Consider the following 100,394-nt stretch of genomic DNA (forward strand, 5'->3'; position numbering starts at 1 on the left):
TATTAGTCAATGTGGCAGGACTATTACGGTATAACCTCAAGCAAATGGACCGGAAAGTACCACTCGGGGATGAGGTAGAGGTGTTAAAGCAATACTTAGAGATCCAACAGGCGCGAATGACCGATCGGCTTCACGTTCAGATGGAGATTGAAGCGTCCTGTCTGACGATACCAATACCAACCCTTACACTACAACCACTTATTGAAAATGCAGTAGTACATGGGATAGAGCCTAAGGAAGATGGCGGAAATATATGGGTGCGTATTCGAGATGATGTGGAGTGGGTAACCATCGAAATAGAAGATGATGGGGTGGGAGTGCCACAGGAAATAATCGAGAAAATTGTAACTGGTAATTATACATCGCAAGAAGAGCAGTCCACTGGAATTGGATGCCGTAATGTGATGACTCGTTTACGGCTTTATTATGGCAGGGATGATGTTTTCCAAATGGAAAGTGTCGTCGATTGTTATACAAAAGTTGTCTTAAAGCTATGGAAGGAAAAGGGGGAAGGCCATGATGCAGCTCCTAATCGTGGATGATGAACAAATTGAACGAGATGGCATGAAGGCTATTTTACAAAAATCCTTTCCAAGTCTTCTGATAAACGAAGCTAGAAATGGAAAAATGGCTATCGAAAAAGCGAAAGTCCTAAAACCTAATTTAATTTTAATGGATATTAAAATGCCTGGTATCAATGGATTAGAAGCTATGGAGACTATTATGCAAGATAGCCCTGACACTAAATTCATCATGGTTACCGCATATGATACGTTTGATTATATGCGAAAAGCCATTACATTAGGTGCCTCTGATTATCTACTGAAGCCAAGTAAAGCGGTGGATATTATCGAGATCGTTGGCAAGGTGTTAAAGGAAATTGTACAGGAGCAAAAGGCAAAAGCCGAAAGTGAGTTACAGAAGATCGTATTCCAAAAAACGAGGTCCATCATCGAAACGGATCTCGTGACACAATTGTTATTTGAGCATGTGCATGAAGTAAATCGCACGATATTAATGGATATACTCGATATTGACATGGAGCAAGAAGTGTTTGTCATGAATGTTCTCATGCCAGAAAGCTCGGAACAGCTTTACACGTTAGTAAAGGAAAAAACACAAGAATCAGGGTACTGCTTAGTCGGAGCATGGTCGGGAAATCAGCTACCCATTATCGTTTGCCGTAACCATCGTGTATCGTTTCGTTCTCAAGCAATTGCACTTGCACGTAAAATTCTTTCCGTAACGAATCAGAAGGAGGAGATGGGCTGGTTCATCGGGATTGGTAATGTATATCCCGCACTAGACCAAGCTCGTCAATCGTATCAAGAATCCTTGGTTGCCGTCACAGACTATTTATCTCCGGGGAAATACCGCTTTTATGCAGAAATAGAGACAATAGAGGAAGCGTTGTTTGACCAACGACTAAACCAATTAAAAAAGCAGCTGCCGGATTACGTTAAACTCGGACAGTGGGAGGAAATTCGAAACGAAATCATCCATTTAATCCACTTTTTTGAACAGAAGGGGGCAAGCTTAGTCTATAGTCAGCAACGAATGCTAGAAGTGCTATGGCTCATCTCACGGGTATTACAGGATTTACGTATCGAAACCAAATCGCCACTTTATGCGTTTCAGACAATGGATTATCGCCAGCTTCGTACAGAGACGAATCTATTATTGGAGCAGTTACATACAAGTCATGTCCAGCATTATCATCAGCTTGAAGCAGATACGGTGCAACAAATTAAGCAATACATTACAGAGCATTCCCATGAAGAAATTTCGCTTGAAGCGATCGGGAGAGAGATCGGCTTAAGTCCGATTTATATTAGTAAATTATTTAAGGAAAAGATGGGAATCAATTATATCGACTTTTTAACAGAATGCCGTATCGAAAAAGCGAAAAAGCTCATGCAGGATCCGAAGCGAAGTATTAAAGAGATCGCGATTGAAGTTGGCTACCATGAACCAAATTATTTCAGTAAGGTGTTTAAGAAAATCGTCCATGTATCACCGAAGGAATATCAGAATGCCATTCTTGGGAAGTAATTAGCATGATAAGGGGGCTAAAGCTTTGAGAAATCATATCGTTCATCTAATCATTCGCAGTTTAGCGGCTGTACTCCTTCTGTTTCTTTTCGCTTGTGAGAAGGAGCCAGTAGCGCTAATGGAAAAGAATAGTCCCGTCTTAGAACAGAATGAAGACCCAACAGCGAAGGAGCGCATAAAAATTGGTTTTTCCATGGATACCTTAGAAGAGGAGCGGTGGCTGAAGGATCGGGAGCTGTTTAAAGAAGAGCTAGAGGCATTGGGTGTAGAAGTAGAGATTATGATAGCCAATGAAAATGCAGCGGTTCAACTTTCGCAAATTGAAACGATGATTAGTAATGGTACCGATTTACTGGTGGTTGTTCCTTATTATACCGAAACAGCGGCCGCCATTGTGGAGAAGGCCCATTCAGCTGGAATTAAGGTCATCTCCTATGACCGCATTATCAAGAACGCCAATGTTGATTTATATGTTTCCTTTGATAATGAAATGGTAGGAGAGCTTCAAGCAAAGGCCATGACGAATCTCGTACCTAAAGGAAAGTATGTGTATATTGGTGGATCTGTTACGGATAATAATGCGATTCTCTTAAAAAAAGGCGTGTTTAACATATTGAAGCCTTTTATCGATCGTGGCGATATTCAAGTGGTGTATGACCAATGGACGGAAAATTGGACACCAGAGAATGCCTATCAAAATATGCTCGCTGCATTAGAGGCAAATGATAATCAAATTGATGCTGTCATTGCTGCTAATGATGGAACAGCAGGTGGTGCTATTAGAGCGTTAGAGGAAAGAGGACTAGCTGGTACCATTCCAGTTGCAGGCCAAGATGCCGACTTAGCTGCGATTCAACGAATTGTAGAAGGTACACAAACGATGACCGTTTATAAGCCTATTCAACAGCTTGCCAAGGAGGCAGCAGAGCTTGCTGTTGCACTTGCCAACGGGGAAACGATTGAAACAGATAGTAAAATTAATAATGGAAAAATCGAAGTGCCCTCGGTCTTACTTTCACCAATCGAGGTCAATCGTGATAATATTGATGAAACCGTTATTCAGGATGGCTTCCATGCAAAAGAAGATGTTTATCAGGAGTAGCTATTTCCATAGCGCTTTTTACCAATAACCACATCTATCCAATTTTGCTATAATGAACCTGATAAGGAAAGTAAGGGGGATGTGAGATGAAAGCAGTCGTAATCGAACAATTTGGTGGACCAGAGGTATTACAATACAAAGAAGTTCCAACACCGCAACCAGGCCATCAGGAAGTGTTAATCAAAGTGGAAAAGACTAGTGTCAACTATGCGGATATAAAAAACCGCACCGGTAAAAAGGCGAAAGGGGATTTTCCAATTATTTTAGGTCTTGATTTAGTTGGGACAATTGACCAGCTAGGCGAAGGGGTTACAGATTTAACGGTAGGACAACGGGTGATTGCGTTTCCGAAGACGGGCTCTTATGCGGAATATGCTGTTGCTAGTGAGCAATTAACCTTTCCTATCCCTGATGAAATTAGTTTGGATGTAGCGGCAGCAAGTCCGATTGTAGCGTTCTTAAGCTATAAGCTGCTAAAAGATGTTGGAAGAATTGAGGCGGGGGAGACGGTTCTTGTTCATTCGGCTGCAGGTGGAGTCGGTACGACAGCCGTACAAATGGCCAAGCTGTTAGGAGCTAGTCACGTATTCGGAACAGTTGGTAGCAGGGAAAAGTTTCGTGTTGCCTATGAGGCAGGGGCAGATCATGTTTTCACATATGATGATTTTTCGGATAACATACTGGAATTGACCGATGGAATGGGGGTGGACATCATTCTTGATTCCATGTCTGGAAAGGTGTCTGAAGCAAGTATGAGCTGCCTTGCAGAATACGGACGGCTCGTGCACTTCGGTAACTCTAGCAGTGAAGTCGGTCATTTTAAAACGAATGAGCTTCATAATAGTTGCCGGTCTGTATTGGGCTTTAGTCTAGGTAATACCCGGAAGAAGAGACCTGAGCTACTAAAGGAAGCAGCAGAGCACGTCATTCCGTTCCTAGCCAGAGGAGATTTAGATATTGTCATCGGAGCGGAATTTCCGTTACATGAAGTTGCAGAAGCACATCGTCTAATCGAGCAAAGACAGCATACAGGAAAAATACTATTAACCGTTTAAAGCAAATACCTTCACTTCTTGAATTTTAGAGGTGAAGGTATTTATATGAAGATGTTTAGTAAAAGACATCGAGCAGTGCTAATTTTCCCATGGCTCAAACGATATATGATAATGTTAATTAAGTAAAAGAGATAAAAGTATTTTGAGGTGTGTTATGGAACATGGGGGAGAAGCTCTTATTAATGGAGTTCGTTTTCATTCCGATACGGTTGTCGTAAAGGCTACAAAGGAAAAGAATAAAATTGTAGTAGTAGATGATGTTGACCATGAAGAATATGACTATGTAGATCGTGATCGGTTTGATTTGGATGTTGTGCTTTCACGGATCCCATTTGTGCGTGGATGGTGGAATTATTTAGAAGGTATTGTTAAATGGAAGATAATCGTTATCGCTATTTCCATCATTATTATAGCTCTAGAATTTATTGATAACTTGTGGATACAACGTATTGAAGTGTGGGCGTATGTATTTTTTACTATCCTCATTGTTGGGGCTGTCTTGTTATTTCGCTTTACGGCAATAGCAACAAAGTATCATGCTGCAGAGCACATGGTATCAAACTGTGCTATACAAGGCTTAGATCTAACCTTTGAGAATGTGAGGAAGCAATCTAGGATTCATACTGATTGTGGTACAAACCTTTTTACCTTTGCATTAATCTCTTTTCTCGTGTTAAGCCTGATTCCGGGAGTTCAGGAGTTTCATTTTTTTCTGAAGCTATGTCTTTCATGGTCGATAGGGTATGAGCTCTTTCTTATGAAACATACATATATCAAACCAATTTATTTAATTGGTTATGGAATGCAATATGCTATATTTACTTCTAAACCTAATAAGGAACATCTTAAAGTAGCCATCCTTGCCTTCAAACGATTGCAAAAAAGGCAAGGCGAAATAGACAACAGATAGTGGATGATGAGATAATGCAACAATCAAACTATTGCATGGAGAAGTAGGGGGGAGAACATATGGGGGCAAAAGCAATATTTATCGTCGTAATGCTTATCTTCGGGAGTTTAGGGTTATTTGTAAAAAATATCGAGCTTTCATCGAGTGAAATTGCGTTATTTCGTGGTGTGATTGGTAGTCTGTTTCTCATTGCTGCCAGCTTCTTTATTAAGCAAAAGGTTCATTTTCGAATTTCTAAGCGGAATTTAATCTTACTCTTATTATCTGGTGCTGTAATGGGCTTTAATTGGATTTTTTTATTTGAAGCATATCAGTACACAACGATACCGAATGCTACGTTGAGTTATTATTTTGCACCGATTTTTGTCATGGTATTAGCTCCGATCTTATTAAAAGAAAAATGGACATTGGTGAAAGCGATCAGTATGGGCATCGCCTTTATTGGTTTATTTCTGGTCGTACAGCCTGGAGGATTAACAGGGGGCGACTACAATCATCTAGTTGGGATTGGTTACGGGCTAGTCGCAGCGGGATTATATGCCAGTGTGATAATCATTAATAAGTTTATTCGGAATTTATCGGATCTGGAGACGACCATTTTGCAGCTTGGCATGGCTAGTCTTGTTATGTTTCCTTATGTTTGGATGACGGAGGAAATGAGCTATGGTGGACTTGATTGGCGATCCATCCTATTAATTGCTGTATTTGGGATTGTCCATACAGGAATTGCCTATTTGTTATACTTTTCTGCCATCAAAAGGTTAAAAGCACAAACGATAGCGGTGATGAGTTATATTGATCCAATATCTGCTGTGTTAATGGCGGCAATCTTTTTAAGTGAAAGTATGACATTGGTGCAGATAATAGGAGGATTACTCATCTTAGGCTCCACTTTCGTAAGCGAAATCCAATTCAAACGGAAAAAACAGCCCAAACAACGATGACAATCCGCCCCAATAACCACTATACTACCCGAGTTTACATATTCTTCAGGATTTAACAGGGGTCTTTCAGGATTTGAGGCAGTTGTTTCAGGATTTGGAGGGTGCACTTCAGGATTTGGGCACCTTCTTTCAGGATTTCCTCTATGTACACCGCTGAAGCGCTTCAGCGGTTTGGTATTATTTAAATGCTTCTACCGTGTAAACATTACCGGCATTCCAAATCAGGTATTGTGTGATGCCTTGATCTTCTAGGGCTTTGATTTGTTTTTGTACATCGGCAGCGGTGTAGGTGCTCAGATAGTCAAAGTCCTGTATCCAAGGACGAATCGTGGCGATTGTTTTACCTTGTTCCTTTAATTTGGCATTCCGGCTTTTGGCATCCTTCATTGCTAGAGCCATGATGTCATATGGAGCTCGGTCTGGATTGGCGACTCCGTATGAACCGGGGGCATAATGGGAAGGATATGTCATTGGTGAGATATAATCGACATGTGGTGAAATATTCTCCCAAACCTGTCCTATGCCCATGTCGTCAGAAGCCGTCGTTACTAAACCAAATACATCAGCGGAGACGTAGGATGGGTGTTGTTTTAATTGTTGCTTAGAATGCTTTAGGAAGGCGAGAATATTCTCCGCTTTCGATAAGCCTGTTGGATTATCATAGGTTACTTCCTGGTCAACCTGCTTGGCCCGTTCTGGGAAGCGGATATAATCATATTGGATCTCATCAAATCCACTTTCACTTACTTCTTTTGCAATAGAGGTCATATAGTTCCATACTTCTTCCTTATACGGGTCAATCCACTTTGTACCGGATGGATCCTGCCATACAGTGCCATCCTTTCGTTTGATAGCATAGTCTTGTTTTTTAGCGGCTAAATAGGGGTCTTTGAATACGACGATTCGGGCGATGGTATAGATGCCAGCATCCTTAAACCGTTGTACAAGCTTTTCGAGGTCCTTCGTTGCTGGATTGCTATCAGCACCAATTTGATTGACAAGATCAACATTGGAATCGTAGGTGATTTTGCCATAATCATCTTTTACATCAATTACAGCGGCATTGAGATTCGTGCTTTTAATTAAGTCGATATACTTTTGCACGTTCTCTTCTTTGATGGAAGTACGATTCAAATAAATTCCCCTGACATCAACCTTTTTAGGCTTTTGTTTCACGAAATGGTTTGTTGCATGTTCTGATGATGGAACTTCCTTTGTGCTATCCTCCTTAGAATCGTTCTCAATAGACTCGATGGTGGCGTGCTTCAAAAGATGGCTATTACCTAGACTTAACATAGTCCCAGGTGAAGCATTTTGCTCCGTTGTGAATGCCATTAGCATCATGAAAAATACGATGGAAATTAATTTCTTAGTCAGCTTCATCCCCTCCTTATACGCTTACGTTGTGTACTTTTCTGTCGTTTGATTCGAGTTATTAATTAGCAATTACGTGTGTTTTTTCATGTACATGATAATGGCTTAGCTGGGGAAAAATATATCGTGTTTAAAAAAATAAAAAAACCCGGATTAATGCAAATTGGATTACATTAATTCGAGTTATTCAAGGGATTAAAAATGAGTCTTTCTACTTGTATACCAAACCTCAAATTCATCAACTGGCAATGGGCGACTATAAAAGTAGCCCTGGCCGAATACACCATGTACGGTCAAAATATCAATTTGTTCCTTTGTTTCAATACCTTCCACTATTACTTTTGTATCAATTTTCTTGCCGATTTGGATAATCGCTTCTAATAAGGAGCGGACCCGATTATTTTTGATCGAATCATTTAAGAAGGATCGGTCAATCTTTAATTCATCAATTTCAATTTTACGAATCATACTTAAGGATGAGTAACCGATTCCAAAGTCATCTAAGGATACACCGACACCAAGATTACGTAATGCCAAAATATTATCCTTCGCATCTTCATAATACAGGAACGCGCTTTCCGTTATTTCTAATGTTAATAGCTTCGGCTCCACGCCTTCTTCCGCAATAATCGTCTGAACGCGGTCAATAAAGTTTGGTGCCATGAGCTGTCTAGTTGAAATATTGACGGATATTGGAAAAGTCTCCAACCCATTGGCCTTAAATCGCTTAATGTCACGACAAGCCTGTCTTAGCACCCATTCACCAATAGGGATAATAAGACCCGTTTCTTCTGCGATAGGGATAAATTCATCGGGTGGTATTTTACCCATTGGACATTCCCAGCGAAGGAGCGCTTCTGCACCAACTATTTTAAACGATGTAAGGTTAAATTGTGGCTGGTAGTGGACGGTTAATTCATTTTTTTCAATTGCTTTATGTAGATAGGTTTCTAGTATCATCTTGCGCTTCATTTTTTTATTTAGTTCATCATTGTAGAAATGGTAATTGTTCTTGCCATTTTCTTTTGCAAGGTACATGGCAAAGTCAGCTTTTTTAATTAATGCTTCTGCATCGTCCTCAAAGTCAAGATTAATGCTTATGCCAATACTCGGTGTTGAAATAATCTCTGTCCCATGAATAGAATAGGGTTCATTCATTTTTATGAGGATATCTTTTGCTAACGATTCGATTTCTACGATATCCCGATTCTCTGCTAGTACTAGGAATTCATCTCCACTTTGCCTCGACACAATATCACTGTCACGAAGAATTCCTGTTAACCGATCGGCAATTTGGATTAATAATTGATCCCCAGCACTATGTCCAAGTGTATCATTCACACGCTTGAAGTTATCAAAATCAATGAACATCACGGCAACCTGGCGACCATATTTATTGGATGTAAGTAATGCTGTATCGAGATAGCTTTTAAACCAAATCCGATTCGTTAAGCCTGTTAAGGAATCATAGTGAATGAGATGATCCATCTTTTGTTCCGCTTGTTTTTGGTTGGTAATATCAAATACAACACCATCAATACGGGTCACCAAACCATTCTTTTCTATGTGTGGTGTTGCCGAATCCCGTAACCATCTAATTTCTCCACTACTATGGAAAAAGCGATAGGTAATCGTTGTTTTTTTTCCAGCTTTTTGTTGTTTATGTGCCTCAATCAGTATATGTTTATCGTCTGGATGGACAACATCTAACCAATAATATGGATTCTCCTTAATCGACTCACTTGTTACCCCATATATTTTGGCATAGCCTTCAGAAAAGGTATACTCCTCCGTTTCTAAATCCCAAGTCCAAAATGTCATGTCATTATTCTCGAAGAGCTTTTTAAGCTGCGCCTCATTCGTTCTGATTTTCCATCCAAGTGTTCCAATTGATAAGGAAATAATGAAGCCAATGACAATAGGTAGTTGATTGTGAACAGATAGGTCCTTCGGAGTGGATAATAAACCCGTAACAAGCGTTGTCCCACTAAAAAGCATGAAGTAAACAATACCACCATATAACCCACCATAATAGGAAAATACAGCTATCATGATGATAATGATAGTCAGAAAAATGCCTTCTGATTCAATTGTGGCACTTATTTCTGCATAGATAGATGCTGCTAAAGCAATAGCTCCAAATACCCATAAATTGATTGGAATCCTTTTTAAACTTAGTTTTGTCATCTATTTTCACCTGTCAAGTTTTGTCGAAATCGCTACTTAATAATTTGAGTTTATCACACTTATTAAAAATTGGAAAATTATTATTTTTATAGAATATAGTGGACTTCACTTACTTGGATAGGTCGAAAATAAGTATATTGATTTAAGGATGATTACGTTGATATATCTTGAATTATCAGCTTTTTTGGGTGTGGAAACGGCATGGGAGAGGATGTAAGATGAAGTGGGTGAAAATGACATAATATTACAATAATTGGTAGTTTATACGATTGGAAATAACCATCTATTGGAAATGATATTGTAGCATGAATAGTTAACAAATACACATTATTGGGTAAAAAGTCCTATTGTTTTCCTAGGATATATCTAGTATTTTTTAACTATATTTGTTGATTAAATAGCCGAAATGTTTGCAAAATATCAGAATATAAGTGTGGGGTCCAATGTTAATTCAAAAAGAACAATTGCTAAATAATGTTTTATTAAAAGGCATACAGGATATGGTTTATATTATGGAAGTAACGGATGACAGAAGGTTTATCTATCACTTTATTAATCAAGCAGTAGAAAAGTTTGCTGGCTTGAAGGAGGATATTATTGGGAAAACCTTTCATCAAGTATTAAACCAACAAAAAGCAGATTTTCTCTATCAGAAATATCAGGAAGTACTCGATACGAAAAGCGTTGTTGTGTATGAAGACCTTTTTCCATCGCCTATCGGTGAAGTTCGATATGGTGAAAATGTGTTGACTCCACTATTTGACGAGAATAATACATGTACACATATTGTCGCAGTTGTGAAAGATATTACCGAGCGAAGACTTGCAGAAAAGACAGCCAAGAAGGCTACAGAATTGCTTGTAGAGGGCAAACAACGCTATCAATCGTTGTTTGATTATAATTTAGATGGTGTGATTGCGACAGATGAAAATGGAATCATTGTGAATGTTAATCGCTCACTGGAGTTCATCACTGGATACGCGCAGGAAAATTTGAAAGGGATGCATTACACGGATCTCATCCTTTCAGAAGATGTGCGCACTGCCCAAACGTATTTTGAAATCGCAATCAATGGTATTTTAGAAGAATTTAATATCCGGATGTGTAGTAAATCCGGGAAACAAATTGACATGATATTAAAGCTAACACCTATTATCATCAATGATAAAACAGTTGGCATCTATGCCATCTGTAAGGATATGTCCGAACAGATTAGTATGCAAAATAAGTATACTGAAAGCGAAAATAAGTTTGAAATCATTGCAGAATACTCTGGTGATCTCATTACGATGCTCGATCGGGAAGGGAATATTACCTATGTATCTCCATCCTATCAGGATGTACTGCAATTCGATCAAGAGGATTACATTGGGAAAGAATTCTATTATAATGTTCACCCAGATGATATTGCCCATTTACTGGCATCGTTTGAACAATCAAAGGCAAGCGGCAAACCGTGGGAAGCTCAATTTAGACAAAAGCACAAAAAGCTAGGCTGGATATGGTCTGAGCTAAAGGGCTCTCCGGTCTATGATGAGCATAACCAATTTAAACAAATGGTCGTCTTGTCCAGAGATATTTCATTACGAAAAAGCTACGAAGAAAAACTAAAGTATTTCGCCTACCATGACCCATTAACCGGACTCCCTAATCGTCGCTATTTCACCATGCAATTAAAGCAGGCACTGGATTCGTACGAGAATACAGGAGAGATGTTTGCTGTTATCATTATGGACTTAGATCGGTTCAAGGAAATTAATGATACCTTTGGCCATGATATTGGCGATAAAGCCATTGCAGAATTTGCTTACCGAGTGGGGAAGAAGATTCGCCGTCATGATACACTAGCAAGGCTTGGTGGAGATGAGTTTGTCCTACTCGTACAATCACTAGAAAAGAAGGCTGATGCGATTCATATTGCGGAGGATATTATCGATGTAGTAAAAGCTCCCTGGAAAATTGACGATGCGCAGTTTGTGACGACAGCTAGTATTGGAATCTCCTTGTTAGCCGTAGATAAGGAAAATACTTATGAAACCCTATTTAAAAATGCTGACCAAGCATTATATGAGGCAAAGAATGCCGGTGGCAATCAATATGCGATTAAAATGTAAAAGACCGTATCATGGGGACACCCACGACACGGTTTTTAGCTTATACGTATTTCAACAGCATGACTGTTTTCATCTGGTGTATAAATATCTAGTAACAAGTAACCGACACCAGCAGCTAGTAGCGTAAAAATAATAATGAAGAAAACGGCTAACTTCCCTTTATGATTTTTCAACTGAATCACCCTTTATATGGTCGGACCTATCTCGATTAAATCCTAGCAAATCTATTACGAAAAGTAAATAAAATTAGTCAATTGCTACTGCTACATCATAATCCGATAAAGAAATGTCTAAAGCCTCACCCATTGCCAGTTTAGCAAGTTGAATACCCAAATAAGGACCAGTAGTTAATCCAGATGAGCCTAATCCATTGGCGATGAGAATGCCTTCTGTATTTGGTATTGGACCGATGACAGGAAGAAAATCCGGTGTGAACGGACGGAATCCGACACGTGCTTCTAGAAGTGTACTATTATGAAGCGCTGGAAGGACCTCTAACGCTTTCGATAATATATCATGTACACCACCACTGGTGACACGCTGATCAAAGCCTTGGTCATTCTCATGCGTAGCCCCAACAACTATATGATGCTGAAATGGTACAATCGATTGATTGGTAGGTGGCATAATCACGGGCCAGTCCATGCTTTCTACTCCTGGAACTGCCAGATGGAGAATCTGTCCCTTTTGTCCGCTAAATTGAAAGTTAATATCTAGAGGAGCGAGAAAGTCATTCATCCAAGCACCACAAGTGGCAATCACTTGGTCTGCATCATAGTATTCATTCTCTAAATAAACACCATAGACATGGCGATCTTTTTGATACAATGTTGCCTTGCCTTCGATTAGCGTTGCCCCGTGTTTTTGTGCCGCATCCAGTAATGCTTGTCGGAAAGCTTTCCCATCCACTTTAGCTGCACCGCTAACATGTATAGCAGCATAATCCTCATTAACCAGTGGGATGATCTCCTTTACTTCAGCCGGCGATAATAAGGTCACATCACCAATTTCTGGTGCGTCTTCGCGGCGTTTTATAGCTCTTTCCTGCATGGCAAGTAGCTTTTTTTCTTCCTTATGTAAGCTAAGTGCCCCAACCTTGGCATATCCTGTTTCCCTTATTCCATCCTGTTGTAATTCTGCTACTAATTCCGGGTAAATTCTCGCCCCATTTTTAGCAAGGTGATACCAGGCTTTATTTCTTCTCTGTGATAACCATGGGCAAATAATACCAGCAGCTGCTTCTGTTGCCTGGCCAATTCCGTGTCGGTCAACAATAACAACCTCATGCCCACGTTTGGCAAGCTGATATGCAGTAGTAGCACCTAATATTCCTGCTCCTACAATAATATAACGTTTCACTTTAAAACCTTCCTTATAAGTAATCTACTATTACTATAAGAATTCTGAGAGAAAATGTAAAACTTCGTATGTAAAAAAATTCAATCCAACCGAAATTTATGATAATCTTGTACATAGGAAAATTTGCTATAAAAGTGATACATATAAAGGAGAATGAAGATGGAAAAGACGCTAGTTTTTGGTCATAAGAACCCAGACACAGATACAATCTGCTCAGCTGTTGCATATGCGAATTTAAAGAATAAATTAGGTGTCAATGCGGAAGCTGCGCGACTTGGTGAAGTGAACAAGGAGACACAATATGCACTAGATTTCTTTAACGTAGAGGCACCTCAGTTAATCGATGCTGTACCTGCTGATGTGAAAGATGTCATTTTAGTCGATCATAATGAATTCCAACAAAGTGTTAGCAATATTAACGATGTACGTATTGTGGAAGTGATTGATCATCATCGTGTATCCAATTTCGAAACAAAAGAACCATTATACTTCCGTGCGGAGCCAGTTGGTTGTACGGCGACTATTTTAAATAAAATGTACAAAGAAAATGGAGTAGAAGTAACGAAGGAAATTGCTGGTTTATTACTATCTGCCATTGTCTCTGATTCCCTATTATTAAAATCCCCAACCTGCACACAGGAGGATGTGGATGCAGCTCATGAGTTAGCGAAGATTGCTGGTGTTGAGCTGGAACAGTATGGATTAGACATGCTACAAGCAGGTGCTGACCTTAGTGATAAGTCCCCAGAGGAGCTTATTACGATGGATGCAAAAGAGTTTGCTATGGGCGATGCAAAAGTAGAAATCGCGCAAGTTAACACGGTAGATGCAAGCAAAGTCTATGAGCTGCAAGCGGAATTAGAAGCTGTAATGGATAAAGCAGTGAACGAAAAAGGATTAGATCTTTTCCTATTTGTGGTTACCGATATCCTAAACAATGATTCAGAAGTTCTAGCACGTGGTGGGAATATTGAAAAAGTAGCAGAAGCTTTCCAAGTAGAACTTGACTCGAATAACCGTGCACTATTAAAAGGTGTTGTATCGCGTAAGAAACAGATCGTAACAGCGCTAACGGATGTTTTTACGAAGTAATTGGAAGATGAAGGTAGAATAAACACACTGTACTCTTTACAGTGTGTTTTTCATTGTTCTCCTAACGTTATGTAAAGTAAATTTAGTGGAATTCCCTCTGATTGTAAGAGGATTCTTATTCTAATGGGAACTTTAATATAATCCCCAACAAGTCACGATAGAAAACTATCTACCTGAAAGAAATAAAAAGCTTTGAGCATGCGCCCAAAGCCTGTATGGTAAAAAGGAGAGATATGGCAAACGGTTAGTGGTTAATAGCAAGTCGTTAGCGTTTATTTAACGAAGATGAGATTTTGCAGCGAAGTGCGTCGATACGGCTTTGAGCGCCTTTCACTAGTTGTTTTAATTGACATTTTACATCTTGTAACATCATACTACCTCCTTTCTCTAGTTGCAGTTTATGAAAGGAGGTAGAAGTTGTTCGTATGTTTTCACTATTTCTACTAAAATTGGTAGATAAAATAGGCGACAAGCATTTATTCTTTATTGGATTTTAAGACTTTGCTCATTAAATCCGTCATTTCCTCCATTTTCTTTTCGTCACTAAGCATTTCCTGCATCATATCCATCGCAGCTTTTCTCATTTCTGGATCATTCATCATATTGGATAATAAGTCAGAAGCATTTCCATTTCCTCCTAAATTCTTTAGCAGCTCACTTAGATTTTGATCCTTTGCCATCATGTTCACCACCTTTTCATAAGGGATTTTTTTCGCTACTTTACCTACACCATCTACTAGTACTTTCCTATATTTCTTTCCTTCCTCAGACTGCAGAGCGTGGAATAATGCTTGTAATCCTTCCAACCATTGCGTATTGAGATTATTGCTTTGCCATTCATGCTTTAATCGCTCAAGAAGAGCAGGTGACGGTGGATTGGCTTCTTGATTATTGAGATTTGGAGGGGTGTTGGAATAGTTTGGAGTTTCATTAGAAACAGTAGTGGAGGATTGGTAATACCGATTTCGTTTGAATTCACGGTATTTTCCAGCCGCAGTACGCTTAAAGGATATAGTTTTCAAATTAATCACCACCTTTATTTCTTTTCCTACATTACAAAGGTACGCAGTTCTTTAACACTCGGTAAGTGCGTGAGTCTATTTTGTATGAAAAAATATATGCTTGCCTACTAGAAATAGCGTTAATAGGTTATAAATCCTACTGAAAATAACCATTTTTTAATAGAGAGGTTATTTCGTCCAATCTAAAGCTATCACCGGACATAACTTATTAATGTGAGGCCTCACTAAAAGGCTTTAGGAGGTGTTAGTTAATGATTGCAGCATTATTATTACTATTCTTTTGGTTCCTAATCTTTACGCCAATCATCTTGTTAATTGCGATTGTATCTGTATTAGCTCCGTAAGCTAATGTAAGTAGTCTATTTAAAAAGCCTTTTTCTACTTGAAGGGTAGTAGTTCATCCTCGTGATGACTACTACCTTTTCTATATGCATAAAATCTTCCCCGCTCCCAAAACTAACGCTATAGTTGGAAAGGAGGAAGAGCATGAGTTCAAGACCTAAAGGGCCGAAACAACAAGAACAACCCAACCTACCAAAAGCACCAGAAATGCCATATGGCGAAGGATTAGACGGATCAAAAAAGGTGAAAAATCGAAACCATTCGCGTCAAAATAATAATCCACACCATGGTTTATAAAGACCAAAAAGGCAGTCAGGAGGCTGTCTTTTTTAGTGCGAAAAAGTAGCACAGTAAGAGTAAGCTAGCGAATTACTCGGAACACGTAATAGATGAGGAGACCACTTAGATAATAGAGAAGGGTCCTCATGGATAGATAGAGCTAATAGGTAAGGGAAGAAAATGGCGAACGAATGTCCTGAAGAATCATTGATAATGTCTATTAGATGGCCTATTATTAATGATATAGTTTGTTTCGAGGGGGATTACAATGTCGAGAATAAAGGATAGATGGTTTACGGTTGAGGAAATAGACCCGAAGACATTTGCGATAAGTGAATATGGTCACTGGGAGAAGGTACACTCCTTCCTGTTAATTGGGACGGAAAAGGCTGCCTTAATTGATACTGGGCTCGGGATTGATAATATAAAGCGAATTACCGATCAGTTGACCGATCTACCTATTGTGGTCATTACAACCCATGTACATGCAGACCATATTGGTGGCCATGGACGATATGATACGTTATTAGTTCATCATGCAGAAGAGGACTGGTTGATAAATGGAATTAAAGGATTATCTATTGAGCAGATTCGTAAAGATATCGGGCGTGATATTACGGTAGATACACCGCCAGAATTTAATCCAAATACATATACACCATTTACAGGGAAACCAACCGCTCTGCTTTCCGATGGTAATTTGATTGATTTAGGTGATCGCTTATTGTCTATTTTCCATACACCAGGCCATTCACCTGGACATATTTGTGTACTCGATAATGACCGGGAATATTTATTTACAGGTGACCTACTCTATACCGATACACCGATATATGCGTTTTATCCAACAACAGATCCAGTAGCATTACTTGATTCGCTAGAGCGTATTTCATACTTACAAGTCCAACGCGTATTTGGCTCACATAATACATTAGGACTAGACCCGAGTATTTTGTTTGAGGCACAGGATGCAGTGTATGAGCTTCGGCGCAAAGATGTAGTAAGACATGGCACCGGAACACATACATTTAAATCGATTAGCATTCAGTTTTAGGAGGGAGCAATGTTTGATTCGTTAAAAGTACTAAAAGCTGGTTCAAAGAGACAACAAAAGGCATATGATGCCATTCGGAAATTGAATGTACTACAGGATTTGGCTCCGTATCATCCTGTCCTTTGTGGAACACTGCCGTTAGGAATTGATGTTGAACAGTCCGATTTAGATATCATTATGGAAGTCCATGATTATCAAGGCTTTACTAAAAAATTAATATCTCTTTATCAAGATAAGAAAGACTTTAGGTGGAAAGAAACGGAGATAAGAGGCGAGCGCGTAATTAAGGCTAATTTTCACTACTTCGGATTTGATTTTGAATTATTTGGCCAAGCTGTTCCTACAGATAAACAAAATGCCTATAGACATATGGTAATCGAACACAAGCTACTCGAAGAATACCCACAAATAAAAGAACAGGTAATCCAGTTAAAGCAACAGGGTGTTAAAAACAGAGCCCGCATTTTGTCAGGTACTAGGAATTCAAGGAAATGATCCATATAAGGATTTACTCGTCTATGGTAAAGCGATATTCGGAGGATAGAAATGGAAAGAATTCAGTTATTGCATCCAGAAGGTAAGAAAGGTAGTCATATTGTAAAAGCGAAATATGATGTGATGAAGGAAGTCATGTTTGAAACCATTACAGATTATGAAGAGATAGCTTTTAAAGAGCTTGCCAATGTCATCAATGAAAAACTTCGTGATAAATGGGAGGGCTCGGTTACTTGGTATGTAACAGCAGTCAAGCTTGATTTAGAGGCACGGGGATTGATTGAAAGGTTTGCAAAGGATAGACAGCAGTATATTCGGATAGCTAGATGAAACAAGACTACTAGAGAGAGCACCTCCCTAGTAGTCTTCATATTAACACCACAAATTCTCTCCATTGGTACGGAAGTATTTTATGCCAGAAATCCCTCGAATCCCTACGCAACTTGCATTACCCCTAGAATTTATCTCTTCATTCAAGAAATTGCCCATGACAGAACAGCCTTTCCATTATATAAGCATCTTTTCCCATGGAATATTATTCCTTCTCCGTCTTAAGTCTGAATTGGTTTCGAACCATGGGCCGTGGTGAGGGGTGAATGGGGTCCGTTAAAATAAAAGTAGAAATTAACTTGAGCTTATGTAGAAAGGATGGAAGAAATGACGAAAGCTATTGTAGAAGTGAAAAATCTGAGAAAGTCCTACAAGAAGCGGAAGACAAAAGAGATGATCACAGCAGTAGATGATATTTCGTTTACTGTAAATCGAGGAGAAATTGTTGGATTACTTGGACCAAATGGTGCAGGGAAAACGACGACCATTAAAATGATCTGTGGATTAGTTATCCCAGATGGTGGCATGATTACCATTAATGGTATTGATAATCAGAAGAAGCGGCTTCGTGCACGGGAGCATATTAGTGCTGTTCTAGAAGGGAATCGTAACTTGTATTGGCGGCTAACAGTAAGAGAAAATCTAGAATATTTTGCAGGTAATCGCGGGAAGTCACGCAAATCGGTGGCCGGTAGGATTAATGAGCTGTTGGAGCAATTCCGTTTAAAAGATAAAGAAAATGAAATGGTAAACCGCCTGTCGCGAGGCATGCAACAAAAGCTAGCGATTGCAGTAGCAATGCTTGCTGGTAGTGAGGTAATTTTATTAGATGAACCAACACTTGGTCTTGATATTGAGACTGGATATGAGGTTCGTGAAATACTACGGGAGATTGTCAGAACACAGCATAAAACCATCATTATTACCTCACATGATATGGATGTCATTCAAGATTTATGTGAACGCACGATTATTATTAATAGTGGAAAAGTAGTCACAAATGACCGCGTGGATAATTTAATGAAGCTATTTGAGGTACGCGCCTATTCCATTAAGCTTGATGGCCATTTAAGTGAACAGCAACATCGATTATTACGAGAAAAATTCCCACAGCTAGTCTACACACCTGATACGTATCATTCGAATTTGGAAGTCGATTTAACGAATAGCCAGGAAATGTATGAATTATTTGATATCCTCAAGCTTGAACAAATACCAGTAGACACGATTGATCGCAAGACGATTAATTTTGAACAAGTGTTTTTGAAGATTGTAAAGGGGGAGGAAGAACATGCGATTCCTGAACGTGCTTAAAGCGAATATCAAAAGAGAGTATATTCTATTAAAACGATACCTACCGAACACGATAGCGATTCTAGTCACATTTTACGTCATATTTCTAGGCATGTTCTTTGGCATTACCTTAATTGGTGACCCAAGTACACAAGATGCCAATATACAATACGTGATTGTCAACTATATTTTCTGGTTTTTAGCGATGCTCGTCGTAAATGATATTGGCTGGCAAATTACGAATGAGGCAACACAAGGAACACTGGAGCAATTAGGGATGTCTCCAATGGGGATATGGAAAATCATGGTGTCGCGTTTAATTTCCATTACTATTGTCAATTTCATCATGATAATCGGTTTGTTGTATGTAAGTATGCTGACCTCTGGGCAGTGGCTAAATATTGATGTACTTTCCATTTTACCAGTATTCTTTTTAACCTTGATTAGTATGTTTGGACTTGGATTCATGATTGCAGGATTAACGATGATTCTCAAGCAGATTCAAGCATTTTTACAAATTCTCCAGTTCATATTAGCTGCACTTACCTTTGTATCAATTTCGGTTGCGCCGTTCTTAGCCTTTTTCCCATTTGTTAAAGGGATTGATATGGTAAGAGCTATTATGATTAATGACATGAGCATTACACAGTTTCAAATGGCAGATATTCTAATTCTTGTCTTTAACGCAGTATTTTATTTTGGTTTAGGCCTGTTTATGTTCCTACGTTGTGAAAAGTTTGCGATGAAAAAAGGATTGCTTGCCCATTATTAAAATGAAAATGGTATTGGCGTAGAGGGCTAATACCATTTTTTATTTTTGTAAAGGTAAGAGATTGTCTAAGTTCCATATGCACACTCTACAATTTATGTAGATAAAAATAACTATGAGATATCATCAAAATAGTAATATTGACCTAGTTAATGTTGTTCAGATAATGTTTAGTTCCCCATGCTATCATAAGGGCTGTGTGAAATCTTCCAGGATTGTCATCACATTATGTAGAAAGGGGAATGCAAATGGGAAAGAGGATGGGCATTAGTTTTTTTATACTAATGCTGCTGTGCAATACGATACTTTCAAGTATGGTATTGCCAATAAAGGCTGGTGCAACAGAACAGCAACCAAGCCTTTTTACTAATGTTTCATTATTGGATGAACAAGGAAAGGAGGTATCAGCTGATAGGGATCCGGAACAAGTTGTACAGCCAGGGTCACATCTGATGGTTCGTATTGATTGGAAGTGGGATGAAGCGTTAATTTCCGATCAAGAAACCTTCACCTTACAGTTACCATCTGAATTGAAAGTAACGACAGAGCCCGATGGTAATTTAACTAATCAAGCTGGAAGTGTAATTGGTTCCGTGACAATTGTAGAAAGCGCCCTCACCGTAGATGTAATGAAGGAAGAAATAGAGAACGGTGATCAAGGTCAAATCTACATCGAAACGAGCCTAGGTGAGATAGATTTGGAAAATCAACAAGTAGCCCATCTGTTATTTAACCTTGATAAAGCTACTTATGTTATACCTATACAGGTTGTACATGATCAGGAGGATCTAAATCCTGAATCCAAGGATCCATTGGAAGAGGAAGCTAGTGGTGAGCAAGTTGTAGAGGAACAGAATGAACAGGAAATAACAACAGAGAAACCGAATGAACCGGAAGAGGAAGTCCAAACCCAGGCTGTTCAAAATGCTTCTGTCATCAAAGAAAACATTCTTACGGGTGTAGAGCTAACTTTAGGAGATGGAAGTCCATTACCAGATCGAATGCCACATCCTAGTGAAGAAATCTTGGACTTAAAGATTCAGTACCAATTTGAACTGCCGAACGGTCATGAATATACATCAGGTTCTACTTTTACTTTTACACTACCAGAAATATTTACTGTATTTAACCGTGTAGAAGGGGAATTGACTAGTGCAGATGGAATCGTTTTTGGGGCATTTGTGTTAGAACAAGATGGAACCGTTACGATGACATTTAACGACCAGATTGAATCACGATCAGATATTGCTGGTTTTATCGGTTTTCATACGGAGATAAAAGAGGATATCGATGGTAGTGTAGATCGAACAATCGTTATTCCGATTAGTGGGGATAAAACTATAGAAATCCCCATTCGTTTCGAACCGAATGTAGGTTCTTCTATAGATAAGCGGGGAATACCGGATCGGAAATATAATACACAAACCATTACATGGGAAATTGATTTTAACAAAGACTTACGAAGTATTACCAATGCCGTACTAAGCGATAATTTAGACGAGGACTTACAGCTAGTTCCAAATTCGATTAAATTGTATAAGCTAGATGTTCAATTGGATGGTTCTGTTGTGCAAGGGGCAGAGATTACAGACCATGTTTTTACAGAATTTCCACTTAATTTAGGAGATATTGACTCAGCTTATCGGGTAGTATTGGAAACAACCATCACAGATGAAGACGGCACATCTTATCCCAATACCGCAACACTAACTGGTGATGATATCGATGCATTACATGCCAACGCAACCGTTAATGTTGCAAGAGGGACAGCATTAGACAAAGAAGCTGGTGATTATGATCCAATAAATCAAACCATTAATTGGATAGTTCGTTACAATTACAATGAGAAACATATTGAAAAGGAAAAAGCCGTGCTTCACGATGAACTTGGTGAAGGACATGAACTAGTAGAAGGTAGCGTCCGTATCGTTCCTGTTGAGATTGATCCGAATACCGGAGCAGCGACAATTGGTGATACAGAGTTAGACCCTTCTCATTATACGGTACGTCGGGATGGCAATGGGTTTAACATTCAATTCAACGAGGCTATTGACAGTGCCTATATCATTTATTACCAAACAAAGCTAACAGATCGTGTCCTAGATCGGGAAACCTTAACGAATATGGTAACCGATGGGAATGGGAATGAAAAAGGTTCCGACAAAACTGTGGACCAAATTGTCTTTTATAAGCAGCATATCAATGGCCAAACTGATTATCATGCCAAAACAACCAAATGGCGTATTACCATTAATGCAGATGAAAAAGAAATGTATCAAGTCAAGCTGACAGATACGCTACCAAAAGGGTTAACACTAATTGACTATGAAATTAAGTATGATGGTAGTGACATAAAAGACAACGGTAACTACATTTTTGGCTATGATGAGGATTCCGGGGAAATTACCTTCGATTTTGAAGGGATGGATCCAATAAATAAGAGGATTGAAATAGTATACACCACATCGTTTGATTTTAATGAAATAGAAGATGGAAAAACAACTTTTACTAACGGTGCTGAATTGTCTTGGATTCCAGAAAATGGTAATAACCCTCTAACAAAAGAAGCAGATGCGAGCTTTACACCAAATAAACATACCCAAAGCAATGGATTTAAAGGTGGATCCTATAATGCCAAAACAAAAGAAATCACATGGGAAATTGGTGTAAATTACAATTACCGTCCAATTCAACAAGCAATTGTAGAAGATGTTATTCTAGGGGATCAAAACTTTGATCCTAGTACAATTGAAATTCACGAAATGCGAATTAATCCAAACGGATCATGGTCGAGAATCGGCGAACCGTTAAAAATAAATCGCGATTATGATGTAGAAGAAATGAACGGTCCTAATCAAGAACCTGGCTTCAGAATCACTTTCTTAACCACCATTGACTCTCCATATATCATTACGTATAAAACCAACCTACATGATCAACTAATCGTCAAACAATATGAAAACACAGCATTGTTAAAAGATGGTTCTGAACAAATAGCAACATTATCAGCAACCGTATCAGTCGGTCCAAATGGTGATAACTACATGGATAAAAGCGCTCAACAAGATGGCGAAAACCCAAGGGTACTACATTGGAAACTGAATATAAACTTTACTCAGTCTACTATTTCAGATGCAAAAGTGACGGATAAGCCAAGCCCGAATCAACTTCTGTTGGAAGATTCACTCCAATTATATGGAACGAATGTTGCAGTGGATGGCACCGTTACCAAAAATGAAGATGATGTATTAGAAGCAGGCGTTGATTATACCGTCGAATTTAAAGAAGATGAGGAAGGGAATTCTTATTTCACTTTGTCATTTGCAAACGAGATTAATCGTCCATACATCTTAGAATATGATACGTTCATCATGGCTGGACATGGGGAGGAAGTCGAAAATGATGCTTCCCTTGATGGGGCAAAATTAGAAGGAAAAGAAACCGATTCTTCCTATAAACACACCGTTAGATATACTGGTGGAGATGGTGGCATCGATGGAAGAACAGGAAGTTTAGAAGTAATCAAGCTTGATGAGCTTACGGAAGAACCGTTAGCAGGTGCTGAATTTACGCTTTATGACCAAACGGGTACGATTGCGATAAAATCGGCAACAACAAATAACGAAGGAAAAATCATCTTCCATAATCTATTGTTTGGTGAGTACCAATTAGTGGAGACAAAAGCACCAGAGGGCTATGTGATAGGGGAAACACAACCAATTACGGTCACCATAGACCGAGTGGATACAGAAAAGATTGGAAACCACCTAGAAGTAACCAATAAAAAAATCATTTATGCTGTTGAATTAACGAAAGTGGATGAAGAGACTCGTGATACGATTGCCGGTGCCTCGTTTATCCTACAGCAAAAGCAAGATGATGTATTTGAGACAATTGGTTACTATAAGACAGACGAAAATGGGATTATTTTCAGAGATAATTTAGCGCCAGGTGATTACCAGTTTGTCGAAGTACAGCCTGCACCAGGCTACCAATTGAATCCTATACCAATACCATTTACAATCATGGAGAATCAAACAGCCGTAACGAAAGTAACAGCAGGAAACTATAAATTGGGTGCTGTTGAGCTAATTAAATTCAACCAAGCTGATGAAACAGAAACACTAGCTGGTGCTGAATTTACACTTTATGATGAGAACGATAACGTGTTACAGCAAATTTTACGAACAGATAATGCTGGTCGTATTTCTGTATCTAACCTAGTTCCAGGTACGTATTATTTCCAAGAGATAAAAGCACCAGATTATTTCGAATTAGATCCTTCACCAATTGAGTTTGTTATCGAACCAGGTGTAACGAAGCGTGTTACAGTAAATGCACCGAATACACTTATAACAGGGGAAGTATTATTAACGAAAGTAGATGATACCAATCCAGACATTATGTTAGCCGGTGCTGAATTTAGTCTATTGGATGCTCATGACAATGTTTTACAAGAAGGGCTAAAGACCAATGAAGATGGTGAACTATTTGTTGATGGGCTAGCGCCTGGTGACTACAAATTTGTGGAAACGAAAGCCCCAACATACTATCAATTAAATGAACAAGAAATACCATTCACCATTGATAGAGCAAAAACAAAAACAGAAGTAATGACTGTGGAGCTTACAGTAGAAAATAAATTAATTCCAGGTTCTGTGGAATTAATCAAGGTAGACTCAGATAATCATGACATCACATTATCTGGCGCAGAGTTCGAACTACAAGATAGCGAAGGCAATGTACTGAAAGAAGGCTTAGTCACAGATGAAGAAGGCAGATTGGTTATAGAAAATCTAAAACCAGGAACCTATCAATTTATCGAAACGAAAGCCCCAACATACTATCAATTGCTAGACGAACCAATCGTCTTTGAGATAGTGAAAGGTCAAAAAGAAACTCTCACGGTAACGGCTGAAAATGAACTAATCACGGGGGCAGTCGAGTTAATCAAAGTCGATGCAGATGATCATGACATCACGCTATCTGGCGCAGAGTTCGAACTACAAGATAGCGAAGGCAATGTACTGAAAGAAGGCTTAGTTACAGATAAGGAAGGTAGATTGGTTGTAGAAAACCTAAAACCAGGAACCTACCAATTTGTTGAAACGAAGGCACCGACATATTATCAATTGCTAGACGAACCAATCGTTTTTGAAATAGTGAAAGGTCAAGAAGAAACTCTAGTGGTAACGGCTGAAAATGACTTAATCACGGGGGCAGTCGAGTTAATCAAGGTCGATACAGAAGATCATAATATTACGTTATCTGGCGCAGAGTTCGAACTACAAGATAGTGAAGGCAATGTACTGCAAGAGGGCTTGGTAACAGATGAAGAAGGTAAGTTAGTTGTTAACAACCTTAAGCCTGGTGACTATCAATTTGTCGAAACAAAAGCGCCATTTGGCTATGATTTAATCGCAACACCAATTGAATTTACCATTGACCTAATCGCAACGGAAGAAGAACAAGAACTAGTTGTAGTATATGCGGGAAATGATCTTTCTTTAGGTGCTGTGGAATTAATCAAAGTCGATGCAGATGATCATGACATCACATTATCCGGCGCAGAGTTCGAATTACAGGATAGTGAAGGCAATGTACTACAAGAAGGCTTAGTTACAAATGAGGAAGGTAAACTAGTAGTAGAGAATCTAAAACCAGGTACCTACCAATTCGTCGAAACGAAAGCCCCAACATACTATCAATTCCTAGACGAACCAATCGTCTTTGAGATAGTGAAAGGTCAAGAAGAAACCCTAACGGTAACAGCAGAGAACAAGTTAATCCCAGGCTCTGTGGAATTAATCAAAGTTGATGCAGATGACCAAGACATCACGTTATCCGGTGCAGAGTTTGAGCTACAAGATAGCGAAGGCAATGTACTGAAAGAAGGCTTAGTTACAGATGAAGAGGGTAGAGTGGTTGTAGAAAATCTTAAACCAGGAATCTACCAATTCGTTGAAACAAAAGCACCAGAAGGGTATGAGCTTAACTCTACACCGATTCCATTTACCATTGAGAAGGGGCAGCAGGAACAATTAGTTGTCTATGTAAGGAACCAATTAATTCCTGCCAAACCAGAGGAACCTACACCACCAGAAAAACCTGTCCAACCGGAAGATCCTAAATCACCAGAAAAACCGACATTACCGGAGGAACCAGGTAATAATAACAATGATCACAATAAAAAGGATTCTAACCGAGAAGTTGACGCTAAGAAACAAGTAAATACATTACCTCAAACTGGAGAAGAATCTTTCTTGATGTTTATTCTATTTGGAATTACGTTCTTCACCATTGGTAGTGTGATTCTGTTTATGAACAGAAGACGCGTGGAATAAGAGGGAGTGAATTCCTATGACGAAAAATGTGAAAAAAGTAATAGGTATTGCGTTTTTACTAATAGGAATGGTTTTCTTATCGATCCCTATTTACCACGAATGGAGTCAGGGAAAGGAAGTGAGGGCATTGGAAAATGCCCTCTCCCTTATTTCTGAATCAGATGGTAAAAACATTGATTTATCCAAGATAGAAAATCTATCCTTCACCGAAGATGAAGTAGTAGAGGTGTTAGAATTAGAAATCCCCTCTATTGATCTAAAACAATATGTTCTAAATAAGACAACAGAGGAAAATTTAACTATTGCACTAACCCAGATAAAGGACAAACAAACTCCAGGAGTGGGTAATTTTACTATTGCTGGACATAGAGGCTACCGTCCAAATAGACATTTTAATCGTTTATCTGAGGTAGAAATTGGAGACGAAGTACTATTACATACCCCTAACAGAATATACATCTACAAAGTGTTTAGCACGAAAGTAATTGAGCCAACAGATGTAGCTATTTTAGATGATCAGGAAGGAAAAACAGAAATTACACTGATTACTTGTACAATAACAGGTGAAAGAAGAGTTGCTGTTAAAGGGGAACTAATTGAAACTTTAGATCAGTAACTGTAGCAATTAAACCGCTTTCAAACGAAGCTTAACTACAAGGATTCGAAGTGATACAATCTATATAGTTATTGTATAATGAACTCAGATTATAAGGAGTAAATTATGAAAGCTATTCTAATTGATGACGAAAAACTAGCTTTAACCTATTTAGAGAAACAACTGCAAGATTTAGGTGTAGAAGTTATCGGTAGCTATCAAAATCCGTACGATGCAAAAGACGCCATATTGAATGAAGATGTGAAGGTAGCATTTTTTGATATTCAAATAGCAAATATTAATGGAATAGAATTTGCTGAGAAGGTACTGGAGCTTAAACCTAAATTAGAAGTAGTATTTGTAACAGCTTATGCCAACTATGCTATTAAAGCTTTTGAAATGAATGCGCTAGATTATGTTTTAAAACCAATCACGAAGACCCGCTTATCTAAAACGATAGAACGAATTAAATCCCGATTAGATAACCATAACCACCGTAATCATTCCACCCCACCAAGCTCAATCATACAGGTAAATCTACTTGGATCTGTTTACATCGGAACGGAAACTAATCCTTATACCCCATTGCAATGGAGAACAGTAAAAGCGCAGGAGTTATTTTTATACTTGATTCAGCAAAAAGACCAACTAGTTCGTAAAGATGAACTTATTGATTTACTATGGCCTGATGCTAATCTTGAAAGGGCGAATGCACTATTATATACCACCATATATAATATTCGGAAAGCAATCGATTCACTTAGAGAATTTTTTACCTTGAAAAAAGTAACAGGAGGCTATATTTTAACTACGAATCAGATAGTGGTAGATATAGATGAATGGAAACAAAACATGAAAAATCTACCTACTTTATCTACCACCACTGTAAAAGTCTGGGAAGAATGCTTGGATCGATATAAAGGGGATTATCTTATGGAGTTCGATTATTGGTGGGCTGAGGGAGAGCGTTATCGTTTAAAGCAACTTTGGATACGTAAATCGATGTATCTAGCTAATTGGTATCAAAAGGTAGACCGTGAAGATAAAGCAATTCAAGTTTATAACATGATCATTCAATTAGATAAGCATAATGAAGAGGCTTATTTTGAATTAATGAAAATGTATGCCAAACAACAAGATAGATTAGCAGTAGCCGAATGTTATTCATCGCTTCATGAGTCATTACAGCTCGAAATTGGCTCCGAACCAAATGAACAAATAAAAACATGGTATTCAGAATGGAAGAAAAAATAACTTGATTTGGAACCAGTCGTTATCCCTATTAGAATGAGTTTTACTAAACTTTTTTCTCATAAATAGGTAAGTGTCTGATACATGTACTCCTCACTTGTCATAGGTTATTAGTGAACTTATCACAAGAAAGGGGTAAAGTCATGAGACACAGACACAATTGTGGATGTCCAAAATGTGTTGTTCATCCTACTAAGCACAATGTAGTGCATCATTGTACGGAAGAAACGGTTCAACATGTTCATCCCTCTCATACGACAGTGATGAATCATCACCTGATAAAGAATCAACATGTATTCCCACACTCAACTTCTGTTCAAAATACAGTAAATAGTGTAGATCTATATGGAGGTTCGTTTAATGTCCCAGCAGGACCAGGTATGGGTCTTGGTCCAGGACCAGGTCAGGTTGCAGGAGCTTTTGACCCTGGCATGGGAGCGGGCCCGGGAATGGGAGTTGGACCAGGTATGGCGCCAGGAATGGGAGCAGGACCTTGGGGAGCTCCTGGAGCAGCACCAGGTCAAGTAGCAGGAGCATACACCCCAGGCGCTGGACCAGGCTATGGAGCAGGCCCAGGTTGGGGTAAGAAACCTAAGTGCTAATGTAGAAAAAAATGAATAATGAGCTAGCAGAGTTGCTGGCTCATTATTTTATGTTTGGTAATGGAAAAATGAGCGAGTCCACACGATGTAATGGATAGGTCGTTTATTGGACAAGTTAGGATGAGTTCATGCAGAATGGTATTAAAGACCAGTGTTCATTAAAGGATGTGCATATATGAAAACACTAATGGTGACAGGATACAAACCAAGAGAAATCAATATCTTCAAGGAAAACGATCAGAAAATTCATATTATCAAGGCAGCAATGGAGAAGCGTTTAATTGGCTTTATTGAGGAAGGATTGGAGTGGATTCTTATTTCCGGTCAAATGGGTGTCGAGCTATGGACTGCGGAGATTGTCTTAGATTTAAAAGACCACTACGACATTCAACTCGCGATTATCCCGCCCTTTGAAAATCAAGATGAACGTTGGCCTGAGGATATAAAGCTTAAGTATGAGGAATTGACGATGCTAGCTGATTTTTATCAACCATTGTACAAGGGAGATTATAAGGGACCATACCAATTCCGTGCCAAGAATAAATGGCTTGTTGAAAAAAGTGATGGCTGTCTCCTGTTGCTCGATGAAGAGTATCCAGGAAGCATAAAATTCTTTTATGAGGAAGCGAAACGAGCCCAGAAAGACTACTCAATCTACTTTATAACACCATCTGACTTAGATGATATGGTAGAGGAGATTCGCATGAGTGACCCAAATTACTGGAATTAATCGAGGTGTTTTGCAGGATTTTCCTTTTCGAAAATCGAATAGTAATGCTATAAGAAATCGAGGATTAACCAGGTGGGAGAGTGAACAGATGGAAAAGTTTCCTATACGATATACGAAAAGACTGCAATTAGTAGAGATTGATCACCAGTATGATCAAGCAATTTTTGATGTGCTATCTAGAGATGATGTAACGAGATATTATGGTAGAGAGAGTATGGTGTCTATTGAAGAAGCACAAGAAATGATCGATCATTTCCACATGATATTTCACAGTGGACGTGGGATACGGTGGGGAATTATTTGGAGGGAAACCAGTTCGTTTATCGGTACCATCGGTATACATAATTATTCCTCTGTGATGAAAAGAGCTGAAGTCGGTTTCGAGTTACATCCAGATTATTGGCGTAAGGGGATTCTATCAGAAGCATTGAATAATGTATTAGAGTATTGCTTCGTGGAAATGGGACTCCATCGTGTTGGAGCGATTACCTTCCCAGCAAATGATGCTTCTAATAAATTGTTAGAAAAAGCAGGCTTTACCCATGAGGGCGTCCTTCGCGGCTACCTTTTCCAAAATAATCAATCCCATGATGCAAATGTATTGTCCTTGCTAAAGCCGGAATGGCGCCGTAGAAAGTATGAAAAAGACGCTCCAGTTCAATACACCGACCATATGACAGAGATTGTAAAACGTGCAGAGGCAGAAGGAGACTTCGACAACCTGCCAGGCAAAGGGAAACGATTAGACCTTGGTCCAAATTACCTCAACCCTTCCGAAGCCCAAATGTACAAAACATTAAAAGACAATCATATCCTTCCACACTGGGTCGAATTAGCAAACGAAATTGATCGATTGAAAGAAAGCTTACCAGGAGTAGAAGGAAAAGAACGTCGCAAACTAGTTAAAGAAATTAATAAAAAGATTAAAGCATATAACTACGCCTGCCCACCATCTCTCCAGAAAAATAAAGTAGACCAGTCCTAAGTTAGGAATGGTTTTTTTACTTGGCAAGGAGCCGCTCATACCCTGAAGGGAGCGTGCAAACTTACAAGGAAGCACGGTAGCTCTGAAGAAGGAGTGCGAAAATCTAAAGGAGGAGCTCCAATCCTGAAGAGAGAGTGTGAAAATCTAAAGCAGGAGCTTAAATCCTGAAGAAAGTGCCCGAAATCCTGAAGAATATGTCAACTCCAAGATTTCGATATTTTTTTAGCTGAAATTAGCAGGATTATCACAAGAAATCTAGAAGAATTTTATATTGAAAAGAAAGGTGGTAGATATATTGATTGTAAAACAACTAACCGAGCCCATTTTACTTGCCAAAACCGATGCTTTGAATGCTAGATTACCTTCCAATCACCCGATGAAAGAGAACGTAAACCAGGATGCTCGAATTCTTCGAGCAGGATACAATGGCCTAAAAGTCGCTCTCTTTTACACTCTCCCTCGTTAGCAATTCTTCAAATCACATTTTTCATTACCTACGAATCCCTGATGAATATGGATATTTCCAACTGGATGTTTTCCTATTAACTCGATTATATGGCGTTATTATAGAGGTTAAAAATATTTATGGAACCATATCTTTTGATGATATGGGGCAGATGATCCGTACTGCTAATGAAATAGAGGAAGGATTTCATAATCCACTAGAGCAAATTGCTGTGCAAGAGTATCGTCTTCGTAAATGGCTAAAGCAGAAGAGGTATTCCACCAATGACAGAACCTTACGCGAAAAAGTCATCCACGAGGCACAACTCCTCTCTAAACTGGAAAAAATAGCGAATAAATATGAAAAAACAAGTTTAAACACGAGACAATGGAATAAGTTAACAGAAAAGTTAATAGAAGCCCATACCGAGCAAAAAAATGATATCTTGAACAAATACGGTATTCACAGGGAACAATTACTAAAGGGGGTGTTTTGCTATGCTTGTAAACTACCCTCCATGGTTCGAATACATGGAGGTTGGAAGTGTACACAGTGTGGCGAAATGTCCCCCGATGCCCATATGGCAGCCTTTAAAGGTTATTACTTGTTGCACGGAAATATGGTGCGTAACAGGGAGGCGCGTGAATTTTTCAGTGTCACGTCACCTGATATCGTGAAGCAATTGCTACAGAAAGGCTCATTCGAAAAATTAGGAAATGGAAGTGCGACAAAATATGTGATGAATGCTGATGATTGGGTGAAATCCTGAAAAGAGTGCCCCAAATCCTGAAAGAAGCGGCCCAAATACCGAAGAAGATGCTCCAAATCCTGAAAGGTGGAGCTCAAATCCTGAAGAATATGTCAACCCGCCCGGGAGGAGGCACTCACCCCAGGCAAAGCGCCCCCCACCCCAAGCAAAGCACGTCCACCCAAAAAAGCGGGCACCTAGCCCGCTTCCACCTACCAAAGATAATCTAGCATATTATCTTCGAATAGATTTGTATCAATATTACATGTTTCTGAGTCGATAGCATATTGCCAGCCGTAGACTTTGGCATTTTCTGGCCCTTGAGGATTATATTCTGGGGCATCTTCTTTTGTGGTGATTTCTTCTTGCGGATAAGCTGTCCAAACAATCGTGTTTTCTTGGACTTCTTGTTCCATGGAATTGTATGCATTTAGGAGCTCACTCTCTTCATCAAACACACCATATACCCCGGGTTCATAGTTGGAGTCAGCCATTGTCTCGTACCATCCCTCCATGAACGCTTCGTCAACAGGGTATTCCGGCTCGATATCGACGAATATAGCAACGCCCTCAGGAATCTCCATTTCCTGTGCCATCGTGATGGCTTCCTCTGCATGGGAGACACCGTTATCATACCCGCGAGCATCTTCTACATGATTATAGATAACGAGAATCTGAATGTCGTTATCATGTAGTAGCTGAACTTCATCCGCATCTAAGCCTTCTGAAACGCCTTCCTTCTCGCCAAGATAACGCCCCCACACTACTGGTTCACCAAAATTATCTACTACACAGGCATAGAAATCGTCATCCGTATAGCTTGCAGAGTCAACTCCCCAATGAATTTCATTACTGTTATCATCCACAGCTCCATTATCATTATCGTCACCATCCCTGTCCCCGTCCCCATCATTACGGTCCTCATCTTCACGCTCTTCTGTATCTGGATTTTCTGTCTCATCAGTGGTATTGGAGAAATAGGTGAAATAAATGAATAGGGGAATGGCAATGAGGAATATCAAGCATGTTAGGGTGAAAAGCTCTTGTTTCTTCATATGGGCTTATAACCTCCTTTCAACCCCCATAGCATTATATGGTGGTGGGCGAAAGAGGTGCGGGCTAGTGCATATTTTTTATTGCAGGAATATTAAGAAGTTTGTCGAAATAATACTATAGAACTATTTTAAGAAGAGAAGCTAAAAATGTGCTATTAGAGGTGATTTCAGTGGAAAAATGGAGGAAAGTTGCATCGGATTATGTGTTTAAATCACCATTTGGGAATTTACGTAAGGATAAATTAGTACTACCAGATGGACAATTGATTGATTCCTATTATGTCAATGAATATGATGATTGGGTTAATGCGGTTGTCTTAACAAAGGACCAGCATATGGTACTAGTAAGGCAATATCGTCATGCCGCACAAGACTTCTTCTTAGAGGTTCCCGCGGGAAAGGCAGAAGCAAATGAGTCGCCTCGAGAGGCAATTATTCGAGAGGTACGTGAAGAAACGGGATATATCTCCGATTCCAGTCCTATTAAATTAGGAGAATTCTATGTCAATCCTGCAACACAGACGAATAAGGTAATCACCTTCCTATTTCTTGATGCGTATCAAGCATTCGAACAGGACTTGGACCCGACAGAATTCATTGATATTCACTTGATTGATATTGAAGAAATGGAAAAGATGATTGCAAGTGGGGAAATTAACCAGCTATTTACCGCAAGTGCCTATTACATGGCGAAATCTTACTTCATGACCCGGTTGAAGGAGAACTAGAATGACTGCCTACTATGTTACTTGGGGAGAAGCAACAGTTAAATTAACATGGAAAAAGGATTTCAATCCTCCAATAGAACTGGTGACAAGTATCCATGGATTTTGCTTTAAGGATGGAAAGATAATGTTGGTTGAGTTGGATCAACGCGGCTGGGATATACCAGGTGGCCACCTAGAACAAGGGGAAACACCAGAGCAATGCTTTCAACGAGAAGTGTTGGAAGAGGGATGTGTGGAAGGAGACTTACTGTTTTTAGGAGCGGTAGAAATAGATCATCATGAGAATCCAACATGGTCTGAAACGAGTAAGTATCCCGTTGTTGGCTATCAATTATTCTATCGAATGGATATAACGAAGACCCATCCGTTTGAGGCAAAATATGAGTCTAGTAGAAGGGTTTTGTCTCTACAATGGAGATAGCGAACTATTACAATATGCCTGATATTCATCAGGAAATAGTAACGTATGCCTTAGAACTGAGGGAGAAGTAATCGAATAATACCATAAGGAATGGGGGATTTATCGTGAAACTATATGGTGATTTTCAACGAGAGGATTGGATGAAGGCTTTAACGTTAAGCGAAAAAGATATTCCAGAAACTTTTATCCTTCATGGTGAATGGGAACATGAAGAGAATCTGAAACGCTGGAAACAAATTCTAGCTGATGAGCAATTCCTTCCCGAATGGAATACGGTAATTGGTAATCATCAAGGGGTACGAGTAGGATTTTCTAATGTTTTTGGAGGACCAGCTGCCGCCATGACAGCCCATATATTCGGAAGTGTTGGGACGGAAAAATTTATCCAAACAGGGTACTTTGGAGGACTATCACATGATGTTCAATATGGCGATATCCTCATTGTGACGGGAGCTTACATGGAGGATGGTGTATCACAGTGGTATTTACCTGGAGATACGCATGTGTATGCTGACCCGAAATTAGTGGAGGCAGCAATCCAATATTGTGAAGAAAAAGGCTACCGCTATGTTACAGGGACGGTGATGTCTACTAGTGCCATGTATATGGAAACGACAAAAGTTGTCAAAAGCTGGTCAGAGGATGGCCATCTCGGTGTAGACATGGAGACAGCGACCACCTTTGCCATTTCCAAATATTTCAAACGAAGCGCTATAGGTTTATTAAACCTGTCCGATCATATTATTCAAGGAGATACCTTCTATACGACCACTAATAAAACGAGGGAAATTATGGAGGAAACGGATTGGAAGATTAGAGATCTAGCACTATATCTAGCTTCAGTAAACGTAACCACAAAAGGGGAAGAGACAGTGTGAACGATGTGAAGCCTTTTTGGGGGGATCGATAGTCCTTGCAGGCAGATGTTCAGTTCGAACGAATACATTCGGACATCTACCCCAATTCTGGAAATATATCTACTACACCATCCACGTACTACAAAAAGGACAATGACTGCTAAACAATGCAGGGATGACACGTGCCAAGAGAAAGGCATCTCCATGTCTCCCTGCATGTTTGAACAGTATAAAGCAATATATCCTCGAAAAAAGCAAGCAGTCCTACCTTGTAATTGGTTGCTCATACTTCTACAGCATAAGAAATACTTCTGCAGTAAAACAATAGCACGACAAACAGAAATAAGGCCTTCGATCTTATGCCTATCTCTGGAGCTAGTTCGATATCGCTAGTGAACCCGCAAAATTAGACCTTCCTACAAACATAAACCATTTCATAACTATCATTCGTTATCGGACTTTCCTTCCAATCCTGATATACATGAACTATCTCAAATCCGTGCCATGCTAATAGTCGTTCCATTTCTTTAGGAAAAACATATCGTAAACGTATATTAGTTCGCTTCTCATCGACAATCTCTAAGCTAGCGCTTTTATACCGTCTAATCGTCGTATAGTGTTGGATTTGATCCAGTGCATGATAGTGACTAATCGTATACATATCGACAATAGTTCCAGTTTCTTCATCCGTATACGTTCTCCAATACTCTTCTGTACTTGGTTGCAATAATTCCTCAGTACTTGGAAAACGGGTACCAAAGATAAACACACCATCTCGTTCTAAATGCTTGTTAACGGAGGATAGGAATTGATCTTGTGCTTCATTAGTTAGGAAATGCTGAAATGAATTGCCAACAGAATAGATGAGCGAGCTTGTTACGTTTAAATTCAGTTTCGTACAATCTTGTTCAATCCACTCAATAGACAAACCAAGCTTCGTTGATTTCTTGACCGCTTCCTGTAGCATGCCTTTATGTATATCTACTCCAATCAATCTATGGCCATTTTTTGCTAATGGAATAGTAATTCTTCCCGTTCCACACGCTAAATCAATAATGGGACTGTTTGTTTTTTCTGCCCATTTTAATAAATAGGGAAGTTCCTGTACATATGATTCATTTTCTTTATCATATAAAATCGGATCATCATATTCTTGTCCATTTTCGAATGTCATGTTCTACTCCTTTGCCTTCTCTTTACTACAATATTACCACAAAATTCGGAAAAGAGTTTAGAAAACAATACGATAAATCACCCAATAAAAAATCGTACAGCGCGGTCAGCTGTACGATTCGAATCTTTCTTTACCTTTCTTTACCTAGTCGCTTAACAAACAATGTCAGCCAATAAGATAGAAATGCAATCACTAAATCGATAAGAAATAGGTAAAACATATTCATCCCTTTGTTAAACTCAGACAGTCCCATATAATCCTCGATTGGTAAAAATACAAAGGCGAATACAGCACTAACCAAAATAGCATACAGATAATAATTTTTACCGTGATTCGTAGCATATTGATAGACGAATATATAGCCAACAGGTAATACGGATGACGTCATACTTAAAGCGTATGGCAAAAGGGGAACGATAAAATATTGATGGACGAATAAAGAAGTAAAGCCTAATAACGTATCCGTATAGGTCCACAGCAAATGTATACAAAAACCAAAAAATAATATTTCAAATATCCGAATTCGATCTACGTAAACATATAACAACACTAATGGTATTACTAATAAAGCAAGAACAAGCCAAAATTGCCAATCATCTAGAAAAGAGAATTCTTTCCAATAGGAAATTAAATCTGCGTTTAGCTTATCACGAACTTTATATATTTCATCCCAATATTGGTCTTTACCCATCTTAATCCTCCAAAATAAAAAGATCCACGCTTTCTGTTTATTTTGTGACAAGTTGGATGCTTTATACTAATATGTTCCACTAATTGTGGTCCGGTACATCAAGTTAAAAAAGGGAAACGATGATTATATCGATCCCTTTTGATAGTCCTAAAAATGTTGCTGAAATTTTACTTCCCTCAATGCACTAACTAGCAATTCAGCAGCGGATGGGTGTGGCCCAATTAAACGCTCAGCATCCTCTATGGTGTAATGATGCTGAATCATCCATCCAATCATCGAAATGATATCCTTTGCCTGATGACCAATACAGGATGCCCCTTTAATCACATGCTGTCTATCCCAAACAATCTTGAGAAATCCTTCCCGCTGATTAGCCATGAAAGCTTTAAAGTTCTTCGTGTCATAAGGTGTTTTAAGGAAATATAGATCCTCCCCATTTGCTCGATATTCCCCGATTGTCGCAATTTGAGGATTTTCATTAAATGAAAATGGAAGAATATCAGAGATTACAGCATCCTGTCCTACAGCATGCAATGCCGCCGCTCGTGCCATTGCTTTCGCTTGTACTCCAGTTAAGGAATTTGCTCCTTGCGCATCACCAACAATGTAAATGGATTCCCTAGCTGTCTGACCTAGCATATTGCAATCCACACTTCCATTTTGATTAAGCTGTAGATTAGTATTCTCTATTGCCAATGTGTCCAGATTTGAACGAAAGCCTAAGGTAAGAAATGCTGCTTCAGCTTCAAAGATTTCACCGTCTTGACGAATTGCTGTGACACTGCTATTTCCATTACGTATATCGGTTATCCAAGGCCCTCGTTCAATCATTACCCCAGAATCTTGATAAAGGGCGTGCATGAAGCTAATGATATCGTCATCCAATAATGGGTTTTCCTTTTCAGGAAGTAACCAGGTAACCTTAACCGCTAATTGTCTAAATAAATTCACAGCCTCATATCCGATTGGACTGTCTCCAATAATGATGATAGAAGCAGGGATACTGTTCATCTCGATTAGATTCTGATAGGAAAATATATTTCGTCCATTAGGCTTCATGTTTTCTGGGAATATAGGACGAGACCCGTTAGCAATGATTATTTTTTCACTGGTAAGCAAGAATTCATGATTCGAAGGTGTAATGACATTGATGGTGCTTTCATTTAGGAAGGATGCATGACCATGTACCAGTTGAACATTTGCTTTCTGTAACAAGTCTTGCTGATGTGCAAGCCAATCTTGATAAATACGATGAAATTTAGGATTGGAAAAGGAACGTGCTCTTTTAATTTCTTCTATTTGTTCTAAAAAGATATTCGTATAGCCTGCCTTCCAATCGCCAACTGCAGTATTAGAAACGAGAGTTACCTGATTGGAATAATGACTTGCCACAAGTGCCGCTTCCACTCCTGCTGGTCCCCCACCAATAATTAATACTTCTGTTTTCATTAAACCTCACTCCACTATTATTTTAGACTCCATGATACCGACTAACTTAGTTGATTTTGTACATACTTGACGATTGATAAATGGCCTAGATTCCCGGATTTTTTTACAATCCCTATGGAAAAACATTCCTTTTAGTCTCTATCCTACCACAGTAAATGTTATAATGTTTATAAAATTTATATTTTTCATATCCTGGGGGGAATTCATATGCATGATTTTTATTGTGAAGAGGTACTAAGTGGGAAGACAAAGGTGGAAAAGGTTTGCGAGACAGATCATGTTTTAGCTTATTATCATACGCGTCCGTTCTATCCGTCCATATTGTTGCTATTCCAAAGAAGCATATCCCATCATTGACTAGGATAGACGAAGAGGATAAAGAGATACTGCATGATTTATTAGAGGTTATTCAACAGGTTGCACGTGAAGTAGAGAATGAATATGGTGCTTGTAGAGTCATGACGAACCTAGGGGAGTATCAAGAATCGAAACATCTTCACTGGCATATCGTTTCAGGAGATAGTTTTGCTTAGGAGGGAAGAAATGAAATTCACTCATTTTACGGCAGTACAAGTTCGAATTGCAAGGCCAACCGATAAATTTGACGAGGTCATTCGTTTCTACGAGCAAGGATTAGGGCTTCAGCGGATAACGGAATTTGAAGGGCATAGAGGCTACACAGGGGTTATCATAGGCATTCCAGATGCTTCCTATCATCTCGAGTTTACCAAGCATGTCGATGGCTCTCCATGCCCAGCACCAACAAAAGACAACTTACTAGTATTTTATATTCCCAATCAGGCTGAGATTCTCGTATTGAAAAATAGACTAGAACAGATGGGCTACCCGGAAGTCGAACCAGAGAACCTATATTGGAAGGAACGTGGAGTCACTATCGAAGACCCAGATGGCTTCCGAATTGTATTAATGAATACAAAAGGGATATAACAGATGACATATACAATGAAAAGCTATCAGCCGTCCGATGAATTACAGTTGATAAATTTTATCACCGCATTGGATGAGGATAGCGAGATATTACACCGAATAAGATACTCTACCTATAAGTATGTCTTTTTGGTTTACAGCCAGGGAGAAATAAACGGCATGATAATGGCTTGGAAAAGTAGCTTCCATCCGAATTGTACCTATTTTACTTGTATGGCTCATCATACGGAGGCTGCTAAAGCTTTACTTGCAGAGTTAGAAAGGCATCTTGAACAACAAGATTATCCCTTACAAACCATAGTGGATGAGAACGATCGGTTACATGCCTTTTATCTGGACAATCTGTTCACGATTATCCGAAAAACCTATTTACCGAGAATTAACGTATTAAAGGATCATGCTAGTTTCGCTATTCCGACCAATCAAGTGGTCAAACCTCTAGATGAAGTAACTCCTCATGCTAAGCTAGCCAATCAGCTTGTAGCGCTCGTAAAAAGAAACTATGAGGAAACTCATCTTGTAAATCCAGTCGCAACAATGGAACTTACTAAATGGAGAAATCTTACATATCCTGAGGATTTACTAGCTTCAGGTAGCTTTGTCTGCTTAGACCCGAACGAAGAAAAAATTCTGGCCTATTCCTTTCTACATGAAGCAGAGAGGGATGACATGGTGGAATTAGGTTGGTGTGGTGCATTCGATGAGCCAAGTGCTGCTATCATCCCATCGCTAGTTGTGAAGCAACTTGAGTATGCTATGAGAATCGGCTACCAGTATGTTGAGGGGGAATTCGACACAACTAGTATCTATGCAATGGAAGTACTTCACACACTTTCTTTACCAAAACACCCTGTATCAATTACCTATCAGAAAAGAGGAATATAGACGATGATTTTACAAGCCGTTTCAACTGGAACAGGTGACGCGATTCTATTCATTTAACAAGGATTGGAAAAATATACAACAGCCTAAACTATATAATCTAATTGTAGAACAATTTTTAGAGAAGACAAGCCGATAAAGGAGTGGTTATATGGGATCTAGAATCATGCACTTCATCATTGCCAAAAGAATCGCAGAGGAAATTGGGATTAACAATCAGATGGCTTTTCTACTCGGAGGAGTTGCACCTGATGCGGTATATCCTAAAAATAAGTCGCATTTTCTTAAGGGCTCGGAGAAGGATTATTCTACTACGATTGAAATCGATACATTCTTGCAAAAATATCCCGAGCGAACAGACTATGTATTAGGATACTACACCCATTTAATAGCTGATGATGTCTGGATGAATGGTTTTTACTTTAGTTGGCTGAAAAATCGTATGGATCAAGATCAGACACTCCTTGAACAATATCATGGCGATTTTCGTCTATTAAATGCAAAATTACTTCAACAGTACAGTATAAGTGCTAGTATGTTAGATAACCTGACCCTTGAACATATTCATGATTTGGAGGAAGTAAAAGTAAGCGATGTCGAAAACTTCATCCCTTATTTGAAAGGCGATATGGATTATCCGCAAGAACATGTAGATGCCGAATTAAACGTCTTTACGTTTTTGCAGATGGTTGGATATGTTGAGACGTGTATCGAACGAGGGGTGTTAAAACTACAGGAGTTGGAAAAATGTTAATAGAGATTCGGAATATCCTGTTTAATGAGCCGGAGATAAATCATATTGCCCGCCTTTATAGTAAAATTTGGGGAACAAGTGCGGAGGAGTTTCTAATCCGCTTTAAACGACATGCCACCTACCCAGGGTTTCGAGGAATTGTAGCAAGTGATGGTGAAGAAATTATCAGCTTAGCTTATGGATACACCTCCATGGAGGGGCAATATTATCATGACCTCCTAAAAAAATCTCTTTCTACTACAGAACAGAAACGATGGTTAGCGGATTGCTTTGAATTAGTTGAATTAGCAGTAGACCCGGCATTTAGAGGAAATAAAATTGGAGAAGCAATATTGTCAGAGATAACAGGGCAGGTCATGAATGAAACAGCTATCTTAACTACCCAAATGGATAACCTTCCTGCTCGAACACTGTATGAAAAATTAGGATGGATTAGCATTCGCGATAATTTTGTTCCAAATGAAAATGGCAAGTCGTATGTTATCATGGGAAAAGAACTTAAAGATTAAGGTAAGGAGAAGATAGCAATGCTTCATTATACTATCGGATTTATCCGGCGTGGTGACGAAATTCTATTATTAAACCGCGAGAAATCTTCCTGGATGGGTAGCTGGAATGGTGTTGGGGGAAAGCTAGATAAGGGCGAATCTCCAGAAGCATGTATTCTAAGGGAAACCTATGAAGAAACGGGAATCGTATTAGAGGAGATCCAGTTTAAAGGATTGGTAACATGGAATGTGGATAACTCCTATACCGGTGGAATGTATGCATTTGTAGGAGAGGTACCAGAGTCTTATCCATACCCTACACCAATAAAAACTGCTGAAGGAATCTTAGATTGGAAGAAAGTCGACTGGATTTTTCACCCAGAGAATACCGGTGTTGCTAATTTATCCTATTTCTTATCTGAAATGTTACAGAATGAGAACGTATATGAGCACCACTTTACCTATCAAAATAGTGACGTAATAAATTTTGAACGTAAAAAACTTTCATTACTAGAAGGAGTAAATTAAGGTACTTTTCACTTCTTATTTCATAAGCCCGAAAGTTAATAAATAATGAACCTATTGCTAAAGCTGAAGAAAAATATGATTTTTTAAATCGTTTTCCAAAAATTTGAAACCTTTTTGCCTGCTAATACGTCTATATATAAGAGCATTATTTGGAATTTTATTATGACATACTAATTTCCCCATATTTCGTATGGAATTGTGCTGGTTATATAGAAAAGTCTTGTATCAGGGAGGAGAAAATGAGAAAGTTATTAGCAATCTTGGTGTTCATCGTTGTGGTTTTAGTTGGGTGTTCATCTCAGACTCTTTATGATGCGATTAGTAAAAGTGAGTTTGGAAAATATGATAAACCGGAGATCTTATATCAGAATGATGATGTCGGGGTCGTTATATTTCTTTCCAAAGATAGTAATGGTGATTTTTATATTTACAGAACGACATATGAATTAACGAAATTTAATCGGTATGAGCTAGATAAGACAGAAATGTTTACCGTGGCTGTTGATATCGGTCGGAAATCGGAATTTGTCCATTTGGATACGATAGGTGAGAATACGGATGAACCAATAAATTTTGTTTGGGGCGGTATTTTTCATTATCCGAAGGCAGAGCATGTCACGTATAAAATCACAGATGGTGATGGTACATTACATGAAAATCAGGTAGAAATTAATAATAAGCATATTTTTGTTGATTTGTTACCAGAGGAGTTTGAAGATACATATTCGATTACATTTGATGTGATCGATCGAGATGGAAATGTCCTGTTTAGCTATAATTAAATACCCCTCCTTGCATATGCAAGTGAGGGGTCGCTTTATTCTTCTATTGGGTCCGGATTTGTTATTGGTACTCGTTTAATAAAGAAGGCTAATACTAGTGCAACGACTACAATTAGTGCAGATATAAAGAATGAGAAATTAATGCCATTTAACATGGCATGATTGGCTATTTGTGCGGCAGGGTCGATGGTTGATTCTGGATCCACTACCTCCATTGGGTCTTGGGTGAGTTCTGCTAGCCTTGCCTCACTTCGGTTATTCATGACAGTAACTAACAGTGCCGATCCAATTGCGCCTGCTACTTGGGATAATGTGTTATTTAACGCCGTACCATGTGGATAGTCCTTGGCCGGTAATTGGTTTAACCCGTTTGTAATGACTGGCATATTAACTAATGACATGGCAAATGCCCGAATACAGAAGATGATTAAAACAAAAAAGTACGATGTGGTCAGCGATAAGTTACTAAATACAAATGTCGTAATTAATAATAAGCTTAACCCAATAATCGACATTACTTTCGCACCATGTTTATCAAAAATTCTTCCTGATATAGGTGACATGATTCCCATTACTAAGGCTCCAGGGAGCATAAGTAATCCAGCCTCGGTAGGTGAAAAATCACGGACGGTTTGAATATACAGTGGAATCAGTATCATGCCGGAGAATAGTGCAAGGGACACCGTTACCGAAATAGCGTTAGATAATGCAAACATAGGGTACTTAAAGATACGGAACTCGAGTAAAGGCTCATCAAGTCTGAACTGACGTAGAACTAGTAACACAAGGGAGATACTACCGGCAGTGATAGTGCTGTATACCCATGGATTTCCCCATCCTATATCACCGGCTGAGCTAAATCCATATAATAGCCCACCAAATCCTATACTAGAAAGTAGAAGCGAAAGGACATCTAGTTTAATTTTATGCTGTGGTGTGAAATTCTTCAGACGGAATAGCGCATATAATAGCGAAATGATGGAGAACGGTAATACAATGTGGAATAACATTCTCCAGCTAAAGTGTTCTACAATATATCCAGATAAGGTTGGGCCTATTGCTGGTGCTACAATCATGACCAGGCCAAAGAAACCCATTACTTGTCCACGCTTTTCAATTGGAAATGCGACTAACATGACATTCATTAAAAGCGGCATCATGATGGCAGAACCCGATGCTTGAATCATTCTAGCAGCTAATAGAATTCCGAATGATGGTGACAGGCCTGCGAGTAGGGTACCTAATGTAAAGAGTCCCATTGCCACAAGGAATATATGTCTATTCGTAAACCGCTGGATGAAAAATGCACTGGCAGGAATTAGAATGCCATTAATTAACATATAACCAGTGGCTAACCACTGTACTGTAGCAGGGCTTACGCTAAATTCATCCATGATAGATGGTAATGCTACATTTAAAAAGGTTTCATTTAATATTGCTACAAAGGCACCAAGAAATAGAATGGCAATAATTCCATAAGGCGCTTTCTGCTCCTGGTTAATCGAATTTGTCATGAACTTTACCTACTTTCTATGCAGAATAAAAATACTTAAGTTTTTTATCCTGTTAGTAAATGGAGTGTAAAGAAAAGATTTCCACTTTTGCCGTTTATTGAAAAAAAGATAATCTTATAGTTAAATGAAACTATACTAACGTTTTAATTAGGTGATTAAATTGAATATAACGAAACGAAAGAAGAAGGTATTAGACACCGCGCATCGACTATTTATCGAAAAGGGGTATCAGGCAACTAGCATACAGGACATCATTGATGAAGCTGAAATCTCCAAAGGAACCTTCTACAATTATTTTGCCTCTAAAAAGGATTGCTTATTAGCAATTATCGAATTAATAGAGACGGAAGGGAATCAAAAGCGTATTGAACTTGCCATAGGAAAAGACAAACAGGATGAAGAGGTGTTCATCAAACAGGTTGCTGTTCGAATCCATATGACAAGAAAGTATCATATACATGCTTTAATCGATAGTGTGATGGAGGGAGATAATCTAGAGATTAGGAAATACTTGAACCAGCAATTTCGTTCAGAATTGCAGTGGTTGGCCACGCGCCTTCGTGAAGTGTATACCCCGGGCATTCCGGATTATGCTTTAGATCAGTCTGTCATGCTATCAGGGATGATCCATCATTTTCTTTATGTGTGGAACATGGGAGCGAACAAAGAACTGGAGGCGGAAAGGGTTATCCGGTTTATTATAAAACGCTTGAAGCCTGTTATTCTAGAACAAGTCGAATCAGGAGAGACATTCTTTGATTACAATTGGCTCTCAGTAGAACCAGATGACATTCCTCCGCATGATAGACTTGACATCCTACTACATGATATCGATCAACTTATCGTTAACGTAAATGGAGAAACCCTAGCCTATTTAACGTTTCTCAAGGAAGAGATAACCTCAAATAGCCCAAGGGAATTTTTAATTGAAAGTGTTCTGTTATCCTTAAAGCAAACATTTATAAAAACAGAGCGAAAACATGAAATTAACCGAATCGTGCAACTAGTGCATCGCTATTTACATGATATGGAGAAGGTGGAGGTATAAAGAGAATGGGATATGAGCAAGCATTAGAAGCATATATTGCTGCAACCAATACACACGATTTTCATCAAGTAAGCATACTGTTAGCAGATGACGCAGTATATTGGTTTTCTGATAAAACATGTCGGTCCAATGCAGAGATTCAAGCATATTTTGAACATGCGTGGGAGACGATTAAAGATGAAGTGTACCGTGCGACAGACATAGAATGGATTGTAGCTGAGGAAAACACAGCAACTTGCATTTATACATATCAATATGAGGGATATGCAAATGGGAAGTTTGTACAAGGTAGTGGGCGAGCTACAAATGTATTTATCAAAGATTCCAATGGGAACTGGAAGCTAGTGCATGAGCATTTGAGTAGCTTAGGTTAAGCTACTAAGAACGTCTTGCTTAAAATCCTGAAGTGCCGTAGGGAAATCCTGAAGCAAGCTCTTAAATCCTGAAAGATACCTTTCAAATACTGAAGCGCCCCTGCAAACCCTGAAGAATATATCTACAGTGGCGTCTTTATATTTCCAATACTAATTAATATCTATTAAAGGATTTTTGATATAAAACTAGAATTATAGAGTAGGAACATTATTTGGAGGGTTGTTCGTCATGATTCGATTACTAGAGCCTGCTGATGCTAAGTTATATGCCGAATTGCGCCTAGAGGCATTGCAAGAAAATCCAGAAGCTTTTTCAGCAAGTTTCGAGGAAGAGAAGGACAGACCAATTCAGCATTATGAGGAAAGATTTCAGCAGAAACACTATAATTTTGGTGCATTTGATGAAGGGAAATTAGTCGGAGTAGTGTCACTAGTTCCAGAAACCAAGCTCAAATTGAAGCATAAAGCAAATATTTTTGCGGTATATGTGACCCCTTCCCACCGAGGAAAGGGAGTTGGAAAAGCACTGCTGGAAGCGGCGATTAATCAAGCCAAGCAAATTGAGGGAATAACAAGGATAAACATTGCGGTGGTATCAGTTAACCATGAGGCAAAGGCACTTTATAAACGCTTAGGGTTTGAAACATTTGGAATAGAAGAGAAAGCATTAAAAGTAAAAAATGTTTATCTGGATGAAGAATATATGGTGCTAACCTTATAGAAGTGAGGGGACAACGTGGAGCTGACGACAAGTAAAATGACAGATCATTATGCAATTAAGATTTTGGAATGGAAATATGAGAAGCCGTATGATTTTTATAATAATGTGCTTTCAGGTGATGCGATCATCGAATTAACTAGTAGCTCCTATAAAGCGATCCTATCTAAGGATAGGGTGGTGGGCTTTTATTGTATGGGAAAAGATGCACAAGTATCTGCCGGGAATGAGGTAGGTGCGTATGAACGTGAATGTGAGGATATAGGGTTAGGAATGCATCCAGAATTAACGGGAAAGGGATTCGGGACACCGTTTTTCGCTTATATTTTGGAAGACATTTCTATGACTTCCCCATGCTTGCGACTTACCGTGGCAGATTTTAATAAGCGGGCGATACGACTTTATGAGAAATTTGGTTTTGTAAAAGATAGAGCGTTCCATCGTGATGAGATGAAATTCATTGTGATGATAAAGGAGACATAAGATGAAACTGGCTGGAATCAATCATGTGTTATTTTCTGTTTCTGATTTAGATCGGTCGATTACATTTTATGAACAAGTTTTTGGTGCCAAGCTGCTCGTTAAAGGCAGAACTACGGCTTATTTTGACCTAAATGGTTTATGGCTAGCATTAAACGAAGAAAAGGATATACCCCGTAACGAGATTTATCAGTCCTATACCCATATTGCCTTTTCCATTGATGAAAAGGACTTTGAGACCTATTATAAAAAGCTTTCAGATCTACATGTAACGATATTGCCAGGAAGAAAACGAGATATTCATGATAAGAAGTCGATTTATTTTACCGATCCTGACGGCCATAAATTTGAGTTTCATACGGGTACACTATCGGATAGGATTGCTTATTACAAGGAATCTAAGCCACATATGGAATTTTTTAAGTAACAATGTGATTCGACTATTATTAGCTGCTTTTATTGATTCGAAAAGTTTGCTTGTTGTAACTACTATCGCTACCGTAGAGGAGAAATATAATATGGATCACATGTATGAACAAAGAAATCCAAGTGATGCGATACACCATCATTTACGTGCCGATTGCGCGAATTGTTTCGGTTTATGCTGTGTAGCGTTACCTTATGCAAAATCAGCGGATTTTCCGTTTGATAAAGATGGAGGATCGCCTTGTCGACACTTACAGAATGATTTTCGTTGTCGTATTCATGCAAGCCTTCGAAATAAAGGCTTTCGAGGTTGTACGGTGTACGAATGCTTCGGCGCAGGTCAGAAGGTTTCTCAGATTACCTATAAGGGGGAGGACTGGAAGCATAATCGAGAGATTGCTGAGCAAATGTTTGTGGTTCTTCCGATCATGCAGCAACTCCATGAGATGCTCTATTACATACAGGAAGCACGTCAAAGTGATGCAGCCCAACACCTCAATCAAGCATTACAGCAGGCATTTGACAAAACGATGGAGTTAACCTATCTTAGCCCTACGAAACTATTAGAGCTTGATGTGCCACTGCATCGAGCAATAGTAAATGAATTACTAATACAAGTAAGTGATTTAGTACGAGACCCATTCCAATCGAACAGGCAACCTATTAAAAAAAGAGGAAGTAGCCTAATTGGTGCTAAATTAAAGGGGGTTGATTGGAGGGGAGTGAGTCTACGAGGCGAAGTGCTGATTGCAGCAGATCTTCGAGGAGCAGATTTACGAGCGGTTGACTTTATTGGTGCAGACTTACGGGATGCAGATTTAAGTGGTGCTAATTTAGTGGGGAGTATTTTTCTCACCCAAGCACAGATTAATTCTGCTAAAGGTGATACAAGAACGAAACTACCAGCTACACTACAGATACCTAAACATTGGTTATATCACTAAAGAAAGGAAACTTGGCTTATGGAGCAAGTTTCATTTTATAATATCCTCCAATCTTTAGGGCGCTATTCTGTCATATATTGAATCCATCGTTTCTCTATATTATTTATCAATGTGGTTGACGCTTTCAATTCTTTTCTGATACACTACATATAACCATTAGGTTATATGTTGGAGGTGAGGGATACGATGCCAGATGTTTATCGAGCTTTAAGTGATTCAACGAGACGGGAGATAATGAAGCTACTGAAAGATAAGAGCCTGACACAAAAGGAGATAGTCGAGGCATTTGATATCTCTCAGCCAGCTATTAAGAAGCATTTAACAATCCTGTTGGAGGAAGAAATCATTACCGTTACAGTACAAGGGAAATACCGACTGTATACGTTAAACCGTGACATGTTACAACAGGCATTTCGTGAAATGCTTCATTACATCGGAGATCTACTAGATGATCAGCTTGCTAGCTTGAAAAAATATGTAGAAAAGGGAGAAATGAAGGATGACTAAAGTACGAGATTCTGTAAAAAGAGAAATAATAGTAGATGCTCCGCTAGAAAAGGTTTGGGATGCTTTGACGAAGCCGGAACATCTTAACCGCTGGTATACGAAAGAAGCGAATATGGACTTCCGTGTCGGTGGGAAGGGATATATGAATCATGGATGGGGAGCAACCTCAGAAGGAATGTATACGGAAATCGAGGCAATGAATCGTTTTGTATTACAAAGCTTTGACGGAAATTTTGCTACAATTACGGAGCTAGAAGAAGTAGAAAACGGGATTAAAGTGAGTATCGAATACCGAGCACCATTTATTAACGAGATGGACGTAGCATCGAAAGAAAATATGTTATTTGGAACAGGGCAATTTTTAGCAAATTTGAAAGCGGTCTATGAATCAGGTCAGGATAATCGGCAACACTTTTGGCAAACATGGATTGGTGTTACGCATACATCTATGGTAGGTGGGGGGACTAAGATTGTTAGCGTAATAGAGGATTCTAATGCAGCCAAAGCGGGTTTGTTAGCAGGGGATATTGTAAACGAATTGGATGGGGAACCGGTTCTAGGCTATGAATCTTTTGAAAGACTCGTAAACAATAAAGCGATCAACCAAACTGTGCAGTTAAAGATTGTTAGAGACAAGGAAGAATTTGCTCTTACTTGTGAGGTAGCGGCTTATCCAGTAGCATACTAGTTAATACATTTAAAAGGGGGAGAAGAGGATGAAGAAAACATTTCAGCAATTTGAAGAAACGATAACGGAGGTACTAGCTTTAAAAGATCAGAAGGATTCTTTCTTAACCAATCCAATTAGTGAGGGCAAATGGTCAATAAGGGAAATTATCGGGCATTTATATTATTGGGATAAGTTTAATCTAGAAGAAATGGTCCCACACATGGCTCAAGCTGCAAAGCTACGGGAGTTTCCAGACCATGATACACATAATGAAGAAGCCATTTCCTATTTAACAGGCCAATCAGTAGAATCCATCATCGACCTCTTTGTTGCCACTCGCAAACAACTCACCAAAAGCATGTTAGACATTGGAGAAGAAGTGAAATTTACGATTGGAAAAGGAAAAAGACAATTTACTACAGAAAGTTTTACCAAGATATTTTTAAAGCATGATGTCCATCATTTGAAACAAATTAATGAGAAGCTACAAGAGATAGGGGCTTCCTGAATCATTCGGTAATAAAGTAGAAAGATTCAGTAGACCACGTTGGGAAAGTAGTCACCTTTGAAAAACTTAGTGCGTGTATCGCTGAAGTTATGTTCCTTTCCTTTGGTAGATAAGTGGTTGAACTGAAGAAGTTTACTTGCAAACTTCTTCGGTTCAAGAGGGAAGGTCTATGTTACGCTTGGATGTTTTATTGCTAGATTGTTATGACTCCAAACTTGCCCCTATACCAACTTTCGAAATGGATGAAAATACAATCGAACAAATAGAGTCAAGATAATTGTTCCAGAAATAGCAAATAAAATCGGTATCGGTAGCCATTCTGCCCACAAACCAGAAATCGTTAAACCGAGCGGTAAGGTTAGCTTCATTAGCATGGACGATGTTCCAGCAACTCGACCTAATAAATGATTCGGAGTGAATTCCTGGCGTATCGTAAAGTATACAATATTAGAAATCGTTGTGGAAAACGTACGTATACCTAACGCAATACCGATGGTCCACCAGGAGGGTGCTATAATTAAGCTGAACATGCTGACAATATCAAATACTAAACAAAACGTGTAAATATTACCCCGTCCCCATTTTTTTCGAACCCAGCTAACAACGGATGCACCAAGTAACCCACCGATGGCAGAAATAGAGAACATAAGTCCGATCTGATCTTCAGTTGCACCTAACTGATCGGTTACATAAAAGACTAGCACCCCAATTACAAGGCTTGAGGCAAAATTGATAAACAAAACGGTAATCGTCGGTGTTAACAATATTTTATTCCGTATCAACTCATCAATGCCTTCCTTCATCTCCTTCCCAAAGCTTTTACTTTGTTCCGTTTTTTGCGGGTTAATCGGTATCTGCATGAAGCACATGCAAGCAAAAAGAATCAATAAACAGCAAGTATAGATGGCTAATGTGGAAGTAAAGGAAAATAAAACGAGTAATGCTCCTGCGATACCTGGACCAATAATACTTATTAAGGTACTAACAAACGTGAGCTTTGCATTCGCAGAAGTTAGCTGCTCCCTAGAGACGATTTGCGGGATCGTGGAATGATTCGCATTCCCAAATGTATACCCAGCACACGAAAGGACAAAACCAAATACATATAAATGCCATACCATAATCGTGTTTGTAAAAAGTAAGATAACAATAAAGGCCATTGCAATAACTTGAATGAGACTTGTCCACTGAAGCATTCTTTTTCGATTAAATCGGTCCACTAACACCCCAGCGATCATGCCGATAATAATATTAGGAAAGAACTCGATTGCTCGCATTGTACTCATAGCTAGTGCAGATTGTGTAAGCTGATAGATTAATAGTGGAATGGCTACCGAATACATTTGTGAGCCGAAGTGAGAAATCGCATTGCCCCCCCAGATCAGTAAGAAATTTCTATTACGCCAAAGTGATGCTTGTTCTTTTGGTTGTTTTATTGCTTGTGCTTCCATTTACATACCCCTTTCATAAAAACAATCGTAACTTCTTAAAAGGTGAATAAAAAGTGAGAAAAAGAATAATGATAGTTCACCTTTTTCGGTTAGAATGCTATAGTTGTAGAAAAGTAAAGGATTTCTAGGAGGTACGGATGAAATATCGGGACCATTTAAAAGTGTTAATGAACTATTTTAGCCCAGCTACACCAGTGGAAACGACAATAGCGGATCTAAGCAACTTGTTAAATTGTAGCGAAAGACATACAAAAACGGTTATGAAGTCACTTCAGGAGCAAGGAGATATCAAGTGGGATGTCCATAAGGGGAGAGGTAAGAAGCCTCAGCTCACCATTCTCCTGTCCGAAGAGCAGTTATTATTTCAGGAGGCTAAAAAGCTCGCTGGTGATGGAAAGTATCGTGCAGCCTTTGAACTTGCGAGGTCATTACATACATATCAAAATTTATTTAATCAATGGTTTGAAGCGGGTTTAGGAATCATCAAGAAAACAGAGGAAAAAGAAGAACTAGATGTATTACGCTATCCTTTTTACGAAACAAATCTATCATTAGATCCATTGAAAATTTTTTCCAGGCATGATAGCCATATGGTCCAACAAATATTTGAGAGATTGGTAGAATATGATGCACAATCAGAAACATTATTACCAAGAATTGCGAGGAATTGGGAGTCAGATGATGGGAAAAGGTGGACATTTTATCTAAATAAAGGTGTCCGTTTTCACCATGGTCGGGAGCTGACTAGCAAAGATGTAATGGATACGATTGGAAGATTGCCTCAGAAACATGTCATTATGAGGTTAATCAAGGAGATTCATACACCTAATCCGTATGTCGTTATTTTCCATTTAGATCAAGTAGACTATTTATTCCCTCGTTATTTTTCGGGGATGAAGCTATCGATAGTTCCAATGGAATTGATTTTAGATGATGAATCCCATTTTCGTACGAACCCAATAGGCTCTGGTCCATACCGATTGACCGTTCACGACGAGAATTTGGTACGCCTCGATATATTTCCAGACTATTACCGTGAACGACCTTGGCTTGATCGAATTGAAATGATTAAAACAAATGATTTCCAACCTAAAGCACCTCATCCACTTCTTTTACGAGCACCGGATGAATCATGGCAGGGACACACTGAATTGGAAGAAGGAGCAGATTTTATTACGTTAAACTGTAACCGTGCATTGATGAAGGATATTCATGTTAGAAAACAGATTTGTCAGTTAATCAATCCAACTGAGTTTTGTCTCGGGAATGAAATGGTAGCACATAGCTTTCTATCTTATCGGAGCATGGCAAAAGACGAGGATGAAAGCCTACCTTGCTCCACTAATTTTAACGGGGAAATGACCCTTACCATTGCAGCCCAAGAAATCCGGGATGGGGTAAATCATGAAAGGGAAGCACTGATTTTTCAGGAACAATTGAAACGTGTAGGGATTGCTTCAACCATTGATATTCTGAATGTGACAGACCTATGCAAACCGGATGTTTTAATGAAATATGATGTTGTGGTAGGTGGCATTGCGCTATCTGAAGATAAATTACTATCCTTAATCATTTTGATGCAATCGAATGAATTAGCGGTTTTCCCTTCTTTGGATGAGGAAACAAAGAGAATCGTACATTCGTATATTGAGAGGATTAGGATGCTTCCTGATAATCTCTCTCGCTGGGAAGTATATGTTGAGCTTGAAGAATATTTAAAAGAAGCCCACATTCTCTTTTTTCTAACACATCGCTCGCACACGATCTACCAGCCAAAGAATAGTGAATATGTCCATTTGGAGTTGGATCATCATGGTCGGGTAGATTATCGAAAAGTGTGGAAAAGGTATGGATGATAGACGGATGTTTAAATAAACTACCACATTCACTAGAGTGTTAGCGAATGTGGTAGTTTTTTCTTATGCCGGTGGAAAGATTTTATATTTTCCTATCTGTTAAGAAAGTGTTCCCAAGTCCCGCTCGAGATAATCACATGAATTCCAATCCCGATAAACACAAAGGGGATAACGATGCCACCGTATTTTTCAACGGCTTTTTTAATTATAGGTAGTGTTGCTAATCTGAAGCCAATATAACACCAAACCGCAATAAGGATACTGAAGATAACGACAATGACGAGTATTTGGGATAGAGAATACAGCGCAAAGAAAGGGATATATATACCAATATTGTCCCCACCATTTGCAATGGTAATGCTCGCTACTAGAAACGTATTATTTAAAAAAGAGTTCCTTGGGTGAAGCTTTAATACTGGTTTTTCTCCTTCAACTAGGCTTGATTTAGCATTTCGAAAGTTATTCAAGAACATATGAACTCCGATGAATATGGGAATAAGTCCTAATAGACCAATCCAGTGTTCGGGAAACAGTAAGAGACCAAAAGCAACGATGATACTAAAGCATGTTAACAGACCAATCCCTAAATATTGTCCGATAACGATATGATGTGTTTTAAAGCTACTATTTCTCATGGAATACAAAGACATCAAGACGATCATATCATCTAAGTTGGTTGATGCAAATGCGATGATTCCTGAGATGATCACGTCAACACTAGCCATATTACGATCTCCCCTTTTCTTATCAATAGTTAATGATGAATAAGGAAAAAGTGTGATAGTATAGGCTTTGCTAGCCATGTAAGCATTATTAGTGAAGTCATTTGTTAAAATCTGAATCTTTTTATTTTAAATTTACTATTGATTTTGTCGAAAATTGTTCGTATACTAATAAACAATTTCATATTATTTTCATATAATCGCGGGGATATGGCTCGCAAGTTTCTACCAGCTTACCGTAAATGAGCTGACTATGAAAAGTAGCCGAATGATATGCACTCAGGACATGAGTGGATATTTATTCTATTTTTCGACAAGCTTTTAGCTCGAAAACATTACTTTTTTCATAGTAATGTTTTCGAGCTTTTTTGATAGGAAAATACTTTTCATTAGCTTTAAACAGAAAGGAAAGAAGTCTATGAATCTACTGAAACAAGCCATTATAGAAAAAGGGAAGGCATTGTCCGATGAGGTATTAAAAGTAGATGCGTTCTTAAATCATCAAATTGACCCTGTCTTAATGGAGCAAATTGGTAAAGAATTTGCGGAGCGATTTCAACGAGAAGGGATTACGAAAATCCTAACCATTGAGTCATCAGGGATTGCACCTGCTGTAATGGCAGGCCTTCAGTTACATGTTCCTGTTGTGTTTGCACGAAAGCGAAAGTCATTAACATTAGTAGATAATTTACTAATCGCCAAAGTACATTCTTTCACCAAAGGGGAAACGAATGAAATTTCAGTTTCCAAGGATTATTTACTCGATGAGGATGTGGTATTGGTATTGGATGACTTTCTTGCGAATGGACAAGCAGCGCTAGGGTTAGTGGACATTGTAAAGCAAGCAGGAAGTACACTAGCAGGGGTTGGTAGTGTGATTGAAAAAGGGTTTCAGCCTGGTGGTGATATGCTAAGAGAACAGGGTATTCGTGTTGAATCGTTAGCTATCATTGATTCATTAGCAAATAAGCAAATTAGCTTTCGGGAGGAATAGTGGATGAAGACAGCAACACTAGGTATTCAACATGTATTAGCAATGTATGCGGGGGCAATTTTAGTTCCACTTATTGTCGGTTCATCACTTGGTCTAACACCAGAGCAGCTAACCTATTTAGTTGCGATTGATATTTTAATGTGCGGGGTAGCAACCTTATTTCAGGTCGTCTCTAACCGGTTCTTCGGGATTGGCTTACCGGTTGTACTGGGGTGTACGTTTACTGCAGTGGGACCAATGATTGCGATTGGGAGTCAGTATGGGATTAATGCGATGTATGGTGCTATTATCGCCTCAGGTTTGATTGTTGTATTAGTTAGTGGAATTTTTGGGAAGCTTGTCCGTTTATTCCCATCAATTGTAACAGGAACCGTTGTAACGATTATTGGGGTCACTTTAATTCCAGTTGCGATAAACAACCTTGGTGGTGGGCAGGATGCAGGAGATTTTGGCTCAATGCTTAACATTTCATTAGGATTTGGAACATTAGTTTTTATTATCCTCATGTATCGTTTTACAAAAGGCTATCTGCGCTCTATTTCTATTTTAATCGGCTTAGTCGGTGGAACGATAATCGCAGCTATGTTGGGGAAAGTAGATTTTACAGTGGTGAAAGAAGCGTCCTTTTATCATTTACCAGAGCTATTCTATTTCGGTACACCATCATTCGAATGGGCACCAATTCTAACCCTTACATTAGTGGCGTTAGTTTCGCTAGTGGAATCTACAGGAGTCTATTTTGCATTAAGTGATATTACAGAGAAAAAAATTACAGAAAAAGATCTATCTAAAGGGTATCGTGCGGAAGGATTAGCTATTTTCCTCGGTGGTTTATTTAATGCGCTACAGTATACGACATTTTCACAAAACGTAGGGCTTGTGCAAATTACTGGGGTTAAAACAAGAAAAGTTATTGTTGTAGCTGGCGTTATTTTGATTGCTTTAGGACTAGTACCGAAGATTGCAGCATTGGCTACTATTATTCCAAATGCTGTATTAGGTGGGGCAAGTATTGCGATGTTTGGAATGGTTATTTCTCAAGGAATTAAAATGATAAGTAAAGAAATCTCGAAATCAACTGGTAATTCTATGATCGTGGCTTGTTCCATAGGAATGGGACTTGGTGTTACGGTAGTACCAGAATTATTTGCAAAATTACCAGAAAGTATCCAAATTATTACTAGTAATGGGATTGTAGCAGGAAGTATTACCGCAATCGTATTAAACATTCTTTTTAACATGCTACCATCAAAGAAACCAGTACCAGTCATGATGGAGAAAGAAGCTTAGAAGCGCTGGTAATTATAGAGGGATTAGTGAAGTAAAAGAATAAGAGATTGGGATAAGCGATATTGTCCCAATCTCTTTCGTTTTAGCCAAATAGAATGTGGCTTATTAATTATTCGCCTCAAACTTATGATACGCACCATGCATTACAGGGCCAACATACTCATTTAGTCTCCAGCCATGTTTAATTGCAGCAGAAACAATTTTCTTCGCATTTGTAACCGCATCTTTTACCGATTGACCATTTGCTAAATTAGCTGTAATCGCAGCTGCAAATGTACAACCCGCACCATGGTTATACGTCGTATCAATTTTTTCACTTTCAAGTAGTGTGAAATCTTTTCCGTCAAAGAATAGATCCACTGCATTTTCGTGTTGAATTGCACGTCCACCTTTAATGACAACATTCTTCGCACCAAGCTCATAAATCTTAGTCGCAGCTTCCTTCATATCATCGATTGTTTTAATCGGACCAGAAGTTTGTGCTAACTGCCAAGCTTCAAATAGGTTAGGTGTTGTCACTAAAGATACTGGAAGTAATACTTCACGCATTGCATCGGTATTTTCCGGAAGAAGAAGCTCATCTTCACCTTTACATACCATAACTGGGTCAAGTACATATTTATCAATTTGGTGCTCAGTAATTTTCTTCGCACCAAGCTCTATAATATCAACCGTACCGAGCATACCCGACTTCATGGCATCGATTCCGACTGATAGTACGGTTTCTAATTGTTTTTCCACCACATCTACATCAATTGTGGTTACATTATGATTCCATCCATTTGGTTCCATCGTTACGATCGATGTTAAAGCATTCATTCCATACACACCATGTTCTTGGAATGTTTTAAGATCTGCTTGAATTCCTGCTCCACCACTTGTATCAGAACCTGCTAGGGTTAATGCTTTATTTAATGTCATGATAAATCCCCCTTGAAATTAAACCTACACAACTACTAGGATATAATATTTTTAAAGTAAAATAAAGAATACATGCTTAGGATTCCCTTAATTAGTATAAATTACTTTAACAAAAGTATAAGCTCTTGTAAAATAGTCATAATAGATGATACTGCAACCAGAGAAAAGCCTCCATGTACACGTGTAATGACATGGGGGATTATTATTTTATGGGGGTTTGGATATGGCTACAATAGAAGATTTTATGAAGCTTGATTTACGAGTAGGAACTATTTTAAAGGCAGAGGACTTCCCAGAAGCAAGGAAATCAGCGATTAAGCTTGAAATTGATTTCGGTGAATTGGGAATTAAACAATCCTCCGCACAAATTACAAAGCGCTACAGTCCTGAAAAGCTTGTCGGGCGTCAGGTTGTTGCGGTAGTTAATTTTCCCCCGAGAAGGATTGCGGGATTTAAATCAGAAGTATTAGTGCTTGGTGGCGTCCCTACGGAGGATGATGTTATTCTACTTGCTCCTGATGAAACCGTCGCAAATGGAACGAAAATATCCTAAACTGCATTGCTTATTTTCTTTGCTATAAAGGAGATTGTATTATGCCAAGAAACTCAGATCGATTTATTACCTCATTTAATAGAATAGATAAGGCATTAGATAGTGAGCTAGATAGTCATAAAGGGATTGGATTTTCCAAGGCTGTCCGAATATTGACAAAGTATAATGCTGTCATCAGGCGATATAAAGATGATTTATTAGAGTTTGCGGAGCTAAGAAATGCGATTGTTCATAATCGAGTGGACACGGTCCAAGTGATAGCAGAGCCACATGATTCCATAGTGGAACAGATTGAGAAGATAGAAGGAGAGATTACGAAGCCAAAGCTTGTCATTCCTCAGTTTAAAAAAGAGGTACATACGTTTGATAAAGAAGATTCCTTATCCAGCTTATTACAGGCAGTTAAGGAGAAGGGGTATTCGAAATTTCCAATCTACGATGGGATAAATTTTATAGGCCTAGTTACAGAAAATGGTATAACGAAATGGTTAGCGGAGAATAACGAGACACCGATTACAGAAGTGGCAATCGAACAAATTATGCCTTATCAGAAGGATAATAATCATGAGTTTATTGCAAAGCATGCTACTATATATGAAGCCATTGAGTTATTTAAGGATAATATGGAAGAAGGAAATCGAGTGGATGCCCTGCTCATTACAGAGAATGGGGAGAGAAGTGAGGCGTTAATTGGTATTATAACGACATGGGATATTATGGGAGTGCAGTAGGAATAGTAAAAGCCCGGGGTGAAGTCCTGGGCTTTTTAATTACTTTCCCTCTCTATCAAATTCAAATTGATTTTTACTAACGACTAAAGCCTGAAGAACTGCTCCACTAGCTTGTATCCAACCGCCAAGTGAATCAATCTTTTCACCATCTTTAGCATGAAGGGCTTGAAATCCGGCCCAGGCTTGCATGATGCTACCGATTGCTTGGAGAATAGAACCCAAGTTTAGAAGCATTTCATCCTTATCGAATGCCTTGTCATCCCCTGTCAGATAAAAAGGTGGTAAAAGGCTTCCTAAAGCTTGAAGTAAATGCCCCTTAATCGTTAATTCTATCTCTGCCTTATCATCTAATTCGAATAAAATCGCGGCAACAACTGTTATGTTTCCCAGGGATTCAATAGCCCCGCCAATCTGTTCTATACTAAAGGCTTCCCCAGTATCAACAATCAAGCCATTTCCGGTTGCTTGCATGACATTTCCAATGATAATTAAATCGGATTGGGACCTTTCATTTAATTCATATTAGGGAGTACTACTACTTGCATCAATTAATGTTCCAATCGCCTGTATCCACGAACCAAATAATTCCTGAGTGTTGTCATTCATTGGCTATACCTACCCGTTTTAAAGCCTTTAATGCATCTTATTCCGGAAATGAGCGTGATGTAACGAGAAAATGAAATTCTCTAGCTATTTATTTGAAATTGAACATGAACCTCATCTATAAATTCTCCTGCTTGAAATGTTCTTTCTGAAAAGGAAACCCGATTATCGTAATCAATTGTAAGTACAGTCGAACAACGCGTACCGTATCCTGGAATGTTAATAAACATAGGTGAAAGCTTCTTCTCTAATTCCAGCCCAATACCAGTATTAGGAAGCATAGATTCCTCTGCTTCTTCGGCATCAGCAAGAATCTGAAATAAGTCATTCGTCTGCACGACTTCAGTTTGTTTCAGATAATGATGTAATCGCTTCTTACCCTTTTCTACTTTCGGCCAAGGCGTATTGAGAAAATGATTGCTTAAACCATGTACACCAGGTGAAAGTGACGTGATTTGATCTTCAATATTGTTATAATATGCTAGTTGATCCCCATCTCCGACAAGCACATTAAAGCCAACAAAATCATCCTTTTTATGACGTAGTTTGTTGACATAGTCATGGGAGGATTCATCGCCTGTTAAATAATTGGATACGATATGTCCTCGGGATGTTTTTCCCGGATTCATATGCGCTGGGTCGCGATAATTAGTAAGGGCTGCAATTCGACCATTCCGAGAAATGCCGAGCCATGTTCCCATCTGTACTAAATCTCTACCGGCTAAAACATTTGGCTGGTCTTCCCAATAATGTGCGGGTAGCGTAGGACGCTCATAGGACTCATCCCGGTTTGCTGCTAGAACTAGCTTATAGGTTGGGTGTTCATGTAATTGGAAAAGGATTAGACACATCGTAAAATAAAGTCCCCTCGTTTTTTCTTTTATTATAATTGGAATCTTCTCTGAATAAAATTAATTCGTAACCAGAAGTATTATTTGTTATAATGATGGCTACTAACATGTAGAAGGATATGGAAATAAATCTAACAAGAGAAGTGGACATAAAAATCCGTTCTTGTGGTATCAATAATAAGAGATTAGTGAGAAAGAAGGCTGCCAAATGGTTCATCACCACCATGGAGTGGATTCGGTAGAGAATATACGAAAGGGTCCACTACTAATTGTTTTATTAACAGGGGCATTTGTTGCTATTTTGAATCAGACCCTGTTAGTTACAGCGTTGCCTGTCATCAAAGAGGATTTAAATATTGATGATAATACTGTTCAGTGGTTACAATCCATTTTTTTATTGGTGAATGGAATTATGATTCCCATTACGGCGTTTTTAATTGCTCGGTTTTCAACGAGAACCTTATTTCTTTTAGCAATGGGTTCATTTGCTTTAGGTACGTTAATTTGTACGATTGCTCCAGAGTTCCTCACATTACTGGTCGGAAGGGTGCTTCAAGCAGCAGGGGCAGGTATTATGATGCCACTCATGCAAACCATCATGTTTCTAATTTTTCCTATTGAAAAAAGAGGTTCAGCAATGGGGCTGTTCGGATTAATCATTTCCTTTGCTCCAGCAATTGGACCAACCTTGTCTGGATATTTAATAGAGCATTACCCTTGGCGAAGTTTATTTTATGTTGTACTTCCTATTGTGATTATCGATATTGTGTTAGCGTATTTTGTACTAGTGAATGTGACGAAGCAAACATTTCCTAAGGTCGACATATTATCAATCGTATTATCAACTTTAGGGTTTGGTGGTTTATTATACGGATTTAGTACTGCCGGTTCGAGTGGTTGGCATAGTGCTGAAGTATTGTTATCGATAGTTCTTGGCGCGGCTATACTGACTTGGTTTATTTTACGACAGCTTAAGCTAGACACGCCAATTTTAGAATTTCGGATTTTTAAAGAAAAAATCTTTACACTAACAACCGTGCTTGGGATGACCGTATTTCTAGCCATGATCGGTGGAGCCGTTATTCTACCATTATTAATGCAGGATATGTTAGGATTCTCCCCAATGCAATCTGGGTTGGCTATTTTACCGGGTGCCCTCATTATGGGGGTGATGAACCCTGTTACAGGACGGTTGTTTGACCGTTTTGGTGCAAAGTGGTTATCCTTAATCGGTCTCTTGTTCATTACGGTGACCACATTTATGCTAGCCGTATTAAATTCAGAAACAACTTTCACGTATATCGCATCCGTTCAAGCGATCCGTATGCTTGGTATAGCGATGGTGATGATGCCAGTTACGACAGCAGGATTAAACCAGCTTTCTAGTGAAATGCTACCACATGGTACCGCAATGAATAATACACTTCGTCAAATGGCAGGTGCTATTGGTACCGCATTACTTGTTACGATTATGACAAGTAGCGCCATCCCAGAAGAGGGGATAAATGGCGTGATTCACGGGGTTAATGTGGCGTTTTCTGTAGCTGGAATTATAGCGGCAGTAGGATTAGTTCTAACTTTCCTTATCAAGTATCATCACCCAGGAAGAGCTAATGCAGGTGAATAAGTCTACCCCAGGGGAATTGAATCCTCTGGGGTTTTTGTTTGTTTAGAAAGGAATATGGCTACTTCACGGCGAATAGTAGAGGGGAGGGAGGTGGAAGTATGGTCATAAAACCTAAAAAGCTACATAGAGGGGATAAAATTGCAACTGTGAGCTTATCCTGGGGTGGAGCCGGGGACCAAGATATAGCCTGGCGGTACGAGCAAGGTGCGAAAAGATTAGAGGAGATATTTGGTCTTGAGGTGGTACCGATGCCAAATAGTTTAAAGGGAAGTCAATATATTTATGAGAACCCAGAAGCACGGGCAGAAGATTTGATGACTGCATTTCAGGATAAAGAGATTAAAGGAATTATTTCGAATATTGGTGGAGATGATAGTATTCGGTTATTACCTTATATTGATTTTGAGCTAATCAACCAGAACCCGAAGATTTTCATGGGATTTTCTGATTCAACGGTTACTCATTTATTCTGTTATAAAGCGGGAATTTCCTCATTCTACGGACCAGCTATTTTAACAGATTTTGCAGAAAATGTAGAAATGCATCCTTATACGATAGAGATGGTGCAACGTACATTATTTTCTAGTGCGCCTATTGGTGAGATTTTACCTCCACCGGAATGGACGAGTGAGTTTGTTGCTTGGGAGGAAGGGAATAAGGAGAGGAAACGGAAGATGCATCCGAATTCCGGCTATGAGGTTATACAAGGAGAAGGGGTCGTTCAAGGCCGCTTAATAGGTGGATGTGTAGAAGTATTGGAATTTGCGAAAGGTACGAGCATTTGGCCAGGCTTAGATAATTTTGACAATAGTATTCTATTCTTAGAAACCTCAGAAGAAAAACCCCATCCGAACCTGTTACGTTACTGGCTTCGAAATTATGGAGCGCAAGGAATTTTAGCGAGTATAAATGGTATGATCATAGCGAAACCCAAGGATGAAAAATTCTATAAGGAATATCAGGAAGTAATCCAGACGGTCTTGAAGGAATATAATCGTGAGGATTTACCTGTGCTATATAATCTTAGCTTCGGTCACACAGAACCAAGGTTTATTTTACCATATGGTGCAATGGCAGAAATAGACTGTGAGCGTGCTAGATTTTCCATAGTTGAAAATGTAGTGGAATAGTTTACAAACTGTCCATCATAGTAATAAGTATGGAGATTTTAAAGTCCAAAAAGGAGATATGCCGATGAGGATTATAGTAGTTGGTGCCAGTGGAACAATTGGGAGTGAGATTTGTAAGGCGTTAGAGCATCATGATCTAATTCGTGCTGGACGAAATGGGTTAGATGTATCAGTGGATAATACATCGCCAGACAGTATTAAAGCTATGTATGAAAAAATCGGAAAAGTCGATGCAGTCGTGAATGCCGCTGGAGGCGCCAATTTCGCTTCTGTATCGGAGCTAACTCCTGAGCTGAATGAACGCGGGATAGAAAGTAAATTAAAAGGGCAAATTAATTTAGTTCTACTAGGTTTAGATTACGTAAATGATGGTGGAAGCTTCACATTAACAACAGGTGTGATGATGGATGACCCGATTCGCATGGGAGCATCCGCTGCCATGGCTAATGGCGGAGTAAAAGCCTTCGTAAAAGCAGCAGCGATTGAAATGCCAAGAGGAATTCGCATCAACAGTGTCAGTCCGACCATTGTAGAAGAATCATTTTCGAGACTAGAGAAATACTTTGTAGGCTTTACACCAGTACCAGCTAGTAAAGTTGCAACTTTTTACCGGAAAAGTGTAGAAGGCGCACAAACCGGGCAAAATTACGAGATTTATCATTAATAGATAACGTCAAGACAAGAAAGCCTGTCTTGGCGTTTTTTAGTAGGTGTAGCAGTACACGCTAGTATATGAAAAACTCACATTCGTTTAAAGACGGGCCAACTTTCTAAAGAGGGAAGTTGCGGAAGAAGGTGATGCCACGCCTCAATACCCAAAGAATGAGGGGAAAAGGTAACAGAGGAACTTGAATCAGTTCCCTAAATGCGGAAGAAGCAGCCAAAAAGGTAACAGAGAGCGCCTCTCAGTGCCCTAAATGCGGAAGAAGCCGTCAAAAAGGTAACAGAGGGAGCTCCTCAGTGACCTAAATGCGGAAGAAACAGGTGAAAAGGTAACAGAGAGCGTCCCTCAGAGACCTAAATGCGGAAGAAACAGGTGAAAAGGTAACAGAGAGAGCCCCTCAGTGACCTAAATGCGGAAGAAGCAGCCAAAAAGGTAACAGAGAGCGCCTCTCAGTGCCCTAAATGCGGAAGAAGCAGCCAAAAAGGTAACAGAGAGCGCCTCTCAGTTCCCTAAATGCGGAAGAAGCAGCCAAAAAGGTAACAGAAGGAGCCCCTCAGTGACCTAAATGTGGAAGAAACAGTTAAAAAGGTAACAGAGAAGGCGAATCAGTTCCCTTAATTGAGAGAAACAGCGTAAGAAGGTAACCGACGCCACGCCTCAATGCCCTTATTAACAAAGGATGAGGAAAAAAGGTAACAGATCCCATAAACTCTCTTTATTCCCATTGTGTTAAACTTAAAAGAAAAGGAGTAGGTGTGCCAGTGGTAAAAGCGATTATTTTCGATTTGGATGATACGTTATTAGATGACAAAAGAAGTATTCAGGAAGCAATGCGCGCAACATGTGAACAAGCTGCTAAGAAATACGACATCGATCCGGAAGCATTGGAAGAGAAAGTACGTGACATTGCACGTGAGCGTTACATGGCATATGAGACATATGCCTTCGCGAAAAAAATAGGAATTAATCCGTTTGAGGGGCTCTGGGGAACATTTGATGATCCCGGTGAAGGGTTTCGAGTTTTACGTAATATTGCACCCGAATACCAGTTACGAGTGTGGAAAGAGGCTTTAGAGGGTCTTGGAATAAAGGATGCTGATTTAGCACAGGAATTAGCAAAGGCCTTCCCAGAGCACCGGAAGAATGTACCCTATGTTTATGCGGATACGTATACGGTCTTGGACGAGTTGAAGGATCACTATGCGTTGTACATGCTAACAAACGGCGCACCTTCCCTACAACGAACCAAGCTTGCGTTATCACCACGATTAGAGAAATACTTTACTCGTGTGTTTATCTCAGGAGACTTCGGTATTGGCAAGCCAGATCCGTCCATCTTTAAATATGTACTAGATAGTATTGGAATAACAAGTGATGATGCCATCATGGTTGGGGATAATTTGAACACGGATATACTAGGGGCAAATCGAGTAGGGATGAGGAATGTATGGATTAACCGGAACGGACTTGAGGAGGCCGATGTTCTACCAACCTATGAGATTAAGAATCTTACAGAGCTTATTCCACTTATGGACAGCATATCCAAAGGGCAAGCTTGTGCTGATGTATGATGAGAGGCAAGCATGCTGCCAGCTCTAAAAAAATTGCTCGGTATCTAGCAGAAATTAAACATGGGTGAGCCTCTGTAGAGGAAAAAGGAGGCTCACCCAGTTATCTATACACTATTTTAGCTTTTTACATCATTTAGTCTAAACCAAGCTTATATATCGCTATAAATCGATTATCCTAACTTGATGAATCTCCCGAAACAGTAGGAGCTCTTGCAATACCTGGTCATGGACATGTTTATCCACTGTTAGCATCATGATCGCATCGCCACCTATATTAGACCGATCCACCTGCATGGTAGCGATATTGACCTCATGCTTGGCTAATAGGCTACCCATTTTTCCAATGACACCAGGCTGGTCAGTATGGTGGATAACAATGATATGCCCTAAAGGGGTGACATCGACATGGTAATGATCGACTTTAACAATACGCGGCCCTAATCCACTAAGTACAGTTCCAGCGACACTGCGAGTTCCGTTTTTAGTTTTCATCTTTACCGTAATCAAGTTGGAAAATCCTTTTTTCGTATAGGTTTTACTTTCGTGAATTTCAATGCCTCTTTTCTTCGCGAGATAAAGGGCGTTAACTTCATTAACATGGGTTCCAAGATGGCGCTTCAGCATACCTTTTACGACTTTCCTGCTTAGTGGGGAGAGGTCATTCTTTATAAGGTCTCCGGTATAGGTAATAGTTATTTCCTCGACTACTTCATCGGTCAAATAAATAAGAAATTCCCCAAGCTTTTCACTGATTGGAAAGTATGGTTCCACCTTTCGCAGTAGCTCATTGTCAAGGGATGGCATGTTGACAGGATTTCTGACAGGGTCGCCATTAAAGAACCGTAAGATATCTTGACTAACATCGATGGCAACATTTTCTTGTGCTTCGATTGTACTTGCTCCAAGATGTGGTGTAGCAATAACCTCATTTAGCTTCAGTAATTTATGGTTCAAGAAGGGCTCTTCCTCCAGCACGTCTAAGGCAGCACCTGCTACTTTTTTGGAAACTATCGCATCATATAAGGCATCCTCATCAATAATCCCACCACGGGCACAATTAATAATTTGCACGCCAGGTTTCATTTTGTGAAAGGCTTCCTTATTTAGTAGATGCCTAGTCTCTTTTAATAATGGGGTATGAACAGTAATGAAATCCGCAATTCGTAGGACATCATCGAGGCTGCCATACTCAATCCCCATTTTCTCTGCTTTTTCTTTCGTTAGAAAAGGGTCATATGCGATAACATTCATTCGTTGTCCCCTTGCACGGTAAGCAACTTCTGCTCCAATGCGTCCTAGTCCAATAATGCCAAGTGTTTTATCTTTTAGCTCGACGCCAATATAGGATTTACGGTCCCACTTTTGTTGTTTTAAAGCAAGGTAGGCTTGGGGGATCTTTCGTGCTAGTGCCATTAACATAGCCATCGTATGCTCAGCGGCCGAATTCGTATTTCCATTTGGTGCATTGACAACTATAATGCCTTGTTCTGTGGCAGCTTCAATCGCAATATTATCTACACCGACACCTGCGCGACCGATAATTTTTAGATTGCTAGCACGCTCAATTAACTCCCTCGTTACTTGGGTTTGGCTTCGAACGATAAGGGCATCAAATGAGCCGATGTTTTCTAGCAATTGTTCTGTATTCCAGTTTAGATTCATCACCATATGGATATGGGAAGCTTCTTGGAGTGGTCTCATGCCATCTTCACTTAAAGGATCAGAGATTAATAGATTATATTTCTTCATGGGCTTCCTCCTCTAAGGTATGCATGTTGAGCAGCATTGACTCCAATTCCGACATTGTATAGGATACCAAGCTTAGCCAAGCCTAATTCGAAACAACTAATCGTCTGTAAAATATCTGCTGGTGTACAGTAGCCCATATGGCCAATGCGAAAAATCTTCCCTTTCAGCTGCTGTTGTCCGCCTGCTAGCACAAGTCCGAACTCCTTTTTGACCAATTGTCTTACGTTATCAGGATGAAAGTTAAATGGCTGAATTGCTGTTACGGTTGGGGAAGCATCTGTATCATTAGTCAACAATGGAATTCCGTGAGCTTCAAAAGCAGCTCGAGTCATCTGTTTCATGAGCTGGTGTCTTTTCCATACATTAGCAAGACCTTCTGAATCAAGTAATTGAAGTGATTGTTCTAGACCATATAATAAGGAAATCGCGGGTGTGAATGGTGTGGAGTCAAATTGCTGGTTATCTCGGTATTTTCTAAGGTCTAGATAAAAGCGTGGGTGTTGATTATGTTCGATCGTGTTCCAAGCATTCTTACTGGCAGCTATGAATACGAGTCCTGGTGGTAGCATCAGTGCTTTTTGTGAGCCTGTTACACATATATCGATTTGCCAATCGTCCATGTTAACTTCTACTCCGCCAACACTGGATACACCGTCTACAATGAATAGGGCATCTGTGACTTCCTTTATAGAAGCAGCGAGTTCTTGGATAGGATTTAAAACACCTGTAGACGTTTCACAGTGAGTGGCAAAAACAGCTTTAATAAACGGGTGGTGCAATAGATATTCTTGAATCTCTTCTGGGCGAAGCGCCACTCCCCAAGGGTAATCCAACCTATGTACGTGCAGGTTATAAGCTTCACAAATTTTGACAAATCGATCACCGAAAGCCCCAGTAACCAGGACAAGGACTTCATCACCAGGAGTTACTGTATTAACGACAGCAGCTTCCATACCTGCTGTACCAGAACCAGCAACGATAGCTACGTCTTCCTTAGTACCAAATAACTTCCTTAATTTCGGCTTGATTTGCTTCAGTAAATCTTTTGTCTCTTGGTCCCGATGGCCGATCATCGGTTTTGTCATAGCTCGTTGAACACTTGGTGGGATTGGGGTTGGACCGGGGATACGCAATAGTTGATAATCGTTTAACATAAACTACTCCTTTCTTATGCTTTCCTATTTGCTAAAAAAACATCAGGATTAACCTAATGCTTTCTTCTAAAACGTCGGCGGATTCTTGCTGTTACGTTCTCTTCTGGGTTATCATTTAATTGTTCCTTTGGTTGTTTAGTAAAGGCAAGGCGATTAGAAAGAAAATATAAGCCCTCTTCAAGTACAATTAATAGAACGATAATCAAAATAATCAAAAACCACATAGGGAGGCGCCTCCTGAAAAAATATACTAATTCATTTTCTTACATTTTACCAAAGTTCTAGAAAATATTTTATAGTTTTTTATTTATTTCAACAAATCAAGGGGGATTACCATGAATAAATCAACAATCGTTACAGTAGTGGGAAGCATTAATATGGATCTAACGGTTACCACTGATCGAGTACCAGAAAAGGGAGAAACCGTAATGGGGAAAAACTTTGCCACCTACCCTGGTGGTAAGGGAGCCAATCAGGCAGTCGCAGCTGCAAGACTAGGTGCTACAGTGCAATTAATTGGAGCAGTGGGGGATGACACCTTTGGAAAAAGCTTACGAGAGAATCTGCAGAGAGAAGGAATTGATACAACAGGTGTTGAGATAAAAGAAGGGATTGCCACCGGTACAGCAACAATTATGTTAGCTGAACAAGATAATCGGATTATCGTGGCACCAGGAGCAAATTCACATGTAACAATAGATATGGTAGCGAAATATGAGGAACAAATTAAGAATAGTGATGTGGTACTGCTACAGTTAGAAATTCCAATGGAAACCATTTCCTATGTTACAAGCTTAGCGCACCAATTCCAAGTTCCGATTATTGTCAATCCAGCTCCTTATCAACAGCTGCCAGAGGAAGTATATCAAGCGGCTACTTTTATTACACCAAATGAAGGGGAAGCAAAGGAGATGTTCTCCGAGGTTTCACCTAAAGGACTTCAGGACAAGCTCATCATAACGAAAGGTTCAGAGGGAACGCTATATTTTGATCATAAGAAAGAAAAACTAGTGCCGGCATATTCGGTCTCCGTACAGGATACAACAGGAGCAGGGGATACCTTTAATGGTGCACTTGCCGTCCAAATCGGCGGGGGAGCAACCCGAGAAGCAGCTATCCAATTTGCCAATGCGGCTGCCGGATTATCCGTTACGAAAATAGGAGCACAAGCTGGTATGCCGTCAAGTGAGCAAGTATTGGAGTTTATGCAGAAGAATAAATAGGGGGGGAGAGTCCCCCTATTTTATCCCCATACCTCTTTCGTAATATCCACAATAAATTTCAATTTCGCCCATTGCTGTTCTTCGGTTAACTTATTCCCATGATGTGTAGAAGAAAATCCACACTGTGGACTTAGTGCAAGCTGCTCTAGTGGAACATAACGACTGGCTTCTTGAATACGACGTTTTATCTCTTCTCTATCTTCTAATTCACCAAACTTTGAAGTAACAAGACCTAATACAACACATGCGCCACCTTCAGGGATGTAATCTAATGGCTTGAAATCACCAGAACGTTCATCATCATACTCTAGGAAAAATCCATTCACCTTTTCTTTTGCGAATAATGTTGGGGCAATCTGTGCATAGCTACCTTCAAATGCCCACCTAGATTCATAGTTTCCCCGACAGAGATGGGTGGTGACATATAAATCATCTGGTTTATCCTCTAATACACTGTTGACGACATGAAGGGATAGCTCAATTAATTCTTCGCGCGAGAGTTCAGGCTCATATGCTACTAGACTATCTGCATTCAGACCAGCAATGTAAACATCATCTAATTGTATATACCGGACACCGATATCGTAAAAGGCCTTTAACGCATCCCGGTAGGCTTGGATAACATCCTTCGTATATTCCTCGACAGTAGGATAAACCGCCGTGTTTCGTATACCACGATGGAATAATTGGTTAGGACTTGGAATCGTTTGCTTTGCAACGGCACGACCAGCTACTAGTTCATTAAATAATTTAAAGTCTTCAAGGAATGGATGATCCTCATTAAAGGAGATTTTGCCGATATTGCGAACATCATATGGTTCTGTTTCCACGCCTTGAAACGGAATTCCTCTTTCCGGCACATAGCCTTCAAATCCATTTAGATTTTCAAGAAAATCAATATGCCACCATGAGCGACGAAATTCTCCATCGGTTACTAGCTCAAGCCCGACTTCAATTTGTTTATCCACGATACGCTGTAGCTCCTTGTTTTCTACTTCTCTTAATTCTGCTTTGGAAATATTACCATTCTTATAGTTCTCTCTTGCTTTTAATAGATTTTCCGGGCGTAGTAAGCTCCCTACATGGTCAGCTCGAAATGGCGCTTGAAATGTTTTAGTAGTCATATTAATTCCTTCTTTCTTTTCGTTTATAGTGGGATTTACATCTAGTTTTATTTCTTTTAACAAAGCTGTTAGTTACTTTCTATGGTAATAACGCAAAAGACCGTACGGGGAATCCGGATGCTCCTTTTGCTTTTGGAACGATATTAAAGATTACGGCGCCCTTAGCAGGTACCTTATCTAGGTTAGTAAGCAGCTCTATTTGGTAAGTATCCTGGTCCAGCACGTAATATTCGCCTACTAGTGCTCCATTTTTTCGGTAATCTACCGCAGAATCTGTATCAAAAGTTTCATGGCCGATAGCCTTGATTTGACGTTCTTCAAATAGGAACTTCAGGGCATCTAGTCCCCAACCAGGTGCATGGGCGTTGCCATCTTCATCTTTATTTTCGAATAAGCCGTGATCAGGCCAACGTTTACTCCAATCGGTTCTTAGCGCGACAAAGCTTCCTGCCTCAATTAGACCATGCTCAGCTTCAAATGCTAGAATGTCACTTGTAGATAGCGTAAAGTCGTTATCCGTAGCAACTTCCTTTGATTTATCAATGACGACAAGAGGTAACACAAGTTCTTTTAAGTCTAAATCCTCTAGGTATCTTCTGTCCCGTAAAAAATGGATTGGTGCATCCAGGTGTGTACCATATTGCCCTGGGAAGGTAAAGCTTTGCGCGAAGAAACCATCATCATGGGTAAATAAGGGTTTAAATTCAGCTGCTTCAAATGCAGAGAAATGTGGTGAATCGGGACCAAAGGCATGAGTTAGGTCCACCCACTCTTTTTCTTTTAATTGTTCAATAGCTCTTAAAACTTCATTTGTGTTGTTCCGGATTTCGTTTGTCATTTCCTCACCTCATTTATTTAGTAAACAATCAAAAAACCTCTTCTTATAAATAAGAAGAGGCTAAACAAATTTAGGTTAGGTGCTCTTCTTATCTTCTAGCAAATGCTACTGGAATTGGCACAGTACTCAAAATGAGTCCGCTGCCGAGGCTTCAAAGGGCCAGTCCCTCCACCTCTCTGGATAAGAATCGGTCATTTAATTGTTACTATTCACTCTACATCGCTCCAAAGAGCATGTCAAGCTATAATTTTCTATATATTAAAAAATTATAATGATTCCATTTGTTGTTATTGGTATGATGAGTATATCGAAATCAAAAGGTGGGTGTTCTATGACACAACTTAGTCCGGATGAAAAGAGAGAAATCGTTCGCGAGGAACTTCATCAATTAGTGAAGGCGCGATACATCAATATGAATGTCGCAGCCAAAATTGTTCATGCACATTCTAAATATTATCAAAATATATCACGAGTGAACCAAATCAGGCAGGAAACGGTAAAGCAGGAACAGTCAAAGAAAGAACCAGCAGTCACCATCACACCTCAACCTACAAGCTTAGCGCCGAAAAAAGAAGCTGTTCAAACGAAGCCGATTAGGAAGGAGAAGAAGACGTTATCAGATAAACAGGTGAGGGATCGCAATATTACCTGGGGCTTGAATCTCGGTGTGATCCTATTACTTTTAGGGGGATTAGTTCTTGCAACGAGTACATGGGATACACTTGGTGCTTGGGCTAAAACAGGACTAATCTCAACGGTTGCTATTTTGTTTTATGGATTGGCAGGCTTAACTAGTCGTATTCTCCGTATAACGAAAACAGCATTTGCATTTCTTGTGTTAGGTAGCTTGTTTTTACCAATTATCGTTGTATCCGTAGGCTACTTTGAGCTATTTGGAAGTTATTTCTCCTTTTATGGAGAGGGGAAATTTTTATTTGGGGCAATCGGCACCTTATTCATTCTCCCCATATATGCTTACTTTGCTTTGAAGCGATCATCCCGTCTTTTTGTCTGGTTTTCGTATATAGCAATCAGTGTGTTCGCCGGTCTTTTGCTGGCAGCGCTAAACGTACCGGTAGATGTTTTTTATCTAGGAATCATGTTATATAATGCCACTTTAATAGTCGGATATCGGTTGCTAAAGGAGAAGAAGCGATTAAAGCCTTTTATCATGGAATTCATTCCATTTATACAAGCAAATCTCATCCTATCTACCTTACTCATGCTCATGTTCTATGATCAAGCATGGATGTATAGCTTTAATTTATTATTAACTGCAGTCATCTACTTTTCGATGATATTTGTTACGAAGCATCAATCCTATCATTTCGTGTTTACTGCTATGGTCATTTATGGTGCCTACCAGCTAGTGGAAAACTCAATATTGGCAGGTGTTGGCGAAATAGCTTATGCATTGTTAGGGGTATTTTTCATCGTTTTACCAAAGCTGATGAAGGATGCAGGATCTTTACAGAAAGTATTTCAAGTTACTAGTGTGGTTGTTTCAGCTCTAGCATTTATATATATTACCTTTGAAGGGCTTATGATAAGTGCGGGCGAGGGCTCACTGGTTTTATTCATTGCCTATGTCATTATTGCGCTACATTTTGCTTACCTAGCTTCACTTGTTACGAATAAGCTATTTCATTATTTAAGTCCTATTTTCTTAGTAAGTGCCTTGTATCAGCATACTTTACTAGGTCAAGAGTGGATTGGTTATGAATCTATTATTCTTCCTGGATTTATATTAGCCTATCTTTTATATATGATGGGTGGTTGTCTCGTAAACGTATCACTTTGGCAGCCAATGAAGAATAGTACGCGTGATGTGAGTAGTATTGCGATGATTTTCTGTTTATTCGCTAGCTATGTTATGTTCGAGAGCCTCGAGCTAAGTATTATGCTATTCTTCATTGCTGTGTTGGCGGTTGTCATGAACAAGTATGAAAAACGTACGCATTTGGTACAGATGGCACCATGGTTGCATGGGGTAGCATTAGGATTAGCTGTTACCGTTTTGTATAGTTATGTTGCACAACAAGATGCACCGTACTTTGAGGATGCCTTTCTAACCATGGGAATCGTACTCGGTAGTATAGTCGTTTTAGCCGGTAGCTATAGTTGGAAAACGATAAATCAGAAGAAGTTCGCAGAGAGTAGTTTTTATCTTGCCCAAATCTTCTATGGAATTGGTATGCTAGGTAGCTTAACGCTGGAGCCTGTGACTAGTGCGTTGATTACATTGGGTGGAATAGCAATGGCTTATTTGTTATACCGGAAAACAAGCTGGACTGCTATCCCATATGTCCTTGCCAGCATTTCTCTATTGTTCTATTTCTATCTTCTTAATGTTATTCATGAGAGGATAGCCACGACACCGGAAGTGTTCGAATGGTTTGAATTTTTATTAGGAACCTTATTGCTACTAGGTGTTGGGTTTATTATTGGCAAAAAGGATTCACTTTTGCAACGAGCTTTTCACTGGGTGGGGCAAATTTACTTGCCATTAGCGTTAATTCTTACGAGCATTTTTAATGGAGTGGATGCATTATGGGCATTTCTACTAGCAACGGCTATCTATGGGATTACCGTTAAATTGGTTAAGAAGGAATGGCAACGGAAAACATTTTTCTATGCAGGCTGGACGACGTTCTGGATTTCCCTTCAATTAGCCTTTTCCAAATGGGATTGGAATCTCGAATATGTTTACACATATTTCATCGTTAGTCTGTTGTTGTTTGTAGGTTGGATGATTGGGGATAGCGAATGGAAAAAACGAATCGCCTATTATTTTATCCCGTTCTCTAGTATTGGTATCTTCGGTTTTGTGATGAGCTATTCACATGATGCTATCTCGTTTGGAATTGCCCTATTATATGGAGCGCTTGTCATGTACGTGTTACACGGTATGAGATGGGATATATTAACCATTCTCCCATTATTATTGCTATACGTAGGGACGATTAATTTCGGAAATACACCCGAGATGCTAGCATATAAGCCATACATCTATGCTTCATTTGCAGTGGTGGGATTGATAGTCGGCCGGATAATCTATCAAACCCTTTATCAATTAGAGACAAAACAATTTAAACTAGATTGGTATACGCTCATAGGATTCCTTGCATGCCTTAATGTATATCAATTTAGCATTTTCACTGATCAGTTAGCTTTCAAGCTTCTTCCAGGTGTCTTAATCGTCACTGGATTATTACTTAATCGAAACCGTGTGGCAGACATTTCTGCTACATGGATCACATTTGCTGCTTTTGTCTTTGCATTACAACCATATTATGCACTGTTAGGTCACATAGAAATCGCGCCATTATTCGAAAGAGAATTCTATGTACTACCTTGGATCTTAGTTGTTATTGTTCTAAGAAAATACGTCCTGAAGGAAAAGAAAGAATTAGCGAGCTATATTCAGTGGGCCGTACTAGTCATCGTAGCACTTTTACTAGTGCAGGATGGCTTAGCGAGCAACACAATATATGATGCATTAATCATCGGGGCACTATCCTTGGCATCACTTATTGCAGGCATGATCTATCAAATAAAGTCCTTCTTCTTTGTAGGTGCAGGTGTACTCTTATTCAACGTGCTAATGCAAACGAGACCATATTGGGGTAACCTACCATGGTGGGGTTATCTATTAATCGCTGGATCTATTTTAATTGCCATTGCTAGCTATAATGAATGGCAAAAGCAGAAATCATCAGAAGGAAAAAAGACACTCGTAACAAAATTTAAGAAGCATGTGATCGAGCGGATGAAGAAGTGGGATTAATATTTTTAAAGTTTAGTGAGGGAGTGTTGGTTAGCTGTTAGGTAGGGTGCGGGATTTTACGGGGGGTTGGGTGTGGGAATCTCCGTAGTTCGCGTGGGAATGCCCGGAAGTCGCATGAGAATGTCAAGGAATCGCGCGAGAATGCCAAGAAGCCGCGCGAGAACCCAGAGTCCGCGCGAAAATCTCAAAAAGTCGCGCGAAGATCCCGAGAGATCGCGCGAAAATCTCGAGAAGCCGCGCGGAAATCCCCGGAAGTCGCGCGAAAATCCCGAGAGGTCGCGTGGGAATCCCAGAAGTCGCGCGAGAATCTCAAGAAGTCGCGCGAGAATCTCAAGAAGTCACGCGAGAATCCCAAGAAGTCGCGCGAAGATCCCGAGAAGTCGCGCGAGAACCCAGAGTCCGCGCGAAAATCCCGAGAGGTCGCGCGAAAACCCCTGAAGTCACACGAAAACTCCCATCCCCCACACAAGATTACCAAACCCAAGCTAGGCTAACCCCTAGCTTCTTTATATTTGTTGACTTGTAAAGCCTTTCAATGGTTAGAATGAAGGTAGAATAAAAATTCACTTAAAAGGAGATCTATCACCATGTCCCAACAGAGTATTGTATTTTTTGATATAGACGGTACATTATTAGATCACGATAAGAAATTACCACGTTCGACGAAGGAAGCAATTCAGGAGTTACAAAGAAAAGGGCATATTGTCGCCATTGCAACGGGGCGTGGACCATTTATGTTTAAAAATCTACTGAACGAATTAGGGATCAACACGTATGTTAGCTATAACGGGCAATATGTCGTGGTCGAAGGAGAGGAAGTCTACACCAACTCTTTACAGATGCCCACATTAAAGAACCTGACCGACCAAGCTTTAGCTAATGGGCATCCAGTTCTCTTTATGGATCCTGACGGTATGAATGCTAATGTTCCAGAACATCCACATATAACGGAAAGTATTAGTGAATTAAAAATAGGCTTACCTAGTTATAATCCACATTACTATGAGGATAATGCTATTTTTCAATCACTTTTATTCTGTGTGGAAGAGGAAGAGCAGCAGTATATAGATGCTTTCCCAGAGTTTGACTTTGTCCGCTGGCATCGCCTCAGTACCGATGTATTGCCAAAAGGTGGATCGAAAGCATATGGAATTGAAAAAGTAATGGAGAAATTACATATTCCTGAGGAAAATAGATATGCATTTGGTGATGGGTTAAATGATGTAGAAATGCTTACCAAAATTCCTAATAGTGTAGCAATGGGAAATGGAGTGGAAGAAGCCAAGAACGCTGCAAAATATGTGACCAAGTCTGTTGATGAAGATGGAATTCTACATGGGTTGAAAATGGTGGGATTGTTATAAGTGAGAGTACTGTATTATTTTATATTACAGTAAGATGCTTACCATGTTATGATAGGTGTAACGTTATAAATAAAGGAATGTCTAAAATGAATTTTGTATCGATCGATTTTGAGACAGCGAATGAAAAGCGTCATAGTCCTTGTGCCGTCGGGATTGTGATTGCCGATGAGAAGGAAATACTAGATGAATATTATAGTTTAATCAATCCGGAAACTTATTTTAATCCATTTAATATACGTGTACACGGTATTGTAGAAGAAGATGTATTGGATGCTAGGACGTTCTCTGAGATTTGGCCAACATTAGAAACCTACTTATCAGGTAATCTGGTTGTCGCACATAATGCAAGCTTTGATATGAGTGTCATTCGCCAATCATTGGATAGAGACAGCATGACATATCCGGAATTAGATTATCTTTGTACAGCAAACATTGCCAAGTACGTCTGGCCAGAGCTAGAAAATCATAAGTTAAACACACTGGCAGCTCATCATGGCTTCGCTTTAAATCACCATAATGCATTAGAGGATGCACGTGTAGCGGCAAAGGTGATGCAAAAAGCAATGGAATCCGTAGAATCCAATTCAATTGAAGCCTTTTTGAAGCAATGTCAGATTACAAAGGGTAGAATTTTTGAGAGAGGATATTACCCGCCGAAAGTGAAACGGACACAAAAGAAAAAACCTACAACCTTATATTTTTAGATAAACTACTAGGGGAGATACAGCTAAACAGTCGCTGTATCTTCTTTTTTATTATGCAAAATTTATGAAGTTTATTTTAACAGTATTCATTGCGCAATAATTAGATATCCAAACTCAAATAGTGTATTCTTTTGTTAAACATAATTTGGTAATAACAGGAGGTTTTTTCATGAATAAGAAACGCTGGTTTGCGCTACTTGTGGCAGTTGTATTATTTATCCTTTCCATAGGATTTCAGCTCGTAACAAGTGTTGCAAGTACAAATTTTGAACAGTTGTTTGCTTTTCCGGAGAGTAAATTTAAAGAAGAGGTAGTGGAAACAGGAACAAATGGAAAAATTGTAGTATTACAGCTAGATGGTGTGATTCAAGATACAACACCAAGTACGCTTTTAAATACTACATCCTATAACCATCGTAAATTTTTAGAAATGATTGAAGAGGCTGGCAGTGACCCTAGTGTCGATGGTATCATTCTTCGTGTAAATACACCTGGTGGTGGAGTCGTAGAGAGCGCGGAAATACATGATAAAATCGTAGAGATCCAAGAAGAAACAGAAAAGCCTGTTTATGTATCAATGGGTAATACGGCTGCATCTGGTGGCTATTACATTTCAGCACCTGCAGATAAAATCTTTGCTCATCCAGCGACCTTGACTGGTTCAATTGGTGTCATCATGCAAGGGTATGATCTGTCTGGTTTAACAGATAAACTTGGCATTGAATTTAATACTATTAAAAGTGGTGAGTACAAGGATATCATGTCTACTTTCCGTGAAATGACGGATGATGAAAGAAAACTATTGCAGGCAATGATTGATGATATGTATGCCGACTTTGTTCAGGTGATTGTGGACGGTAGGGATATGTCAGAAAATCAAGTTCGGGAGCTTGGTGATGGTCGCGTGTACACTGGTAGCCAAGCAAAAGAAAATGGATTAGTTGATGAGCTTGGAACGCTAGAGGATACAATTGAAATTATGAAGGAAGATCTAGGGCTAACGAATGCAAAAGTGGTTCGATATAATAATGCTGTTGGTTTTGAGCAATTTTTAGGAATGTCTGTTCAAAGCTTATTTGGTAAAGATCAGGAATTGGTTAACATGCTACAGATAGTCCAGGAATCAAATACACCAAGAGCAATGTACCTATACTCAAATTAAGGAGGGCCAACGATGAGCGAAGCAAGTTTAAGTTATCAACATGCTGCATCAAGTTCGGAGCAACGTTTTGCCGGCTTTTGGATGCGGTTTTGGGCATATGTCTTAGATATAGTGGTTATCTCCAGTTTGAATGGTATTCTGCTGTCTCCTTTTAAATTTGTGAATGATGGAATTGCCATTAGTATTGGATTATGGACTGTAACAGGGTTAATAGCTTCGATTGTCTACTTTGCCTATTTTCTATTCATGACGAAATTTTTTGGGCAAACAATAGGAAAGATGATCTTAGGAATTAGAGTAATTCGTGAGGATGAACAATCTCTCAAATGGAGCGACGTCTTTTTCAGGGAGGTCATTGGACGATTTATTTATCGTGTGTTTTCCATCCTAATGGTTCTCTATATTATTGTTGGTTTCACCGAAGAAAAACAAGGATTACATGATATGATTGCAAGTACGAGAGTGGTTTTTGATAGGTAATGAGAGACACGGGGGATAATCCCGTGTCTCTTTCCATTTTTAATAATCCATTTCTATTGCTTTTGTGGCGTTCACCATATCATTTTCTAAAAGCCTTTCGATGTCATATGAAGGGTAAAAACTATTTTCATACATGAAATAAAATACATCGGCGTGAGTTTTTATCGCGTTTTGTAGGTGTCTCGCTAATGTTTCTCGTACTGCTGGTGTTGCGGTTTCTGTAATGGCAATGGCATAGTTGCGAACTGAGGTTTTCGCGAATGCTAGAAGATCCCCAGCATAGAATCCCGTATCTAATTCGTGATGACTGCTTTGATCAGCTCGCGGTGCCAGAGCATAAAATTGCAGAAGTTCTCGAAGATTTCTTTCTAAGCCTTGAATCGTGTTCTGGTATAGCGTCCGAAGTCGTGGGTCTTCAACACTCCCAATTGCCTTTTTTAATTTCATTAATCCTACTGATTGAAAAGCTACTAATTCATGTATTTCCAGTGTTTCATGCCAAGCTAAGTGCTGAGGCTGTCTGTCCATAGGTGTTTCCATCGTATTTCCTCCTAGTAAGTAGTCATTTTAACTATATTCAGGTATAGAGGAGGAGGAAGCTTGTTAGGCCTAATATAGGCGAATATCATGATTAGTAATGGAAGGCTTCTCTATCAATTAGATCAGTCGGTAAGGCACTAATTTCTTCCATTGATTTCTCATATGTTTGAAATCGATTAAGCCAATAGGAATATCTAGGACATAGGAAACTAGTTGATCGGAAAGAGATGAGCCCAAACAAAAGGAACATGCGCCCTTTAGCATACACTCAACCTAAATACATAACTCTATTTCACTATCCTGGAGTTTTTAAGATGCTGTCCCTTCATTCAACCACCTAAAATTATTGAACTACACAGTAACATAAATTGATACAACTCGTGAGTTTAATCGTAAAGTCGAATTAAGACGATTAGGGTAAAGTTTTGTAAAGTATATTGCTTCTGACAATTATCTGAATTAAAATAATTAATAGAATTTTATATACAGAAAAGTCATCAAACTATTTGGAGGAGTTGTCAGGATGAGCACTGATTCAAATGTACTTGATGGACTGAAACAATTATTAGAACGTGTACGGAGAAATACATTAGGAGATTTATTAGCGAGGACAAGGGAAAGGATGCCGGAAAAATTTGCACTTGCTTATCGGGATAAACGACTGAATTATCAAGAATTAGATAATATCGTAAATCAAACAGCACATGCTTTCCGGGAAAATGGTATGAAAAAGGGCGATATGATAACCGTTATGTCTAAGAATAGTTTAGACTTTGTGATTGTTAATTTTGCCCTTGCAAGAATTGGAGCCGTAATGATTCCAATTAATTATATGCTGACAAAGGATGATGTGACATTTATCATCAATCACGCTAATGTAACTGGATTAATTGCATCGGAAGAGTATGCAGCAATTTTGGAGCATGCTTCGGTTGGTAGAGAGATCTCTTTTCGATACATTATGGATTTGGACGAAGGGGAAATAGTAGACGAAAGGTTTGAAGATTGGACATCGTTACGTGATATTCGTGAAGGAAAACCGACAGATTTTGTTGATGCGGATTTGTCTGATGATGATTTGGCACATGTTTTATATACAAGTGGCACGGAGTCAAAGCCAAAAGGAGTTATGCTTACACATAAGAGTATCATCAGTGAATATGTGAGTTGCATTATAGATGGGAATATGGATGAGGGGGATGTATTGGTTCATGCCCTGCCAATGTATCATAGTGCCCAGTTACATGTTTTCTTAGGCCCAAGTATATACTTAGGTTCAAGTGGGATTATTTTAGATGGAGCAAGTCCAGACATAATTTTACGAACAATTGAAAAGGAAGGAGCAACACAGCTTTTTTGCCCGCCTACAGTATGGATAGCCCTTCTAAGGCATCCGGAATTTGATAAGCGGGATTTGTCTACCTTGGAGAAGTGTTATTATGGTGCAGCGATTATGCCAAAGGAAGTGTTAAAGGAACTGGCAGAACGACTACCCAATGCCCGCTTCTGGAATTTCTATGGACAGACAGAAGTTGCCCCGTTGGCCACTGCATTACAACCAGAAGATCAATTACGTAAACTTGGATCAGCTGGAAAACCTTCACTAAATATCCAAACAAGAATCCTGGATGACCATGATCAAGAGGTTCCGCGTGGTGAAATTGGTGAAATTGTTCATCGTACACCTCATGCGATGAAAGGCTACTTACATGATCCGGAAAAAACTGCAGAAGCATTCCGTGGTGGGTGGTTTCATAGTGGCGACCTTGGTGTGATGGATGAGGAAGGTTATATAACGATTATTGACCGAAAAAAAGATATGATTAATACAGGCGGTGTCAATGTTTCTAGCCGGGAAGTTGAAGAGATGATCTATCAACTTGAAGGTGTTTCCGAAGTTGCTGTTATTGGTATATCAGATAAATATTGGATAGAAGCAGTAACAGCCATTATTGTTCCAAAAGAAGGGGCAAGACTTACCGAGGAATCGGTTATTGAATTTTGCCGTTCTAAGCTATCCAAATTTAAAGTACCAAAATATGTTGCTTTTACAGAAGGATTACCAAAAAATCCAAGTGGAAAAGTATTGAAACGCGAATTACGGAAAGAGTATGAGGGACTAGGAGCAGAGTAATGGTTATTTCAAAGCATAGCTATAGTTAATGGCTGTGCTTTTTTTGTGGTGTCCATTAGTAAAATTGATTTGAAAGCAGATGCGCCCGGTTGGGAAGCAGATGAGCCCAAACCAGAGAAAGATGCACCCACCTCGGAAGCAGATGAGCCCAAACCAGAGAAGATGCGCCCGCCCGAGAAGCAGATGAACTCAAACTAAAGAGAGAAGCACCCACCCCTCCAAGCAGATACCCCACCCTAAAGCAACCTGCATCTCCCTACTTAATATCTCCACCCTCAAGTAGGATAAAACCCAACAATTTAGAAATACTACCTAGTGGAGGTGTCCTTTATGCCAGAAAAAAGTGATAACTGGAGTAAAAAGCGTGTTACATCAAGTGTTAACCCACAAGGATTGACTGAGGAAACTGCCAATCACCGTCCTAAATCTGTATTGGAAGATCGGACAAAGAAGAAGAATACGAAGATTTAATAAAGCAGGTGATGACAATCGACCATACATTAAAGTACTTACTTGAATCAGTATCTAACTATGAAGAAAGCGAGCTAAGTCAGTCTATTTATCAAAAACTAAAGCATAATCAGTATCAAAACGAAAGAGCATTTGTTGATGATTTAGATGATAAGGAGATCCAGTATTTAGATCAAATACTGGAACGTGAAATTAATTATGCTGAAAATGTTCAAGATGATATTCGTGTGCAACAACTTCGCGAAGTATATGAATTAATCTTTTAAAATATGCTAGGAGTTTAAGCCTATTTTTGTTCAATTGGATGATATTGACATTGATTATTCATCGTGAACGTAGTAATATAATTACACAAGCTACGATGTACGTATTTTACTAAGTTTTAACCTCTAAATAGATAATAGGGAGTTTTACATTGAAGCTCTAATGTCGAGCCGCCATAGTGTAGCGGAAGACAGGAAGGTTTCTGCAAACACCCACTTAGTGAAGTGGTGGTTTAAAACTTTTTATTACAAATACGGCATTTGTGGCTGCTGAATATGCCAATTAACTGACCAGTTTCCGAGAGGAGGCTGGTCATTTTGCTTTTAAATAATGGTGACACGGTTGGGTAAAATCTGCTTTGTAATCCAATCGTCAATTAAATGATTAAAGAATGTCGGGTCTGCTAAAGAGATGCCGTGGCCAATTTTAGGAATTACAATTCCGGTAGCATTTGGATTGGCATGGGTTAATTCACTTGCAGATTTGCGCATGATTTTCTTTTCCTTTTCACCAACCGTAACTAATATTTTTCCGCCAGCCTTATAAAAATCATTAGGGATACTAAAGGACATATTTTCTTGCATCACTTGAATAAAGGTATGAAGACTAGTTTCTGAACTATCTTGATAGTATAGATCCAATTGATTTTCTTTTATGTATAATACTTTTGCTTGGAGCTTAGCGAATGATTTCCACTTTACTAGAGGAAAGGATAGCTTAAAGAGAGGCATTGTTAGCTTAGCGCTATAGGGCATTGGCTTCGTTAAAGCACTGTTTATTATGGCATAGTTAATTAAGTGGGGTTGTATGCTAAGCATTCTGACAAGAACTTGTGCACCTAGTGAAAAGCCAATTACAATGATTGGTTTATCGTTCTTTTTTTCATTAATTAATTGTATGAGCCTCTGCGCACTATCATCTATAGAAAACGAATCGTGTTTGCTCTTGCCATGCCCTGGTAAGTCTGGAACTAAGCAATGGTACTTTGTAGTAAAATATTTCACTTGCTCGTCCCACATCCATCCACTTACTCCTCCACCATGAAGAAACATCATTAGTGGGGAATTCTCTACATAATATTCTTTATAATTCAAATGACTTCATCTCCTCACTGCGATACTAAGTAAATTTTAACATAATTCAAAAATAAGGGTATAAGTAAATGTTTTCAAAAAGTATTTGCTTTATGTATTTTTAATTATTCTTCATATTATTTATGATGAAAGTATGGAGGGGAGGGATTGGTATGGATTTTCACTATGAGCAGCTTGATCATGTGCAGTTAGCAGCTCCTAAAGGTGGAGAAGAGAAGGCTCGATTGTTTTATCGAGATTTACTAGGATTTTCAGAGGTAGAAAAGCCTGATAACTTAAAGGGCCGGGGTGGTGTTTGGTTCACCAATGGTATGATTCATCTTCATATTGGGATAGAAGAGCCGTTTTTGCCTGCACGAAAGGCACATCCCGCCATTCGTGTAAAGAATATTGAAGCGATGAAGCATTATCTCGATCAGAAAAATAGAGCATATATCGTGGATGACCATTTGCCAGGTGCAAACAGATTCTATTTAGATGACCCTTTTGGGAACCGATTAGAATTTCTTGAATGGATTTAAAAGTAAGGGGTTTCTCCTTTTAATAGGGAGAAACCCCTTCTTCATGGTAAAATTGTAAGAAAAATATCATTTCAGGGGGATTTCAATTGAAGAGAAAAATAAGTATTGCGTTGGGCAGTATTGTTGGGATTGTAGTGATTGGTTTACTAGTAGGTGGGAATTATTTCTATAGTGAAGGGATTAAACGAGGTACCGATATCGAATTACATAGTGAGCCTGAAAGTGTGAATGCAAGTGCAAGTGAAACAGCGTTGGCTATTTTAGAAGAAGCGGAGAAGTGGTATGCAGAGCAGGAACAAGAAGTCTTGCAAATCACATCCTATGATGAGTTGGTATTAAAAGCCGGTTACCTAGAAAACGATAGGAAAACTGGAAAAGCGGTCATTCTTGCTCATGGTTATCGTGGGAATCGAGATCATATGGATGATTTGGTCAAGTTTTATTATGATCAAGGCTTTGATGTATTATTGCCAGATGCGAGAGGTCACGGGGAAAGTGAAGGCGATTATGTGGGATATGGCTGGCATGACCGGTTAGATTATGTGCAGTGGATTAACTTATTAGTAGAACAGTATGGAGCAGAGCAAATCGTTTTACATGGTAATTCCATGGGGGCGTCCCTAGTTCTCATGACTAGTGGAGAAGAGCTTCCTGATGAAGTAAAAGGAATTGTTGCTGATAGTGGATATACGACAGTAAAAGAGGAGCTAAAGCATCAATTAAAGCACTTATATCATCTTCCAGCGTTTCCAATTTTAGATATTACAAGTATGATTACTAAGGTGAGAGCTGGTTATTTCTTTGGGGAAGCATCTGCGATTGACCAGGTGAAGAATAATACGAGAGACCTATTCATTATACATGGGGATGCAGATGAGCTAGTTCCGACCGAGATGGCATATGAATTGTTTGAAGCTGCTGGTGGGGATAAAGAGCTGTGGATTGTGCCTAATGCTGGACATACAAAGGCTTATAATGTTGCAACCGAGGAATTTCAAGATCGTTTACAACAATTTCTAGACAAGGCATTAGAAGAAAATACAAATCATGAGAACCATGAGTGATCGATGGGAGATTCCAAGTATGAAAAAAACTGCGGTACTCTTATATCCACAATTTAGTGAATATGAACTAAGTGTAGCATTATCGGTACTTATGCAAGGAAGTAAGCCAGTGCTAACCGTAGGGATGACGAATCAGCCAATAAGTGGAGAAGCAGGGTTAACTTGTATTCCCGATACAACTATTTATGATGTAACAATCGATGAAGTGGACAGCTTATTATTACCTGGCTGTCTGGATATTGGGGCATTAGCAGAGGAGCAAAGAGTAGTAGATTTTATTATGCGAATCGCGAAAGCTGATACAATAATCGCAAGTATATCTAGCTCACCATATTTATTAGCAAAAGCAGGTATTCTAAAAGGAAAGAAATATACGGTAGGACTACCCAAGGATAAATTAGGAGAGCTGGGTGTCTTTGAAACGGAAAATTACTCAGATAATGTAGTGGTTCAAGATGGAAATACGATTACGGCAAGAGGAAGGGGCTTTATAGAGTTTGGGATTTGTTTAGGAAAAGCTCTACATCTTGATTTCAATGAAAATTGGTATCGAAATACCTAGTACGTCCAGACAATTGAGAGATTTCAAGGAGCGATACGATGCTGAATAAACAAGTTAGATTAGCCACAGTAAAGGATGCGATAGCGCTTTCCCGGTTGAATCATCAGTTTAATGGTGGGGAAAAGATAGATCCTGAAATAATCAAGGAATGCCTGCATGCTGGTAATGAATTAGTCGTAGTCGCAGTAGTAAATGAGCAAGTAGTGGGCTTTGCATGTGCTCAGAGCTTTCAAACCTTTTGTTATCCAAGCAGTGTTGGAGAAATTACCGAAATGTATGTAGAAGAAACAGCACGGGGAATGGGATTAGCGAGTTCTATGATTTCATTATTGGAAAAAGAGCTTCTACACCGTGGTATCCAATCGATTAAAATAATTACGGGTAAAGATAATGACCGGGCTATTAAAACATATCAAAAAAGTCAATACCTCCTAGAGGATGTTGTTGTATTGGAAAAGGAATTATAATATAAAAAGAGAAGCAGTTATGATTAAGTAGTTCTGATAATGTGGAACTACTTAGGTTTTAATAGCTTCTCTTTTTCCATTTTACATTAATTAATTCCATTACCGTATCCATCATTTCTTCTGATACAGTATAAATTGTATGTGTATCATCTGTATTCATCAAGCTGCTTTGTTGGCCTTCTTTGCCGATCCATAAATGAAAATGTTGCTTGTTATTACTTGTATCAATGACTTCTATATAATAGTTAGGGTTAGCCATATTTACGATAGCTTTTTCCTTTTTAGCACCTGAAATTATTTGCTTTAATTTCTCCAGCTTTTCAGCTTCTTCCAAAACAATTGGACTGGCATTTTTTGCTTTTGAAAAACTAATCGTTGCAATGTCAGAATTTAAAATTAAAGGACTAACATCCTTGTGTTGTATTACTGTATTAATTATTTCTGCTTGATTTGCGCTGTTATTTTCTGTTTGGCAACCAGATAGAATACTCGACAATACAGGAAAACCTAAGAGTAAAATTATTTTTTTCATCTACGCTCCATTCCTCTCAGTCAATGTTACTGATAAGACGGAGAAAACTTCTTTCATGTTTCATAAATATAGCATCCTTGTCCTCTTCGTTGTTACAACGATAGAGAACTAAACACCGTTTGGATGCTTAGCAAATGTATTAATCTTTACTACTCTTCTTGCACAGCGTTAATGTTAAATTTCCTCAATTCCCGTACGACTCTCGAAATGGGTAATCCTACCACGTTATAATAGTCGCCGTTTATTTTCTTCACTAAAGCAGCACCTTGACTTTGGATACCGTAAGCTCCTGCTTTATCATAGACATCCTTAGTTGCGATATAAGCATGGATCTCACCTTCTGTTAACGGCCAAAATTCTACCATTGTTTTTTCCACAAACGAAACTACTTTTTCCTGTGAGCGGATGGTTACGCCAGTATATACGTCATGTACATTCCCGCTTAAACGTGAAAGCATCTCATATGCTTCTTCGTGATGATTCGGTTTCCCATAAATGTTCCCTTCGAAGGCTACTACTGTGTCTGCTGTTAAAATTACCTCACTCGAATCAATAAATGGCACATGCTTCGCTTTATGTAAGGAAAGCTGTTCCGCTCTTAATGCCGGATTGTCCGTTTGAATGACAGATTCATCCACATCCTGTTTCCTTATAACAAATGGAATGTTTACTAGTTCTAGTAGCTCTTTTCTCCGAGGCGAAGTAGATGCTAATACTAATGAATGGTTCATTGACTTCCTCCGTATACATCTGACATAATTTATTATATAGAAAAGTATACTAGATTGGATGCTTATTGTGAAAGGAACGAGAATTTATACCTATACATATAGTAAGAACTTTGTTAATTTAAATTAGTAAACAGTTAAAATAAATTAGGAATAGGAGGGTCTAAATGGAGACACAACAAACAAACGGGAAAGCTGTTGCAGCATTAGTGCTAGGTATACTATCGATTGTAATCCCATATGTAGGACTAATACTTGGTATAATTGGAATTATTTTAGCTAATAGTAGTTATAAAGAAATTGCTGTTACCCATGAAGGTGGGCGTGGACTAGCAACTGCAGGATTAGTAACTAGCATTATCGGAGTTGCATTATACGGTCTTCTTTTTATTTTTATTATCTTTGGTATTGCTTTATTTTCTGTATCCTATTACTAAAAGCGAGAGATCACGTTATCGTAACGATGATCTCTTTTTTAGTTTATCGTGATATAGCCATTTGCTAAGATAGGGGAACTAATTGTTTCGTAAATATGCTATAATTGCTATTTAAAATCCAGAATATTTACTTTATACTGGATTACATATAATAGGGGGAATGGGAATGACTCGAGTCTTGTTTTTTGCTTACCCGATGTATGCTGATTTTGAAATTGCTCATACGTTATTCTTTTTAAGAAAGCTTGGGAAAGCTTGCGTGGTCACAGCAACAATTGATGGGGAAACGGTTGAAAGTCTAGGGGGAATTGTAACCAATCCAGGGCTAGCCATTGCGGATGCAAACCCTAATGATTATGATTTAATCTTAATTTCTGGTGGGGATGGTGTATCCCAAGTGTTGGAAGACAATCGGATCCAGAACTTTCTCCGGGAAGCAAATAGTATTCAAAAACCGATAGCCGCCATTTGTGCGTCGGCAACCCTGCTCGGTAAAGCCGGTTTATTAAAAGGGAATATTTTCACTTGTACCCCGAATACATATGAAGTGTTTAAGGACGTATTTGCAGATGCGGAATATACGGGTGAAAGACTAGAAGTACGGGATAGTCTTATTACTGCAAAGGGGACTGCATTTCCAGAGTTTACCTTAGCGGTGATGGATCAGCTACAATTATGGAGAAATGATGAACAACGGGAAAGTGCACGGTTATTTTGTAAGGGAGAAGTATAACAGTATGGCACAAAAAATTGTTGGATTACCACCGGTTATCAATCAAACATCTAGGGTGTTAATTGTAGGCTCCATGCCAAGTGTTTTATCACTGGAGAGCAAGGAATATTATGGGAACCCTCGTAATCATTTTTGGAAGATAATCTACGGTTTGTTTGATGGAAATCCAGATTCTAGCTATGCGGATAAACTGACCTTTCTTAGGGAGAAGCATATTGCGCTTTGGGATGCAATTGGTGCTTGTTATCGAGAAGGGAGCTTAGATTCATCGATTCATGGTGAGGAGCCTAATGATCTTCCAGGTCTCATTCAAGCATATCCTTCCTTACAGTTAATGGCATGTAATGGTACCAAGTCATTTAACACGTTAAAGAAGTACTTTTCTCCAGAGTCTTTATCGAATATCCCAGTAATCAAACTACCTTCTACTAGCCCGGTTCCTGGTCGTTATAATAAACAATTGCATGAAAAGATGGAAGAATGGAAGCAAATCATTGCTTATCTTGAGGAAAAAACGTAATTTTCAAAAAAGTGTTGTGCGTAGCATATCTCATTCTGTATAATTGACTTTGGGAGTGTCGTAGCTAAAGAGGGGAGAGTCGTAAGCGGCAACTTACGACTCAGACAATTGCGTAGGCTGCGGCGACTTCCTATCTTGGTGAAAAAGGTAATTATCCTGGTTCCTTACAAAGTGACAGGGTGATTACTTTTTTTCACGACTGTTCACAACTAACAATACTAGTGTTGAGAACATTAACATTAACTCAAGAGTTTTTTCAATTGGAATCACAAGCTTCAGCCCCTTTCCTGGGGAATTTTTTATGAAGCCGCCGTTAGTAACTCCAATATTCTGATCGTCTCACGCCTAGCGTATTGTCCCCCTCATTATACTACATCGGAAGGGCTCTCGTATCGCGATAATTACGAAATGGTAAAATATTCTTAGAATTTAGTTTGTTGTGGCAAAATACCTATGAATTGTCGATTATTTAGATAATGTTGTGAAAGGGACGAAGGAACGAGATATGATTGTTACTATAGGGAGGAGCTTGCTCGACACGAATATACTTGCAAGGCGTAGTGAATTGTAGAACCACGCCTTTTTTTGTTGTATTTGGGGAACAAATACTAAATTCACATTTACACGCATCAAATGAGTAGCCAGGTATTATCTCTCTAAATGCGAAATTTAGCAAAATATAGAACTATACTATGATAGAATATAATCAAAATTATATGCTAGGAAAGTAGGGTGTTATGAAATACTTCTGGGGTAGGTTTATTGTATTTGTCTTACTTTGGACCTATTTGATCATTCAATATAGTACCAATAGTTGGGTTAGCATTTTGTGTTTTGCTGGAGCGATGGCCAGTTTCTTCTTTCTATCATTAAAAAAAGTACCGATTTATGTGTACATCCTGTTGTCATTTATTATTTTCTTACATGGGCTACTTATAGCAGAAGAGAATCTAATAACAATCATCCTATTAGTTTATATTTCTATGATCGCATCTTTTCGGTTGCGCGAGAAAAAATTAAAGCTATATATCCTGATGAATTTGCTTATATCGATTTTACTTAGTTATCTTCAAATGAGTCATGTAGTAGCGATTATGGTGATGGTTGTATTTTTGTATTTCCTTATTCTATCCATTAATCAATACGTCACGATGTTACAAGAACAGCGTAATCTTTATGAAGAATTACGTAGTGAATATCGTAAGCTAAAAAGATTGAATCTACTTGCAGAAGAAGCTGCGCGTGTTGAGGAAAGGAACCGAATTGCACGTGATATCCATGATTCAGTTGGACATCGACTAACAGCTTTAATTATGAAACTGGAGACATTAGCCATCCAGACGAAAAATGAAGATTATCGTGAGTTGAAAAAGATGGCAGAGGATAGCTTAGGAGAGACAAGACAGGCTGTGAAAACACTCCAGGCAGAAGAAAGCGAAGGAATTGCAACAGTCGTACATCTTATTCGTAAGCTTGAAGCGGAAAGTCAAATCGTTGTTCAGTTCACCATTAAGCAGGGTGTACTTACTGTTCCGTTATCAAATGATCATAGTGTTGTCTTATACCGGGTGCTCCAAGAAGCCCTCACCAATGCGATGAGACATGGTTATTCTAGAGAAATCCATGTCGTATTAGGTAAATCTGCAATTGGAGATGTCACCTTTGAAATATCGAATGCCGTTTATGAGGTAAAGCCATTTACATTCGGCTTCGGTCTAACCAATATGAAAAAGAGATTAGAACAGATTGGTGGACGACTCGATGTGTATCAGAAAGAAAATCAATTTTACGTATCCGGAATTATTCCATCGGAGTAGGAGGACAATCATATGTGGCGGGTATTATTAGTGGAAGATCAAGCAATTGTAAGACAGGGATTAAAGGTTATTCTAGAACAAGACGAGCATATTAAGGTGACACATGAAGCGGAAAATGGTGCGGAGGCAATAGCTATTCTTGAAAAATATGCGATTGATTTTATTATGATGGATGTTCGCATGCCAATTATGAATGGAATTGAAGCAACTAGAGTGATTAAACGTAAGTGGCCAAATATTAAAATATTGATTCTAACTACCTTTAATGATGATGAATATGTAGTAGAAGCATTGAAAGAGGGAGCAAATGGTTTCTTATTGAAAACAGCCGATTCAACAAAGCTATTAGAAGCAGTCCATAGCTGTATGAATGGTGGGTTAATGCTACATGATGAAGTCGCAGCTAAAGTAATGCCCCGTTTACTTCAAAAACGTACCAAAGAAACGGTAAAAGTTGATTTATCACCACGGGAATTAACGATTACTAGATTAGTCGGCGAAGGAAAAACAAATAAAGAAATTGCCGATGAACTCTTTCTTTCAATTGGTACTGTGAAAAATCATATTACCCAGATTTTGCAAAAGACAGATTTGAGAGACCGTACCCAGCTTGCGATTTTTGCGGTAAAGCATGAACTGTAGCAATCATTCATAAAGTTGTACTATCTTACACTAATGTCCAGCATTCCTATCCATTATAATGAGGGAAAGAACCTAAATAAGAGGTGTTCGACATGCTTTCCATCATGTTAGAGGAATTTCCGTTTGCGTCTCTTTGGAATACAGGAATATTTCTGTTTATTGCGTTTGCCGCTGTTATCTATCTATTTTTATTGCCACAGGAGAAGAAGCATTCCTGGTGGAAGAGTGTTTGCTTTTTCCTTGGATTAATGGTCCTATTTATCGCGACAGGGAGCCCAATTAATATTATCGGACGAATTCAGTTTAGCGTTCATATAATACAAGTCGTTCTACTTTGCGTGATTGTACCGCCTTTATTGTTACTTGGTATGAAACGTACTATACTAGACCGAGCACTACGGAATAAATGGGTTACTAAAATAGTGTCTTTCCTTGTGAAACCTTATGTAAGCATTAGTGTATTTTTCTTAACCTTATACATATATCACCATCCACCGATCTTTGATAAAGCTCGTGTGGACCTATATGGGAATTACTTTTACCTGTTAGCTCTATTTGCTACCGCTTTACTATTATGGATACCAATTATTCGAGAAAGCGATTGGACAAGGACACTTATTTATCATGTCGTATGTATAGGAATGATTGTTCCGCTTGCTGGGATTCTACTATTTTCAAAGGAAATCCTATATCAAGCATACACGGATTTGACAACTTTTACACAAGCATTGGAAGTATGCTTGCCGGCAGGGGCCGAATTATCTCCACAGTTAGTATTGCAACTATTACCGTTTGAGCCAGTTGCAGAGCAACAGCTAGGTGGGAGGATATTGTTCGCTTCTGTTCTAGTTGTATTTACCGTGTCATCTATTATTAAACGACAAGTTATAAAAAAAGTGTAAGAAAGTAGCTCTCGGTTTCGGAAGCTACTTTTTTGTAAGTGCCGAAATGTCTAAGTTGGTAAGATGGGATCACAATCATGTAAAGAACTCGCAATGAAATACATGTATCCAAATGGTAGTGTGAAAGCTAAAAGGCATATCAAAATGTCTACACCCCCCCATCGACCCAAAATTTCACGTTTCTCTCTTAAAAAAGTGACTCAAGTCATACCTCAATAATTTCTTTTCATGACTCCAGGTAGTATGTAAACTGGAGCTTTTCTCGTATTCTAAATTTAGGAGGGGAATCAAATGATCGAATTGGTGAACTTAACGAAACGATTTAAACAGATTGAAGCGGTAAAGAACTTAAATTTATTTATAGAAAGAGGTGAGATTATCGGACTTCTTGGTCCCAATGGTGCTGGTAAATCAACAGCAATCTCGATGCTGTCGACATTAGTAGAGCCTACCAGCGGGGATGTCCTTTTCGAGAACAAAAGTATTGTCAAGAATCCTAGCAGCTTCCGAAAGATAGTAGGCATTGTACCACAGGAGATTGCTCTATATGAAGATCTATCAGCGGAGGAGAATCTTTATTTCTTCGGAAGGATCTATCATTTGCGTGGTAAGAAATTAAAACAAAAGGTCGATGAAGTATTGGAGCAAATTGGACTAACCGATAGACGTAAAGACATTGTAAAGAAATTTTCAGGTGGAATGAAACGACGGTTAAATATCGGTGTAGCCATGCTTCACGACCCAGAAGTGATTATTATGGATGAACCGACTGTTGGGATTGATCCGCAATCCCGTAATTATATTTTAGAGACGGTTAAACGGCTAAATCAAGAAAGAAAAATGACCGTATTGTATACGAGTCATTATATGGAGGAAGTAGAGCTGTTATGTGACCGTATTTACATTATGGATAAAGGAAATCTAATTGCATCTGGTACAAAGGATGAAATTAAGAAAATCTTATCCAACGAGAATACGATATCCATTAAGGCGGATCGATTTAGTGAGGGATTTCTTACTGCGTTACGAGAACATCCATCTGTAACGAGTGTGACAGTAGGAGAAAAAGAAGTGCTCGTTATCGTACCAAGATCGGTTCGCATGTTTTCCGAGGTCATTCAAATAGCAGAGAAACACGGAATCGAACTACACTCTGTCGATAACAAAGCCCCTACTTTAGAGGATGTATTTTTACACCTTACTGGCAGGGCATTAAGAGATTAGAGGGGGGAATAGGATGCTGTGGAATATTATTAAAAAGCAAGGTCTCATTATCTTAAGAAACCCTCAAGAATTATTATTACTTCTTGCGCTTCCGGTATTACTTATTACGATTCTATCCACTGCGTTAGGTAATTGGATAAACGGGGAGAGTCAGCCAATAACACTTCAAGTGGCGTTTTTGGAACATGAAGCGGAAGAGGTGCAAGTTGAACGGTTTTTGCAGGATATGGAGAAGGTACTTCCACCTGATGTATTGGAACAGATTCGTACGAACATCGATCATATGGCACCGATTAATCTACTAAAGGAATCGGTCTTGGAAAATGAAACAGTCCAAGAGTTTATTAAAGTAGAGTATATTAATCCCTCTGAGCGTGAGCGAGTCTTAGCAGATGATTCGTATACTTCGTTAATTGAAGTGCCTGAGAATTTTACGTATGATACGCTATCCAATTTAATTGGAAATAAGGATGAACAACCCGCATTTCTCATTATACAAAATGAAGGGCATCAATCTGGTGTTTCGATTATCCATCGTATTTTGCAACAATTTCAAGAGCAAATGACGTTAGGGAAGTTTGTTGAGGATAATCAATTGGATATGGAAACATTGCAGTTAGATGAAGAAAGTATAAAAAGTGAGATCGTAACAATCAATGAAAAAGAACCTGTCACATCCCAGGCTTATTATACGTTAGGTATGGTATTAATGAACGTTTTGTTTATAGCAAGTGCTATCGGTTCTATTGCGTATAACGAAAAGAGAATGCATGTATTAGATAGAATTATTGTAGCTAATGTATCAAGATGGGTGTATTTTCTTGGTATATGGATTTCTGGAACGATGTTTGCGTTTATCCAGGCTATTATTATCTTTACGTTTTCGCGATTTGTATTTGGTGTGACATGGCCAGGATTAACGGGATTTTTACTAGTAACGTTGGCCTTTTCTCTTGCGGTAGGTGGTGTTGCAGTTCTATTAGTTTCTTTGAGCTTCCGAGGAAATTCAGAATCGATTATCCATATCTTCTCCGGTATTATAGTCACGGTATTCGCTGTTTTAGGTGGTAGCTTTGCACCTGTTGGTGAATTTTCTAAAACGATTCAGTTTATCGGAAATCTAACCCCAAATGGTGCTAGTATGACAGCATATTTGACTATATTACGGGGGGAAGAGCTTGGTGCAATAGGGAATCAGCTAATCTATTTAGTATGCTTTGGGTTAGCGGTCGTAGTAATTGCAATTTTATGTTTTCCGAAGAGGGGGGTATCTTCATGATTGGAATCTTAAACGCGAAGCTAAAGCAGTTTATCCGTGCTCCGTTTACATTTTTGATGTTTACTGGCATGTCGATCGTCTTTGCCCTTATCTTTGGTGGATCAACGGGCCCAGGCAATATAACGGTTCCGGTCTATGCAGAACATAATGTGGACGCTTCTATAATAGAATTTTTGGAATTGGAAGAATCGATGAAATTTATCTGGGTGACAGAGGATGAACTAAAAGAGATGGTTTCCGATGGGAAGAGTGAATTAGGTGTTGTTTTAAAGGAAGAGGACTTTCAAATTGTTGTCGGGGTAGATTCCTTTAATACAGGGCTAATTGAACGCACTATTCGCTCTGCTTATTTAGATAAACGTTTGCAAGAACAGCTTATCAAGCAGAGTGGTCTAACATCAAAAACGGAGCAAGAAGCATTCGTAGAAACGATGAAGCAGGAATTAAGTGAACCGATTTTTTCTATCGAATCAACAAGTTTTCGTGGGGAAGGCGCGTTTGTTTATAATAGTAACCTACATCACATATTTGGTTTTTCCTTATTCTTTGTTATTTATACGATTGCTTATAATGTAATCTCCATCTTATTGGAAAAAAGAGAGGGGATATGGGACCGAATGATTTTATCCCCGGTGAAAAAGTGGGAGATGTATGTTGCGAATTTAATTTATAGCTTTATTACCGGCTATATCCAAGTGGCTATCACATTTTCGGTATTCCGGTATATTGTCGGAGTTGACTTTAATGGACGATTTGTTGAAACATTATTACTGTTAATTCCTTATGTATTTGCCATTGTTGCACTCTCTCTTTTAATTACAGCTATTGTAAAGAACATGCAGCAATTTAATGCTATACTACCGATTATTTCAGTTAGTATGGCAATGATTGGTGGGGCATATTGGCCAATTGAGATTGTGGAGTCGAAGTTATTATTAACCCTGGCGAAAGCTGATCCGCTTTATTATGGGATGCAGGCTCTAGAAGGCATAGTGGTGTATGGCTATCCGCTGTCAGAGGTTTTAATACCAGTTAGTGTTTTAGTATTAATGGGTGTAGGGATGATGGGAATTGGCATCCATTTAATGGAAAGAAGACATATTTAAATCAAAATAAATGGAATCGATGATACGATAAGTCACTCGCTCCGGAAATATACATTGCTCTAACAGGCAGATGGTGAGCCTAGCTGTCCTTATTTCTATAAGGCATTTACCGATGTCGCTTTTGGAGTATAGGTATAGTTCCGGAGCTAATTTTATGTAGATAACTTCAATGTATGTTCTCTCCTATAGCCTTTTTTGAAAAATAATGTGTAATCCTGGTGTTGTTACAAATATCTACCAAAAAGAATTTTAAATTTTTTGTAAAAATTTCTAGTATAATAGTATGATAGACAACAAGAGTAAACTCTAGGGGGAAATATGGTGAAGAGAAAGATTATAAAGGGCTTAGCTGGACTATTTATTATTTTATTCATTATAGATGTTATCGCTAGTTTTTATTTTTATGATTTAGCGATAAGTCGAGGACCAAAGGATTTCTTAAGTGGGAATAAGGACCTTGAAGTGTCTGCTGAAACGATGGACGTGCTACTAGAAGGTGGCTGGCGTGATTGGGTAGCTGACCAGGAGTTTGAATATATGGAGATGACGTCACGGGATGGTTTATTACTTCAAGGCTATTTCCTTGAGGCTAAAAAACCGACGAATAAGCTTGTTATCGCTGCTCATGGGTATTTAGGCCGTGGAAGTGATATGGGCTTATATGGCCAGTACTATTATGAGGAATTAGGGTATAACTTCTTTACTGCTGATTCACGAGGTCATGGCAAAAGTGAAGGTAATTACTATGGATTTGGTTGGCCGGACCGATTAGATTATGTCGATTGGATTCAGTTATTGATTAATAAGTTAGGTCCGGATACGGAAATTATCCTTCATGGATTATCAATGGGAGCTGGCACGGTTCTAATGACAGCAGGGGAGGAGCTACCGGATAATGTGAAAGTAGTGATTGCTGATAGTCCGTATACAAGTGTACATGATTTGTTCTCCTACCAGATTGATAGAATGTTTAATCTTCCTGCTTTTCCCTTTATTCATTCTACAAGTCTTCTAACGAAAGCACGAGCTGGTTATTCATTTAAGGAAGCTTCTGCACTAGAACAAGTGAAAAAAGCAAAGGTGCCTATTTTATATATAACAGGGAATGGTGATACCTTTGTTCCGACAGAAATGACACATGAGCTCTATGAACATACGAAAAGTAAGGCTGAGCTAGTGACCTTTGACGGGGCGAACCATGGCGAGTCGTTTGTCATGGATGAGGCGAGGTATAAACAGGTATTGAATACGTTTCTTAAGGATAATTTAGATAATGAATAGGTAATGAATATGATAAAGAAGCGTAAAAAGGCGAGTGTCTCTAATTTTCTACGAAGACACTCACCATATTTCATTTCAACATGCTATTTTACAAATACTTGTCAAACCAGCGTAAAATATGATTTAAACGTTCAACACGCATTTCTGGTTTTCCACTACGACTTAGTTCATGGTTAGCACCTGGGAAGCGAACGAATTCTACTTCTTTTTTCAAATGTTTTAATGCTACAAAGAACTGCTCCCCTTGCTCAATTGGGCAACGGTAATCTAACTCACCATGCAAAATTAATAGTGGAGTTTCTACCTTATCTGCATATTTTAAAGGCGAGATATCCCATAATGCTTTAGGGTCGTCTAGTAAATCATAGCCGTGCTGCCATTTGTTGAAGAAGTAACCAATGTCACTTACTCCATAGAAGCTAAGCCAGTTACTAATAGAACGCTGTGTAACTGCAGCTTTGAATCGATTAGTGTGACCTACAATCCAGTTCGTCATGAAACCACCATAGCTTCCTCCTGTTACGCCTAGTCGTTCTTGGTCGATAAAATCATAAGTCTCTAGTGCATAATCCACGGCAGACATAACGTCACCGTAATCGCCACCACCATAGTCACCACGACAAGCATCAACGAATTTCTGACCATAACCATGGCTTCCGCGAGGATTCGTATACAAGACAACATAGCCTTGAGCTGCTAGTAACTGCATTTCGTGGAAGAAGGTTTGTCCATACATAGCATGTGGGCCACCATGAACCTCTAGTACTAATGGATATTTCTTTCCTTCCTCAAATCCATAAGGACGCAACACCCAACCATGAATATCCCAGCCGTCTTTCGCTTTAAATGTAATGCTTTCAGGAACGCTCGTTGCAACGTTGTCTAAAAATTCGCGGTTTGCATCTGTTAGCTGTTCTACAGTAGCTTTTGAATCTAGTAAATAGAAATTACATGGAACAGTAGGTGTGCTCACACCGATAACAAAGCTTTCATTTGTTGGATGATAGCTGAAACCAAATACATGGCTGTCTGCTTGATATAAGCTTTTTAATTCTCCAGTTAAGCTGACTTCATAAAGATTGACAGCACCATTATCTGATCCAATGAAAAATACTTTATTCTCATCACTTGACCATACTGGACCACCTTCTGAACCGCCTAGACGAGTGTCACCTACCATTAAATCGCCAAGCTGGAAGTCCCAGTCTTCACTTAGACATACTGTTTCTTTCGTTTCAACATCATAGACATATAGCTCTGTTAAAGTAGCATTTAAATACTGTTGTTTATGTCCAAGATAAGCAATCTTATTTCCACTTGGAGAATATTTTGCTGTGTAGTAAGCACCGTCACCGTCCGTTAGTCGTGTAATAGCTTTTGTAGCTGTATCTAAGAGATAGATATCGCTTTTTAGCTCGTAATCCGATTCTTCACTTAGATTAGCAGAGAATAAAATGGTTGAGCCGTCTGGAGAAATATCTTGATAGCTGTAGTGATGGTCACCTTCTGTTAATTGGGTGAAGGTTTCTTTTTCCACGTCATAAAGAACAATATGAGCTTTCTTATCATCAAGGAATCCTTGTGCATCAGATTTATATTTTAGATTCGTAACATGAAGTGGTTGTTTACTTTTTTCTTCTTTTTCTTTTTGGAGTTCTTCCTTTGACAGTTCATTTTGATTGGCAACATCGTCATCTTTGTCTAATGAAGCAGTGAATAGGATTGATTTTCCGTCTTTGGACCATTCCGCATTGACAGCACCATTCTTAAAGGTTGTAAGCTGCTTTGCTTCACCACCGTCTAAAGGAAGTAGCCATAATTGTGGTACGCCACTTCGGTTGGATTGGAATAGCACCTTCGTTCCATCCGGAGAAAAACGGGGGTTGCTATTTTTATGGTGACCGAATGTCCATTGTCTAGCTGTTTTCTCGTTTAGGTCTTGAACAAATAGATTGGATTCGTATTCTTTTTTATCATTGATTGTAGTTGAAACATAAGCATATGTAGTTCCATCAGGAGCAAACTGTGGATCACTAAATACTTCCAAGCTCATAAAATCTTCTGTCGTGATTGCGCGTTTTGTCATTGATTAAACCTCCGATTTGTAAATTGGATTTTTTTGCAGATGGAATATTTCGAAAATTAATCATCTGCATAGGGCTAACTAGAGTATTGTCAACAGAGAAGACGAATACTTATTTCCCATTTTAAACTACTTCGGGTTTCGAAGCAATTGCGAATTGCTAGTTTGGTAGTTTTTGTTGTAACCAATCCGTTAATTGTTTTCTATTTTCAAAAATATGGATATCTTTGTTCGTTAAATTTGCTAATCTTTTATACATTTTGGGTGCTTTATTTTTGTTGTAATCTTTTGTCCAGCGGATAAAGTCTAAGTTTAATCGCTCATGACAGCCTTCTGCCATGTCTGGTCTTGTCCGATTCCGATATTGAATTCTTCTTTTCGTTATCCCATATAATGTACGTAGGGTTGAGTAGTTTAAGAAAATAATCGTATCCGCATCGGCAAACCGCTTTGGTAAGGTTGCGCTATAGTTGCCATCAATGATCCAGCTATCCTGCTTTAATATTTCATCATGTTTTTGGATTAGTTCGGTATCCTCACTTGGCTGCCAGTTCGGCTTCCAATATAAGGAATCCATATGATAGACAGGGATATTAAGTTTGTCGCCAAGCTGCCTTGCTAAGGTTGATTTTCCAGCTCCCGGATTTCCTATAATGGTGATTTTCTTCATTTCGACCTCCTTATGGGTAAAATGGTGTAAAAGAAAGTAGGGCTGTCTCATTAAGGGAGTTTTCCCGGATAATAAGACAGCCGTTCATTAAGCGTTTGCTATGATGTTTTCGATTATATTGGCATCTTTCTCGTATGCTGCTTGTAGCTTTCTTGTTATTTCACCAGGCTTTCCGTCTTGAACTAGCTTCCCGTCGACCTGAACAATAGGCATAACCTCGGATGTACTGCTAGATAAGAAGAGTTCATCAGCTTCTGTAATCTCCTCTAGCGTAAAAGCTTCCTCGATAAATGGAATTGATAATTCATCGACGAATCGTTCAATTGCCATCCGAACACACCCATGTAAGATGTTGTTTGTTGCAGGATGCGTATAGATCGTGCCGTTTTTAACTAAATAAATATTCGCAGCAGAACATTCCGTTACCCGACCATTTCGATGAAGGATTGCTTCATAACAGCCATGCTCTTTTGCTTCTTGCTTAGCCATGACATTAGGTAATAGATTCAAGCTCTTTATAAAACAATTCTCCCAACGGATATCACGGTGGGTAATGACCTGAACGCCGTTTCGTAAAGCTTCTAGATTACGAGCAAGAGGCTGTACATAGGCATAGACATTTGGTTCCACATCGGTCGGGAAGACATGATCACGAGGTGCTGATCCTCTGGATACTTGCATATATACCTTTCCGTCTTCTGTTACATTGTTACGCTCTAATAATTCTAATAGTAATTTTTTTAATTCCTCTTTAGATTGCGAGAGTTTAATTTTTATAGCTTCTGTAGAACGATATAATCGATCGATGTGTTCATCTAATAAGTAGTAGTTCCCTTTGTATACTCGAATAACTTCATATATACCATCGCCAAACTGAAGCGCGCGCTCTTCAATAGGAAATTTTAAACTGTCTCGATGGATAAATTTAGCTTGTGATAAGATTACTGGAAATAAAGACAACGCTATTCCCCTCCTTAGTGATATGACTATTTTATTACTTCCTTATAGTATTGTAAATGATTGTTTTTATATAATATTCGTATTATTAAAATGGGTTAGTCTTCTATGTGGTGGGCGAGGGAACAGAGGATTAGAGGTCTGTTGCATACCGTCAAAATTCGACAATTCAGCTATAAAATTTACAGAAACTATAGAGGAAATTAAAATTTCCCTTGCATCCTGTCGAAAATGTTGCTATAATAAATTCTGCATTCACAAAACATTGTCAATATGTGTGAGTAATCACAATATACTATATACACTTAATGCGGGTGTAGTTTAATGGTAAAACTCTAGCCACGAGCGAGACTTCTACCGAATAAACTACGAGTTGCCCCGAGGAATATGCTTCCTTG

Annotated in this window: 96 protein-coding genes, 1 other RNA gene, 4 pseudogenes and 2 riboswitches (1 of these 103 running past the window's edge); of the genes and pseudogenes, 74 read left to right on the plus strand and 27 right to left on the minus strand. The window is 39.0% G+C overall.

What is annotated here, in order from left to right; all coding sequences use genetic code 11:
- From ACSKT4_RS03750 to ACSKT4_RS03775, 6 genes are all read left to right on the plus strand, one after another.
- Positions 1-542: the 3' portion of a sensor histidine kinase gene (locus tag ACSKT4_RS03750; RefSeq protein WP_186869167.1), read on the plus strand. 922 nt of this gene lie to the left of the window's left edge; 542 of the gene's 1,464 nt are visible here — the last part of the coding sequence; the start codon falls outside the window, past its left edge; it ends in the stop codon at positions 540-542.
- Positions 517-2,052 (plus strand): response regulator, encoded by a 1,536-nt coding sequence (locus ACSKT4_RS03755; protein WP_186869168.1) that lies wholly within the window; start codon positions 517-519, stop codon positions 2,050-2,052. The genes ACSKT4_RS03750 and ACSKT4_RS03755 overlap by 26 nt, the downstream gene beginning before the upstream one ends.
- 25 nt (positions 2,053-2,077) lie before the next feature.
- Positions 2,078-3,154 (plus strand): D-xylose ABC transporter substrate-binding protein, encoded by a 1,077-nt coding sequence (gene xylF, locus ACSKT4_RS03760; protein WP_255488090.1) that lies wholly within the window; start codon positions 2,078-2,080, stop codon positions 3,152-3,154.
- A gap of 86 nt (positions 3,155-3,240) precedes the next feature.
- Positions 3,241-4,209, plus strand: coding sequence for a quinone oxidoreductase family protein (locus ACSKT4_RS03765; RefSeq protein ID WP_186869169.1), 969 nt, complete (start codon positions 3,241-3,243; stop codon positions 4,207-4,209).
- 154 nt (positions 4,210-4,363) lie between these two features.
- Complete coding sequence (locus tag ACSKT4_RS03770; protein WP_465822845.1) at positions 4,364-5,119, plus strand: DUF1385 domain-containing protein; 756 nt, start codon at positions 4,364-4,366, stop codon at positions 5,117-5,119.
- A gap of 59 nt (positions 5,120-5,178) precedes the next feature.
- Positions 5,179-6,063 (plus strand): DMT family transporter, encoded by an 885-nt coding sequence (locus ACSKT4_RS03775; protein WP_465822846.1) that lies wholly within the window; start codon positions 5,179-5,181, stop codon positions 6,061-6,063.
- Positions 6,064-6,240: 177 nt separating this feature from the next.
- Here ACSKT4_RS03775 and ACSKT4_RS03780 read toward each other — a convergent pair whose 3' ends face one another.
- Together ACSKT4_RS03780 and ACSKT4_RS03785 are read right to left on the minus strand one after the other, a co-directional pair.
- Entirely contained in the window at positions 6,241-7,446 is a 1,206-nt protein-coding gene (locus ACSKT4_RS03780) for a putative glycoside hydrolase (RefSeq protein WP_343457802.1), read from the minus strand.
- A 186-nt stretch (positions 7,447-7,632) separates the two neighbouring features.
- Positions 7,633-9,624 carry a bifunctional diguanylate cyclase/phosphodiesterase gene (locus ACSKT4_RS03785; RefSeq protein ID WP_465822847.1) on the minus strand — a complete coding sequence of 664 codons (1,992 nt, stop codon included), beginning with the start codon at positions 9,622-9,624 and terminating at the stop codon, positions 7,633-7,635.
- Positions 9,625-10,067: 443 nt separating this feature from the next.
- Between ACSKT4_RS03785 and ACSKT4_RS03790 the strand changes: the two genes are divergently transcribed.
- Entirely contained in the window at positions 10,068-11,738 is a 1,671-nt protein-coding gene (locus ACSKT4_RS03790) for a PAS domain S-box protein (RefSeq protein WP_186869174.1), read from the plus strand.
- A 35-nt stretch (positions 11,739-11,773) separates the two neighbouring features.
- On the opposite strand, the gene ACSKT4_RS03795 is transcribed toward ACSKT4_RS03790, so the two are convergent.
- Positions 11,774-11,911 (minus strand): hypothetical protein, encoded by a 138-nt coding sequence (locus tag ACSKT4_RS03795; protein WP_186869175.1) that lies wholly within the window; start codon positions 11,909-11,911, stop codon positions 11,774-11,776.
- Positions 11,912-11,984: 73 nt separating this feature from the next.
- On the minus strand, positions 11,985-13,097 hold the full coding sequence (locus ACSKT4_RS03800) for an NAD(P)/FAD-dependent oxidoreductase (RefSeq protein WP_465822850.1): 1,113 nt from the start codon (positions 13,095-13,097) through the stop codon (positions 11,985-11,987).
- A 159-nt stretch (positions 13,098-13,256) separates the two neighbouring features.
- Between ACSKT4_RS03800 and ACSKT4_RS03805 the strand changes: the two genes are divergently transcribed.
- Positions 13,257-14,189 (plus strand): manganese-dependent inorganic pyrophosphatase, encoded by a 933-nt coding sequence (locus ACSKT4_RS03805; RefSeq protein WP_186869177.1) that lies wholly within the window; start codon positions 13,257-13,259, stop codon positions 14,187-14,189.
- Between the two features lie 476 nt (positions 14,190-14,665).
- Here ACSKT4_RS03805 and ACSKT4_RS03810 read toward each other — a convergent pair whose 3' ends face one another.
- Positions 14,666-15,211, minus strand: coding sequence for a hypothetical protein (locus ACSKT4_RS03810; protein WP_186869178.1), 546 nt, complete (start codon positions 15,209-15,211; stop codon positions 14,666-14,668).
- Positions 15,212-15,697: 486 nt separating this feature from the next.
- On the opposite strand from ACSKT4_RS03810, the gene ACSKT4_RS03815 reads away from it, so the two are divergent.
- The 14 genes and pseudogenes from ACSKT4_RS03815 to ACSKT4_RS03880 form a co-directional block, all read left to right on the plus strand.
- Positions 15,698-15,850: a small acid-soluble spore protein P gene (locus ACSKT4_RS03815; RefSeq protein WP_186869179.1), complete on the plus strand. Its 153-nt coding sequence runs from the start codon at positions 15,698-15,700 to the stop codon at positions 15,848-15,850.
- A 250-nt stretch (positions 15,851-16,100) separates the two neighbouring features.
- Positions 16,101-16,886: an MBL fold metallo-hydrolase gene (locus ACSKT4_RS03820; RefSeq protein WP_186869180.1), complete on the plus strand. Its 786-nt coding sequence runs from the start codon at positions 16,101-16,103 to the stop codon at positions 16,884-16,886.
- Between the two features lie 9 nt (positions 16,887-16,895).
- A pseudogene (locus tag ACSKT4_RS03825) lies at positions 16,896-17,430 on the plus strand (DUF4269 domain-containing protein).
- Between the two features lie 2 nt (positions 17,431-17,432).
- A complete protein-coding gene (locus tag ACSKT4_RS03830) occupies positions 17,433-17,711 on the plus strand; it encodes a DUF6958 family protein (protein ID WP_465822852.1) in 279 nt (92 codons plus the stop codon).
- Between the two features lie 327 nt (positions 17,712-18,038).
- The gene (locus ACSKT4_RS03835; protein WP_465822854.1) at positions 18,039-19,025 is read left to right on the plus strand and encodes an ABC transporter ATP-binding protein; all 987 of its coding nucleotides are present in this window, start codon (positions 18,039-18,041) and stop codon (positions 19,023-19,025) included.
- On the plus strand, positions 19,003-19,776 hold the full coding sequence (locus tag ACSKT4_RS03840; RefSeq protein ID WP_186869184.1) for an ABC transporter permease: 774 nt from the start codon (positions 19,003-19,005) through the stop codon (positions 19,774-19,776). The genes ACSKT4_RS03835 and ACSKT4_RS03840 overlap by 23 nt, the downstream gene beginning before the upstream one ends.
- A gap of 281 nt (positions 19,777-20,057) precedes the next feature.
- Positions 20,058-26,117, plus strand: coding sequence for a SpaA isopeptide-forming pilin-related protein (locus ACSKT4_RS03845; protein ID WP_465822856.1), 6,060 nt, complete (start codon positions 20,058-20,060; stop codon positions 26,115-26,117).
- 16 nt (positions 26,118-26,133) lie between these two features.
- Positions 26,134-26,733, plus strand: a complete 600-nt coding sequence (locus ACSKT4_RS03850; protein ID WP_186869186.1) for a class D sortase — start codon at positions 26,134-26,136, stop codon at positions 26,731-26,733.
- A gap of 105 nt (positions 26,734-26,838) precedes the next feature.
- On the plus strand, positions 26,839-27,966 hold the full coding sequence (locus ACSKT4_RS03855; RefSeq protein ID WP_186869187.1) for a response regulator: 1,128 nt from the start codon (positions 26,839-26,841) through the stop codon (positions 27,964-27,966).
- A gap of 140 nt (positions 27,967-28,106) precedes the next feature.
- A complete protein-coding gene (locus ACSKT4_RS03860; RefSeq protein ID WP_186869188.1) occupies positions 28,107-28,565 on the plus strand; it encodes a spore coat protein in 459 nt (152 codons plus the stop codon).
- Between the two features lie 175 nt (positions 28,566-28,740).
- Positions 28,741-29,295 (plus strand): SLOG family protein, encoded by a 555-nt coding sequence (locus ACSKT4_RS03865; RefSeq protein WP_186869189.1) that lies wholly within the window; start codon positions 28,741-28,743, stop codon positions 29,293-29,295.
- An 88-nt stretch (positions 29,296-29,383) separates the two neighbouring features.
- Positions 29,384-30,280, plus strand: a complete 897-nt coding sequence (locus tag ACSKT4_RS03870) for a GNAT family N-acetyltransferase (RefSeq protein WP_465822858.1) — start codon at positions 29,384-29,386, stop codon at positions 30,278-30,280.
- Between the two features lie 295 nt (positions 30,281-30,575).
- Positions 30,576-30,746, plus strand: a complete 171-nt coding sequence (locus ACSKT4_RS03875; RefSeq protein WP_186869191.1) for a hypothetical protein — start codon at positions 30,576-30,578, stop codon at positions 30,744-30,746.
- A gap of 10 nt (positions 30,747-30,756) precedes the next feature.
- A pseudogene (locus ACSKT4_RS03880) lies at positions 30,757-31,494 on the plus strand (nuclease-related domain-containing protein); the annotation flags it as partial.
- 191 nt (positions 31,495-31,685) lie between these two features.
- Here the strand turns inward: ACSKT4_RS03880 and ACSKT4_RS03885 are convergent.
- Positions 31,686-32,528: a glycoside hydrolase domain-containing protein gene (locus tag ACSKT4_RS03885; protein WP_186869192.1), complete on the minus strand. Its 843-nt coding sequence runs from the start codon at positions 32,526-32,528 to the stop codon at positions 31,686-31,688.
- A gap of 170 nt (positions 32,529-32,698) precedes the next feature.
- Between ACSKT4_RS03885 and ACSKT4_RS03890 the strand changes: the two genes are divergently transcribed.
- From ACSKT4_RS03890 to ACSKT4_RS03900, 3 genes are all read left to right on the plus strand, one after another.
- The gene (locus ACSKT4_RS03890) at positions 32,699-33,256 is read left to right on the plus strand and encodes an NUDIX hydrolase (RefSeq protein WP_465822860.1); all 558 of its coding nucleotides are present in this window, start codon (positions 32,699-32,701) and stop codon (positions 33,254-33,256) included.
- A gap of 1 nt (position 33,257) precedes the next feature.
- Positions 33,258-33,677, plus strand: a complete 420-nt coding sequence (locus ACSKT4_RS03895) for an NUDIX domain-containing protein (RefSeq protein ID WP_366480837.1) — start codon at positions 33,258-33,260, stop codon at positions 33,675-33,677.
- A 104-nt stretch (positions 33,678-33,781) separates the two neighbouring features.
- Positions 33,782-34,555: a nucleoside phosphorylase gene (locus tag ACSKT4_RS03900; protein ID WP_186869194.1), complete on the plus strand. Its 774-nt coding sequence runs from the start codon at positions 33,782-33,784 to the stop codon at positions 34,553-34,555.
- 385 nt (positions 34,556-34,940) lie between these two features.
- Here the strand turns inward: ACSKT4_RS03900 and ACSKT4_RS03905 are convergent, their stop codons facing one another.
- The 3 genes from ACSKT4_RS03905 to ACSKT4_RS03915 form a co-directional block, all read right to left on the minus strand.
- Positions 34,941-35,708 (minus strand): class I SAM-dependent methyltransferase, encoded by a 768-nt coding sequence (locus ACSKT4_RS03905; RefSeq protein ID WP_186869195.1) that lies wholly within the window; start codon positions 35,706-35,708, stop codon positions 34,941-34,943.
- 130 nt (positions 35,709-35,838) lie between these two features.
- Positions 35,839-36,399: a hypothetical protein gene (locus tag ACSKT4_RS03910; protein WP_186869196.1), complete on the minus strand. Its 561-nt coding sequence runs from the start codon at positions 36,397-36,399 to the stop codon at positions 35,839-35,841.
- A 147-nt stretch (positions 36,400-36,546) separates the two neighbouring features.
- Positions 36,547-37,848 carry an FAD-dependent oxidoreductase gene (locus tag ACSKT4_RS03915; protein ID WP_186869197.1) on the minus strand — a complete coding sequence of 434 codons (1,302 nt, stop codon included), beginning with the start codon at positions 37,846-37,848 and terminating at the stop codon, positions 36,547-36,549.
- A gap of 207 nt (positions 37,849-38,055) precedes the next feature.
- Here ACSKT4_RS03915 and ACSKT4_RS03920 point away from each other — a divergent pair.
- The 7 genes and pseudogenes from ACSKT4_RS03920 (at position 38,056) to ACSKT4_RS03950 (ending at position 42,230) form a co-directional block, all read left to right on the plus strand.
- Positions 38,056-38,381 (plus strand): annotated as a pseudogene (locus tag ACSKT4_RS03920) (HIT domain-containing protein).
- A gap of 10 nt (positions 38,382-38,391) precedes the next feature.
- Positions 38,392-38,796 carry a VOC family protein gene (locus ACSKT4_RS03925; RefSeq protein ID WP_186869198.1) on the plus strand — a complete coding sequence of 135 codons (405 nt, stop codon included), beginning with the start codon at positions 38,392-38,394 and terminating at the stop codon, positions 38,794-38,796.
- Between the two features lie 3 nt (positions 38,797-38,799).
- Positions 38,800-39,681, plus strand: coding sequence for a hypothetical protein (locus ACSKT4_RS03930; RefSeq protein WP_186869199.1), 882 nt, complete (start codon positions 38,800-38,802; stop codon positions 39,679-39,681).
- 148 nt (positions 39,682-39,829) lie between these two features.
- Positions 39,830-40,432: a zinc dependent phospholipase C family protein gene (locus ACSKT4_RS03935; protein ID WP_186869200.1), complete on the plus strand. Its 603-nt coding sequence runs from the start codon at positions 39,830-39,832 to the stop codon at positions 40,430-40,432.
- Positions 40,426-40,941, plus strand: coding sequence for a GNAT family N-acetyltransferase (locus ACSKT4_RS03940; protein ID WP_186869201.1), 516 nt, complete (start codon positions 40,426-40,428; stop codon positions 40,939-40,941). Before ACSKT4_RS03935 ends, ACSKT4_RS03940 begins: the two co-directional genes overlap by 7 nt.
- An 18-nt stretch (positions 40,942-40,959) precedes the next feature.
- Positions 40,960-41,448 carry an NUDIX hydrolase gene (locus ACSKT4_RS03945; RefSeq protein ID WP_186869202.1) on the plus strand — a complete coding sequence of 163 codons (489 nt, stop codon included), beginning with the start codon at positions 40,960-40,962 and terminating at the stop codon, positions 41,446-41,448.
- 239 nt (positions 41,449-41,687) lie between these two features.
- Positions 41,688-42,230 (plus strand): hypothetical protein, encoded by a 543-nt coding sequence (locus tag ACSKT4_RS03950; RefSeq protein ID WP_186869203.1) that lies wholly within the window; start codon positions 41,688-41,690, stop codon positions 42,228-42,230.
- Between the two features lie 35 nt (positions 42,231-42,265).
- Here the strand turns inward: ACSKT4_RS03950 and ACSKT4_RS03955 are convergent, their stop codons facing one another.
- Positions 42,266-43,744: a DHA2 family efflux MFS transporter permease subunit gene (locus ACSKT4_RS03955; protein ID WP_186869204.1), complete on the minus strand. Its 1,479-nt coding sequence runs from the start codon at positions 43,742-43,744 to the stop codon at positions 42,266-42,268.
- Between the two features lie 160 nt (positions 43,745-43,904).
- On the opposite strand from ACSKT4_RS03955, the gene ACSKT4_RS03960 reads away from it, so the two are divergent.
- From ACSKT4_RS03960 to ACSKT4_RS04000, 9 genes are all read left to right on the plus strand, one after another.
- Entirely contained in the window at positions 43,905-44,792 is an 888-nt protein-coding gene (locus ACSKT4_RS03960; RefSeq protein WP_186869205.1) for a TetR/AcrR family transcriptional regulator, read from the plus strand.
- A 5-nt stretch (positions 44,793-44,797) separates the two neighbouring features.
- The gene (locus ACSKT4_RS03965) at positions 44,798-45,166 is read left to right on the plus strand and encodes a YybH family protein (RefSeq protein WP_186869206.1); all 369 of its coding nucleotides are present in this window, start codon (positions 44,798-44,800) and stop codon (positions 45,164-45,166) included.
- 229 nt (positions 45,167-45,395) lie between these two features.
- Complete coding sequence (locus tag ACSKT4_RS03970) at positions 45,396-45,887, plus strand: GNAT family N-acetyltransferase (protein WP_186869207.1); 492 nt, start codon at positions 45,396-45,398, stop codon at positions 45,885-45,887.
- Between the two features lie 15 nt (positions 45,888-45,902).
- Entirely contained in the window at positions 45,903-46,367 is a 465-nt protein-coding gene (locus tag ACSKT4_RS03975) for a GNAT family N-acetyltransferase (RefSeq protein WP_343221447.1), read from the plus strand.
- A 1-nt stretch (position 46,368) separates the two neighbouring features.
- Positions 46,369-46,791: a metallothiol transferase FosB gene (fosB, locus tag ACSKT4_RS03980; protein ID WP_186869209.1), complete on the plus strand. Its 423-nt coding sequence runs from the start codon at positions 46,369-46,371 to the stop codon at positions 46,789-46,791.
- 100 nt (positions 46,792-46,891) lie between these two features.
- The gene (locus tag ACSKT4_RS03985) at positions 46,892-47,734 is read left to right on the plus strand and encodes a pentapeptide repeat-containing protein (RefSeq protein WP_186869401.1); all 843 of its coding nucleotides are present in this window, start codon (positions 46,892-46,894) and stop codon (positions 47,732-47,734) included.
- 186 nt (positions 47,735-47,920) lie between these two features.
- The gene (locus tag ACSKT4_RS03990) at positions 47,921-48,241 is read left to right on the plus strand and encodes a metalloregulator ArsR/SmtB family transcription factor (RefSeq protein ID WP_246521463.1); all 321 of its coding nucleotides are present in this window, start codon (positions 47,921-47,923) and stop codon (positions 48,239-48,241) included.
- On the plus strand, positions 48,234-48,929 hold the full coding sequence (locus ACSKT4_RS03995) for an SRPBCC domain-containing protein (protein ID WP_186869211.1): 696 nt from the start codon (positions 48,234-48,236) through the stop codon (positions 48,927-48,929). Before ACSKT4_RS03990 ends, ACSKT4_RS03995 begins: the two co-directional genes overlap by 8 nt.
- Positions 48,930-48,957: 28 nt before the next feature.
- A complete protein-coding gene (locus ACSKT4_RS04000) occupies positions 48,958-49,419 on the plus strand; it encodes a DinB family protein (RefSeq protein ID WP_186869212.1) in 462 nt (153 codons plus the stop codon).
- A gap of 221 nt (positions 49,420-49,640) precedes the next feature.
- Here the strand turns inward: ACSKT4_RS04000 and ACSKT4_RS04005 are convergent, their stop codons facing one another.
- The gene (locus tag ACSKT4_RS04005) at positions 49,641-50,870 is read right to left on the minus strand and encodes an MFS transporter (RefSeq protein ID WP_186869213.1); all 1,230 of its coding nucleotides are present in this window, start codon (positions 50,868-50,870) and stop codon (positions 49,641-49,643) included.
- 137 nt (positions 50,871-51,007) lie between these two features.
- On the opposite strand from ACSKT4_RS04005, the gene ACSKT4_RS04010 reads away from it, so the two are divergent.
- Entirely contained in the window at positions 51,008-52,726 is a 1,719-nt protein-coding gene (locus tag ACSKT4_RS04010; RefSeq protein WP_186869214.1) for an ABC transporter substrate-binding protein, read from the plus strand.
- A 92-nt stretch (positions 52,727-52,818) separates the two neighbouring features.
- On the opposite strand, the gene ACSKT4_RS04015 is transcribed toward ACSKT4_RS04010, so the two are convergent.
- Complete coding sequence (locus ACSKT4_RS04015; protein ID WP_186869215.1) at positions 52,819-53,451, minus strand: cadmium resistance transporter; 633 nt, start codon at positions 53,449-53,451, stop codon at positions 52,819-52,821.
- Positions 53,452-53,620: 169 nt separating this feature from the next.
- A riboswitch (purine riboswitch) is annotated at positions 53,621-53,722 on the plus strand.
- A gap of 144 nt (positions 53,723-53,866) precedes the next feature.
- Here ACSKT4_RS04015 and ACSKT4_RS04020 point away from each other — a divergent pair.
- Entirely contained in the window at positions 53,867-54,442 is a 576-nt protein-coding gene (locus tag ACSKT4_RS04020; protein WP_186869216.1) for a xanthine phosphoribosyltransferase, read from the plus strand.
- Between the two features lie 3 nt (positions 54,443-54,445).
- Positions 54,446-55,732, plus strand: a complete 1,287-nt coding sequence (locus tag ACSKT4_RS04025) for a nucleobase:cation symporter-2 family protein (RefSeq protein WP_186869217.1) — start codon at positions 54,446-54,448, stop codon at positions 55,730-55,732.
- Positions 55,733-55,837: 105 nt separating this feature from the next.
- Here ACSKT4_RS04025 and pdxK read toward each other — a convergent pair whose 3' ends face one another.
- Positions 55,838-56,653, minus strand: a complete 816-nt coding sequence (gene pdxK / locus ACSKT4_RS04030) for a pyridoxine/pyridoxal/pyridoxamine kinase (protein WP_186869218.1) — start codon at positions 56,651-56,653, stop codon at positions 55,838-55,840.
- A 223-nt stretch (positions 56,654-56,876) separates the two neighbouring features.
- Here pdxK and csaA point away from each other — a divergent pair, with 223 nt between their 5' ends.
- Both csaA and ACSKT4_RS04040 read left to right on the plus strand, forming a co-directional pair.
- Positions 56,877-57,206 carry a chaperone CsaA gene (gene csaA, locus ACSKT4_RS04035; protein ID WP_186869219.1) on the plus strand — a complete coding sequence of 110 codons (330 nt, stop codon included), beginning with the start codon at positions 56,877-56,879 and terminating at the stop codon, positions 57,204-57,206.
- Between the two features lie 41 nt (positions 57,207-57,247).
- Positions 57,248-57,937, plus strand: a complete 690-nt coding sequence (locus ACSKT4_RS04040) for a CBS domain-containing protein (RefSeq protein WP_186869220.1) — start codon at positions 57,248-57,250, stop codon at positions 57,935-57,937.
- 39 nt (positions 57,938-57,976) lie between these two features.
- On the opposite strand, the pseudogene ACSKT4_RS04045 reads toward ACSKT4_RS04040, so the two are convergent.
- Positions 57,977-58,441: pseudogene (locus tag ACSKT4_RS04045) on the minus strand (DUF6944 family repetitive protein); the annotation flags it as partial.
- A gap of 182 nt (positions 58,442-58,623) precedes the next feature.
- Positions 58,624-59,391, minus strand: a complete 768-nt coding sequence (locus tag ACSKT4_RS04050; protein WP_186869222.1) for an NRDE family protein — start codon at positions 59,389-59,391, stop codon at positions 58,624-58,626.
- A 208-nt stretch (positions 59,392-59,599) separates the two neighbouring features.
- Between ACSKT4_RS04050 and ACSKT4_RS04055 the strand changes: the two genes are divergently transcribed.
- The 4 genes from ACSKT4_RS04055 to ACSKT4_RS04070 all read left to right on the plus strand — a co-directional run bounded on the left by ACSKT4_RS04055 (position 59,600) and on the right by ACSKT4_RS04070 (position 64,383).
- Positions 59,600-61,018 (plus strand): DHA2 family efflux MFS transporter permease subunit, encoded by a 1,419-nt coding sequence (locus tag ACSKT4_RS04055; RefSeq protein ID WP_186869223.1) that lies wholly within the window; start codon positions 59,600-59,602, stop codon positions 61,016-61,018.
- Positions 61,019-61,116: 98 nt separating this feature from the next.
- Positions 61,117-62,148, plus strand: a complete 1,032-nt coding sequence (locus ACSKT4_RS04060) for a S66 family peptidase (RefSeq protein WP_186869224.1) — start codon at positions 61,117-61,119, stop codon at positions 62,146-62,148.
- Positions 62,149-62,212: 64 nt separating this feature from the next.
- Complete coding sequence (locus ACSKT4_RS04065) at positions 62,213-62,812, plus strand: short chain dehydrogenase (protein WP_186869225.1); 600 nt, start codon at positions 62,213-62,215, stop codon at positions 62,810-62,812.
- A 755-nt stretch (positions 62,813-63,567) separates the two neighbouring features.
- Entirely contained in the window at positions 63,568-64,383 is an 816-nt protein-coding gene (locus ACSKT4_RS04070; RefSeq protein ID WP_465822862.1) for an HAD family hydrolase, read from the plus strand.
- A 159-nt stretch (positions 64,384-64,542) separates the two neighbouring features.
- Here ACSKT4_RS04070 and serA read toward each other — a convergent pair whose 3' ends face one another.
- The 3 genes from serA to ACSKT4_RS04085 are packed head-to-tail and all read right to left on the minus strand — an operon-like array spanning position 64,543 to position 67,510.
- On the minus strand, positions 64,543-66,132 hold the full coding sequence (gene serA / locus ACSKT4_RS04075) for a phosphoglycerate dehydrogenase (RefSeq protein ID WP_465822863.1): 1,590 nt from the start codon (positions 66,130-66,132) through the stop codon (positions 64,543-64,545).
- Complete coding sequence (locus ACSKT4_RS04080; RefSeq protein WP_211741801.1) at positions 66,129-67,286, minus strand: pyridoxal-phosphate-dependent aminotransferase family protein; 1,158 nt, start codon at positions 67,284-67,286, stop codon at positions 66,129-66,131. Before ACSKT4_RS04080 ends, serA begins: the two co-directional genes overlap by 4 nt.
- Positions 67,287-67,339: 53 nt before the next feature.
- Entirely contained in the window at positions 67,340-67,510 is a 171-nt protein-coding gene (locus ACSKT4_RS04085; protein WP_186869228.1) for a hypothetical protein, read from the minus strand.
- A gap of 111 nt (positions 67,511-67,621) precedes the next feature.
- Between ACSKT4_RS04085 and rbsK the strand changes: the two genes are divergently transcribed.
- On the plus strand, positions 67,622-68,509 hold the full coding sequence (gene rbsK / locus ACSKT4_RS04090; protein ID WP_186869229.1) for a ribokinase: 888 nt from the start codon (positions 67,622-67,624) through the stop codon (positions 68,507-68,509).
- 20 nt (positions 68,510-68,529) lie between these two features.
- Here the strand turns inward: rbsK and ACSKT4_RS04095 are convergent, their stop codons facing one another.
- Together ACSKT4_RS04095 and ACSKT4_RS04100 are read right to left on the minus strand one after the other, a co-directional pair.
- Positions 68,530-69,633, minus strand: a complete 1,104-nt coding sequence (locus ACSKT4_RS04095; protein ID WP_186869230.1) for a 5-methyltetrahydropteroyltriglutamate--homocysteine S-methyltransferase — start codon at positions 69,631-69,633, stop codon at positions 68,530-68,532.
- A gap of 79 nt (positions 69,634-69,712) precedes the next feature.
- On the minus strand, positions 69,713-70,471 hold the full coding sequence (locus ACSKT4_RS04100; protein ID WP_186869231.1) for a cyclase family protein: 759 nt from the start codon (positions 70,469-70,471) through the stop codon (positions 69,713-69,715).
- A gap of 85 nt (positions 70,472-70,556) precedes the next feature.
- A riboswitch (SAM riboswitch) is annotated at positions 70,557-70,658 on the minus strand.
- A gap of 144 nt (positions 70,659-70,802) precedes the next feature.
- Here ACSKT4_RS04100 and ACSKT4_RS04105 point away from each other — a divergent pair.
- The 5 genes from ACSKT4_RS04105 (at position 70,803) to ACSKT4_RS04125 (ending at position 77,968) form a co-directional block, all read left to right on the plus strand.
- The gene (locus tag ACSKT4_RS04105) at positions 70,803-74,258 is read left to right on the plus strand and encodes a hypothetical protein (RefSeq protein WP_465822864.1); all 3,456 of its coding nucleotides are present in this window, start codon (positions 70,803-70,805) and stop codon (positions 74,256-74,258) included.
- Positions 74,259-74,845: 587 nt separating this feature from the next.
- Positions 74,846-75,622 carry a Cof-type HAD-IIB family hydrolase gene (locus tag ACSKT4_RS04110; protein ID WP_186869233.1) on the plus strand — a complete coding sequence of 259 codons (777 nt, stop codon included), beginning with the start codon at positions 74,846-74,848 and terminating at the stop codon, positions 75,620-75,622.
- 86 nt (positions 75,623-75,708) lie between these two features.
- Entirely contained in the window at positions 75,709-76,326 is a 618-nt protein-coding gene (locus ACSKT4_RS04115) for a 3'-5' exonuclease (RefSeq protein WP_186869234.1), read from the plus strand.
- Between the two features lie 169 nt (positions 76,327-76,495).
- Positions 76,496-77,488 (plus strand): signal peptide peptidase SppA, encoded by a 993-nt coding sequence (gene sppA / locus ACSKT4_RS04120; RefSeq protein ID WP_186869235.1) that lies wholly within the window; start codon positions 76,496-76,498, stop codon positions 77,486-77,488.
- Between the two features lie 12 nt (positions 77,489-77,500).
- Positions 77,501-77,968: an RDD family protein gene (locus ACSKT4_RS04125; protein WP_186869236.1), complete on the plus strand. Its 468-nt coding sequence runs from the start codon at positions 77,501-77,503 to the stop codon at positions 77,966-77,968.
- Between the two features lie 39 nt (positions 77,969-78,007).
- Here ACSKT4_RS04125 and ACSKT4_RS04130 read toward each other — a convergent pair whose 3' ends face one another.
- A complete protein-coding gene (locus ACSKT4_RS04130; protein ID WP_281413781.1) occupies positions 78,008-78,508 on the minus strand; it encodes a spore coat protein in 501 nt (166 codons plus the stop codon).
- A gap of 523 nt (positions 78,509-79,031) precedes the next feature.
- On the opposite strand from ACSKT4_RS04130, the gene ACSKT4_RS04135 reads away from it, so the two are divergent.
- The 4 genes from ACSKT4_RS04135 (at position 79,032) to ssrS (ending at position 81,650) form a co-directional block, all read left to right on the plus strand.
- Positions 79,032-80,642: an acyl-CoA synthetase gene (locus ACSKT4_RS04135; protein WP_465822866.1), complete on the plus strand. Its 1,611-nt coding sequence runs from the start codon at positions 79,032-79,034 to the stop codon at positions 80,640-80,642.
- 330 nt (positions 80,643-80,972) lie between these two features.
- Positions 80,973-81,113 (plus strand): small, acid-soluble spore protein L, encoded by a 141-nt coding sequence (locus tag ACSKT4_RS04140; protein WP_186869238.1) that lies wholly within the window; start codon positions 80,973-80,975, stop codon positions 81,111-81,113.
- An 11-nt stretch (positions 81,114-81,124) separates the two neighbouring features.
- Entirely contained in the window at positions 81,125-81,379 is a 255-nt protein-coding gene (locus ACSKT4_RS04145) for a sigma-G-dependent sporulation-specific acid-soluble spore protein CsgA (RefSeq protein WP_222618997.1), read from the plus strand.
- Positions 81,380-81,463: 84 nt separating this feature from the next.
- Positions 81,464-81,650: non-coding RNA, 6S RNA (gene ssrS, locus ACSKT4_RS04150), on the plus strand.
- Positions 81,651-81,700: 50 nt separating this feature from the next.
- On the opposite strand, the gene ACSKT4_RS04155 is transcribed toward ssrS, so the two are convergent.
- A complete protein-coding gene (locus ACSKT4_RS04155) occupies positions 81,701-82,432 on the minus strand; it encodes an alpha/beta fold hydrolase (RefSeq protein ID WP_186869405.1) in 732 nt (243 codons plus the stop codon).
- Between the two features lie 191 nt (positions 82,433-82,623).
- On the opposite strand from ACSKT4_RS04155, the gene ACSKT4_RS04160 reads away from it, so the two are divergent.
- The 4 genes from ACSKT4_RS04160 to ACSKT4_RS04175 all read left to right on the plus strand — a co-directional run bounded on the left by ACSKT4_RS04160 (position 82,624) and on the right by ACSKT4_RS04175 (position 85,085).
- On the plus strand, positions 82,624-82,992 hold the full coding sequence (locus tag ACSKT4_RS04160) for a VOC family protein (RefSeq protein ID WP_186869239.1): 369 nt from the start codon (positions 82,624-82,626) through the stop codon (positions 82,990-82,992).
- Positions 82,993-83,078: 86 nt separating this feature from the next.
- Positions 83,079-84,056: an alpha/beta hydrolase gene (locus tag ACSKT4_RS04165; protein ID WP_186869240.1), complete on the plus strand. Its 978-nt coding sequence runs from the start codon at positions 83,079-83,081 to the stop codon at positions 84,054-84,056.
- Positions 84,057-84,075: 19 nt separating this feature from the next.
- On the plus strand, positions 84,076-84,618 hold the full coding sequence (locus ACSKT4_RS04170; protein ID WP_186869406.1) for a DJ-1/PfpI family protein: 543 nt from the start codon (positions 84,076-84,078) through the stop codon (positions 84,616-84,618).
- A 38-nt stretch (positions 84,619-84,656) separates the two neighbouring features.
- Positions 84,657-85,085 carry a GNAT family N-acetyltransferase gene (locus tag ACSKT4_RS04175; RefSeq protein ID WP_255488093.1) on the plus strand — a complete coding sequence of 143 codons (429 nt, stop codon included), beginning with the start codon at positions 84,657-84,659 and terminating at the stop codon, positions 85,083-85,085.
- Between the two features lie 58 nt (positions 85,086-85,143).
- On the opposite strand, the gene ACSKT4_RS04180 is transcribed toward ACSKT4_RS04175, so the two are convergent.
- Together ACSKT4_RS04180 and ACSKT4_RS04185 are read right to left on the minus strand one after the other, a co-directional pair.
- Positions 85,144-85,617 carry a YhfM domain-containing protein gene (locus ACSKT4_RS04180; RefSeq protein WP_186869241.1) on the minus strand — a complete coding sequence of 158 codons (474 nt, stop codon included), beginning with the start codon at positions 85,615-85,617 and terminating at the stop codon, positions 85,144-85,146.
- A 149-nt stretch (positions 85,618-85,766) separates the two neighbouring features.
- Positions 85,767-86,348, minus strand: coding sequence for a Maf family protein (locus ACSKT4_RS04185; RefSeq protein WP_186869242.1), 582 nt, complete (start codon positions 86,346-86,348; stop codon positions 85,767-85,769).
- 164 nt (positions 86,349-86,512) lie between these two features.
- On the opposite strand from ACSKT4_RS04185, the gene ACSKT4_RS04190 reads away from it, so the two are divergent.
- The 10 genes from ACSKT4_RS04190 (at position 86,513) to ACSKT4_RS04235 (ending at position 96,286) form a co-directional block, all read left to right on the plus strand.
- Positions 86,513-86,782, plus strand: coding sequence for a DUF4190 domain-containing protein (locus ACSKT4_RS04190; protein WP_186869243.1), 270 nt, complete (start codon positions 86,513-86,515; stop codon positions 86,780-86,782).
- Positions 86,783-86,948: 166 nt separating this feature from the next.
- Positions 86,949-87,515: a DJ-1/PfpI family protein gene (locus ACSKT4_RS04195; RefSeq protein ID WP_186869244.1), complete on the plus strand. Its 567-nt coding sequence runs from the start codon at positions 86,949-86,951 to the stop codon at positions 87,513-87,515.
- A 4-nt stretch (positions 87,516-87,519) separates the two neighbouring features.
- Positions 87,520-88,035, plus strand: a complete 516-nt coding sequence (locus ACSKT4_RS04200; RefSeq protein WP_186869245.1) for a DNA-deoxyinosine glycosylase — start codon at positions 87,520-87,522, stop codon at positions 88,033-88,035.
- 737 nt (positions 88,036-88,772) lie between these two features.
- Positions 88,773-89,852 carry a sensor histidine kinase gene (locus ACSKT4_RS04205; protein ID WP_186869246.1) on the plus strand — a complete coding sequence of 360 codons (1,080 nt, stop codon included), beginning with the start codon at positions 88,773-88,775 and terminating at the stop codon, positions 89,850-89,852.
- A gap of 12 nt (positions 89,853-89,864) precedes the next feature.
- Positions 89,865-90,494: a response regulator transcription factor gene (locus ACSKT4_RS04210; protein ID WP_186869247.1), complete on the plus strand. Its 630-nt coding sequence runs from the start codon at positions 89,865-89,867 to the stop codon at positions 90,492-90,494.
- A gap of 92 nt (positions 90,495-90,586) precedes the next feature.
- Positions 90,587-91,396, plus strand: a complete 810-nt coding sequence (locus ACSKT4_RS04215) for a cytochrome c oxidase assembly protein (RefSeq protein WP_186869248.1) — start codon at positions 90,587-90,589, stop codon at positions 91,394-91,396.
- A 291-nt stretch (positions 91,397-91,687) separates the two neighbouring features.
- Positions 91,688-92,620 (plus strand): ABC transporter ATP-binding protein, encoded by a 933-nt coding sequence (locus ACSKT4_RS04220; protein WP_186869249.1) that lies wholly within the window; start codon positions 91,688-91,690, stop codon positions 92,618-92,620.
- A gap of 13 nt (positions 92,621-92,633) precedes the next feature.
- A complete protein-coding gene (locus ACSKT4_RS04225; protein WP_186869250.1) occupies positions 92,634-93,899 on the plus strand; it encodes an ABC transporter permease in 1,266 nt (421 codons plus the stop codon).
- Positions 93,896-95,005 (plus strand): ABC transporter permease, encoded by a 1,110-nt coding sequence (locus ACSKT4_RS04230; protein WP_186869251.1) that lies wholly within the window; start codon positions 93,896-93,898, stop codon positions 95,003-95,005. Before ACSKT4_RS04225 ends, ACSKT4_RS04230 begins: the two co-directional genes overlap by 4 nt.
- Positions 95,006-95,323: 318 nt before the next feature.
- On the plus strand, positions 95,324-96,286 hold the full coding sequence (locus ACSKT4_RS04235) for an alpha/beta hydrolase (RefSeq protein ID WP_186869252.1): 963 nt from the start codon (positions 95,324-95,326) through the stop codon (positions 96,284-96,286).
- 88 nt (positions 96,287-96,374) lie between these two features.
- On the opposite strand, the gene ACSKT4_RS04240 is transcribed toward ACSKT4_RS04235, so the two are convergent.
- The 3 genes from ACSKT4_RS04240 to dat all read right to left on the minus strand — a co-directional run bounded on the left by ACSKT4_RS04240 (position 96,375) and on the right by dat (position 99,999).
- A complete protein-coding gene (locus ACSKT4_RS04240; protein WP_465822870.1) occupies positions 96,375-98,372 on the minus strand; it encodes a S9 family peptidase in 1,998 nt (665 codons plus the stop codon).
- A gap of 157 nt (positions 98,373-98,529) precedes the next feature.
- On the minus strand, positions 98,530-99,039 hold the full coding sequence (locus ACSKT4_RS04245) for a DNA topology modulation protein (RefSeq protein WP_186869254.1): 510 nt from the start codon (positions 99,037-99,039) through the stop codon (positions 98,530-98,532).
- An 87-nt stretch (positions 99,040-99,126) separates the two neighbouring features.
- Positions 99,127-99,999 carry a D-amino-acid transaminase gene (gene dat / locus ACSKT4_RS04250; protein WP_186869255.1) on the minus strand — a complete coding sequence of 291 codons (873 nt, stop codon included), beginning with the start codon at positions 99,997-99,999 and terminating at the stop codon, positions 99,127-99,129.
- Positions 100,000-100,394: the final 395 nt, after the last annotated feature.

It is taken from the genome of Ornithinibacillus liuyingii (assembly GCF_055550225.1).

Coding starts and splice junctions, on each gene's coding strand:
- ACSKT4_RS03755 (WP_186869168.1), top strand. CDS start 517: ATGATGCAGCTCCTAATCGTGGATGATGAACAAATTGAACGAGATGGC.
- ACSKT4_RS03765 (WP_186869169.1), top strand. CDS start 3,241: ATGAAAGCAGTCGTAATCGAACAATTTGGTGGACCAGAGGTATTACAA.
- ACSKT4_RS03770 (WP_465822845.1), top strand. CDS start 4,364: ATGGAACATGGGGGAGAAGCTCTTATTAATGGAGTTCGTTTTCATTCC.
- ACSKT4_RS03775 (WP_465822846.1), top strand. CDS start 5,179: ATGGGGGCAAAAGCAATATTTATCGTCGTAATGCTTATCTTCGGGAGT.
- ACSKT4_RS03780 (WP_343457802.1), bottom strand. CDS start 7,446: ATGAAGCTGACTAAGAAATTAATTTCCATCGTATTTTTCATGATGCTA.
- ACSKT4_RS03785 (WP_465822847.1), bottom strand. CDS start 9,624: ATGACAAAACTAAGTTTAAAAAGGATTCCAATCAATTTATGGGTATTT.
- ACSKT4_RS03790 (WP_186869174.1), top strand. CDS start 10,068: ATGTTAATTCAAAAAGAACAATTGCTAAATAATGTTTTATTAAAAGGC.
- ACSKT4_RS03805 (WP_186869177.1), top strand. CDS start 13,257: ATGGAAAAGACGCTAGTTTTTGGTCATAAGAACCCAGACACAGATACA.
- ACSKT4_RS03815 (WP_186869179.1), top strand. CDS start 15,698: ATGAGTTCAAGACCTAAAGGGCCGAAACAACAAGAACAACCCAACCTA.
- ACSKT4_RS03820 (WP_186869180.1), top strand. CDS start 16,101: ATGTCGAGAATAAAGGATAGATGGTTTACGGTTGAGGAAATAGACCCG.
- ACSKT4_RS03830 (WP_465822852.1), top strand. CDS start 17,433: ATGGAAAGAATTCAGTTATTGCATCCAGAAGGTAAGAAAGGTAGTCAT.
- ACSKT4_RS03835 (WP_465822854.1), top strand. CDS start 18,039: ATGACGAAAGCTATTGTAGAAGTGAAAAATCTGAGAAAGTCCTACAAG.
- ACSKT4_RS03840 (WP_186869184.1), top strand. CDS start 19,003: ATGCGATTCCTGAACGTGCTTAAAGCGAATATCAAAAGAGAGTATATT.
- ACSKT4_RS03845 (WP_465822856.1), top strand. CDS start 20,058: ATGCTGCTGTGCAATACGATACTTTCAAGTATGGTATTGCCAATAAAG.
- ACSKT4_RS03850 (WP_186869186.1), top strand. CDS start 26,134: ATGACGAAAAATGTGAAAAAAGTAATAGGTATTGCGTTTTTACTAATA.
- ACSKT4_RS03855 (WP_186869187.1), top strand. CDS start 26,839: ATGAAAGCTATTCTAATTGATGACGAAAAACTAGCTTTAACCTATTTA.
- ACSKT4_RS03860 (WP_186869188.1), top strand. CDS start 28,107: ATGAGACACAGACACAATTGTGGATGTCCAAAATGTGTTGTTCATCCT.
- ACSKT4_RS03865 (WP_186869189.1), top strand. CDS start 28,741: ATGAAAACACTAATGGTGACAGGATACAAACCAAGAGAAATCAATATC.
- ACSKT4_RS03870 (WP_465822858.1), top strand. CDS start 29,384: ATGGAAAAGTTTCCTATACGATATACGAAAAGACTGCAATTAGTAGAG.
- ACSKT4_RS03885 (WP_186869192.1), bottom strand. CDS start 32,528: ATGAAGAAACAAGAGCTTTTCACCCTAACATGCTTGATATTCCTCATT.
- ACSKT4_RS03895 (WP_366480837.1), top strand. CDS start 33,258: ATGACTGCCTACTATGTTACTTGGGGAGAAGCAACAGTTAAATTAACA.
- ACSKT4_RS03905 (WP_186869195.1), bottom strand. CDS start 35,708: ATGACATTCGAAAATGGACAAGAATATGATGATCCGATTTTATATGAT.
- ACSKT4_RS03910 (WP_186869196.1), bottom strand. CDS start 36,399: ATGGGTAAAGACCAATATTGGGATGAAATATATAAAGTTCGTGATAAG.
- ACSKT4_RS03915 (WP_186869197.1), bottom strand. CDS start 37,848: ATGAAAACAGAAGTATTAATTATTGGTGGGGGACCAGCAGGAGTGGAA.
- ACSKT4_RS03925 (WP_186869198.1), top strand. CDS start 38,392: ATGAAATTCACTCATTTTACGGCAGTACAAGTTCGAATTGCAAGGCCA.
- ACSKT4_RS03930 (WP_186869199.1), top strand. CDS start 38,800: ATGACATATACAATGAAAAGCTATCAGCCGTCCGATGAATTACAGTTG.
- ACSKT4_RS03935 (WP_186869200.1), top strand. CDS start 39,830: ATGGGATCTAGAATCATGCACTTCATCATTGCCAAAAGAATCGCAGAG.
- ACSKT4_RS03940 (WP_186869201.1), top strand. CDS start 40,426: ATGTTAATAGAGATTCGGAATATCCTGTTTAATGAGCCGGAGATAAAT.
- ACSKT4_RS03945 (WP_186869202.1), top strand. CDS start 40,960: ATGCTTCATTATACTATCGGATTTATCCGGCGTGGTGACGAAATTCTA.
- ACSKT4_RS03950 (WP_186869203.1), top strand. CDS start 41,688: ATGAGAAAGTTATTAGCAATCTTGGTGTTCATCGTTGTGGTTTTAGTT.
- ACSKT4_RS03955 (WP_186869204.1), bottom strand. CDS start 43,744: ATGACAAATTCGATTAACCAGGAGCAGAAAGCGCCTTATGGAATTATT.
- ACSKT4_RS03965 (WP_186869206.1), top strand. CDS start 44,798: ATGGGATATGAGCAAGCATTAGAAGCATATATTGCTGCAACCAATACA.
- ACSKT4_RS03970 (WP_186869207.1), top strand. CDS start 45,396: ATGATTCGATTACTAGAGCCTGCTGATGCTAAGTTATATGCCGAATTG.
- fosB (WP_186869209.1), top strand. CDS start 46,369: ATGAAACTGGCTGGAATCAATCATGTGTTATTTTCTGTTTCTGATTTA.
- ACSKT4_RS03985 (WP_186869401.1), top strand. CDS start 46,892: ATGTATGAACAAAGAAATCCAAGTGATGCGATACACCATCATTTACGT.
- ACSKT4_RS03990 (WP_246521463.1), top strand. CDS start 47,921: ATGCCAGATGTTTATCGAGCTTTAAGTGATTCAACGAGACGGGAGATA.
- ACSKT4_RS03995 (WP_186869211.1), top strand. CDS start 48,234: ATGACTAAAGTACGAGATTCTGTAAAAAGAGAAATAATAGTAGATGCT.
- ACSKT4_RS04000 (WP_186869212.1), top strand. CDS start 48,958: ATGAAGAAAACATTTCAGCAATTTGAAGAAACGATAACGGAGGTACTA.
- ACSKT4_RS04005 (WP_186869213.1), bottom strand. CDS start 50,870: ATGGAAGCACAAGCAATAAAACAACCAAAAGAACAAGCATCACTTTGG.
- ACSKT4_RS04010 (WP_186869214.1), top strand. CDS start 51,008: ATGAAATATCGGGACCATTTAAAAGTGTTAATGAACTATTTTAGCCCA.
- ACSKT4_RS04015 (WP_186869215.1), bottom strand. CDS start 53,451: ATGGCTAGTGTTGACGTGATCATCTCAGGAATCATCGCATTTGCATCA.
- ACSKT4_RS04020 (WP_186869216.1), top strand. CDS start 53,867: ATGAATCTACTGAAACAAGCCATTATAGAAAAAGGGAAGGCATTGTCC.
- ACSKT4_RS04025 (WP_186869217.1), top strand. CDS start 54,446: ATGAAGACAGCAACACTAGGTATTCAACATGTATTAGCAATGTATGCG.
- pdxK (WP_186869218.1), bottom strand. CDS start 56,653: ATGACATTAAATAAAGCATTAACCCTAGCAGGTTCTGATACAAGTGGT.
- csaA (WP_186869219.1), top strand. CDS start 56,877: ATGGCTACAATAGAAGATTTTATGAAGCTTGATTTACGAGTAGGAACT.
- ACSKT4_RS04040 (WP_186869220.1), top strand. CDS start 57,248: ATGCCAAGAAACTCAGATCGATTTATTACCTCATTTAATAGAATAGAT.
- ACSKT4_RS04050 (WP_186869222.1), bottom strand. CDS start 59,391: ATGTGTCTAATCCTTTTCCAATTACATGAACACCCAACCTATAAGCTA.
- ACSKT4_RS04055 (WP_186869223.1), top strand. CDS start 59,600: ATGGTTCATCACCACCATGGAGTGGATTCGGTAGAGAATATACGAAAG.
- ACSKT4_RS04060 (WP_186869224.1), top strand. CDS start 61,117: ATGGTCATAAAACCTAAAAAGCTACATAGAGGGGATAAAATTGCAACT.
- ACSKT4_RS04065 (WP_186869225.1), top strand. CDS start 62,213: ATGAGGATTATAGTAGTTGGTGCCAGTGGAACAATTGGGAGTGAGATT.
- serA (WP_465822863.1), bottom strand. CDS start 66,132: ATGAAGAAATATAATCTATTAATCTCTGATCCTTTAAGTGAAGATGGC.
- ACSKT4_RS04080 (WP_211741801.1), bottom strand. CDS start 67,286: ATGTTAAACGATTATCAACTATTGCGTATCCCCGGTCCAACCCCAATC.
- ACSKT4_RS04085 (WP_186869228.1), bottom strand. CDS start 67,510: ATGTGGTTTTTGATTATTTTGATTATCGTTCTATTAATTGTACTTGAA.
- rbsK (WP_186869229.1), top strand. CDS start 67,622: ATGAATAAATCAACAATCGTTACAGTAGTGGGAAGCATTAATATGGAT.
- ACSKT4_RS04095 (WP_186869230.1), bottom strand. CDS start 69,633: ATGACTACTAAAACATTTCAAGCGCCATTTCGAGCTGACCATGTAGGG.
- ACSKT4_RS04100 (WP_186869231.1), bottom strand. CDS start 70,471: ATGACAAACGAAATCCGGAACAACACAAATGAAGTTTTAAGAGCTATT.
- ACSKT4_RS04105 (WP_465822864.1), top strand. CDS start 70,803: ATGACACAACTTAGTCCGGATGAAAAGAGAGAAATCGTTCGCGAGGAA.
- ACSKT4_RS04110 (WP_186869233.1), top strand. CDS start 74,846: ATGTCCCAACAGAGTATTGTATTTTTTGATATAGACGGTACATTATTA.
- ACSKT4_RS04115 (WP_186869234.1), top strand. CDS start 75,709: ATGAATTTTGTATCGATCGATTTTGAGACAGCGAATGAAAAGCGTCAT.
- sppA (WP_186869235.1), top strand. CDS start 76,496: ATGAATAAGAAACGCTGGTTTGCGCTACTTGTGGCAGTTGTATTATTT.
- ACSKT4_RS04125 (WP_186869236.1), top strand. CDS start 77,501: ATGAGCGAAGCAAGTTTAAGTTATCAACATGCTGCATCAAGTTCGGAG.
- ACSKT4_RS04130 (WP_281413781.1), bottom strand. CDS start 78,508: ATGGAAACACCTATGGACAGACAGCCTCAGCACTTAGCTTGGCATGAA.
- ACSKT4_RS04135 (WP_465822866.1), top strand. CDS start 79,032: ATGAGCACTGATTCAAATGTACTTGATGGACTGAAACAATTATTAGAA.
- ACSKT4_RS04140 (WP_186869238.1), top strand. CDS start 80,973: ATGCCAGAAAAAAGTGATAACTGGAGTAAAAAGCGTGTTACATCAAGT.
- ACSKT4_RS04145 (WP_222618997.1), top strand. CDS start 81,125: ATGACAATCGACCATACATTAAAGTACTTACTTGAATCAGTATCTAAC.
- ACSKT4_RS04155 (WP_186869405.1), bottom strand. CDS start 82,432: ATGATGTTTCTTCATGGTGGAGGAGTAAGTGGATGGATGTGGGACGAG.
- ACSKT4_RS04160 (WP_186869239.1), top strand. CDS start 82,624: ATGGATTTTCACTATGAGCAGCTTGATCATGTGCAGTTAGCAGCTCCT.
- ACSKT4_RS04170 (WP_186869406.1), top strand. CDS start 84,076: ATGAAAAAAACTGCGGTACTCTTATATCCACAATTTAGTGAATATGAA.
- ACSKT4_RS04175 (WP_255488093.1), top strand. CDS start 84,657: ATGCTGAATAAACAAGTTAGATTAGCCACAGTAAAGGATGCGATAGCG.
- ACSKT4_RS04180 (WP_186869241.1), bottom strand. CDS start 85,617: ATGAAAAAAATAATTTTACTCTTAGGTTTTCCTGTATTGTCGAGTATT.
- ACSKT4_RS04185 (WP_186869242.1), bottom strand. CDS start 86,348: ATGAACCATTCATTAGTATTAGCATCTACTTCGCCTCGGAGAAAAGAG.
- ACSKT4_RS04190 (WP_186869243.1), top strand. CDS start 86,513: ATGGAGACACAACAAACAAACGGGAAAGCTGTTGCAGCATTAGTGCTA.
- ACSKT4_RS04195 (WP_186869244.1), top strand. CDS start 86,949: ATGACTCGAGTCTTGTTTTTTGCTTACCCGATGTATGCTGATTTTGAA.
- ACSKT4_RS04200 (WP_186869245.1), top strand. CDS start 87,520: ATGGCACAAAAAATTGTTGGATTACCACCGGTTATCAATCAAACATCT.
- ACSKT4_RS04205 (WP_186869246.1), top strand. CDS start 88,773: ATGAAATACTTCTGGGGTAGGTTTATTGTATTTGTCTTACTTTGGACC.
- ACSKT4_RS04210 (WP_186869247.1), top strand. CDS start 89,865: ATGTGGCGGGTATTATTAGTGGAAGATCAAGCAATTGTAAGACAGGGA.
- ACSKT4_RS04215 (WP_186869248.1), top strand. CDS start 90,587: ATGCTTTCCATCATGTTAGAGGAATTTCCGTTTGCGTCTCTTTGGAAT.
- ACSKT4_RS04220 (WP_186869249.1), top strand. CDS start 91,688: ATGATCGAATTGGTGAACTTAACGAAACGATTTAAACAGATTGAAGCG.
- ACSKT4_RS04225 (WP_186869250.1), top strand. CDS start 92,634: ATGCTGTGGAATATTATTAAAAAGCAAGGTCTCATTATCTTAAGAAAC.
- ACSKT4_RS04230 (WP_186869251.1), top strand. CDS start 93,896: ATGATTGGAATCTTAAACGCGAAGCTAAAGCAGTTTATCCGTGCTCCG.
- ACSKT4_RS04235 (WP_186869252.1), top strand. CDS start 95,324: ATGGTGAAGAGAAAGATTATAAAGGGCTTAGCTGGACTATTTATTATT.
- ACSKT4_RS04240 (WP_465822870.1), bottom strand. CDS start 98,372: ATGACAAAACGCGCAATCACGACAGAAGATTTTATGAGCTTGGAAGTA.
- ACSKT4_RS04245 (WP_186869254.1), bottom strand. CDS start 99,039: ATGAAGAAAATCACCATTATAGGAAATCCGGGAGCTGGAAAATCAACC.